Consider the following 115,343-nt stretch of genomic DNA (forward strand, 5'->3'; position numbering starts at 1 on the left):
TACTTTTTACGAATATGGAACTAGATTCGGACCACGTATTAGTTTGGCGTTCGCAGCCGGTATCAATCCTATAATGTCAACCGGTAAGTTAAACTACTTGCCTTACGCAGACTTACCTCCGGTCGTTGTATTAATTCCTTCCGGTTCTTTTGGAATGTTCTATAGAACAAAAAACAATAGGTTCTACTTTTCAATCAGCGGTTACATAATGTATCGCCACTCCATTTATAAGGAGCGGAAAAGTAGCCGTTTATCCCCATGGATGGGTTGTTCAGTTAAGTATAATTTTAAATTCAGAGTAAAATGAAGCAGTTCTTATTTTTTCTCATGATACTAAGTTTAAATTCAAGCTATAGTCAGATAATAGATCCAACATGGAAAAACCTAGTGCCAAACTACAGTTTTGAAGTAGTAACAGAAGATTATCCAAACAACCCTAATGGAGGGGTTGGCCCATCAGGAGACCCTGACTATTATTGCTATGATGACGGTGGATATGAATGGATTGGCACTTATTGGCAAGAGGTTTACGAATGGACACATCCACTTAGGAAGAGTGTGTTTTGTGGATGGAGTCGCCCCCCTGTAGGAACAGCAAACGTTCTACGAAACGGAGCTGTATGGTCTACGCATGCCAGAAGTGGAATAAACAGGGGAAACGGTACCAATGGGGAGTTTTTGGTTGTCCCATTATGGCACGGAGGTTTAGAAACAGGTAAAATTTATTTCATTGAAACTTTTAGAAGAGGGAATGGAACATCAAACGTCTACTTTTCTAACGGGCAAACAAGGCAATGTGGTAATAATAAAGATGTTGAATCACCATCTGGCGGGGTGCTGTTAAAATCATTTAGTGCAAATTCTGGGGATAACTGGACCAGAACAAAACACTATTACTCCTCTTTTTTCGATTTGGACTGGATGACACTGGGTGTGAACGGCGATCCCGGCGATGGCACCGGAGGTGGTGATTGGGATGACATCCGCATCTACGAAGTACAACCCAATGGGTGCCGGGATAACTGGTACTTTGACAATACCGTGTTCAATTACCCAACGGAATTTTTTCAGGCAGGAAACAACATTTATGTTGGCAAAGGGATGGACCCCGAGGATGGTATTAACCATATCGCGGGTGAAGTCCGTATTCTCAATGGCTCGCATGCCATCCTGCAAGCCGGAAACCAGGTGATTCTCGGGGACGGTTTTACTATGGAACCCGGCGGCTCGCGTCTGCTGGTCGAAAACCAACCCTGTAGCGACGGGTTATGCCCGAACACCATTTCCTTTACCGACCAGCTAATCTGTGACCAGCCCGGCAAGCTGATCGGAGATAGCAACGTAGACTACTGGGGTACTTCCGTTTCCTGGTCTCCCGCTGACCATTTAGACGATCCCACGAGTGCCAATCCCTATTTTACCACACCTGCCGGTGCGGGGGTCGTTGATTACACGGTAACGGTAAACTATACCTGCGATACAGGGTTTGAGTATACGCAATCATTTCCCGTTACCGTACAGTATTCAAACAGCTCCGACCTTACAGCAAGTATCAGCGTTACAAACACCGATGAGGGTACGGAACATTTCACGGCTGATTTTTCCATTTCTGAAGGGGTAACAGAGATAACCATTAACCAACTGGGCATGCCTTTTTATAGCGAGACTTTCTATAGAGGAGTCGATTTCTCGGGGACAACCTTCCATTGGGAAATGCCTGATGGATGGCTGACCGGATCCTGTCAGGATTCCTACTTTTCGGTCGAAGCGGTAAACGGGTGCTCCGATGCATCGCAGACTATCCAGTTGCCATGGGAAAAGGATTACCAGGGTATTATCGAATTTGAACATCAGTGGGATCCGGAACATGCGCCCAATTGTTGTGTCATCAATATGTATGATGGTTTCTGTTTCTATACTGAATTTGCCGACAGCTATGAGTTGGCGGTGTTCGGTCCATCAGGCAGTATCAGTCCCATACATACAAGTTCCGGAGCCATAACCTCCAATACGATGTGTATCTGGAACGGTGAGGGGTTGGATCCGTATTATTACGATAATTTCGCATATCCGCAGTCCTATAGCCTTACACTCTATAACGTATGCGGACAGGAGTTGTACAAACACGGTTATGTGGTTGTTACCACGGGCACCAAATCTGCAAACGGTAACCAGGGGCTTCCATCCAAGGGAGAAAAATACGAGCGCGAAATACAGGAGCTAACTTCCGGTAATGAACGCCTTCTGCTGTTCCCCAACCCCAACAAAGGAAGCTTTCAGGTGCAATTACCCGCATTTGAAACCCCGGGGACACTTCAGGTACGTGATTTCACAGGGCGTATTATTTATGAGGAAATGCCCGAAACAACAGAAGTTACCTGCGAACTGAATGCAGCGGCAGGAACTTATTTCCTTCACTGGCAAAATGACAACAAAAACGAAGTGATACGGTTTGTAATAGAATAAATACTTCTTGTGTAAAACTGAAAATAAGATATGATACGGACTGGTTTTTTTCTTATTCTATTTCTATCAGGCTGTAATAAAGAACCGGCATTGCCGGTTCTTTACACTCAAGGTACAGGAGTGACGAATATCCTTGGGCAGCTATAGAGAATAATCAGGATGCCAATCGAAGTGGTTTTTCAGCTTTTCCAAGTGAATCATTTTCAACAATGTATGGAGGTGCAATTGCATTTGGAGGGATATCTCATCAAGCTATGTGGTGGAGTTCCAGTCAAGTTGATTCTGAAAGCTCTTGGAGTTATAATATTGTACAAAATAGTACTGAAATAGTAATGCATCAATACTCTGGTAATAACACTAATCTAAGATCTATTCGTTGCATTAAAGAATAATTTATACCAAAAAAATGAAATATTTAATCAGAAAGAAATATCTGACAGTTCTATTCCTGTTCTTTATTGCTTCAGCTGTTTTCTCTCAATCTTCATTATCTATTTTTGGGGGAATAAATCTATCGTCGCGTACACCTGAAAGAGTATACTGGGAACACAAAACTACATTCGGATACAATTTAGGAGGACTCTATGAATATAGTTTTACTGACTATTTCGCATTATCGGGAGGTCTTGAAACCAACACAAGGGGAAGTGCCTTTTTTGTAATGGTCTGGCATCCTACTTTCCCTGATAATTACATCAGCTTCGATTTAACTGCTCAACGAAAGGTTCAATATCTTGATCTTCCTATCTATGCAAAGTTTTACATGCATCTTTCTCCAAAAGTAAATTTATTTGGTGCAATAGGTCCGTTTGTTGGAATTGCTCTCTTTGGCATGTATGATAGAATTTACTTTGAGTCAGATGACCTTGATTCTTATCCAAAAACAAAGTTGGAATATGTCAAAGGACGAGACCTTGCCAAACCAAGATGGGAAGCCGGAATAAATTATAGAATTGGAATAGAGTATATGAAATTTACATTTAGTGCAGCCTATTCCATGGGGTTGGTTAATCATGCAGAAGAATATTATAATCCAACTTATGCCCTAAATGTTGAAAGAGTAAACCAATGGGCTATACAATTTAGTTTGGGGTATCGGTTTTCATTTGAGAAAAAATGAGTTAAATCAATTGATTAGACGGTTATGAAAATTATTCAATCTATACTTTTCCTGATCGGTATGGTTAGTCTCGGAGCGAGGGCACAGCAAAATGATGGTAGGGGATTGGGTGTCGATTCAGTAAGCATGGAACCCAAAAAAGAGACCTTTCAGGGTGTCTATTTAGAGTTTTTAGGCCGAAATCTGACCTATGCTGTAGGCTATGAATTTGTCTCTAAAAAAGGGAAAAATGCGTTTGGGATAGGAGTCGGTGCCCGGTATCTATATCAATCTGTTGCTGGCAAAAAGTTCTCTAACTTTTCGTTGAGTGTTTCCCCATTCTATGAATACGGCAACAGCTTCGGACTTCGTACGGGAATCAGTCTCGCAATGGATAGTAATCCCATTGTGTATTCCAATAAACTGGATTACTTACACCCCGCTGACCAACCCTATTATCTCAGTCTGTTCCCTTCCTATTTTCTGGGAGCTTTCTATCGAACAAAAAAGCAGCGTTTTCAGATTATTCTTTACGGACAGGTCTATACATGGATTGTTAGAAGAAAGAGGGAGGTTGGTGTAAAGTGGAAACCTTACGTAACTATTAGTCCCTTGGTGGGATTGACCGTAAAGTATAACTTTAAAAACAGAACGAAATGAAACAATTTATAATCGTAGTTATACTCATGATTTCTCTGCCTGTTTACAGCCAGATTCAGGATCCTACATGGAATAGTATCACACAATCCACAACAGACTCCACGAGCAGTAAACGAAATAGACAACTATATCATGGTCTGTCTGTCGAATTACTGGGCCCTGCATTTATGTCCTCGGTAGGGTACAATTTAGAATACGAAATCAATCAGCGTCTTTTACTACAGTTTGACTTTCGAGCAGCCGGACATGTAGGCTATTTTACCAGAGGTTGGTCTATTGGCCCTTCGCTTAATCAATCCGTCGTTTTGTTTGGTAAAAACCCTAAGCTGAAATTAGGATTATCCGAAGGTATCGTTTTTAACGTGCCAAGTATTAATGGCAGGTTTAACAGTTGGGTACCCTGGGACAGACCTCCGCGGATGATGTATTATTTTTCAGGAAACATCGGTTGTGAAATCACAGTGGTTAAAGGCCTTTTTTACATCACTCCCGAAGTGAATTTTTCACTCCTTAACAAGATGGGATACACAGCTGATGACAATATGAATATAATAGAGATCACAAGACGCTATTTTTTACCGTCTTGCGGGGTTGACTTCAAATTCAGATTATGAAAAAGATTCTTTTCTTACTTATCGGGATTAGCCTAATTCCCCATTTAGTCGGGAGTCAGTCAAACCATATACCGGATTTAACACCTGGTTCAGGGAAGTCGGAAAAAGAAGACATTTTGTATCGACAAAAATCCCGATCACTTCACGGTGTTTATCTCGAGGCTCTTGGTAAGAATCCACTTTGGTATTCGATGGGGTACGAATGGACGAAAAAGTTTCCAAAGAAACACGGAGCCGGAGTAACAACAGGCATTGGTTTCAATCCTATTAAAAAAAGATTTCTAAATCTTCACCTGGGAGTCGGAGGATTTTATGAATATGGTAATCAATTTGGCTTCAGAATAGGTTCCTACCTTGGTTATAATGCAACTCCCATCATGTATACGGACGCATTACATGAAACAATGGTCTATTCTGATATGCCGTATATCCATGCAGTGAGTTTGGTTCCCAACCTATCCTTTTTTTACAGAACAAAAAATGATAACTGGCAATTTCTACTTTCAGGAGTAACCTATTGGGAAGCTACTCAGATAAGAACTTCTGATTTTTCTGTGAAGTGGTTAAGCAACCCTCCTTTTTCCACTATTTTTCCGGGTATAACGGTAAAGTATCATTTTAAAATAGTAGAAGAATGAGTCTAAAACAATTGTTGATAGCCGTAGTATGCCTGATGCTTCTCCGTTCTGATCATTTACTAATGGCTCAGGTAGCAGATCCGCTAAGAACAAATCAAAGCATCAAGCACCCTGCCAATACAACCAGAATGCCTGGAGAGAACTTAGATTCTATACAAGACAAAACACTTGAATCTCATGGCTTTTTTGGAGAGTTCATGGGTAGGAACATTGTCTACTCATTGGGATACGAATACACCTTTCAAAAGAACAAACACGGAATTGGCGTCGGAATTGGAGCATCCGGAATGAAGCATTACGCTCCCGGAAAATCATATCCTAACTATACATTCAGTCTTTCGCCTTTTTACGAATATGGAACTAGATTTGGACCACGAATTAGTTTGACGTTCGCAGCTGGTATCAATCCTATACTGTCAACCGGTAAGTTAAACTACTTGCCTTACGCAGACTTACCTCCGGTCGTTGTTGTAATGCCTTCCGGTTCTTTGGGAATGTTTTACAGGCCAAGAAACAATAGATTCCATTTTTCAATTAGTGGTTACCTCATCTATCGCTACTCCATTTATAAAGAGCGAAAAAGTAGCCGTTTATCCCCCTGGGTGGGGTGTTCGGTAAAGTATAATTTTAAATTCAGGTAATTAGTGGTCAATTGAGTTTGCCTGTTTTAGTTTTGTTACCTAACAGGGTTTTGCCATAATCTTTTTTCGTAACTTTCAGATTATTAAAGATTAATTCATCCTGAAAATGAAATATGCCTACGTACTAATCGGTTTTATTTTCCTATTGATCTCCACGTCTGTATTTTCTCAGAATTTTGATGCTACTCCACGTTCGATGGTTACACAACCTATGGATGAAGGAAATAGACGGGCAATGTTGTTTCCTGTTCAAAATGGTCAGTCGGGGGCATCAGGAAACATTGTATGGGCCGCAAATTTTTCATCCCTAACGAATTGGATAGCTACAGGACCAGCAGAAATGAATCCGGATAATACTTTTACGATCACTTCAGGTGAAGGAACCTGGTATTTTGATGCATGGACCGCTTCTACAAGTGGAGGAAATTACGCTTTGTTTACAAATGGAGATCCAACGAATGCCTCCCACATAAACAATACATTTCACCTAACTTTTGACTCTATTTTTGACCTGTCTGCGCTAAATAACGTAATTATTGAATTTGAACAATACGGTGCACGGTACTATGATCAACAACTTGTAGAAGTATCAACAGATTTAGGAGTTACCTGGAAAGTCGTGGGTACAAATGATGATATTTTCAGACTTACGTATGACGGTGGTGTACCCTATCCGGCATCTATGCTAAGACAGTACAACATTACTACTGCTATTTCGGACAATCCTTCTCAGGTTATGTTCCGGTTTACGGTTGATTATAATACTGATGATGTAGTAAACGGAAAATCGTATGGATGGTTTATTGATGATGTGAAAATTCGTGAAGGGTTTGAGTATGATTTAAAGTTAGTACAAGCTTTCACTAGCATTGGTGATAACCATATTTCCTATACAAAGTTGTCAGAAGACCGAATCTTTCATCCGAACACCTTTATTAATTTTGGTGCAATTGTAAAAAATGAAGGCTCTGCGCCGATAGAAGTAAGCCTTAAGATAATTTCTTCTAACGGTATAGAGAGAGTCAGCCCGCAAAGTGTTTTAGTACAACCTCATGAGATAGACACCCTTACTATAGAGGGAACAAATGGAATAGATATCTACGAATTCCTTGTTGATGAACAATACAATTTTCACTTTGAACTGGAAACAACGGAGCAGTTGGAAAACACATGGAATGATACATTAACTATTCCTTTTGAATATTTTTCTACTTATAACACAAATCGCTTTAACACCCGGGATTTTTATGATGGTTCCGATGAAAGCTTGACAGGGGCTTTTTATGAATTTGATGGCGAAGATAATTCAGGTGCTTGTTTGGGTATGGTATTTGAATTGTTTTTTGCGAATACTTTGTTTTTTGATGAGATTAGTGTTGGGATTTCAAAACTCTCTCAAGAAGAATTTCAGCAAATACAGGGAAGTTCAATTTATGCTGAAATTTACAGGTATGATGGTAGCTCTTTAGAGTTCTTGTCTTCATCAGAAGAATATGAAATTCAATTTGAAGATTTAGGGACACATATAAATTTAGTTCCATCTAATAATTCTCTTAACCCGTCTTATTTGAATACCGGAGATCGGACCGTCGTGTTTATTTGCAACTCAGGAAGTACATTTGCTCCTATACAACTTTCTGGCTTATTACCTTTTAAAAGTGTAATAGGTAAAAATGTAACAAGTTGGTTTTATACAGCCCCGGACGATTATTATCAGAACATGACGTTTGCCCCGGTCATACGGTTGTTGACAATGACAACGATTTCAATCGATGAAAACGAACTCACAACGAAAAAAATACAACTTTATCCTAATCCAGGTTCTGAAGTAATAAACCTTAGCCTTACGCTAACTCAACAATCTACAGTATCAATCTACATAGTTGATGTTTCGGGAAAGTTGATTTCTAAAACAGAAGAAATAGGGCTTCCTGAGGGGGAACATCAAATTCCGGTTTCGGTTGCTTCTTTAAGCAAGGGAGTATATACCCTAATGATACGTACGAATAAGGGGGTGTATATGGAGAAACTACTCAAAAATTGATACTCTTGTTGATGTAGTGGTTTGAATTGAAAGTAGAGATAAGATGTGTGCGTATTCTTTTTATTAGAATTAACAGTAAATTTTGACTACTTGACAGACTTAATTTTCTTTTCAATAGTGTTTATTTTATTTATGTAATTGTTTAAATCACGTCTAATTTTTTTACAAAAATCCTTATCGAAATAAACTTCTTCTCCTTTAACTTTAAAAAACTCTTTGCCTTGTTCGTTTTTTTTAAGTTCAGAATGTGCAAATTGATTGCGGATTAGTATAACTTCGTCATTGTATTTTGATGCAAAATTTTCTTCTTTCATTATTTCTAAAATTGCACCTAGAGCAAATATTTTCTGAGAAGAATTAAAAAGAACATTATCTCGTAAAATGTCTTTTACTTTTCTTTTTTCTGCTCTTTCATATTTTTCCTTAGCGTTTGCAAAAATGTTGTCGAAAATCGTATTCAATAATGGTGTAATGTGTTCTTCAAGGTAGGGATTACTTAATTGTTTTCGAACAATTTCTTCCATTTTCAAATCTAAGGAACTTGTCTCTTGCATTATCATCCCTCTCATTGTTACAATGTTCTGAAACTTTGCAATTGTTAAGTTAATCACTTCAATTATTGAATTTTGCAGTTCTTTATGATAATCTTGTCCGTCAAGCTGGTAGAATGTTATTCTGCTACTGTTTGCTAACTTTGTAGTAGACAATTCACTATTTGCAGAGTAGAAAAATATTTCGGTTAAGATATGTTTTTCATCACGAATAAAATCAATTACTTCATTTCCGTGGCTTTCATTTAGATTTAAGTCTGTAATAATTAGGTCATAGGTTTGACTGTCTTCATATTTTTCTTTGAACTCGTCAAAATCTTCTGCTGTATCAATATGAACATTGAAAAACTCATTTTCAAGATGACTTTTTACATTTTCTATTAAAGATAAGAATGGTCGAGTGTCAATTTTATCTTCAACCCAGATAATTTTATAATTTAGCTTCATACGGGGAATTTTAAGTTGAACTCGGCTCCTTGATTAGATTGCACAAATTCAATTGATGCTTTATATTTACTTAATAAATCTTTCACATGATAAAGCCCGATACCAGAACCATCAGTATTACTATATCTAAAATCAAAAATTTTATCCTTGATTTCATCTGGAATACCACTTCCATTATCTTTAAAATTTAAAATCAAATATTCTTTACTCTTTATCCATTCAAGTTCAATTTTAGTAGACTTAGCTTTTCTTGAATTTGAAAACAAATTGTCTAATATCACTGTGATTTCAAACGGTCTGAATTTTAGTATGTGTTTAACTGAACTTTTTTCTTTTATTTCAATTTTTATTAGTCTTTTTTGATGTATAAAGGAGTCTGCGGGAACGTAAATATTTTGAACATAATCATTGACGAAAGATACAAGGTCATTTGTTATTTTTTCTGCTTGTGTATTAAACCCAGCCTTTGTTACAAATCTTGAAGCACTTACAATCCTTAGTACTTCAAGACTAATATCCTTAACATCTTTAATCAGTTTATCTTTGGGCTTATCTTCGTTGATTGAATCAATTAAAGAATCTAAACTCCAAGTTATATTTCCAGCGGTATGGATTATTTGATGTTGAAGAGCCAATAAATCTTTTTTCTCACGACCAATCTGAGATTTATCAAAAAGTTTTTCAGCGATTTCCCGATCTAATTCATTTTTTAACTCTTCGTTCTCTACAAGTTTAAGTAATGCTTCTTCTTCTGCTTCAATTTTACTTTTTTGTAAATCAGAAATTTTCTTCTCTACATTTTTAATTGTTTGAATTACTTCTTTTTCGTCAAAATCTCCCTGCTTAATTTTTTCGGAAATAGTTTTCAAAACCCCTTGAGCAGATTGTTCACTTTTAGCATCTAAAATGCTCAAAATATTCTCTGATAGCTGAAAGCTTAAAACATTTTTAGAGTTGGTTAAATTTTTAATTAACTTCGATATATTCTCATTTACATCAAAATTGCTTTGATTATCTTTCCCTTCATTTTTAATGAAAGACTGATTTATATTGATATAATCATCTTCTGATAAAAAATTCCCCCAATCAGTAATTTCTATTGTGTATTTTTCAAGCTTTTTTAAAGTTTCATAAAATTGTTCGACAAGATTATCATAAGTTTTAGTTTTGATAAAACCATCACCTCTACTTGATGTTTCTTTCAAATTAGGATTATTACTACTTATAGAAATATATCCAATAACCTCTCTTGTTCCTAAGTATCTTGAGTGTCCTTGGGCTTTACGATTATCCATTTTAAATGGATCTTCGCCTCTTTCACCATATGGATATATTCTCAAACCGTTCTTATAAACAAAAATATGTCCATAGTTTACTGGCTCTACACCCATACGCCTAGTAAATGTGGATTTTGCAGACTGGTTTAAAAAATAGATAGCATAATGTATATCAACTAAATCCGTATATGGATTTTCTTCTTCGATCTTATAAACAAATTTGCCTCCCTCAAATAAAGTAGTGATAATTTTATCTTTTTGAATATCAGATTCGATGTAACTTGTTTTTAACTGTAATGTCTCAAATATTGGATTTCGGATTTGACCGTTAATCACGTTAAAATATTCTATTTCGCTTTCATCAAGTTTACCCTCTTTTGCTTTTTTTGAGTTTTTAGTAATCTGTTTTTTATCTCCATCTATTTCATCCGTGACAGTTAAAAAAATCCTAAAGGGATCTTCATCCTGTATGGAAGAAGGGTTAATTAATCTTGCTAAGGAATCTTTCAGATTTTCAAATTTTTTACGATCCCAATCACTATGTAAATTTGATATTTCTAATACGGTTCCGTGTTGTATTCCATACGAATTCGATTCTAACGTTTCATGAAGGACGCTAACATTTACAAATTCATCATTACTATCCTCTTCAAACTTATTCCAATCGGTAATTAAAACTTCAGATTTTGCATCCGTTTGGTCTTTCAAAGTTTCAAGGTATAATTCACTTCCAAGTCTATCACAAGAAAATCTTCCAATACCCTTTGCTCCAGCATAAGCTCGTTTAACTTTAATTTTATCGCGATAGTTTTCATAACTATCCTCTTCTTTTCCTTCTTTTTTGGCTGAGTAGGCAACAAAAAGCCATTTATCAAGTAAATCTTGGTAACTCATTCCTTTTCCATTATCTTTTATAATGATTTTACCATTACTGCTGTATATGTCTTCAAAAACTACATCAACTCTCGTAGCGTGTGCATCATACGAATTTTTAACCAATTCAAATACTGCTATGAAATCATCTGTAATTAAATCTCTACCTATAATATTCTTTAAAGCAGAGCTGATTTTAAATTGTAATGGCTTCTGCATTTTAAAATAATTTATTAAGAACTAAACCAACTTGTTCCCCAAAAAGTGGAGGTATAGCATTTCCAATTTGTGAATATCTAGGAACTTCTTGGGTTCTTCTTTTGCCTCCTGTGGTGTATTTACCTTTGAACTCATACCAGTCATTAAATGATTGTATTCTTGCATACTCTCGTACAGTAAAAATTCTAGGTTCACAATAGTGAATATAATCGTCTGGTAAAGTTGTTATAGTTGGAGTCGGTGTTTCAGCTGATAGTGGAATTACTGTTCTCTTCTTGAGGTTAAATTTTTCTTTTAATTCGTTAGAAAGTGTTTTATTTTTTTCTGCATTTTCAAGAATAAACTCAAATTTTCTTAATGTGTCTTCATTGTGCTTTGCAAATCTATGACTGTCTGGAATTTCATTATGAACATTCTTTCTAAGCAATTTTTGATAACTGGATTGAATTGGATTGTAAAGACCTGCTGAAAATGATTTTGTGTCGGGAGATACAACTTCATTAATTTTTAGTAAGTCAGAAATAGCATCCTCTAAAGAATTTGTCAGTCCAATTCCTTTTTTAATTAAAAAAGTTTCTTTTTGCTTTCGGATTTGTTCAAAAAAATCGTTTGGTTTTACTTGATTAGCAATATCCTTTCTAATACCAACTAAAATAAATCTTGTTCGTTTTTGTGGAATTCCAAACTCTGAAAAATCAATCAATTTACCCTCAACTTTATATCCTTGGAAATCGCCTTTAGGGGAATCATATTCGAGTGCATTAGTAACATATTCAGAATAGATTTTTCCCTTAATTTTATTTTTATCAAACTTCTGTGTAAAGCCTTTAACATTTTCGAAAAAAATAACCTTTGGCTGAACCAGTCTAATAAATTTGATATAGGATTTTATTAATTCATTCCTTGAATCCCCCTCTACTCTTCTTCCTGCTGTTGAAAAACCCTGACAAGGTGGACCACCTGCCACAAGGTCAATTTCACCTCTTAGTAATTTTAAATTGTCCTTATAATTTTTAATTACTTCATTAATATCGTGATTTTGTTCTGTTAACCAATTTGGCCATTCAAAATGATTTGCCTTTTCAATCAAGTTGTATTGAAGTGTCTTAAAAGCGTCAGGACTTTTTTCAATAGCAAATTTACCTTTCCATAATCCTGAATTATACAATCCTAAAGAGAGCCCACCGCAACCTGCAAAAAGGTCTATATATGTTTTCTTCCTAGTCATTGTTAATTTTTGTTGGATTTAAAAGTTCTCGAATATCAATTGTGTGTATGTTTTCTAGATATGGTTGTTTTGTGTTCGAGTACCAGTGAGATATGATTGATTTATCTTCCTCAAGTTGTTCCGTTAACCACTTGTTTTTCTTTCTAGTCTTTGCTAAAGAAGCTTTGATTCTATTTAGTTCAATTTTTATCAAGACATTTTTGTTTTAAGCAAAAATATTAACTTACTTGATACAAAGTTTATTTCTTACACCTTTCTATCAGAGGTTGACAAATTCAAGCTTTTTTTGGTGTTGAATTTTCGTTTTTGTGGAAACCCAACTCCCCCTCCTATAATAGCACGGTTTCTTATGCTCAGATAATTGTTTTTAGTTGTATGTATTTAGTTTAATATGTTCAAATATAGAAAAATAAGTAAATCAAAAAACCGTTTTACTTTTTTCTTCCTTTTATTGTGGGACTAAAAAAATCTGTTTTCCAATTCCAGATAAAATAGACCAATTGGCACTAAAGTTCTGTTATTTCTCCACAGAAAGCATCGTCATTCTACTAAGCTTTTTTATTTTCGGCGAAAAACGGGAACAGTTAGCGATTAAAAACAATACATGGAACCCAAAACGGTTATTTCATTTGTGGTTATTCTGGCGTTGATCTATTTTAGATTTGGTCCGGGGAGTAGATTGTTAAAGAAAAAATCACATCATTATATTGTTCCTCCTTCACCTGATTCGGATCGAAATTGGATTCCGGTTGATATAGGACGGTACAAAAAGACGATTTATATAAAGAAAAACAGTCCTGAAGACATCCTGAAAACAATTGCTGAAATAAGTCCGGGAGAAAAATGGGAGGCAGATTATTCCTACGATGGCTGGATACGTATTACGGTAGAGGATGTCAGTTTTGGGGAGTATCACGCACTTCTTTCGATTTGTGACGCGGTAAACGAGGGACAAACGTATGGATTTTGTGAGCACAGAGATTCACCGGAGAAAGATTATATAGTCAGGGTCGATGAAGAATCATACGAGAATCTTATCGGAGTATTCAGGACAAATAAAAATTTCGGGATTTATCTCCCGAATTCGGAAAGCAATGCAAAAGGAAACATATCAGGATCTCCGGTAAAAGAGATAGATTTTTTCTCTGAGCTTAAAAAACTCCCGGTTTAATCCCAATAGTTATTGGGGGTGTATGAAAAAAAACGAGTGGAGAAAACGGTTCTCTGATTTCGTTTGAAAAATAAAAGGTATTTAGGGATTGGTATATTGCTTACTTTAGTTGGGGTGTTTAAACTATATTCTGAGGGGATTTACCAGAAAAACGGAGAGATATATTGGTTCAATATACTGGTCCCGTTTGGAATGGGAATAGCCGTATTGGTTTATACCTTCATAAAGATTTACTTGCAGCGTAAATAACAAAAAAGGAGGTTATCTGATAACCTCCTTTTTCAATACAATTCGTACCGATCTCGTTTATTCTTTTATCATGCGGATCACCCGTGTTTCTGTTGGGCTGCTAAGTGAAATAAAGTAAACTCCTGATTCCAGATGCGAAAGATCAAGCTGCTTTTTACCATTGTAAATAAGGCCCGCATTGGAAACGACTTTCCCCAAAGCATCAACAAGTTGAACAGATACATGGGATTGATTGGTGGAGATATAAACAACAGAACGGGTTGGATTCGGATACGCCGTAATCGAAAGTTCTTCCTGTTCTGGTAGTGCTGCCAGACAATTTACAGTTACTTCCTGATCTTGTGTTACCGTATTTCCGTTTCCATCATCAAATGACCAGGTAATGGTATACACCCCGGTTTCTGTATACGACACAGGATCTGTTGTTGTCCCGGAGATTGTCCCGGCACAATTGTCAACTGCTTCCGGAGTAGCAACCGTCTCATTACACGAAACACTGATCGGTTGTACAGAAGGAACCGGGTTGGTCACATCGTTTATTTCCACAGTTTGTGTCTGCGTGCTGGTCCCGTTTTCATCTGTATAGGTCCACGTAACCGTATAAGTACCCTGTTCCGAATATTCTACAGGATCTGTTGTTGTACCGGTTACAGTACCTCCTTCACCTGTCGCGGTAGGAGCATCAAGTGTTACACTGCATTCTGCCGTGATAAGAGGAAGCGGATCAACAGTTGGTGTGGGAGGAGTAGTTGGCGTGTGATATGTTTTCAGTACGCAATTGTTCGGGATGGCACATCCGGGCATATTGTCGGATTCGATAATAGAAAAATCGGTCCCGTTTACGACTTCGAAATAACCCGGTGCCGTATAATTGTTTGCTGTTGCAATTACGAAATCTCCTGTTGCCGGATCAATGGCAAAGGATTTCCCATATCCGAAAGACCACGCGTTACCTGGTAATGAACTGGTGTATAGACTCGTAAGGGGCAATTCAGGAGCCGCAATATTGTAGATATACAAACTGGTTCCGGACCAGTAATAGATGTTTTCATCATAGTAGCGTACATTCGATGAAGATGAGGTACCAACCGTAACCGGTGCACTGATAGTTCCTCCGTTTTGCAAGTCAATTGATACCAGATCCGTATTATCCATTACCCACAACGTGCTCTCATCGTCATTGACAACAAGACCTTTGATTCCCTGCAATCCTGTGGCAATCTGCTCTACAGCTGTGTTGGTAAGTGTATCTACCTTGATCAGATTGCTCCCGATAGCTGCATATAAGTGCCCGGCTGCATATACCATGTGATTGGAATAAGAAGAAACATAATCCGACGGGTCTGTAACCGGGGTAAGGGTATAGTTGACAAGATCAACCAGTACCAGATCTCCCGGGTTTCCGTAACTTACATACGCTTTTGTGTTACTGACCACTCCAATGGATTGTGGCGCATTCGACGTAGTGAAGGTGTGTAACTCGGTAAATGAGGGGTGATCCGTTATGACAATGCGTCCGGTTCCTGCGGGCTTTTCAATGAAAATAGCTTTCGATCCGGTAATTTTATAGTCCTGTAATACATCAAATCCGGTAGTGGAATTCGCTTCCTGGTATCGGCCCCCTGAATTGGTCGCCGGGGACACAGTCGTGTTTCGTACAAAAACATCTCCGGTCGGAGACCCGAAATTTCCTTCCGCTACAATTTCCAGTTCATAGGTAATCTGTCCGAAAGTGGTAACCGCCAAAAGGCAGGCTAAAAAAGAAGTAAACTTATTTTTCATATTCTGTGTTTGTTACTAATTATTCGTGTTGGAAGACAACGACAATCGCATACACAGAAAGGAGGAAATACCCCACAGTAGGGATATACTTTGACCTTATGCTCTATACCGCGAAAGCAATGTCTTACCGATCGAAACAGGTATCCTGACTCGTAACACAGCAGTATCAGCCTTCCCAATTGTCCCTGACAAAAAGTGACTCTTATTGTTACTACCTTACGGTTACATACAGTTGCGCGACAGTTCGTGAATCTCACACGATTCCCTGTTGTACTTGGTACATCCGATCATAAAAAGGGGCAAAGAACGCGCTGCAAATATAGCCATACATTCACAGGTAGGGTATATCTGCCATAAAATTTCATTTCAGGCATAATTTTTGAGCATTTTTCACAGTTGATGGTTACATTGATAAAATGTAGCTTAATTTTGTAGTAAAATTTAGTGAGTACTATGAAGAACATCCTGTTCCTGTTTGTTTCCCTGTTATTTGTGTCTGCTGTTTCCGGAAGAGACACACTCAATGTATTGTTTATCGGAAACAGTTTTACGTTTATGAATAATATGCCGGATATGGTTCGGGGAATCGCAGTTTCCAAGGATAAGCTACTTCATGTGGAGCGGATTACGGAAGGCGGGAAATCACTGGAGTACCACGCAGGTCGTGCAGAAACCTATGAGACAATCAAAAAGAAAAAGTGGGATTACGTCGTACTACAGGAGTTGAGCAATACACCGGCACAACCGGAAAGTAAAGTGGATAAAATCAGTTTACCGTACGCCAAACAGTTGGTGGATAGTATTCATGCGAATAACGAATGTACAGAGCTTATTCTGTATATGACATGGGGCTATAAGAATGGGAACAGCCAATGGAAAGAAATCAATACCTACGAATCTATGCAGGAGCGTATTCAAAGTACTTATTTTCGTTTTGCTGACATTCTGAATGCACGTATTGCACCCGTAGGAGAAGTGTGGAAGCAGGTGCGTAAGAATTATCCCGGACTGGATTTGTATGACCCGGATAACTTTCACCCAAATCCCCTCGGATCGTATCTTGCAGCAGCGACGTTTTATGCAACAATCTTCGGTGAATCGCCTTACGGTTCCACGTATACCGGATCATCGGATATGTATTCTGCCGAAATCCTTCAGCTAATGGCTTCACAAGTGGTTTTGAATAACCCGAATATGTGGCGGATTATCTACAACAATTCCCCTTTGAGAGGCGGGTTTGATGTTGTGATAAAAGGGGAAAAAGTGAACTTTTTGAACAGGGCTGAAAATGCTGTGACTGTTGAGTGGGATTTGGGCAACGGAAGTGTTTCCAGAGAGCCGAACCCCGAAGTAAAGTATAAAAAGGGGAAATATCTGGTTCGGCAGATCGTCACAGCCGGTTGTGAGGAACGGATTATTACCCGCGAAATACAAATCGACTGATTCCGTATGCAGTTTTTTGATGAACAAACGATAAAAGACCTTGAATTTAACCTGATCCGGGAACAGCTTTCGGAGTTGTGTACCAGTAAAACTGCCCGCAAACGTATGTTGGAACTTGTTCCTCTCCAAAGTGAGAACAGGTGTCGGCAGGAATTGTATTGTGCAGAAGAACTGACGCAGGTTAAACGAAAAGGGGAGACGTTCCCGCATATTGAATTTGATGAATTACAGGCAGAAATAAAACTGCTGAAGATTAAAAACTCGGTAATACAGCAGGAAGGTTTTGTGCGTATATACAGAGCCTCGATGTTGGTGAACGACCTGATTTACTTTTTCAATAAACGCGAGGAGGATTATCCGTACCTCAGTCATTTACTGCAAATTGTTCACTTTACGAGAGACATAACCAATGCAATAGACAAAGTTTTTGATAAAAGAGGGAAAGTAAAAGATGATGCTTCCCCTGAATTGGCGCGTATTCGTCAGGAGATTGCCAGTGTACGGAATAAAATCAATAAAAATTTTGATAAAGAAGTTCGCCGGCTTTCGAAAATGGGAATTCTGAGTGATACAAAAGAAGGGTTCCTCAGCGAACGTCGCGTTCTTGCAATTATCAGTTCCTACAAACGGGAAATCCCGGGAATTGTATTGGGATCATCAAAAACAGGAGGTTTAACCTATATAGAGCCACATATCAACGTTCCGTTAAATAACGAACTGGAAATGTTGATCGATGATGAACGCAAAGAGATTTTCCGGATTTTGAAAGTGCTCACGGCTGAGATTTCAGAGCACGTCGAATTGATTGAGAATTATCAAAAAGTACTGGTACGATTCGACTTTATCAATGCCAAAGCCCGGCATGCCTTGTCTTTGGATGCTAATTTACCCGGTTTTGCTGATGACCAGCGTATAGAGCTTATTGATGCGTATCACCCGCTTTTGTTCCAGTCCAATCAGGCTGCCCGCATGAAAACAATTCCGCAGTCGTTGGAAATGGATCGGTTTAGTCGTATGCTGGTAATTTCAGGACCAAATGCAGGAGGAAAAAGTATAACTCTGAAAACAGTCGGACTACTGCAGGTTATGTTTCAATCCGGATTGTTGATTCCGGTTCACCCGAATTCGCGAATGAGCTTTTTTCAGGAGGTACTTACCGATATTGGAGATAACCAGTCGATCGTAAACCAGCTTAGTACGTATAGCTACCGATTGAAGCGAATGAAGCACTTTCTTGAAGTAGCTAATAAAAGAACCCTGCTGTTACTGGATGAATTTGGTACGGGGTCAGACCCCGAGTTAGGCGGGGCGCTGGCAGAAGTCTTTTTTGAGACCTTATACAACAAAAAGAGTTTTGGAGTAATTACGACCCACTACAATAATATCAAGCTTAAAGCCGCGCAGTTGCGAAACGCAGTGAACGGTTGTATGCTTTTTGATACCAGAACACTGGAGCCGTTATTCCAGTTATCAACCGGGCAGCCGGGAAGTTCTTTTACTTTTGAGGTTGCTCAGATCAATGGAATCCCGTCAGAGTTGATCGAGGATGCGAAGTCAAGACTGGACGACAAGAAAGTGCAGATGGACAAAATGATTTCGGCACTTCAGAAAGAAAAAGGTCAGTATGAGCGACTGAATAACGAGAGTATAAAAGCAGAAAAGGAAGCGAGACAGGCAAAACAGAAATTTGAAGAAAGTAAAGAGAAATACCAGGAAAAACTTCGCTCACAGGCAGAGTTGATTGAAAAGAATAATAAATACCTCGGACTTGGAAAAAAGATGAGGAGTTTTATTGATCGTTTTAAAGTAGGTAAAAATGCAAAGAACATCAACAAGCCTTTACTGGATGAGGTGGTTCATTACCTAGCAGTTGAGAAAACGAAAATCCTGGAAATTCAGGAAGCTGAACGCCTGAAAAAAGAAGCTGAACTGGCGGCTAAAACATTTCGTAAACCACGTAAGGCAAAGGCAAAAGAGCAGGAAATTCCGCTTGTAATTGGCTCAAGGGTGAAGATCGAAACCAATAAAGAAGTGGGTTCTGTTATAGAAATTGGTGAAAGCGAAGTGTTAGTCGCATTTGGTGTGATGCGTGTTAAAGTACCCCGTAACCGTTTGGTGGTAGTACGTTAAGCGTTCCATGTTTTCATCCACATCTGGAACATCAGTAAGTACCAAAGCTTCACATCGTATTCTTTTTTTCCGGAATAGAACTTATCCTTAATCTGTTGGACCTCTTTCCAGTTCAATATCCCGTCAGAGGTAATCCGTTCCTGATTGATGTGCTCTTCGACGATTTCACGCAGATCATGTACCAGCCAATGTGCCAATGGAATAGCAAATCCCATTTTCGGACGGTCCAGCAGTGCTTTTGGGACGTATTGATGAACAATTTCTTTCAGTATGAATTTCTTCTCACCGTCTTTGTATTTATAAGCATCTGGTAAAGTAGCCGCCCATTCAATAATCCGGTGATCAAGAAAAGGTTCACGTCCTTCGAGACTGGCGGACATCGTTGCCCGGTCTACTTTTTGAAGAATATCATCGAGTAGATATGTTTGGTAGTCAATAGCCATCATATACGCTAAAGGACTGAAAAATTCAGCTTGCAACTCTTTACTGGAGTACCATGTCTCAGCTATTTCAGGAGCTTTACCAAAAAAATTCCGTACCTGTTGGTCTGTAAACTGTTGACTCAGACTAAGCATAATATTCTCGGAGGACGGATTGCGTAACAATCCCTTCAGTTTCTCGTAGCGGTTGTGAAAATTGTATTTATTCCGAATAATCGGAAGAGAATTAGCAGGAATAATGTCCATTAACCCCGCGATAGTTTTGCGTGCAGGAGACGGAATTCTTTCCAGTTTTTTTCCATAACGCATCAGGTAGTCATACCGGTTATATCCCGCAAAAATTTCATCTCCCGCATCAGCGCTCAAGGCAACGGTTACTTCTTTTCGTGCCATTTTACTGACGAGCATAGTAGGAATAGCACTGCTGTCTGCATAAGGCTCATCGTAATAAAAAGGCAGATCGTGAATGAATTCAAGCGCCTCTTTTTGCGTACAATTGATTTCTGTATGATCTGTTCCGAGGTGGGCTGCAATATCTTTGGCATAAGGAGCTTCATTAAGACCAATATCGGGAACACCAATCGTAAATGTTTTCAGCTTTTCTGTCCGGTCTTTTTGTAACAGGGCAGTTACCGAAGTACTGTCATACCCGCCACTTAAGAATATACCTACGGGAACATCGGCAACCATCCTGTAATTAAAAGCGGATTGCATGATTTTTTCTGTTTCCGTTTTTGCTTCTTCAAAAGAAAGGCTTTGTTTGGGCTGATTGTAAGCATCGTAGACATTCCAGTACTGAACGGGAGCAGGAAGTTGTTCCGGTTGTACGCTATAGCTGAAAGTTAACGTATGACCGGGGGATAATTTATTGGCATTCTGAAAAATACAGTGAGGTGTTGGAACATTTCCGTATTGCAGAAACGCCTGAACGGCTGACGGATTAATTTCTTTTCTAAACTGAGGATGCGCATGAAAAGCTTTTAACTCAGAGGCAAACAGAAACAAGCCATCGTGGAAATAATAGAAAAAGGGCTTTACACCTGCCCGGTCCCGGGCGCAAAATACCGTCTGTTTTTCTACGTTAATAATAACGAATGCGAACATCCCGATAAACTTCGAAACACACTGTTCTCCCCATTGAGCATAAGCGTGAAGAATCATTTCCGTATCCGAGTTACTTCGAAAAGTATGACCAAGTACTACCAGCTCGGCTTTTATTTCCGCATAGTTGTATATTTCTCCATTGAAACAAATCCACCATTCCTGGAATTGCATAGGTTGTTTCCCATGCTCGGAAAGATCAATGATGGCCAGACGACGATGCCCCAAACCTATAGTTGCAGCAGCTGTAGTGAATCGTTCTGTTCCTCTACCGTCAGGGCCTCTGTGAATAAGACTATCCGTCATCTTGTCAAGAATGACCGGGTCAGACTGACAGTTAAAATCAATGTATCCTGCTATTCCGCACATAGGGGGTAAAGGTAAGAAAAATGCACATCTGCACGCAGACAGATAGTTATGTTAAATTTAATTCTGTGCGTACTTTTTTAGACAGTCCGTTTACAATTAACGCAAAGGAATGATCGATGAGTTCAAAGATGATTTTATCTTCCAGATCTTCATTAAAGTGAACGGTATTCCAATGTTTTTTATTCATGTGGTATCCCGGTTGCACTGCGTGATAAGCCTCCCGAAGCTCAATAGCTTTTTCAGGATCACACTTCAAATTCACCGAGGAATTACTTTTCAATGAGATCAGGGCAAATAGCTTCCCGCCGATTTTAAACACCAACGTATCCTCGTCGAAAGGAAAATCTTCTTCGACATGGGGTTTGTTTAGACAATAGTTGCGAAGCGTTTCTACATCCATAGTTATTAGTTATGGTAGAGCGAGAAAATTTCGATCAGACGATCCGGCGGAACAACTTTGTTTGGGTATTGGTGCATTTCGTTGAGTACAGTCTCTATGGCCTGAGCGTTTAACCCCATCATCATCCCCATTTTACGAATTTTTGTTAACTCTTCCTGTGTGATTTCAGCATCAACATTCATTAACAAAACCAACCTGTGAAATTGTACGATGCGATCCCCCTCCAGTTTGGGAGGTGTATGTTCGGCATACGTGTCAAAAATTGATCTGAATTCCTCAGGAGTTACGCCCATCTGTGCTGCAATAGACATAATGAACTGAAATTCGATTTCTTTTATCTCGTGATCTGCGTTAGCCAGTTTTACTAATTGGGCTAATAAACCCAGTTGTTCTTTTTTCTTTTCTTCCATTTTTTAATCGTCTAAATCCTTTCCAATCATGTCAATCCCCTTTGGTGTATTGATGAGCTTGTTTTTATATCCGGATATTTTCACCCAGAAAATAATTAAGAGTACAGCGGATACGAGTTGAGCATAATTCTGAATAGGTTCAATAAATAAAGCGATTGTTATAGATGCCAGAACCAGTCCGATTGTTTTCCCATAGTCACCTTTTTCTTCTATTCCTCTGGCTTCAAATTCAGCTTTGATAGAATCACATAGTTTGGGGTAGAGATAGAAAGCATAAAAAACATTAAATAGTGGAATAAGCATGAGCCATACATTGTTATAAGGGACAAGCCTATTTTCCGGAGAAACTTCTTTGAGGGTATTGTTCAGTGTCAAAAGGAATAAGACCGAGATAAGAAGACTGACTGCGGTGATAAATAATGAAGTTAAAATACCTGCGAATTCAAACATAGAATCGTTATATTAAAAGGTTATTACTACATATATTTTGCCCAAACCTACGAAAAATTGCGGACTGAGCGGCGTGTGTCAGCGGTTTAGTAACCAGATACTGGTATTTAACGCCGTAGCAAACAGAACCCATAGAAGATACGGAGCTAAAAGCCACCTGGTATTCTTTTCTTTACGGCCGAAGGAGAGTAGCATAATACTAATAGCAAAAATGAGAAGAAGTATTTCAAGTAATGCGGGAAAGGGAGCCTGTAAACCGAAGAACAGGAAGGTCCACAGCATATTCAACACCATTTGCGGGTAAAAACTCCAGGTAGCCTTTATTCCATGTCTTGACCACACAAGATAATGAGCAGTTCCCATTAAGATAAAAAGTATGGTCCACGCCGGCCCGAATAACCAGTTGGGAGGTGTGAAAACAGGTTTAGCAAGTCCTTCATACCACGTGTCGATAGAACCAAAGGTAAAAACAGAAGGTAAACTCCCCAGAAGCAAAGTTCCTCCTACTGAAATTATAAATTGAGTAACTTTTCCCATAAGCGGAATTTACTCAGAATACGGATGATTTACAAACTTTCCAATTCAAAAGTCGGATAACCTTTAACGCCATCAGGGCTGTAGAAATCGACAAATCGCAATTTAAATGCCATTTCATTCCGGGTCTGGATCAAGTAAGTGAAGTGTGAATATACCTCATAGAGACTTTGGTCAAAATTGAATTCTTTCCAGTCATATCCTATTGTGTTCAGTTCACTTTTTAATGTTACACCCTGTAATGTGTTGAAGTCGGTTTCAGAAAATGGATTTTCTGTTTTTAAAGCAAATGACTTATTGGGGTTTACCAGTGCTCCAACGACAGAATAAGGCATGTGCCCTTCAAAGATGTGAGTATATACACTGAATTTCAGATCCCACGAGTCTGCAGGTGGCTCCGTCTCAACAAAATCGGAATGAATAAAACTTAAACCAACTGAGTTATAGGCAGGATCCTTTTGTAGTATAAATTCGTGTTCTTCTGTTTCTCCGGTTTTCACCCAACGAATTTTAACACCATTTTCAACGAGTTCAGCCTGCATTTTATAATATCCCTGATGTTGTCCCAAATAATTCAGCCCGGCATCAACAAGGTAGATTCCGCCTTTGGCATCCCAGTTATACAAGGCGCTTTGAGCGTAATATCCTTCCGGTGATTCATATTCCCATTCATGCCCTGACGTTGATACACTACTTTGAAGTGTCGCATTCTCCAGATGAACAGCTCCCATTATTTTAGCACTGTTTAACAACAAATGATAGGATGTATCTGAACAAGTTAATGCAATATCCCATGCATCTTTGTCTTTAATATCTACAATGACATTTTCTTCCAGGTCATAATAAATCTGGTTTTTATAAGTTTCTCCCATTTCCACCGTAACCGTTTCACTTATCCCGCTGTTTCCGGATACAGGAACCGGATACTCTTTCAAACAAGAGGAGAGAATAACTCCGGATAAAATCAAAAAGAGATGTAACAAGTTATTAGTTCGTAGTTCCATTTTTCTTGCTGTTAATTTGGAAATTATAGCGTAAGCTCAGAAAGACACTTCTACCCCGTGCAATATTGTTGGCAGAAACAGCACTTGCGTGCGCGGTACCGGTTCCCCCGGTGCGGTTAACCTGTTTGACGTCAAACAGGTTTTTTAACCCTAAACTCACAGTCAGTTGTTTTTTTATAAAACTTCTGCTCACGGAAATATCCATCATGTGATAGTCCTCCGTTTGTCCCAGTGAAGTAGTGCCTTCTGCATCGATGAAGTAATTGGGTTGTCTTCCGTTGTATTTGTAAAATAAACCAAACGAAAGCCCTGTCAACTTCCAGTTGTATTGTATAGAAGCACGCGCTTCGGGATACATCAGGAATTCAGGATAAACATATTCCGGGCTTTCAATTTTGTAAGCAAGAAGAGAACCTCCCAAAGAAGCACGTACATTATCGCCACCGTATTCTACTGAGAAATTCACCCCGGTTGTTTGTGAACGCGCCAGATTGAAGTAACTGTATTCCATGGTTCCTTCAGTAACCTGAAGTGTGATTTGGTTTCTGATGTCATTATAGAAAGTTTTCAATTCGAGGTCCAGTTCCCGCTTTTTAAACTGAAACCCTTTTGAAATGTTCAGCTGGAAATTATTGGATTGTTCGGCTTTTAGATCAGCATTTCCTATGATATTGTGATTAATATCTATGAATTCAAAATACAACTCTTTTATACTCGGAGCTCTGAAACCACGGGCATAGGAGGCGCGAAGCGTCCAGCTTTGAAGAGTGAATTTGGTGTGAATGGAAGGAATAGGAATAGTGGCGTATGCTGAGTTATAACCATATCGAACTCCCGGTTTTACAAGGATTTGTTCGATAGGACGCCATTCGAGGGTACTGAACAGATCTGCGTAAAACATACTCTGTTGACTGGCTTCAATACGTTTTCCCCGCATAGCTTCTAAAGAAGCTTCATAACCAATTTCCAGGCTTACCGTGGAAGAGTCTTTTTTGCGGATGAAATTCCCGCGGCTCATCACTTGTTTGTAACCTGTTGTATCCTGCATCTGCGGATTATTCAACCATTCTCTTTCCAAATTGGTAAGATCCGTTAAATACGTATTTTTATTTCTTTCATAAAAAGCTCCGGAAAGAAGAATATTTCCCGTCCAGTTTACAGAAGGTTTAATAGACAGGTTTCCTGAAACGGTATGACGATTGGTAAGATATTCATCATCAAAAGCCCGATTGAGATAAGGTTTCTGAGGAGCTCCCCGGTTTGTCATTTTTTCAAAATATCCTTCGTAATTAATACGAAGGCTCCAGTTGTTTCGGATATATCTGTAATCGAGACCTCCGAAATACTGTTCTTTGGGATTCCACAAGTGAGTACGTGTTGTGTCGGCAGGAGTTTTATGAGGGTAAGCCCAGAATTTATCATCGGGTGACCAACCATCAAAAAAGTACCTTCCTCCACGGACGGCAACCATATGATGCCCGAACCGCTTTCCTATTCGTAAATCTGCGTTATATTGTCCTACACTTTCATAAAAGGTTTGACCTTCTATTTGCCAGGAGGCTTTTACGGTCTTTTTGGTGATAATATTAATTGTTCCGGCCAAAGCATCACTTCCATAGTTCACGGAAAGCGGACCTTCAATAATTTCTATTCGTTCAACATTGCTCAGGTTAATCTGGCTCAGGTCGATATTTCCGTCCAATCGTCCTATAACAGGTACTCCATCTATCAGAATTTTTACATTTTGACCTCCGGTTCCTTGAAGTTTAATACCTGTGCCCAGAACATTGTCTTGTTGCAATTGAATATTTACTTCGTTCGTAAGTACGTCATTCAACGAAACAGCACCCATGGCACTGATTTTTTCTGCAGTAATAATTTTAGAAGAGTAGGCAGATTCTTTTTGATTAGACGCTCCGTGTGAAGCGGTAACCACAACCTGATTAAGCACTTTGTGTTCAGGTTGTAATAGAATACGTGCAGGAAATGATGACTGTCCTTTCATCTCCTGCACTATTGTTTTGTAGCCCATACTGCTTATTTCCATCCGTGTTACTGAGGAAAGGTTCACTCCCTGAATACGTGCGATTCCCTGGAAGTTGGAAGAAGTCCGGTAAACCACTTCTCCGTTATTGTCAAGCATATGCACACGAGCTCCCGGAACTTCAACAGAATCCGGAAGCCCTATAATATGCATATCCACATGTTGGGAATAAACACTCCCGGTAACAAGTAATGAAAAGTATATGAAAGCCTGTTTTATCATTTCAAGTGATTAATTTTGAATAGAAGCAACCAGTTGTCTCCATTCCTCCATTTCAGGAATTCCCGGTTTGCGTTTTCCGAAGAGGGTGATGATTAGCTCTCCGTCTTTGTCAAAACATTCAATAGAAGTAACCTCTCCGTCTTCAGTAGGTTTTCGAACTACCCATGACTGGTCGATATCCTGTTCTTTGATGTGAAGGTTAAACTCAGGATCAAGAACGTTAAGCCATTCGTTGTGATCAACAATTTTTTTAACCGGTCCTGTATGAATACCTATTGCACCTCTGTTTCCTACAAATACCATAATAGGAAGTTCTGACTGACTGGCAGAGAGAAGTGCTTTGCGAAGAATATCATTCCCTTCTTTTTTTGCGAAATGCGTAGAAGGAGCATTCTCAAGCGCCTCGATACGATGTAACTTGTGACGGTTAATCATTCCGAAGAAATTGTGTGTATCCTTAAGATCGACCCACTCCTGTTTGAACTGCTCATAATCAGGCTCTGCATCACGTGTCTCAGCTGGATGAACCGGTTTTTTGAAAGCATCTACTACTTCAGTTTGCTCCTGATTTTCACTTTTAAAATCAGCAGTTATTTTTTCAAAAGCAGCCACATCTGATTGGGATGTCAGGTAAATTTTGTGTACAGCTGTTCCTTGATTGTCAAATAATTGAATGCTTCTTCGGATTTTTTCTCCTTCTCCTTCTGTCACAGAGAAAGCACTTCTCCAACAAGAAGGAAACAAACGATTGTCAATGTCCTCTCCAACGAAAAGTGCCGCATGAGGAGACCATGTGAAGTTCTGATACACTCCTTTTCTTTCGTGTACAATACTGTCGTTTCTTGTGATAGCATTTGCGTAACCCAGAGTTTCAATTTGTGACAGTAATTCTTTGAATTCGGGACGAAGACGTGTAACTCCCTCTCCGCAACGTGTAGCAAGAAGCTCTGCCTCACTTACTCCTAGCTCATTTGCAGCATTGCGAATTCTTAGGTGTGGATTTGTTTGCTGTAGCGCATTCCAACGCTCTTTCAAACTGATTTGCTGTGTTTCCATTTCTTTTAGTATTTAAAAAATTTGATAAATTTTTGACCGGATTCTTTTAGGTGAAAAGATCAGATCTCCTGTTTGTTCAAAAGGAAGTTCATAAAGATCTTCCAGAATATTTTCGGTAATCTCTGTTGGGTTTAATTCCCCCGCGAGTAAGCCTTTTTTGAGTAGAATTAATTTGTCGGCGGTATGAAGTGCCATATTAATGTCGTGAAGAACACTAACGACGCCAACGCCATTTTCAGTAAGTTCCGTTGCCAGTGTAATGAGTTCTTCCTGGTGTTTTATATCCAGATTATTTACAGGTTCATCCATGAACAGGAATTTGTTCCGGATAGAACTGATCTGCTCATCAGTGAAAAGCTGTGCGTATACGCGGGCAAGGTGGGTGCGTTGCAATTCTCCTCCTGAAAGAAACTGAAGTTTTTGTTCGGATAGATGTTTAATACTGAATCGTTGTAAGGCATTCTCAACAATTTCTATATCCGTTGCGTCGGGAGTGCGGTGATAATAAGGATATCGCCCCATAAAAACCAGTTCCCGTACAGTCAGTTCACTATTGAACATACTTTGCTGCGTCAGAAATGTGCGTACTTTCGAAAGTTGGGCTTGTGATGAAATGTCTACTGACGGATAACTGATGGTTCCACCGGTAGGTTGTATTCCAAGTGCTGCAACCCGCAGTAAAGTAGATTTTCCAGCTCCGTTTGGACCAAGAATAACCGTGTGTTCTCCCGGTATAAAGGAAGTGGAAATATCCTGAAGCAGTGTTTTTCTGTTAAGCTGCAATGATATGTTGTCTAAACGAATCATACCCCCGCTTTTTGTTTGTTTTTAATGATGATGTAAAGGAATAATGGAGCTCCTGCCAAAGAGGTAATAATACCAATTGGTAATTCCTGCGGAATAATTATCGTCCGGCTGATAGTATCGGCCAGGATCAAAAACCCTGAACCAACAATGATGGAGTTGAACAGGATAAATTTATTATCACCTCCCTTTAAGAGTCGTATTACATGGGGTACAACCAGCCCAACGAAACCAATAACTCCTGTCAGACTGACACATGTACTCACCAGAAGTGAGCTGAGAATAATAATGATGGATTTTTCTCTTCGCACATTCACTCCCAGATAACCGGCATTCTCCTCTCCCAAAGAAAGCGCATTGAGTACTTTCCCGCGGGTGAGTAGCAAAATAATGACCGGAATATTAATAATTGTAAGAACCAGCGTTGTTGTCCAATTGGCTCCCCCGAGACTTCCGAGCATCCAGAAAGAGATATTACGTAATTGTTCATCTTCGGAAAGGAAAGTCAATAATCCGGTTATTGATGCTCCCAGTGCATTAAGTGCGATCCCGGTAAGAAGCAAAGTTGTCAGCAACGTATTACCTCTTGAGTGTGCAATCATGATCGCAAGGAACATAACTGTGAGTGCTCCGATAAAGGTAAATACGTTTAGCGCAAACATGTTCAGCCAGGATACTGAGAATAATGCAGGAATACCAAGTACAATTGCAAATGCTGCAAATGCTGAAGCTCCGGTTGACACTCCGATGAGTCCCGGGTCGGCTAACGGGTTACGGAATAACCCCTGTAGTCCTGCTCCTGCAATGGAAAGGGATGCCCCGACAATTGCCGCCAGAATAACCCGCGGAATGCGAATTTTGGTCAGAACCGACACACTCAGGTCGTCCAGTTTCAGTTCTGCAAAACCAAGCTTATACTGAAGGATGTTCCATAAGTCGCCGGATCCGATTTCGAATGACCCGGATGTTAATCCGAACCAAAGAATAACGAACCAAATCACAGCGAGTGATACGTACCAAATACTATTTGATCGTTTTCCTGTCATTGAACAGCAGATAGTTTGTTACTTAATTCACGGATTGCTTTTGGTAATCGGGGACCAAAAGAACTTACGAGTGAACCTTCCATAGAGACAACATGACCTTCTTTTCCGGCATTAATAAGATTGTATCCCGGAATTTGAGATAAACTTTCCAGTCCTCCCATGCTTTCAATTCCTGAATTGAAAAAGAACAACGCATCAGGATTTGCTTTTACAAGTGATTCTGAGGTGAGTGGTTTAAAATCCTTAAAATCTGAACATGGATTTTCGGCACCGGCCAATTGAATCAGAGCATCCATGGGAGTACCTTTTCCTGCAACCATAAGTGTCCCTGCACCACGTGCGTAGATGAAAACCACTTTTTTGTTGGAAGAAGTAACTGTCAGACTATCCATTTCCTGATTGAATGCAGCAATCAACTCTTGAGCTTCCTCCTTTCGGTCAAGTGTTTCTCCCAGAGAAGAAATTAACCGGATTGTTCCTTCGGGTGTATAGTTTTGTTCAATTTTTTCAATTTGAACACCAACCTCCTGAAGCTGTTTCTCAAGTTGTGCAGAAAGTTCATCCTTATGAACAACCACTAATGTTGGTTTAAGAGAGAGAATTCCCTGTGCGGTAATACCACTGATATGCCCTAATTTGGTGATCTTTTTTACACTTTCCGGATAAACAGAAGTAATATCCGTCCCCACAAGATCTTCTTCACAACCTAATGCAGAAATGATTTCAGAAGCCGAAGCATGGAGAGAGACGATACGAGGTCCCTGATCCGTAATTTCTTCTGATTCAGTCTGTGGAGTCTTTTGCTCTTCCTTAGACGACGTAGTGCAGGAATAGAATATCCCTGCACTCATCGCAACTACTAATACTGTATTTAATAGTTTCATTATCTGACGATTAATTTAGTATTGTAACGTATTTGATTGTTCGCTATAATATTTACAAAATAGATTCCTGCTTCCAGTCCGTCGAGGGAAATTGTAGTTGCATTCAATCCAGATCCTCCTTCGATTTGCTCGGATTTTTTCAATTGTCCGGAAGTACTGTAGATGGAAACGTTAAATGCTTCGGAATTATCATGAGTTAGTGTAACAAACCCGGATGCAGGGTTAGGGTAGATTGAGAAGAAACCTTCTTCATTTTCTCCGATAGAAGCCGAACCGACTTTACGTTTCGTGAAGCTGATGTTCCCATTTGCAGTTCCTCCGAAATCAGTAAATTGTAATTCCCAGTAGTCTCCGTTTTGAGCTTTGATTACGTACAGGATCGTATCAGGAATCTCCCACTGGAAAGTTTGGTAATTCAAAGATTTCCAGTCATAACCAATAGCATTTACTTCTGTTACATATACAAGTGAAGAAGCATCATAGGAATCCCCGGGGTTGTCCAGATCAACACGTGCAACCTCTACATCAGGGTGTTGTAAAACTCCTGCTACTCGCTGGTTTCCATAAGCACCATAAATTTCTGCATTATACTGCATGAAAACAAAATCCCAGTTGGATGCATCTGCCTCACGGTTTACGAACTGATCATTGATGATGTCATAATATCCGAACAATGCATTATCAGCTACACCGGATGTATTAGAGAATGTTTTTTCAACATCTGTTGTATTATCGAGTGTAGCGATCTTGAATATGTATTCACCGGAAATGCGACTTACAAACCATACTTTTCTGTATGAGTCATCCGGTAATTTAATTACATACAATTGATCTCCTTCTACAGCGTGACTTACGGTATTGTAAGATCCCCATCCGTAGTTGTAACTACCTGAAGGAAGCTGGTTGAATGCACCGATCTCCCAATCTGAATCTGAGTTATATACAGCACTCCATGTAGCTGACATCCCTGTTGTATCTAAAGTTGCCCAATCTGCAGTTCCCTGAGAAGGATATTTCCATACTTCCATATCTACAGATCGGTTGTTTCGGATAGAAACACCGTAAGGACTTACCTGAAATGCAAGGTGCCAGTTATCTTTAGCTGAAGTTTCTGTTTCGCCGTTTTCAAGACTGTACCAGATATGGTTGGCATAACCTGCCCCCATGCTGACGGACTCATTTTGTTGAGCCATTACCTGCGTTGATGCAAGCAAAATGAGAGAGAATATTGATTTTTTCATATTAATTTTATTTAGACTAAATTTAAACAGTGCAAATGTAGCGCCGTAAAAACTCATGAAAAAGAGGAGAGAAGGGTAAAACAAAGGGTATATTACATACCCTCTTTTTCAAAAAGACCTCTGAGTTGTTCAGCAGAGTGAACATCCAGCTTTTTGAAGATGTTTTTACGGTGTGTTGCGACAGTTGTAATACTCAGGAAAAGTTTCTCTGCTATTTCGGAGGATTTACAACCTTTATTAATAAGTCGCGCTATTTGGTACTCGCGTTCCGAAAGAACAGCGGATATAGCATTGGTATTAGCTATCAGAGAAACGGTAATTCCAGGAGAGAAATACCTGTTTTCTTCCCAAAGGTTATATACAGCTACTATAAGGTTGGATTGTAATTCCTTTTTAAGAAGGATAGCTCCAAAGTTTTCTTTAACCCGTTGTGGAATTTGTTCTACCGATTCGTCTCCCAAAAGTAAAACCAGTTTTTTGCGGTCAATCGACACGCATTGATGATCTGCACTCTTCTCACAGCAAATGACAAAATCGTAATCAGCTTTTTCAGAAGTAAGGAGATGACTTGAAATTTGAGGGATTCCCGGATACTTATCCGCCAAAGGATTGGTGTCAAGAAGAAGCTTTATTCCTCCTGCTATTACAATGTCTTCAACGCATATTCCGATATTCATTTCACCCTTATTTAGAATGATTACAAATATCAGGGTGTTAATTCAATTTTGAAATACCCTTTTTAGGGTAATTTTACAATTCGAAACTTTCACCCATTTCAGGAATGAATATAGCGGAAAAACCTGCTTCTTCGAGGTGTTTTTTGAAGGAGGTTTGTGCATCAGGATCTCCGTGCACCAAAAACAGTTTTTTGATTTTATCCGGTTGCTGACAGGATAAATAGTGGATCATTTCTTTATAATCACCATGAGCACTGAGAGAAGTGATCATTCGGATTTCTGCTTTTACTCTTTTGGTTTCTCCAAATATGGTAACTTCTTTCTCTCCCCGTTGAAGCTTTCCGCCCAGCGACATAGGTTCTGCGTACCCGACAAAAAGAAGTGTAGTTGAAGGATCTTCTATTCCGTGAAATATGTGGTGCTTCACTCTTCCTGCGTCTGCCATACCCGAAGCAGAAATAATTACGCAGGGTTCTTTGGAGAAATTAAGCGCCTGTGAATCTTCTTTGCGTTTTATATAGGTTAATTTCCGGAATCCGAACGCATCGGATCTGGATGCTGCAAATCGTTGAACTTCTCTGTTGAGCAGGTGGCTGAAATCACGGGTAATATTGGTTGCATCTGTCGCGAGCGGACTGTCTACATAAATCTTAACATCCGGGAGAAGTCCATACAGGTCAAGTTTATTCAGGGCAAATACAATTTCCTGAGTCCGTCCCAGACTAAATGCAGGAATGATGAGCTTTCCCCGTTTGCGTTTGAGTGTATCGATAACAGCTTCGAGCAACTCCTGTTCTGCATCCTCATTACGATTATGTAAACGATCACCATAAGTTGATTCACAAATAACATAATCTGCAGCAGGAGGACATTCAGGATCCCTGATAAGTGATGTATTGAAGCGTCCGATATCTCCTGTAAACAATAAGGTAGACTTTTCACTGATTTCATCTATTTCCAGATAAACCGCAGCACTGCCCAAAATATGTCCATTGGGTATAAAAGTCGCATCTACTCCCGGAGCCACGTTAAACTTTTCATGGGTGTCAATGACCTCAAATTGATTGAGGGCAATATCTACATCTGCTAGTGTGTATAGTGGTTCATAGGCATCTTTTCCGGTTCTTCCTTTCCTTTTGTTGGAATATCTGACATCTGCCTCCTGAATAAAAGCACTGTCGCGAAGCATAATTTCACATAGCGCGTAAGTGGCAGGTGTACAATATATTTTGCCTTCGTAGCCGTCTTTTACAAATTTTGGAATCAGACCGGAATGGTCTATATGAGCATGCGACAGGATTAGTGCATTTACTTTTTTCGGATCGATAATCTCACTTGCATTCAGAGAATAGGTGTCTTTTCCAAGTCCCTGATACATTCCATAATCTAAAAGTACGGTCGTGTTGTCCCAAAGTTGTAGGATGTGTTTACTTCCTGTTACTGTTTTCGCTGCACCTGCAAATTTTACTTTCATTCCTGTTCCTTGATGTTTAAGACCCGAACTATAAATATACGAACAATAACTGTAACGGCTTGTACTTAAAATCGGCTTACAAAATCAAGAAGAAGTTGACGAACACTCATAAAAGAGTTCATGTCTATATGATCCGCTTTGTCTTCAGGGACATGATAATGTTTGTTATCACCGGATGAGTAGATGAAAAAACAAGGTACATTATTTATATAAAACCAATGGTGATCACTATTAGCAGATGAAGAGCGGGCTTTGACAGCAGGAATATATTTTCCGGATGTATTTGCTTCCTGTAATAGGCTAAATTGATCAGGAAATTCTTTACCATTGACAACGGTAATGTTCTCCTGTGCACCACCTAATATATCCAGGTTGATCAGGAAATCGATTGTATTTAACTTAATCAAAGGATGCTCAACAAAATACTTTGAACCCAGCAGGGCTACTTCTTCTCCGGCAAAGGCAATAAACAGGTAACGGGTACTCTCTTGTTTGTTCTGTATGAGTTGGCTGGCAATAGAAAGCAGCATAGTAGTACCCGATGCATTGTCATTAGCTCCCGGAAAATAAGTTTCTTGTCCCATTTTTCCCAGGTGATCATAATGGGCTGTAAAAACAAGAGTGCGTTTTGCTTTTCCTTTGGAAGGAATTTGTGCAATGACATTTCGTGCGATGTGCTTTTTAAAATGTGCTTCTATCTCAAATTCAATTTTCCCTTCTTCGTAGCTGGTCGTATTGATTTCAATAACAGGATTTCGAAGCTGATTTTGCGCCAGATACCAACTCAGATGATCCGATAACAAAACAACAGGTGCGATATCCGCCAGGGCAATGGCAGTTTGTTTTAACATTGCTAATGTGTCCCGATCGGTAACCCCGGATGGGTCTAACACAGGGATCAGTCTTTTCTCACGAATATCAACAAGATGAGCTTTTAATTCCCCGGAGAGTAATTCCTGTATGGTAAATCGTTTGGATTGGCAACTAACTTTAGCACTTCCTGATGCAGGATCAATCAGAAATTCAACTCCGGGCTGCAGAGGCTTGCCGTTGATGGAGACAGAAAGAGCACCGGGAAAGGTGTTTATATCAAAAGGGAAAGATTGAAAAAAGCTTTTGCCGACAGGTTGTAAGCCTAAAGATTCAAATTCACGGGCTAAAAATTCAGCCGCGAGACTGTCCCCACGGTCCACATAACCTCTTCCCCCCAGTTCTTCGGAACAAAGTGTTTCAAGCACTCGTTTTTCCATTTGTTGACCATGACCAACAAAGACAAAGAACAGTAGTAGTGGCAGTAATTTATACATATAAACGTTCTACGAATTCGTAAAAATGTTCAACATCCTTGCTTTCCATATCCCAGCTGTATTCAGCTTCATATTTTTTGAGGAGACCAATAGCAATATCACGTGAAGCAGAGCTATCAAGTTCCTGAACCGCATTTCTGAATGCTTCATTGTTTCCACTAAATAGTCCTTGCGAAAAACGAATCCTGTCGTTAAGCGTAAATGTACTGCCGAGTGAATCAATCCGGGTGAGTTTTAATTTGTCGGCAAGGCGGTTGGAATTACTTTGTTCACTAAGTCTTTCAAGTAGAGATTCCGGTTCTTTTGCGGATTCTGAGACAGGGGATTGATTCGTAAGAAATGTCTCCGGTTGTCTTGAGTCCCCGGTTATTTGTTCTTCCGGTTGGGAATCAGATTCAACTTCAGAAGTTTCAGAAACTGTATTTTCTGCTTTTGTCTGTTCTTCTTCGATTTCTTCGAAAAGAGAGAAAGTAAAGGGTTCTGTTTCTTTTTCCGGCGTTTCTACCTGAGGAATAATGATCTCTTCTTCGACCTCTTTCTGTTCGGGTGCAGAAGATTCCGGTTCAATTGGTGTTTGGGTTTCTTCCTGCTTGCCGGTATGCTGTTCAAATGCTTTATATCGAAGTATCAGCATTCGTTCATATAGCTCTCGTGTATTTTCCAAAAGCGTTTCAAATTCTCTGGGTTCGAGAGCAGAGCTCTTTAGTGTACTGATTTGGCTTTTTATTTTATCAACCAACTCCTCATTGCTTCCAAATACACTCATTGTCGCTACTTTTGTATTTTAGTTTTTTGTTCCTGATTCAATAACTTGCAAATTTCGGTCCGAATTGTATAAAGACCAAAATTTTTAACCAAATTAGGGATTTATTGAGAGGTAAAATAGAAAACGGGGAAAACTTGTTGGTAGTCGATTGTTAAAAAAGTAGAGAAATATGTTTTTGGAAGAATTTCCCGAATGTGGTAAACGACTAGGATGGATTGAAGTGGTTTGTGGTTCCATGTTTTCTGGAAAAACAGAGGAATTAATCCGACGTATGCGCAGGGCACAGTTTGCTAATCAGCGCCTGATTATTTTTAAGCCGAAAATAGATGATCGGTATGCGGAAGAGGAGGTTGTGTCACATAAAGGAGAAAGAATACCCGCTGCTGTTGTAAGTTCTTCCGCTGAAATTCTCGAACGGGTAACTAACGAACGAGTTGTTGGAGTGGATGAAGCCCAGTTTTTTGATATGGAACTACTGGACGTTTGCAATACCCTTGCTGCAAAAGGCATTCGGGTAATATGTGCCGGGTTGGATATGGATTATAAAGGAAAACCCTTCGGTCCGATTCCACACTTGTTAGCCGCTGCCGAGTATGTCACAAAAGTCCATGCAATATGTGTTTCCTGCGGAAATCTGGCTCAGTTTTCACATAGAAAGACCATGGATGAAAATCAGGTGTATCTTGGGGCAACAAAAGAATATGAACCGCTTTGCAGAAGCTGTTTTAACAAAACAAAGACACAACATTGAATCTGAATTATTCCTATAGAGAGTTGGCTGAAGTTTGGGGTGTGGAAATACCGCAGGCAACCGGACAAATTCACTCAGTCAGTATTGACACCCGTTCTCTGACAGAAGGAAATGGTGTTTTATTTTTTTGTTTGAAAGGTAAACGCAACGGAATTGATTTTGTCCGGGAAGCTTATGAAAAAGGTTGCCGCACTTTTGTTGTAGCGGATACGGATTCGATTCCTGCTTTAGAAGGAGCTGTTTTTTTTGTTGTACCTGACGTATTGAAGGCATTGCAGAAACTGGCCGTTTTTCATCGCAGACAATTTGATCTTCCGGTTATCGGAATTACAGGAAGTGCCGGAAAGACAATAGTGAAAGAATGGCTCTATCATTTCCTGAGAGAAACCTATAAAATTGTCCGTAGTCCGAAGAGTTATAATTCACAGATAGGTGTCGCATTATCTGTTCTCGAAATTGCACAGCAACATACGCTGGGAATTTTTGAAGCCGGGATTTCAACGGTTGGTGAGATGAAATCCCTGGAGGAAATGATTCAGCCAACGTATGGCGTATTTACTGCTTTGGGACAGGCACATGATGATGGTTTTGAAAGCAGGGATCAAAAATTCCGGGAGAAATCGCGCTTGTTTTTGAATTGTTCCGGTGTTGTTAGTACTGATTACCATTTTAGTGGAGAACATCTGAAAAATTCCAACCGAAACGAAGTTATAGTAGAAGAGTCCGGTAATAAAACGTTTCTACAGGTTGAGAATTACGGAACTTTTTATTCAGGACTAAGTGGACGATTGGAACTGGACAATCTGATCATAACGTTATTGACTTTACGGGAAATGAACTTCCCGTCGGACCAGGTGCAGGAAAAATTGAACTCCCTTCCGGAAATTGTCATGCGTATGGAGACAGTTGCCGGAAAAAACGGGAATATACTGATTAATGATTCCTATAATATGGATATGGACGGGCTGGAATATGCACTGGTTCGTCAGAAAGAAATAGCCGGAGATTCCAAACGGGTTGTCGTACTCGGGTTTGGAGAGGTGTTTCGCGGAGACATTAATGCGGTTAGAGAACTTGTCGGAAGATATAGTCCGGATGTGTTAATGCTTTGCTCTAAACAGAATAGGGAAGGGCTTCTTTCTTTGGAAGAGGCAGAACAACTTTTGGCTTCCATTACAGAGGCAACGATTCTTTTTAAAGGAAGTCATAAATCAGGGTTGGCTCCTATGATTAATCGGCTTTCATTGAAACACCATCAGACCTATCTGGAGATTAACAGAAGTGCATTACGAAACAATCTGGGGTATTTTAAAGGATTGATTCGTAACGGAGCACGGTTAATGGTTATGGTAAAAGCATCGTCCTATGGTTCGGGAAGTAGAGAAATGGCAGATTTTCTGGAAAATGAGGGAGTAGATTATCTGGGTGTTGCTTTCGCGGACGAAGGAGTTGAATTACGAAAAGCAGGAGTTGAGTTACCTATTATGGTCATGAATACGCATCCGGCAGCTTTTGATGATATCATCCGGTACAGGTTGGAACCGGCAGTTTTTTCCGTTAAACAACTGGACGAATTTACAAGAACCTTGATTCTTCATGAAAAGTCCTCTTACCCGGTACATATAAAACTGGAGACCGGGATGAACCGTTTAGGTTTTGTTGAAGAGGAGTTGGAAGAAATGATTACCTATTGTAAATCGCAACCTGAAATCCGGGTGAAGAGTGTCTATTCTCATCTGGCAGAGTCAGATAATCCGGACAGATCATTTACCCAAAAGCAAATCGAACGATTTGTAAGAAACGCGAATCGTATTCAGTCTGCATTGAATTATAAAGTGGAAAGACATATCTGTAATACATCGGGGATTGTTAACTATCCCGAAGCACACTTTGATATGGTTCGTCTGGGCATTGGTTTGTTTGGTGTCGGAAAATCTACTGAATTGCAACCGGCAATCAGTCTGAAAACACACATTTCGAAGATTAACAGATTGCAACCGGGAGAAACATTAGGTTATAACCGGGAACATGTAGCAACAAAGGAACAGGAAGTTGCTGTGCTTCCCATTGGATATGCGGACGGAATTCATCGTATTTTCGGAAACGGAAAAGCGAGTGTCTGGTTACAGGGAAACCTCGCACCAATAATCGGGAATGTTTGCATGGATATGTGTTTTGTGGATGTAACCGGAATGAAAGCGGCAATTAATGACGAAGTAGAGCTTTTCGGAATCCACCACAGCATAAATAACTGGGCAACATGGGCAGGGACAATTCCTTACGAGATTCTAACTTCTCTTTCTACCCGGGTAAAAAGAGTATGGTTGGATTAATTTAGAGAAATCCTAATTCTAACTTTGCTTCTTCACTCATCATGTCTTTGTCCCATGGTGGGTCGAAGACGATTTGTACCGTACAGGATTCAACCTCTTCGATTGCGGCAACTTTATCTTCCACCTCTTTCGGCATTGTTTCAGCCACAGGACAGTTCGGAGAAGTTAACGTCATATCAATGGCAACTTGTTTCTTGTCATCGATTTTAACTTCATAAATCAATCCGAGTTCATAGATGTCTACAGGAATTTCAGGGTCATATATCGTTTTGAGAATAGAAACGATTTTTTCCTCGAGATCCTGATCAATTGATGAAATCATGCCAAACTTTTTTGCAAAGTTATGTAATCTTGAGCGAATTTTCATGTTTATCTAAAATGAATCTAAATACAGACAGCAAACAGGGTAGACTATACTATGAATTGTTGAGTCAGTAAGCAGAATACCACAGGAAAATACCCAATAAAGCGATCAATCCATCAACAAAGTAACCATAAAAATTATGAGGCTGTTGCGGATGTACAAGCTCCAGTATAAGCAAATGAATGGCTACTGTGATCCAAAAGAATACAGAAAGATAAAACCGGGGAAAGTGATTAGCCAATATGGCAAAGAATAATCCACACAACAGAATGGATAAAATCTTGGAAAATCGCCACCCCAGTATTTGCGGGAGTGTTTTCTGTTCGGGGTTATCGTAGGGTAAATCCCGGATATCAAAAGGAATAGTTACGGATAAAATATAGAAACACCCGATGAGAAAAAGGGTGATACGATCCGGGTGGTGTGCAGCAGGGACGAAAAAAGTCAGAGCAGACCAAACAATTCCTATCAGAAAGAGCTTGCTGTAAGGCAGATCCCGCAAAGCAGCTTTTCCGTTATGGTAAGGTATGAAAGGAATGACATAAAGTAAACTGACAATTCCTCCCGAAAGAATTATCCAGAACAAAAAACTACTTGAAAAAAAGCCTCCGGTAAAGAAAACAAGGACTGAACCTGTAAGACCGGTCAATGCAAAAAAAGCATGCACGAATTTACTTTGTTTGTATAACAGCGCCTGAGCCGATTCGGGATGCAGGTAATACTTAACAAAACGGAGTGTGTTATAAATAAACAAAGTGGCAAAGAACAGGAATACACTGTATGTGATGGCTTTTGGGTATGCATAAAGAGAACCGATGCCCAGAGCAAGCATTGCAGCAGAGAAACTAATGAGTATATTACTTTTCAGAACCAAAAAACAGGTTGTTAAAATAATCAACAAGTTAGCACAAAATAAGACATTATTTATTGAAATGAGAAAGTTTGTGCGTTTGCTTTTTCGCTATATTTGCACTTTAGTTTTTATACACGAAAATCCCACTCAATGAGTACATTTTTAAGAAGGCATGTAGGGTCTAATGAAGCAGAGCAGAAAGCGATGCTACAGGCCGTAGGAGTTTCTTCCATTGAAGAATTGATCGGTAAAACCATTCCTGAACATATTCGGCTGAAAGGTGAACTGAATACAAGTAAGGCGATGACAGAGCAGGAGTATCTTGCGCACATCGGAGAACTTGCAGCGAAGAACAGGATATTCAGGTCGTACATAGGTTTGGGGTACAATGAGACAATAGTTCCTTCTGTGATTCTTAGAAATGTTCTTGAGAATCCGGGATGGTATACAGCGTATACTCCGTACCAGGCTGAAATCTCACAAGGTCGTCTTGAGGCGTTGTTAAATTTCCAGACAATGGTGCTGGATTTGACACGTATGGAGATTGCTAACGCTTCATTGCTGGATGAGGCAACGGCTGCAGCTGAAGCAATGATTATGTTCTATAATGCACGTTCGCGTGCAGATGTAAAAGAAGGAAGAGTTCGCTTTTTTATTTCCGAATATGCTTTTCCACAAACCAAGGACGTCATCATTGGACGGGCTGAGTGTCTGGGAATAGAGTTGGTTTTCGGAGATCCGGAATCTTTTACTCCGGATAGTACATTTTTTGGTGCTTTGATTCAGTATCCTGACGGATTCGGACGAATTAAAAATATAGGTAAGTTTATTGAAGAATCGCACAATGCCGGAGTTAAGGTAGTGGTGGCAGCAGACATTATGTCTTTGGTTCTTTTGAAATCTCCGGGTGAGTTGGGTGCAGATGCCGTAGTAGGATCAACGCAGCGATTCGGAGTTCCTATGGGATATGGAGGTCCACACGCGGCATATTTCGCAACACGTGAAGAGTTTAAGCGTCATATTCCGGGAAGAATAATCGGTGTATCTAAAGATACAGATGGAAATGTAGCTCTACGTATGGCATTACAAACCCGTGAGCAGCATATTAAACGTGATAAAGCGACTTCCAATATTTGTACTGCACAGGCACTTTTGGCTGTAATGGCGGGAATGTATGTTACCTATCATGGTCCACAGGGATTGAAAGAGATAGCAACAGATATTCATCAGAAAACAGCTTTTGTGGCTGAAGAACTGAAAAGAATGGGATATACAATTCTTGGAGAACAGTTCTTTGATACATTATGGATTGAGTTGCCTTCCGGTCTTTCAACAGAACAACTGAAAGGTATTGCAGAAGCAAACAGAATGAATTTCCGTTATTTGGTAAATGATAAGCAATTGACATTGAGTATTGGTGAACCGACAACGGAAGAAGATATTCGTGATTTGTTGTATGTATTTGCGGAATTGGCGCGTGAAAAAACAGAGGAGAATCTGGAGGTTGACTACAAAACGGTAATTGCTCCTGCACATTTGAGAGAGGATTCATTCCTTACGCATGAAGTTTTCAATTCGTATCATTCGGAATCGAAAATGATGCGCTACCTGAAGCGATTGGAAAATAAAGATCTTTCATTGGTGCATAGTATGATTCCTTTAGGATCTTGTACTATGAAGTTAAATGCGGCGTCAGAATTGATACCGATAACATGGCCTTCATTTGCTAATTTGCACCCGTTTGCACCTTTAAACCAGGTGGAGGGATATCATGAAATGTTGCGTCAACTGGAAGTTGATCTATGCGAAGCTACTGGTTTTGCAGCAATGTCGTTGCAGCCTAACTCTGGTGCACAGGGAGAGTATGCAGGGCTAATGGTAATTCGTGCGTATCATGAATCACACGGAAACTTTGACAGAAAAGTATGTTTGATTCCTTCTTCGGCACATGGAACTAACCCTGCTTCTGCTGTAATGGCAGGATTTGAAGTAGTGGTTACCGCTTGTGATGAAAACGGGAACATTGATATAGAAGATTTACGGGCTAAAGCAGATCAATATAAAGACCGGTTAGGTGCTCTTATGGTAACCTATCCTTCTACACATGGAGTGTTCGAGGAAGGAATCAGAGAGATCACTTCTATCATTCACGAAAATGGTGGACAGGTTTATATGGATGGAGCCAATATGAATGCGCAGGTAGGGTTGACAAACCCGGGTAATATCGGTGCGGATGTATGTCACCTGAATTTACACAAGACATTTGCCATACCACACGGTGGAGGTGGACCAGGGATGGGACCAATTGGAGTTGCGGCACATCTGGCGCCTTTCCTTCCGGGAAGTGTTATGGTGAAATCAGGAGGAGAGAATGCTATTCATGCAATTTCTGCTGCTCCCTGGGGAAGTGCCCTGATCCTGTTGATCTCTTACGGATACATCAAGATGCTGGGAAGTAAAGGTCTGCGTAAATCAACAGAAAATGCAATCCTGAATGCAAATTACATCAAAGCAAGATTACAGGGGCATTACAACGTGTTGTATACCGGTAAAAACGATACGGTAGCGCATGAGATGATACTGGATTGTCGTGAGTTTAAGAAAACGGCAGAAATAGAGGTTGCGGACATTGCAAAACGTTTGATTGACTTCGGATTCCATGCTCCGACAGTATCTTTCCCTGTGGCAGGAACATTAATGGTTGAGCCTACGGAAAGTGAAGATAAAGAGGAGTTAGATCGTTTTTGCGATGCTATGATCAAAATCCGGGAAGAAATTCGGGAGGTAGAATCCGGGAAATTTGATAAGGAGAACAACTTGTTGAAAAATGCGCCACATAATGCAGATTGTATTATCAATCTGGAATGGACATACCCGTATTCTCCAAAAGAGGCAGCCTATCCGCTTCCTTACCTTAAAGAGTGGAAATATTGGGTGCCCGTGCGAAGAATTGACAACGCTTTCGGAGACAGAAATCTGATTTGTTCCTGTCCCTCGGTAGAAAGTTATACGAATTTGGAACCGGTATCTTAAACAATAAGATATAAAAATTGAGGAGCCCCTTTCCGAATTTTCGGAAGGGGGTTTTTATTGGAAAATATGTGGTTGTATCTCTTGAAAAATCTTCTCGGGTTAATTACATTTTTTTAACGTCATTCAGTAGCAAATCCCTCGAATTATTGTTAAATTTGAGGAGAAACACTAAAAAAACAGAATAATATGTCATTCGAATTACCAAAATTACCGTACGCGTTCGATGCGTTGGAACCTCATATTGATGCTAGAACAATGGAAATCCACCATGGTAAGCACCATGCAGGATATACAAACAATCTGAATGCGGCTATCGCCGGAACAGATCTGGAAGGAAAGTCGATCGAAGAAATCTTGAAAAACTGTAAGGACAAGCCCGCTGTAAGAAATAACGGTGGAGGTTTTTATAACCACAGTCTGTTTTGGGAAATCATGTCTCCCAATGGAGGTGGTCAGCCAACAGGAGAGCTTGCTGATGCAATCAACAGTACTTTCGGTTCTTTTGATGCGTTCAAAGAAGAGTTCTCAAAAGCAGCAGCTACACGATTTGGTTCAGGATGGGCCTGGTTGTGTGTAGCAAACGGAAAGCTTGAAGTATGTTCAACAGCAAATCAGGATAACCCGGTTATGGGAGAAGGATGTCAGGGAACACCTATTCTTGGATTAGATGTATGGGAACATGCGTATTACCTGAATTATCAAAACCGTCGCCCGGACTATATCAATGCATTTTTTAATGTAATTAACTGGGATGAGGTAGCTAAAAGATATGCCGCTGCCAAGTAAGCGAAAACAAACTGATAAAAACAAAGGCGATCTGATCCAGATCGCCTTTTGTTGTAATAAAACAAAAAATATAGTTTGTAACCTACTCGAATTTAATCAGTAGAGCACCTTTTTCTGCAATATCATTGACACCTACCAGAATCGACTTAACCGTTCCGGTTCCTTCAGCTTTAATCACATTTTCCATTTTCATAGCCTCCAACGTCAATAAGGAAGATCCTGTTTGAATAACATCACCCGGTTGAACATGAATGTGTAATACTTTTCCGGGCATAGGAGAGCGCAACTCGTCCAGTTTTTTTTCTGCTACTTTATCCAGTCCCAACTCACTAAGTAATACATGAATGGGAAGTTCCCGTTTGAGTTGAAATGAACGGTGATTTACTTTTACAGTCATTGTTCCGCTTTCTGTATCAGCTTCTTCTACTTCTCCATAAAACGTTTTTCCCTGAAAAAAAATCTTAAAAAAACGCTCATTTTCCCAGGAAACCTTCGCTCCTGAATTAGTTGTAAGTATTTCTTCGCCTAATTTCCACTTGTGTTGAGCCATTTATTCATCAATTTTGCCCTAAATCTAGGAATAATGCCGTTAAAAATTAAATTGTTGCTTTTTTATTTGATTTTATTGAGCTTTGTTTCCGTCGTTTTTGCGATTTAACTTATTCAAAGAATTATGAAAAGAATTGTGACTTTTGGTTGTGCAGGACTACTCTTTATTCAGGCTTGCGGAACTGCGAAGACAAGTGCAGAGGTTGTAGACACTGATCCAGTGGTGAATCAGTACGAGATCGAATTACCCGAAAAGAAAACTTTCCCGAACGAAAGAGCAATATACAGGGCATCGGAAACCAAACTATTTAACCTTGTACATACAAAACTGGAAGTAAGTTTTGACTGGGATAAATCGTATTTGTACGGAAAAGCGACAATTTCGCTTAAGCCACATTTCTACCCACAGGACACACTTGTTCTGGATGCAAAAGGAATGGAAATTCACAGCGTAAAAATGAACGGGAAAGACCTGACACATTCGTATGAAAACGATTTCCTGACAATACAATTGGGTAAAATAGTTACAGCGCAGGAAGAAATTACATTGGTAATTGATTATACGGCAAAACCGGATGAAAGAGAAACGGGAGGAAGCTCGGCTATTTCTAGTGATAAAGGATTGTATTTTATCAATCCGAAAGGAGAAGATCCGGCAAAAATGCCACAAATATGGACACAGGGAGAGACCGAAGCGAGTTCTGTTTGGTTCCCTACAATTGATGCGCCTAATCAGAAAATGACACAAGAAATTCTGATGACGGTTGATGATAAATACGTGACGCTTTCTAACGGAACATTGGTGAAATCTACAAAGAATGCTGATGGAACCAGAACCGATCATTGGAAACAAGAGCTTCCGCACGTTCCTTATCTTGCCATGATGGGAGTAGGAGAGTTTAAAGTAGTAAAGGATTCCTTCACGAAGAAAGACGGTTCAAAAATAGCTGTTGATTATTTCGTAGAGCCGGAGTGGGAACCTTATGCGAAAGCGATCTTTGGAAATACACCTGAAATGATCGGTTTCTTTTCAGAGCTGTTAGGTGTGGAATATCCATGGGACAAGTATCATCAGATTGTTGTTCGGGATTATGTTTCAGGAGCGATGGAAAATACCGGAGCAGTGGTGTTTGGAGATTTCGTGTATAAAACAGACCGGGAGTTACTCGATGGTAATTCAGAAGCAATCATTGCGCACGAGTTATTTCACCATTGGTTTGGAGATCTTGTGACGTGTGAATCCTGGTCCAACCTTCCCTTAAACGAGTCGTTTGCGAACTATTCACAGTATCTATGGGATGAACATAAATACGGTGTTGATGAAGCGGAATATCAGGCTGAAAAAGAAGCTGACGGATATTTTCAGACAGCTCAGTACCAGGGAATGCATGATATGATCTGGTTTGATTATGATGATAAAGAGCAAATGTTTGATGGACACTCGTATAATAAGGGAGGAAGAATCCTGCACATGTTGCGTAATTATTTGGGAGATGAAGCATTCTTTGCGTCGTTGAAATACTATTTAAAGCGCCATGCTTATCGTCCGGCAGAAATTCATGAGCTTCGACTGGCATTTGAAGAAATTTCCGGAGAAGACCTGAACTGGTTTTTTAACCAGTGGTTCTTTGCAAAAGGACACCCTGTACTGGAAGTTACACAGGAAGTAAAGGATGGAAATGTTGCGGTAACAATCGAACAGAAACAAGACCTGGATGAGGTGCCATTGTATAAGTTGCCGATGAAAATAAGCGTGTTCGACGGAGCGAAAAGAAATGATTATAAAGTGGTAGTCGATAAAAGAGAACAGACATTTACGTTTTCGGTCAAAGACTCGGTTAATTCTGTAATTGTAGATGCAGATCATGTTATACTTGCAGAGTGGACGGATAATAAGTCAAAAGAACAATTTGTATTCCAGTTTTATAAGGGTGGAAAATATGCAGATCGTCGTGACGGATTAGCCGGAGGTGCTAAGTTGAAAGACGAAGCAGGAAAAAGAATGATACTGGATGCATTAGATGATCCGTTTTACAGAATCAGGGAATTGGCAATTACGCAATCGAATCGTGTTAAACGATCGCATACGAAAGAATTGCTGGAGAAACTTTCTGATTTGGCGGTTAATGACAAGTCCTCTACTGTACGTGCAGCAGCACTTGACTTTCTTGTAACGAATTTTGAAAGCGAAGAACTAACGAAAAAAGCGCTTGCGAATGCGATGGAGCAGGACAAATCGTATAAAGTGCTGGGGAGTGCTTTGAATGGTTTGTCGAAATCAGATGCGGAGTTGGCTATGCAAAAGGCTAAATCGCTTGAAGGTGAATCAGCACAGGCAATGTTAGTGAACATTGCGACGCTTTATGGTAAACACGGAACGGCTGAGAACTTTGACTTTTTTGCATCCTTGTTTAATGAGAACAAAGTAGGTGGTTTCTCTGTGTTGGGAGTTGTAGGTTCATTTGGAGCATACGTTCGTCAGAATGATTATGAAGTACAGAAGAAAGCCCTTCCTATTTTTGAAGACCTTTCGGAGAATTCAACGGGATATATGGGATATGTTCTTCCCAATGTACTGGCGTCTGTACCTGCAGCCATTGAGCAGCGAATTGCAAAAGAAGAAGCGCAGTTGGCTCAGTTTGAAAAAGACGGAGAGCCGGCTAGAGCAGATCAGTTAAGAAAGGCAATCAAATCAGATCAGGAATTAATGAAATCTTACCAGGAGTTGGTAGATAACCTGTAGTAATATAAGCAAGCAACAACAAAAAAGGGTTTCCGTTAACGGAAACCCTTTTTTGTAACATAATCTGTTATTGTAATTCTCTTTTGTACAATTGAATCGTGTTTTCCAATCCCCAGTACAAAGCGTCCGATATGAGTGCATGACCAATGGATACTTCTAACAATCCTGGAACCTTTGCTTTAAAGAAAGCCAGGTTTTTGGTGTCGAGATCGTGTCCTGCATTAATCCCCAACCCCAACTCATTGGCGAGAATTGCTGCTTTCGTGTAGGGATTTACGGCATTTTCTTTATCGGTATGGAAGTTTTCCGCATAAGGGCCAGTATACAGTTCTATGCGATCAACACCGGTTTCTTTAGCATACTCAATGTTTACAATATTGGTGTCCACGAAGATGGAACTACGAACTCCCCATTCATGCAACTGACCAATAATATCCTGTAGTTTTTTCAGGTGGGTTTTCGTGTCCCATCCTGCATTTGAAGTAAGAACGTGCGGAGGATCAGGGACAAGTGTTGCCTGTGCCGGGCGCACCTCTTGAATTAATTCCATGAATCGCTCATCCGGATACCCCTCAATATTAAATTCCGTAGTCACTACTTTTGCCAGATCAAAGACATCTTTCCGTGTTATATGTCTTTCATCCGGGCGGGGGTGTACCGTGATTCCGTCAGCACCAAAACGCTCACAATCAATAGCAACCTGAACAACATTCGGAACGTCTCCTCCCCTTGCATTACGTAGGGTTGCAACTTTATTTATGTTTACACTTAATTTCGTCATTTCGGAATTATTTTTGTTGTACCAAAGTTAGAGAGTTTAAATTAGATTTACTACTTTGGCTAATACAATGATTGCAGCAGAATTAATAGCAGAAGACATACCGCCACTTAAACATACGGACACCGGAGAGAAGGCTTTGCGTTGGATGGATGAGTTTAAAGTATCACATTTACCTGTACTTAAAGGAAGTAACTACGTAGGTGTAGTTTCCGATAACGATATCTACGATCAGGAAGACATGTCAGACACGTTGCATGAGATGTTCGATGTCTTGCCACGTCCTTATGTATATGATTATAATCACATTTATCATGTGATGCGAATTATGGCTGAATCAAGGGTTACGGTTGTACCGGTGCTTGACGAAAAGGAAAATTATCTGGGATGTATCAGTCTTATGGCACTTATGGTCCGGATAACTGAAATTGCAGGGATTCGCGAATCGGGAGCTATTATTGTTTTGGAGATGAATCGGGTAGATTATTCTCTGGCACATATTGCACAGTGCGTAGAAGGAAACAATGCACGTATTATCAGCAGTTACATTACTTCGCCACTGGACTCGACCAAACTGGAAGTAACATTGAAAATAAACGAAGTAGATGTGTCTCGTATTATCCAGACATTTGAACGGTATGACTATGTTGTCAAAGCATCGTATCAAAAGTCGGATTATTATGATGATCTGAAGCAGCGTTATGATGAACTGATGAAATATTTAAATCCCTGATTAATATGAGAGTGTCATTGATATTCAGCGTCCTGAAAACAGAGTATTATCCGCATTTGAAGGACGTTTTTGATGTGGCTCTGGAGTTGGGATGGACGATTAATCTGGAGACGATGTACAAATTCCAGATGCTGGAGCATTTTCCCGAGTTAGAAAGCATCGGCGAGTTTAATGATTACAAATCTTTTCAGGAGAATACAGATCTTGCACTCAGTGTCGGGGGAGATGGTACATTCTTAAAATCAGTTCTTTTTATCCGGGACAGCGGGATTCCGGTTCTCGGACTTAATATGGGACGTCTGGGATTCCTTGCTAATATAAGTAAAGAGAGAATTAAAGAGGCATTCCTTAAATTAAAGAATGAAGAGTACACGTTTAATGAACGGTCTCTTTTGAAAATTGATTCGGAGGAAGGGTTGTTTGGTGATGAGAATTTTGCGCTGAATGAACTGACGCTTCATAAAAAGGATTCTGCTTCCATGATCTCAATAGAGGTAGATGTGAACAATGAGTATCTGAATACCTATTGGGCGGACGGACTTATTATCAGCACTCCAACAGGATCTACAGCCTACTCATTAAGTTGTGGAGGACCAATTATTACACCGGGATGTCAGGTGCATATTATTACTCCTGTAGCTCCGCACAACCTGAATGTACGACCCGTTGTGATTCCGGATAATTTCCCGATCAAAGTCTCTGCCGAAGGGCGGGACAGTACTTATCTACTTACGTTGGATTCCCGGTCGGAGTTTATCAGCCACGACTGTGTTTTGTATATCAGCAAAGCAGATTTTACAGTGAAGGTGATAGAGTTTGATGACTACACCTTTTTGGACACCATCCGGGACAAACTGCTGTGGGGATTGGACAAAAGAAATTAAGCATTCTGCTTAACGAACTTTACCTGTTCGCATTCTTCCTCCACCCATTTGCGCCATGCGCATCTGATTTTTAGAAGCAACCTGAGAAGCCTGCTTTTTCAGCATTTTCAACTGATCACTCAACATACCATCTTTGTCAAGACGCTTTGCTTCATCGAACATGTTGATTGCTTCACGCTTGCGCCCGGTTTGTAAACAAATTCCACCGATATGCATGTGAGCAACAGCTTTATCCTGATTTGTTTTTAATCCGATAGAGAGAGCCTTTCGTAAGAATTGTTCACTTTTATTAAGCCCCATCTCCTTGGCTCCCAACATTCCTGTCAGGTAATAATAATACGCCTGCTGACGTTTGATTAGTAACTGTGGGTGCGTGATACGCTTAAGAATTGTATAGGCTTTCTCATGATTCCCGATTCGCATTTGATTCAGAGCAAGGATAATCTGTTCATTTCTAAAGAAAGTAACAATAACAAGTGCACTTACAAGAACGAAAGAAATTCCCCATCCCCAAAAACCGGTTGCAAAAAAGTAAACGGTAAAGAAGACCGATAATACAGCAAGGACAGATTTAATAATGAAAGAAATCATATACGTGTTTTAATCAATTGTTGCAATACATTTTAACTCAATAGCTATAGGCGTAGGAAGAGAGCTTATTTCCACAGTTGTTCTACAGGGTTGATTTTCTTTAAAATATTCAGCATAAATTCTGTTGTAGGTATGAAAATCACGTTTCATATTGACAAGAAAAACAGTCACATCAACCAACTGATCCCATGAAGAACCGGACGCTTCCAGAATAACCTTTACATTGTCGAAGACCGATCTGCACTGGGCTTCAAAATCGAACTCAATAAAATTACCATTTTTATCCAGTTTCAACCCGGGAACTTCTGAGTCCGTAGCATCTGATCCTGCTACACGGGGTCCTACTCCTGACAAGAACAATAGATTTCCTACTTTTCTTGCATGTGGGTATAAACCAACGGGTTTTGGAGCTTTTTGTGTGCTGATTTTCGACATAATCCGTTTTTTATATCGCGCAAATATACGCATTAAAATGCGGAGAACCTGTTAAATTGCTGAGAATTGGATAAACGCTCTTTGTTTTTACTGGTTTTTGTCCAGTACTTTAGGAATACGGAAATAGTCAGAATCCTTTTTAGGAGCATTTTTCAATGCTTCCTCCTGCGAGATAGATTGTATGGCCACATCTTCCCGTAGATCGGATAATTCGTCTGTCATAAAAATTAACGGTTCAACATTATTCGTAGGAACTTCATTCAGTTTTGACATGAAATCAATAATGTTGCGGAGGTCAGTTTTAATACTCTCTTTCTCATTCCCCTCAAACTCCAAGCGGGCAAGGTGCGCAATATGATCTATTAATTCGTCATTGATCTCCATGAACTCTCAACTTTTTAACAAAGTTAGTAAAGATTGCGCAACGGCGCATCAATTATTTTATAAACCTGTTCGCTTAACTCATCCAGACTCATGTTTTCATAATCCTGTGGAAGTATTGGTTGGTGAATGACCACTTTTGAAATGCCCGGACGTGCTTTTCCCCACAAGTCTTCGGGATCAGAGAATAAACGATAATTATTGACAAATGTAATGGGGAGTATGGGCACTCCGGCCGATTGAGCCAATCGGAAGGCACCGGGCTTAAACGGGACCATTTTAGGGCGTTGTCCATCCGGAATTCCTCCTTCCGGAAAGATGACGACTGACCAACCATTCTTTAGTGCGCGTATTGCTTTAACAAAGGCACGTGCTGACTGATGTTTATCATCACGGTTGACCGGAATATGAAGTGTTTTAAAGAAATGATTGAGAAGAGGATAACCAAGAATTTCGTGTTTCCCCATGAAAATGATTTTCTTATTGCGCAATACACTGTGCATAATTGTAATGTCCATATAGGATGCATGATTCGCGCAGATAATCATAGGTTGTTGGTTAGATAATGCTGCCGAAATTTTCCGATGGGGAGGCATCAGAATGAGATAGTGAAAAGCTTGTGACCATAAGGTGAAAACCCGCATAGAGAACGATTGTGTTTTTTCACTGCGAACAAGGAAATAAAGAGGAGGATAGAAAATAACGAGTGTTGCAGAGAAAATGACACCTGCATATCCTTTGTAAAGTAAACCCGGAATCCCTTTTATTATTTTCACAGACTAAAATTATTGATATTTCTCATTTCAGACTACGCATTCCTTGATTGATTTGTATTTTTGTAATCAAACGAAAAGAAGATGCCAAGAATTTTAACAGGAGTACAAAGTACAGGGACACCGCATTTGGGTAATATTCTAGGGGCTATTTTGCCGACAATAGAACTCTCAAAAGCACAGGATACAGAATCTTTTGTATTTATCGCGGACATGCATTCACTTACACAGATTAAGGATGGTAAGTTGCTTCGCGAAAATACATACAGTGTTGCGGCAACCTGGATCGCTTGCGGACTTGATGTATCGAAAGTAGTTTTTTACCGGCAGTCAGATGTCGCATTAACAACAGAGTTAACCTGGTATCTTAGTTGTTTTTTCCCGTATCAGCGACTAACACTTGCACATTCGTTTAAAGATAAGGCAGATCGTTTGGAGGATGTAAACGCAGGGTTGTTTACCTATCCGATGCTAATGGCTGCTGATATTCTTTTGTATGATGCAGAAATGGTTCCTGTAGGTAAGGATCAATTGCAGCATCTTGAAATTACAAGAGACGTAGCTTCCAGATTTAATCATAAAATGGGAGAGACTTTTGTCTTGCCGCAAGATTATATTCAGGAGAACACGAAAATTGTGCCAGGAACAGATGGACATAAAATGAGTAAATCCAGAAATAACTATATCAATATTTTCCTGCCGGAGAAACAGTTGCGAAAGCAGGTTATGGCTATTGAGACGGACAGTACACCTATCGAAGAACCGAAAGATGCTTCTACCTGTAACGTGTATTCTATCTATGAGCTAATGGCTTCGGAGGAACAAAAACAGGAAATGTTGGCGAATTATGCACGTGGAGGTTATGGATACGGACATGCAAAGCAGGCGCTATATGAGTTGATACTGGAAAAGTTCAGTGAGGCACGTGTCAAGTACGAATACTATATGCAGAATCCGGAGGAGTTGGATGCTGTTTTGGCAGAAGGAGCGGCAAAAGCAAGAGTCATTGCAGAAAACACAATTCAGAGAGTGCGAAGCAAGGTTGGATACTAGTAAATAGCCTGTCGTTTTATTTTTGATTCATTTTCAGCACGAAACGATGTTGAACAGGCAATTTTATTATATTTGTTATCCCAAAATAACCGTAACATGTACAAAAACATTTTATTAGCACTACTATCAGGAGTACTGTTTGTCGGATGCACTACTAAAGCAGAAAAGGAAGAAGAAGCACTAGTCGGAAGAGGAGGTGTTAAATATGGAGGAGAGTTCAGGTTTTATTCTCCTGAAGTGGTCTCGGATGTTTTTCCTTTAACAGTAAGTGATGTGTATTCACAGCGGGTTAGCGGTCAGATTTTTCAGGGATTATTACGTATAAGTCCGGACGGAACAAAAGCAGAACCGGCGTTGGCAGAGTCATATACAATTAGTGATGATGCAAAAACATTTACGTTTAAAATCCGAAAAGGAGTACACTTTCAGGACGATGCTTGTTTTGATGAAGGGAATGGTCGTGAAGTGAAAGCAAAAGATTTTAAGTATTGTTTTGAACTGGCTTGTAAAAATGATCCAAAGGTTAACCAATTCAGTTGGTTACTTACAGATCGTATCGTAGGTGCAAAGGATTATTTTGATGGAAAAGCGAACGAGGTAACCGGAATACGTGTTCCGTCTGATTACGAATTGGTAATTGAACTTTCCGAACCGTTTGCCGGATTTGAGAAGGTGTTAACCCATCCCGCTTTGGTTCTTTTTCCGAAAGAGGCATTGGATAAATACGGTGAAGAAATTGGTTTACATGCTGTAGGGACTGGACCTTTTCGTCTTGCTTCTCTGAGTGAAACAGAGGCAAAACTGGAACGTAATCCAAAGTACTGGGAGAAAGATGAGTTTGGAAACGAATTACCCTATTTATCATCTATTCTTGTGCAATTTAACGGGAAGAAAATAGACGAGTTAATGGCATTCCGTAAGGAGGAAATAGACCTTGTTCTTGAAATTCCGGTGGATGAAATTCAGAATGTTCTGGGCACATTAATTGAAGCACAGGAAGGGAAAAACGTTAAGCACAGAGTAGCTTCCGTAAACAGTTTGAATATTGAGTATATTGGATTTGCTCACAACAATTCCGTATTCAATAACCCAAAAGTTCGAAAAGCATTTAATACAGCTATAAATCGTCAGGAAATTGTAGAAAGAGACCTGAATGGAGATGTGATCGCTGTTGAGAACGGTTTTGTTCCCTACATGTCGGATTATCCGGTAAGCAAAGTACACGGTCATGTGTTTGATGCTAAAAAGGCGGCTACACTTTTGGAGGAAGCAGGATATCCGGGAGGAAAAGGATTCCCTGTTGTGGATTTCTATGTAAATACTGCGGAAGGTTCTGCGTCATATAAGATGGCAGAAGCAATTGTAAGAAGTTTAAAGGAGAATCTGGGAGTAAACGTGAACATTAAAAAAGTTAGTTATCAGGAACGGGAAGACGCTATCAAGAGCGGAGAAGCTGTTATGTGGCGTGGTGGATGGCTGGCGGACTATCCGGACCCTGAAAACTTCCTGAATATCTTTGTAGGAGGAGATGAAACGCAGGAGATTATTGCAATTAACCCGTTTAATTATTCAAGCGAGGAGTTCAATAAACTGTTTGATGCAGCTAAAAAGGAAACCGATTTGAAGAAAAGAATGGATCTGTATGCGCAATGTGATCAGTTGATTATCGATGACGCGGTAGTGATGCCCTTGTTTAATAAGGACTTCATCACCATGGTTAATTTGAAAGCAAAGAAGTTTGAAACGAACCAGATGGAGCGTCTTGATTTTACCCGGGTTTATATTAAAGAACTGGCGGGTAAATAGAAAAGTGTAAAATATAGAAAAAGCTTTGATTTTTTAATCCCGGGTGATGATCGTCCGGGATTATTTTTTTCCGGTCAATTCTTTAAATACCTGTTCCAGTGATTTTTCTTCAACCTTGAGGCTGATGATTAACCAGTCGTTTTGAGCTGCATGTCTGGAAACAATTTTACGAAGATCCCCTTCCTTGTTGCTTTGTAGCAGCCAGGATGTACTTTCTTCTACTTTCCGTACTTGTTGAACTCCGGGTATTTTTTTCAGTTCATTGCGTGAAACAGATACCTCTTCATCGAATTCGACAATAATTACCTGTTCGTTCTGTTGATGCTGTAACTCTTTAGCAGAGTTGTCCGCTACAATCTGACCATTGTTGATAATAACAACTCTGTCGCAGATAGCCTCTACCTCCTGCATGATGTGAGTAGAGAGCATAACTGTTTTGGTTTTTCCTATTTTTTTGATCAGCTTTCGGATATCTACCAGCTGATTAGGGTCCAGCCCACTTGTAGGTTCATCAAGGATTAAAACTTCGGGGTCGTGAATCATTGCCTGGGCAAGTCCGACACGCTGACGATATCCTTTGGACAGCGCACCGATCTTTTTGTGCTGTTCCCGCTCCAGCCCGACAAGCTGTATCATTTCAGCAATACGTTCACGTTTGTTACTGATCTTGTATACATCGGCAACAAAATCCAGGTATTCCTTTACGTACATATCAAGGTAAAGAGGGTTATGTTCCGGCAGATAACCGATCTTACGGCGTACAGCCATTGAATTTTCTTCGACATCCAGACCGCATACTTTTACCTTACCATCGGAAGCGGGAATAAACCCGGTAATAATCTTCATGGTAGTTGACTTTCCGGCACCGTTTGGCCCTAGAAAACCAACAATTTCCCCCGTTTTTACTTTGAAGGAAATTCCTCCCAAAGCAGCTTGTTCACCGTAAAACTTCTGAAGATTGGATACTTCAATGGACATATACGTATTATTTTAGACGAAGATACTAAAATAACTTTTTCTCATCAACCGGATAGAGTATACCGGATTCAGAATAACAAATTTTAACGCTTCGGACCGGGCAATACAAGTTTCTTTATCTGCACTCTGTATGAAATTAGTATCTTTCACCAAAAAAGACGTTGAAGGGAGTAGTTGTCAAATCAACAGGAAGCTGGTATCAGGTTCGAATGGAAGACAGTTCGGTTGCGGATTGTCGGATTCGTGGTAAAATCAGGTTGCAGGGGTTGCGAAGTACCAATCCTGTAGCTGTGGGAGATAAAGTGGATGTAGAGTGGGAGAGTGAGGATGAAAATCAGGGTATCATTACCGGAATTGATGAACGATTTAACTTTCTGGCACGAAAATCCGTGAATCTGTCAAAGCGATCCCACATACTTGCAGCGAATATTGATCGTTGTTATTTGATTGTTACACTGGTTGCTCCAGTAACACATCTCGCATTTATAGACCGATTTCTTGTTTCTGCTGAATCTTTCCGGATTCCGGTGACACTTTTGTTTAACAAGACGGATCTTTTGGAAGAGGATGGGCTGGAGGTTGTTGACGATATTATTTCTATATACGAACCGATTGGATATCCTTGTCATAAAATTTGCGCCCGGGAAGAGTCCAGTATTACGTTCCTGAGAAAAGAAATAGCAGGAAATCAGGTCATGATTGCCGGACATAGTGGTGCAGGGAAAAGTACGCTTGTCAATGCGCTGGATCCTGAAATACAGACAAAAACCGGTGCGATATCCAGATATCATTTGCAAGGGCAACATACAACAACTTTTGCAGAAATGTTTCCCCTGACATCGGGAGGGTATATTATTGATACGCCGGGAATTAAAGCTTTCGGTCTGGTAGACCTGGATAAAGATGTTCTCAGTCATTATTTCCCGGAGATGAGAGCTGTCTTAAATCAATGTAAGTTTCACAATTGTAAGCACCTTGCAGAACCGAAATGTAAAGTGAAAGAGATGGTTGAAAGCGGTGAAATTGCGCCTTCACGTTATCAAAGCTATGTTCAGATGATGGAAGACGATGAAGAATTGAATTATCGCAAAAATAATTACGAATGAGAGTTGTGGTTCAGCGTGTTAGTGAAGCGTCAGTGAAGATTGATGGAGTAATTAAGGGAGCAATCCATCAGGGAATGATGGTTTTGCTCGGAATTGAACACGATGATTCGGAAGAGGATATTGATTGGTTGGTGGCAAAACTATCCGGTTTACGTATTTTTAGTGATGCTGAAGGAAAAATGAATGTGTCTATTCGCGAAATAAAGGGTAGTTTTTTAGTAGTAAGTCAATTTACCCTTCATGCAAGTACCCGAAAAGGAAACCGTCCGAGTTATGTTCGGGCTGCTCGTCCTGAACTGGCCATTCCTATGTATGAATTATTTATTGAACGCCTGAAAAAGAGTTCAGGATTGGAGGTACAAACAGGAGAATTTGGAGCTGATATGAAAGTAGCTCTTATTAACGATGGTCCTGTTACGATCCTGATCGATTCAAAAACAAGAGAGTAACCTCTGGCTGTAGGGTTACTCCGACAGGTTCCAGCTTGCACCTTCTTTTCCGTCTTTAACAGTGATTCCGGCGGCAGTTAAACCATCTCTTATTTTATCAGCGGTATTCCAATCCTTATTGGTTCGGGCTTCTTGTCTGAGTTCCAATATTAGCTCCATCAAACCTTCCACCGTATTTTTCCCTGTCCCTCCGGAGCTTGCTTCCTCAAGCGACTGTAATCCAAGAACGTCAAAGACAAAAGCCTTCATTTCGCGGGTTAACAGATCCAAATCTTTTTGGGAAACAGAAGCTTTATTATCTTTTATGGCGTTGATGTATTTTACTGCCTCAAAAAGATTGGCAACAAGAATAGGAGCATTGAAATCATCATTCATTGCGTTATAGAACGAAGCGACCAGTTCTTCGACATTTTGTGAAGAAGTCTCGCCTACAGGTAGATTTTCTGTCAGTTTTACGGCATCCATAAGACGGTGAAAACCTTTTTCGGCAGCTTGTAATGCAGAGGAAGAAAAATCAAGTGTACTTCTGTAATGTGCCTGCATCATAAAGAACCGAACTACCATCGGATGATATCCTTTATCCATGATATCGTTTTCACCACTGAAAAGCTCTCCGGGTAATAGTGTATTCCCGGTTGATTTACTCATTTTCTTTCCGTTGAGGGTAAGCATATTCCCGTGCATCCAGTATCTCACCGGAGAGACTCCGTTAGCTGCTGTTCCCTGTGCGATTTCACATTCGTGATGTGGAAATTTAAGATCCATTCCTCCTCCGTGAATATCGAATTGATCTCCCAGGTACTTACTGCTCATGGCTGAACATTCCAAATGCCATCCCGGAAAGCCTATTCCCCAGGGAGAAGGCCACTTCATAATATGAGCATCAGATGCATTCTTCCAAAGTGCAAAATCAAGTGCGTTACGTTTCTCATCCTGTCCGTCAAGATCCCGTGTTCCCGAAATGAGCTCTTCGATCTTCCTTCCGGATAATTCTCCGTAGCTCTTTTCCTTATCATATTTCATGACATCAAAGTACACAGAACCGTTGATAACATAAGCAAGTCCATTGTCAATGATCTTTTGAATCATTTCAATTTGCTCAATAATATGCCCGGTTGCTGTAGGTTCAATACTGGGGGGGATTGCGTTGAACTTATCCAGTGTTTCATGAAAGTCAAGAGTGTATTTCTGAACGATTTCCATTGGCTCCAGCTTTTCCAGCTTAGCTTTTTTGGCAATCTTGTCCTCGCCTTCATCGGCATCATTTTCCAAATGTCCGACATCTGTTATGTTGCGGACATAACGAACCTTGTAACCCAGATGTTTTAGGTAGCGGTATACCAAATCGAATGAAATGAAAGTACGACAGTTACCTAAATGAACATAACTGTAAACAGTTGGTCCACATACATACATGCCGACAAAGTCACCGGAAAGAGGTTCGAAAATTTCTTTTTGACCACCCAGTGCATTGTATATTTTTAATTCTTTCTTCCAGTCTTTTTCCATGATGTAAAAATAAAAAAGGGGAACCAAATAGCCCCCCTTTTCTTCAAATATATTTATCAGAGTTGTCCGTCTGAGTGGTATTTCCCTTTTTTATAAACCTCAATTTTGAGAAGGATGCCATCTTTGTCGTAGACATAAAGTTTACCATCGTGCAGGAGTCCGTTCTTAAAGTCTCCATCCATCCAAAGTTCGTCATTTTCGTTGTATAGCTTATTATAGCCGTTTTTGTCGAACACGCCGGACTTGGTAACTGCTCCTTTTGGTGCCGGAGCGGATTTGGTTTCAGTCGGAAGAGGTGCTTTTACTTCTTCAGGAGTATTCACCATTTCTTTGCTCTCAAAAGAGGATACTTCTCCTGTATCGTCAAACGCTACTTCTTCTTTAATATCTCCGTTTGGCCAGTAACGAATGGCTTTTCCTGTTGGAATTCCGGAACGAGAAGAGTATTCGTATTCCACTTTCCCGTTAGGGTGATAGTACTTGATTTGTCCATCCTCCTGCCCGTCATTGTTGTAAGTCCCTTCATACATGATGGTACCGTCCTCATAGTATTTTTTCATGGCGCCTAGGTACTTACCTTTTTCATACGTTCCTTCTTCCTGAATATTACCGTTGGGATAGTACTTGGTAAAGGCCCCTTTAGGACGACCGAAATCATATTCTCCTTTTAATCGGGGAGTTATTCCGTCGTTATGATACTTGATCCAGATACCCGTTTTACGGTCATCCTGGTATTTCCCCTCTTCAACCTTTCCTTCTGGAGGAAAGCCTTGCTCGGGACGATCTTTCCCAAAAATAATCCAATGGCCTTGTTTACGACCTTGCTCATCTTTCCAATTGATCCGATCCTGATCATTGGATAAAAGTGGTTGCGAAACGAGTAGACTTAGGGTTAATGTCAGGGTTGATAGAATTCCAGTTACAAGTTTCATAGACGTATTTATAGATATATAAAAACATATAGCAATAGTTCAATGACAATTTACGTAAAAATCACGATTAAGTTGCTTACTATGCTTATTGTTTAGACTAATCGTTAAATATCAGGGATTAATTTATAGATTTAAAGGTTAATCTTAAGAGGGTTAACATGCTCCAACATACTTTCGGAAATGCTCATCAGGTCATGTTTGATTTCCCAACCCCAATCTTTTCGGGCATGGCTATCATCAATTGAGTCCGGCCAGCTATCTGCAATTTTCTGTCGGAAATCCGGCGAATAAGTGATTGAAAAGTCCGGAATAAACGTCTTGATAGAGGCTGCAATTTCCTTTGGAGTAAAGCTAACTCCTGCAAGATTATAACTCGAACGTATTTTAATAGATTCCGCAGGAGCCTCCATTAATTCTATTGTGGCACGGATTGCGTCTTCCATGTACATCATAGGGAGAGCAGTGTCTTCTGAAAGGAAACATTCATACTGCCCGCTGCTTTTTGCATGATAAAAAATATCTACTGCATAATCAGTAGTTCCTCCTCCGGGTAATGATGTGTAAGAAATCAGACCGGGATAACGGATACTACGTACGTCTACCCCATAATTATTGAAATAATACTCACACCATCTTTCTCCCGCCTGTTTGGAAATACCATATACGGTAGTGGGTTCCATGATCGTATACTGCGGAGTATTTACTGATGGAGTAGTTGGTCCGAAAACAGCAATAGAAGAAGGCCAGAAAATTTTAGTAATCAGTTTTTCTTTTGCCAGATCAAGTACATTGAATAATCCTTCCATATTCAGTTTCCAGGCAAAATCAGGACGTTTCTCAGCTGTAGCAGAAAGCAGGGCTGCTAACAGATAGATTTCAGTGATTTCATGTTCCAGAACAAGGTTGTGTAACCGCGATCGATCCATAACATCCAGCTGTGCATAAGTGTGTCCGAGCAATGCTTCGGGACAATCAGCATGGACATCCGAAGCAACAACCGAATTATTGCCAAATCGTCTTGCCAGCTCAATCGTGAGCTCTGTGCCAATTTGACCCCCTGCTCCGATAATTAGAATTTTTTTCATTCCGCCTTCATTTTCTGCAAATTTAAAAGTTAAGATGAATTTCAAAGGGTTATTTTTTGTCTTCTTCGTATCGCTAAAATTTATACGGTTGAAAATGAACACAATTACTTTCTGTTTTGAAAACTGATTTTTATCATTCCACCCGGAAGAGTTGACAGCAATACGGATAATTTTCTAACTTTGTTCAACACAGAACAAAGACGTAATCATTTATGTTTTGGGAAGGAAGAAATGAACTGGCAAAAATACTGTTAAAGCGTAATCCCGAGTGACGGGAGCAAACCTGACTGCAATCATCATTTCGTTTAATTAAAAAATTTTAGAATATGCCGTTTTATCATAAAATGGGAAAATTTCCACACAAAAGACATACGGTCTTTAAATCGGAGAGTGGAAATTTTTACTATGAAGAATTGTTTGGTACTGAAGGTTTTAGTAGCATGTCATCTCTTCTTTATCATGTACATCGCCCGACCATGATCCGGTCTGTGGGTGATCCTGTAGATCTTACGCCAGTGGCAGCTGTGGAAAAAAATATTACTTCCAGAATGCTGAACGGGTTTAATGTACAGCCGGAAGATGACTTTCTGCAAAGCCGTAAAGTTGTTTTATTTAACAATGATTTGAATATTACCCTGGCTGCTCCCCGTAAATCTCTTCGTTCGTACTTTTATAAAAATGCAGATGCGGACGAGATGCTTTTTGTACATAAAGGGACGGGTAAATTGCGTACTATGTTGGGAAATCTTCCGTTTTCACCGGGAGATTATTTGATTGTTCCTCGTGGGATCACTTACCAGATAGATTTTGACTCGGAAGAAAATAGACTTTTTATTGTTGAATCATTTTCTCCGATTTTAACTCCGCGGAATTACCGGAATAAATTCGGGCAGTTACTGGAGCATTCTCCTTTTTGTGAAAGAGATCTTCGTGCTCCCGAGGAGTTAGAAACAATCGATGAGAAAGGAGATTTTCTGATTAAGATCAAAAAAGAAAATGTGATCCATGAAGTGGTCTATGCTGCTCATCCGTTTGATGTGGTAGGGTACGACGGATATAATTTCCCGTATGCGTTTTCTATTCATGATTTTGAACCTATCACCGGACGTGTACACATGCCTCCTCCGATACACCAGACATTCGAGGCACATAATTTTGTTGTGTGTTCATTCTGTCCACGATTATATGATTATCATCCGCAGGCGATACCTGCACCGTATAATCACAGTAATATTGATAGTGATGAAGTGTTGTATTATGTAGACGGGGACTTTATGAGTCGGAACCATGTAGATAAAGGATATATTTCTTTACACCCTGCGGGAATCCCTCATGGACCACACCCGGGGGCTATGGAGCGCTCTATCGGTCAGAAAGAGACACTTGAGCTGGCAGTTATGGTTGATACATTTAAGCCGTTGAAATTGACGCAACAGGCATTGGATTTGGCAGATAAGGACTATTACAAATCCTGGTTAGAATAAGTTAAGAATAAAAGTACAGCAGTAAATAGTAAAACTGCGAAAAGAGAAAATACTATGGCAAAAGAAGTAAAAAACGTAGAATACGGATTAGAAAAAATCTTTGAAGGAGCACAGGATTTCCTTCCACTTTTAGGTACGGATTATGTTGAGTTTTATGTAGGTAATGCGAAACAGGCAGCACACTATTATAAAACGGCTTTTGGTTTTCAGTCTCTGGCGTATGCGGGATTGGAAACAGGAGTGAAAGACAGAGCTTCGTATGTATTGAAACAGGATAAGATTCGTCTTGTTCTGACTACCGCTTTAACGAGTGATTCTCCGATCGGGGAGCATGTTAAAAAACATGGTGATGGTGTGAAGATTGTTGCTCTTTGGGTTGAGGATGCTCGTTCGGCATGGGAGGAAACAACGAAGAGAGGTGCGAAATCATTTATGGAGCCTACTGTAGAGGAAGATGAGCATGGCAAGATAGTTCGCGCCGGAATTTATACCTACGGAGAAACAGTTCACATGTTTGTTGAGCGTAAAGAATACAATGGAATTTTCCTTCCGGGGTATGAAGAGTGGACATCAGACTATAATCCGGCTCCTACAGGACTGAAGTTTATTGACCACATGGTAGGAAATGTAGGTTGGGGAGAAATGAACACCTGGGTGAAATGGTACGAAGATGTAATGGGGTTTGTTAACTTCCTTTCATTTGATGACAAACAAATACATACGGAGTACTCTGCATTGATGTCTAAGGTTATGTCGAACGGAAACGGACGAATTAAATTCCCGATTAACGAACCTGCTGAAGGGAAAAAGCGCTCGCAGATTGAAGAATATCTTGATTTCTATGAAGGAGCCGGTGTTCAGCATATCGCGGTTGCAACAGATGATATCATTACAACTGTTTCTGATTTGAGAAGTCGTGGTGTGGAATTCCTTTCTACTCCTCCGAGATCTTATTACGAAGCAATTCCGGAGCGTTTGGGAGAACACATGGGAATGATGAAAGAAGATATCAACGAACTGGAGAAGTTAGGTATTATGATTGATGCGGATGAGGAAGGATATCTGTTGCAGATTTTTACCAAGCCCGTAGAAGATCGTCCTACATTGTTCTATGAGATTATCCAAAGAATGGGAGCACGTGGATTCGGTGCAGGAAACTTCAAAGCATTATTCGAGTCGATTGAAAGAGAACAAGAGAAAAGAGGAACGCTATAGTAGCGTTCGCTTTTCTTCTTTTTTAGAGTGTTAATAAGGAAGATAAAAAAAGGCTGTTACATTATTGTAACAGCCTTTTTTGAGTAATGTTGGAAACTCTTTATTATCTTTTCACAAATTGTTTTACAACTTTCCCGCTTCCTGAAACGACCTCTACAAGATACATTCCCTGGGCAAGATCTGTAGTTGAAATCATAATATCATTCGTTCCCGGCTTACCGTGAATACGGAATGTGTCGATAGCTTTCCCTGAAAGATCAACGACTTTGACGTCAAAGTCCATTGCATCCTGAATAGAAAGGCGCACAGTCAATTCATCAATTGTGGGGTTTGGAAATAGATTAATATCTGAGATTAATGTATTCTCTTCGATTCCAAGTGGATCAACATCCCCCAAATACATATTAATATCATCCAGGTAGATGTTATTACCTCCTCCGTGTTGCCATTCAAACTTAACACGTAGTCCGTCTACATAGAAAGAACTGGAAATATTAGTGATGTGATTGGTAACCCAGTCATCCTGAGAAGTTGGAACCCATGAAGAAAGCTGTGTTCCTAATGACATAGAAGATGAAAGTAATTGTCTTCGTGTTGACCAACTCTCACCACAGTTATTGGAGGCTGAAACACGTAAACGGTCATCGTTAGATGAGCTTCTTTGTTTGAAGGAATAACGGAACGAAAGTGTAAGGTCATCGCCTGAGTTTAATCCGGATAAGTCAAAAGACCCACTGATTAACTCGTCAACTCCTCCGCTTGGTTGCCCGATATTCTGAAGACGAACACTTTTCTGTCCCGTGTGAGCAGCAGCCTGAGTGATTTCCCACTCATTGTCGCTTCCTTGGTTATAAATGTTCCAAACACCGTTGGAAGACGCAATTGTACTATACGCTTCGAAACTTTCCATAAAAGGAAGAATCGATGTAGTTGGAAGTACACGGATATAGCCTGTTTTTGTCACCTGATCTGTACCTGACCCATCTCCGGAACTCAAAGTCACATTGTAGACCCCCGGAGTACTGTATGTAACAACCGGATTCTGAGCTGTTGATGTAGAAGGTGAACCTCCTTCAAATGTCCAGTTCCACTGTGTCGGGTTGAAGTAACTGTCATCCTGGAATTCAATAGAACTTCCTGCACATACATCACGAAGAGGAGCATAGAAGTCTGCTTTACAGAAAACCTCAGGATCATTCACTCCTGTAGCAGTAAGATTTGATGCTGAAACTATATTGTTTCGGCTTCCCACTGAAGAGTTAAGAGCTGCATGCATCCGCGCTTTTTGTCCTTCCGTAAACATTTTAGAGCAATACGAGTACTCCATAAAGTTTTCGACATTATCCTTGACCCCATCACAGGTTGTTCCCTGAAGGTTACAGGATGTCCACCCAATGGTATTAGGTGTGTCGTTTACCCCATCATCATCAGAACAGTTACCTGCTTGTCCCGGATTGTTTGAATTCCCCCATAGGTGAGCAAGGTTCAACCAGTGTCCTACTTCGTGTGAAAGTGCAGTAGAAACAGAATTACTACTGGTTCCGATACGACCTACATAATTATGAAGAATCTTAATTCCGTTTGACATCGAGGTTCCTGACCAATTCGAAGGATAAGTAGTATATCCTGCTGCTCCGCCGGCATTAGCAACCACAAAAATATTCAGGTACATATTCCCGGGGAAATTCCCATGTACCTGCTGCACTGCCTGAACCTGATCGTTTCCGGAATCATCAAATGTTGTTCCTGTTTCAGTTCGGGTAATCCCTTTGAAACAATCTCCGTTTGGTTTTTTCTTAGCAAGTTTAAACTCAACCTGAATGTCGGCAACAATCGAAAGAAACTCGGATTGCACCTGATTCCAGTTATTATTTTGTTTGTTAAAATCCTCATTCATACGTTCAACAGCATCAAGAATCTGTGCATCGGAAATATTCTCCGATCCATTCATGTGCAAGACGTGAAATACAACTGGAATAGTGTAAATCGAAACTTTTTGAAGAGGATTGTATTCGTTTTGGATGTATTGTTGAGTAAACTGTTCAAGACGTTGAGCGGATAATTCCATTTCAGCACGAATTGCCGGATCAGACGCTTTCAATTCTTCCATGTGTTCAACGGTCCTACAAGGAAGGTGACCATGGTCATTATGTTGACCAAACACTGCTGATGCGAAACCAATATGCATCAATAGCAGATATACTTTTCTCATTGTTTTTTGTTTTAGCAATTTAATTTAAAGCAACACAAAGTTTGGTTATGGGCTTAACCACTTGCAATATACGAAGAAAATCCCACAAATTTTTAAAAATGACGTAATGGTGAGTAAACGGTATGAACGGATGAGTGAACTGTAGAGCAGGAAGGATGAATCAGGAAAACAATTTTTTCGCAACAGGTTGTTGGTAGTAGAAAAATCATCCTTTGTAAAAAAAGGGGAGATCAATTTGTTGTTTTTTGACGGTTATTGCTGTAAATTTGATAAAAAAGAAAATATGAAAGCCAGGAGTGTTTTAGTAGCGGGTCTGATGGGAGTACTTTCATTGACTGCATGTAACAAAGAAAAGGTTACCGTTGACAATACAAAAGAAATTATTAACGAGGGAGAATGGAAGGTCACCTACTTCGAAGATAACGGAGAAAACGAAACGTATTACTTTGACGGTTATGTATTTACCTTCAATGATAACGGAACAGTCGTGGCGGTTAACGGATCCCAGTCTGTCTCGGGATCATGGTCTGTTAAGAAAGATGACGGACATGTAGAGTTGGATCTTACTTTTCCGGCCACAGCTAATTTTGATGAGTTAGATGATGACTGGCACGTAGTAGAGCAAACAACGTCTAAAGTTGTACTGGAAGATCCGGATGATGATGGTCCTACAGATTATTTGACATTTGAAAAAATATAGAATTATCCAACTTTAGATATGGATTAAGCGGTGGGGTAATTTACCCCACCGCTTTTTATTTTACCAAAGCAAGGTCGTGTTTTAGTCCGTTCCATTCAACAAGGTGTAGTTTTACTGTGCCTACAGGAATTTTAGCTTTCACAAGAACCGGAATACGATTTTTGTCATCCGTCACCCAGAAGTTAACATCGTCTTCACTTTCAAAGTAACGACCTGTCTGAACTACCGGAACAAACTTCATACAACGAAAAGTCCCTTTGCGGATTTTGATCTCTTCTTTTCCCACATACTTAATTTTTAACGGATATATTTCATCGTCCATAAAACATTTAAATTCGCTGATATCACCCACTTTCATGTTTTTGTAGTCCAGCGTTCGGGCATAATAAAAGGAGGAGATCATATCCTGAACCCCTACAGGAATGTCAAATAGCTTTCCTTTACCGTTATCGACTTTTTCTTTGTGTTGGTCAAAACGATAATCCTGTTGTAAACGGTACTTCCCTTCTTCCACACGACGTTTAAAATACCAGGGAAAAATCCCTTTCTGATCGATGTAGGTTTCGTATACGTCATTTACACGATAAAAAAGATTGAATGCACCAAGTGTTCTTCCGGTTCCTACTACATGGTAAAGAGCCTGACCCTGGGCACCCTTCTTAGGAGTAGGTTTCACCTCTATTACAGCTTCTCCGGCATCTATAAATCCATAGGTTACACGATAACGTAATCGTTCTCCAATAGAAAAACTTTCGTTTTTACGGGTTGGTAGTTTCAATTCGGATGAACTGAAGGAAAATCCGAGACTACCGGTTAACAAGAACAAAATTAAATTTCTCATAACGCAAAGTTTTTAGTTCTTCCTGATAGACAGATCAAAAAGCAGACCAAAATTTACAAAATTGCTAGGAGAAAGAAAATAACAGCGCGTTTGAATTCGACCTGAAGTCTGACTTATTACTGTATATTTGCCAAGGTTAACCAAATTATCGAAGACTTGAAATTACGGGTGCTAAATAGTTTTTCGATTATCCTTGTCGGGATACTCTTCCTTTTATTCTGGAAAGAGCCTGGCTTTTGGATTTCTTTTTCGCTCCTGGTTTTATCGTACCTGATTATTTTGAGTTTTGGTATTTTCAAATTGTCGTTGAATTTTTTTGCTCCTGCGATTACCTCCGGAGATGCGGATACGATTTATCTGACGTATGATGATGGCCCCGATGCAGAGCACACCAGCAGTATACTTGCTTTTTTAAAAGAGGAAGAGGTTGCTGCCAGTTTCTTTGTAATAGGTTCGAAGGTCGAGGAAAACCCGCAAACGATGAGGGAAATAGCGGGGGGGAATCATTTTATTGGAAACCATTCTTTCTCTCACGCACCACTCTTTCAGTTTTGGAAAACAAAAAGGGTTTTTGAAGATCTGAAAAAGTCTGCAGATACTATTGCCGTATATCAACACCCTTCTCGTAAGGCTTTTCGTCCACCGATAGGAATTATGAACCCTAATATTGCCAAAGCGGCGCTGCTAGTAAGAACAGCAATTATTGGCTGGAACAACAGAACATTGGATACGACAACCACCGATGTCGAAAAATTATGGCGTAGGACGAAGCGAAAGTTGGAAAAGGGAAAAACAATTGTTTTGTTGCATGATAACCGTCCTCAGGCACTTCAATTGACTAAACGAATTGTACAATGGGGAAAAGAGAACGGAATGAAGTTTGATACGGTTGAGCATTTGATTAATGAGCTGACATGAAGAAATTGTTTACACTACTATTAGTAAGTTTTTTTTCCGGGCTGACAATTGCTCAGGAACAATTGATGCAGAATCCGGAGGCTTTCAGGACCCGATTTTCGCAACAGGCAGAAAAGACCAAGCGAATTCAGAGTGAATTCACTCAGGACAAGTATTCTGCCTATTTTAAGGAGCCAATCCGTTCTTCGGGGATTTTTTATTACGATCAGTCCGGGAAGATGAGGTGGGAGCAGAAAAATCCTGAGAAGCACGTATTGTTGATAACGGGAGAGGAATTGCGAATTTGGAAAAAGGGAAAGGAGAGCCGATATAATCTTGCTTCTAACCGGCAGCTGTCGTTTATCAAACTAGTAATGATGGGAACGGTAAACGGAGATCTTCTTAGTAGCGGAAAGTTTGATATTCGTTATTTTGAGCAGAAGGATACATATAGACTGGAATTGACACCAAAAGACAGACGAATGAAAAATATGTTTGAGCGAATTGAGCTGTTTTTTGATCGGGAGAATGTACGTCTGACAAAAATGAAAATGATTGAATCTGTTGGAGAGTACACAGCTATTCAGTTCATAAATCCTATCTTTAACGCGCAAATTAGTCAAACACTATTTTCCGAATTCTAATGGAAGCATATTTCACACTCGATACACACAGACAGGAAGAGGGTAAGGAGATCTTTGCTATTACGCTGAACAGGAAGCATCCGGTTTATAAAGGACATTTTCCGGATGTGCCGGTTACTCCGGGTGTAGTTTTAACGGATATCTGTCGTCAGTTGGCAGAGCATGCTCTTGATAAGAAATTACAACTGAAAGAGGCGAAGACGATCAAGTTTTTGGCTATGGTAAATCCTGAAATGACTCCGGCATTGGATGTGGAAATGATGCTTTCAGCGGAAAATGAGAGATACGCTGCAAGGATTGTGGGAAGTTTTGAGGGGAAAACCTATTTTAAAATACAGGCAGATTTTGCAGGTGAACTATAGTCAGGAACTGAAAGAATTGAATTGTTGTATTCTGATCCCTACTTACAACAATGAAAAAACACTGAAGAGAGTTATAGAAGGTGTTCTTGACTATGGTGATGACGTTATTGTGATCAATGACGGATCTACAGATGCCACAACGGAAATACTGGAATCATTTGGTGAGGCGATTACTGTTATTCAGCATACGCGAAACAGAGGGAAAGGCAAAGCATTACGGACGGGGTTTAAGTTTGCTATCGATGCAGGCTTCAGATACGCACTGACAATTGATTCGGATGGTCAGCATTATCCGGATGATATTCCTGTTTTTGTTAACATCCTAAAAGAAAATCCTGATGCTCTGGTAATGGGAGCGAGGAATATGAATCAGGAAGGAGTACCTCAGAAAAGCTCATTTGGGAACAAGTTCTCTAATTTTTGGTACTGGGTAGAAACAGGAATAAAATTGCCTGATACGCAAACCGGATTTCGTGTCTATCCATTGAAAAGATTGCGGTATATCCCACTTTGGACAACTAAGTTTGAACTGGAAATAGAGGTGATTGTAAAACTGGCATGGTTGGGAGCAAAAGTAGTAACTGTTCCTGTACGTGTTAAGTATGATCCTGAAGAGAGAGTTACCCATTTCCGTCCCTTCCGTGATTTTACGAGAATCAGTATTTTAAATACATTTCTTGTTTTGTTCGCATTAATTTTCAGACCTCTGATGATTATCCGGCAACTTTTTTCTAAAGAATTCTGGAAAAAACTGATCAATGAAATTGTAAAATCCGAAGAGTCCTCTATTCGAAAAGCCTCTGCTGTAGGTATTGGATTGTTTATGGGAATATTTCCTGCATGGGGATTCCAGATGGCCATAGCATTGGTGATAGCTATCGCGCTTAAGCTAAATAAGTTTATTGTATTAACCGCATCGAATATCTCAATACCACCAATGATCCCGTTTATTATATATGGATCTTATCTTATGGGAGGGATATTTGTTGATCATCCGGCTGACTTCTTTTTTTCGGATGGAATAACGGTGGAGGATATCTATATTAACTTTAAGCAATACCTGATCGGGGCAGTTACACTTGCCACTGTCGCTGGAATAGCTGGGTTCATAATTACATATCCTGTTTTGAGAATCTTGAGAAAGAAGTAACTATTGGGAAGAAAGGTGCAGGTCGTAGATCATACCGTCAGATAGTCCGATCTTAGGTACATACAGCTCCTTGGACTTTAATTCCTTCATAATGTATTTGTAGATTTCGCATGCCGGAACAATGACATCAGCCCGATCTTCTTTAAGTTGATATTTAGCCATTCGGTCAGCGATACTGAGCGTATTAAGTTTATCGTACAACTCATCCAGTTCACGGAAGCTGACAGGTTCCATAAATTGCTTTCCGAGCAGTTTGTGAACTTTATTGATATTTCCTCCGGTAGCAAAAACTTTGTGGAGCATTTTAGGATCGACATGTCGGGCGATCCATTCGTGAATCTCCGGCCAAATTGTTGCGGATTCCTTCTTTTTCAACATTCGGATGGTTCCGATTTTAAAAGATTTGGATGCAACGCGTACACCGTTTTCAAATACGCTGATTTCCGTAGATCCTCCTCCCACATCTATAACCAGAAAAGGGAGGTCTTTGTCAAAGTCCAGAAGAAAAAATGTTCCGAAGATTAGTCGTGCCTCTTCTTCTCCGTCAATAATTTCAATATTTATACCGGTTTTATCCAGTATGAGTTCTTTTGTTCGTACACCGTTCTGAGCTTCCCGCATGGCACTTGTGGCACAGGCTCGAATCTCTTTCACTTTAAAAACTTCAGAGATGAGTTTAAAAGCATGTATGGTTTTGATAAAATCTTCCTGTTTGCGCTCGGAAATAATTCCGTCTTCGAAAACTTCGAGACCTAGTCTGAGTGGAATCCGGGTATAGGAAATCTTCTTCACGAAGGAGTGTCCGTTTTCTTTAACGACCTCTCCAATCAGAAGGCGGGCAGCATTTGTCCCTATGTCTATCGCACCATAAATCATTACCGATAAAAGTACAAATTTTATTCTTGTTCAGATTGCATTCTGTATAATTGATACAGGGCATTTTGGGAGTTGATAGGCTCAGTATCTTCCAAGGGTTTAAAGTACTTATTCTTCTGTTTAGGTCCTATTATACGAGCTTTGACAGAGTCTTTCCATTGAAGTTCAAGTACGTTAATCAGGTGTTCTTTAATATCGTCATCCAGAATAGGAGCACCGACTTCGATACGTTTATCAATATTTCGCATCATCCAGTCTGCGGAAGTAAGAAATACTTTCCGATTTTCACCTGTTCCGAATAATAAAACCCGTGAGTGTTCGAGGTAACGGCCAACAATGGAACGCACCGTTATATTTTCACTCTGGTTTTCAATAGATGGAACAAGGGCACACATCCCCCGGTTGAGGATACGTACTTTTACGCCTGCATTTGATGCATCATAGAGCTTTTCAACCATTTTGGAGTCGACAAGGTTATTCAGCTTCAGGAAGATCTCAGCGGGTTCTCCTTTTCTTGCCAGTTTTATCTGTTCGTCAATCAGGCTCACCAGTTTTCTTCTCGAATTGAAAGGAGAAACAATTAAAGAGCGGAACTGCCCACGGTCAATATTATTCTCCAGAAAGCGGAATACTTTGCTGACCTCTCCGGTGATTTTGGGCATAGCTGTAAGTAATCCGAAGTCTTCATATACTTTTGCAGTTCCCTCATGGAAGTTCCCGGTTCCTACATAGGCAACTTGTTGTGTTTTCCGACCTGATCTTCGGGTGATAAGCATTAGTTTAGAGTGTACTTTGAATCCGGGAACACCAAAAATTACTTGTGCTCCCAACTCATCTAGAATATTAGACCAGTAGAGATTGTTCTCCTCATCAAAACGGGCGAGAAGTTCAAATACGACTACAACATTCTTTCCATTTTTGAGCGCACTTACCAAAGCATTCATAATTTGTGAGTCAGAAGCTACACGGTATATATTGATATGAATACTCGTTACTTTAGGGTCAAGGGCTGCCTCGCGGAGCAAATCAACAACGTAATCGAATTTTTGATACGGAAAATGCAGTAACTCATCCTTTAGTAACACATGTTTGAATAAGTGTTTAACTTTTTTGAGATTGGGATGAGGTACCGGTGGTTGAGGGGGGTAAAGCAAATGTGTTTTCCCAAAATCAGGAAACTTCATGAAGTCCTTGAAGTTGTGATATTTTCCTCCTGCAATAATGTTTCCGTCCATCTTCAGTCCAAGAGACCTTACCAGGAAATCAAGTAAATCAGAGGGCATTCTTGAATCATAGACCAGGCGTACAGGATTTCCTTTTTTCCTGTCCTTAATTCCCTTTTCCATCTTTTCAACAATAGAAAGAGCAAGACTGTCTTCGAGATCCAGTTCAGCATCACGTGTGAACTTAAAAGTAAATGCTTCTATTGTATCCGGGGTGAAAATGTAGAATATATCCTGAAGATGTAAACGAACAATATCATCCAGAATAATAACTTTTTGAAATTCTCCGTCATTAATCACCTTAAACCGCGGTAACTTGGAGGGGACTTCAATAAGTGCATACCGAATTTTGTCCTTTGCAAGATTTGTAAGTTTGATAGCCAGATAAATACCTTCTTCGCGAAGTGAGGGGAATTTTGACCGCTTATCAAGCAGTATCGGGATAATAAAGTGCTTTACTTTATCGTGATAATAATCGGATAAGATCGTTTTTTCAAGTTCGGACAAATTACTCTCGTCCAGGTGAAGTACGTGCTCTTTTTCGAGTTCCTTCAGTATTTTTTGATAGGCTATTTCGAAAAGACGCTGTTGTTTAACAACTATCTGCTTAATCTCTTCAAGCAAAGCTTTCGGCCCTCCTTCAAATCCGAAAACAACTTTGGATTTAACTTCAATCATCCGTTTGACCGCAGCAACACGAACCCGGAAAAATTCGTCCAAATTGTTTGAGTAAATACCCAAAAAGCGAATTCGTTCCAAAAGAGGGTTCTTGGAATCGATGGCTTCCTGTAAAACCCTTTCGTTAAAGGACAGCCAACTAAGTTCCCTGTTAATGAGTTTCACAGTGCCAAAATACGTATTCTTTTCAAAATACTCTTGCGAATAATTCACAAAAAAAGCGCCGAAATCCTCGACGCTTTTTCCAAAATTCATGTTACTTTCAATCATGAAAAAACTTACTAGCTACGGTGCAAAAGTACATGGCTTTTGCCGAAGAGACATTAAGCTGTCATTAACTAGCTTTAAAAAGCTGTTAATTGTGCGCGCTAAGTAGTTTTTTAACTCCGAAAAAGAAAGCTTGTTCTTCTGTTTTATAACTATCATCGGAGAACAGGAGGTCTTGAAGTTGTTCCAAAACACTGTTCAATTCTTCATTTGTCGTACAGTGATTCATTCCGAAAAAAGCAATCACTTCTGCTTTTTCAGCATCACTTTGTTTTTCGAAGATCCGATTAATTTTATTGTACTCAGATCTTCCGGTTTCAGTAATTATGCGACGGACTTCTTCACGTGTTACAATAAAATCAGCATGTGAAGCATAAATGAGAAGATAGGTTATGAAATCGTCATATGTCCAGTCTTTGTAATCCATGATGTGTTTCTTTTCTCCTAATATAAAAAGAAATGAGGTGATGAGGGAGTAAAAATGATGAAAATCATGAAAAGAAAAAGTGCGACCCGAAAGAGTCGCACTTTGCTTATTTTGGTTTCTTAGTGTCTATCTTGCGCCAATGCGAACTTGCATTCGGTAGTCTTTTACATCCGCATATTTCATAAGCGATTGTAATGCATTTCGTGAAGTACCTGAAACAAGTCGTGCTGTAATTTCATTTTTAGAAGCTGAGTAGTCAGTTGTAGCCATTGGCTCAACCGTTTTTACCAACTTAACAACGTAGACTCCCTGACGACCTGCAATTGGTTTTGTTGTTTGTCCGTCTTTAAGACCTGAGAACAAAACTCCGGCTACTTTTGGCTCGTTACCATTATTACCGATATTTCCGGTAGAGAATTTAACTTCTGCATTTTGAACAGGAAGATCAAGTTGCTGACCTAACTTAGTAATATCTGATTGCGATGACATTTCGTTGATATACTTTTCAGCTATAATTTCATTTTTAGCGTCTGTTTCCATCAATTGACGAGCATCTTCTTTGTCAGGAGCGCCTTCTTCCTTGATTTTTTTCAATTGTACAATGACATAACGACTTCCGTCTTTAATAGGCTCGCTAACATCCATTGCCTGTGTTCCTTTTCCGAATCCAAAGCGAAGAACCTGACTTTGAGCTGATGCTGAGAAACCATTAAGCTGTGGGTTCTCAAGGAAAACCGTCACAGGACGAACGAACATATTTTGTTCTTCTGCAATTGTTTCAAATTTTTCAGGAGCTTCATCCATTAATGACCAAATATCTTTTGCCTCTTGCTCAACTGTTAGTATTGTACCTTCTGAAGCGTCTACATTGGTAGTAACTACAGCAAGTCTTGGAAGCTTTGCTTCTCTCTGACCCAATACTTCAACAATGTGAATACCATACGTCGTTTTAACTGTACCTAGTGTTCCTATTGGTTGGTTAAAAGAGAAATCATTAAACTCAGTAACCATTTGACCTTCCTGGAACCATTTGTACTCTCCATTGTTTTCAATTGATCCCGGGTCTTCGGAAACTTCTTTTACCAACTCAGCAAAATTGTCATTTGCTTTAATTACTTCTATAAGGCTATCCGCTTTTTGTTGTGCTGCGTCAAATGAAATTTCAGGACCTCCGGCTTTAATCAGAATGTGACGAACCCATGCCTGCTTTTCTGTTTCAAATCCCAGTACTTTTGCCATTTCTACGCGATCACCATTCACATAAGGTCCGACAACAGTTCCAACCTCTGCTTTTTGAAATTGCTCATCCATTGAAGATGGGTATGAGTTAGGAGCACCTTCCATCATAGCAGAACGATACACCTGATTTCTGTTGAATTGCTTATTCTGAGAATTCAGCATAACGAAAAGCGAATCCTGTTGTGACTGGATAAAGGCATCTTTCAGATTTTCCAATTTGGAAACACCTCTCTCCTTATCTTCATCACTTGGTTTGATGTCAAGTGAAATATATTGAAGTACACGTGAAGCACGTTGTTCATACTTCTTATCGTCTTTGTGTGCTTCATAGTAAGTATTGAACTGCTCCTCTGACAAAGTCATTTCAGAAGTTTCCTGAGAGAAATACGGGCGGAAAATATAAGAAATGTTTTTCACCTCGTTTTTCGCAAAATAGTCGTCCTTAGCTTCCAAAGAAGTTACATAATTTCCTTTTTCAATCAAGGTAACATATTTCATTGCTTTACGTTGACTAGCTACTTCTTCACGAATGTTTGCATAGATTTCGGCATAACTGAAGTAAGTTGGTTGTCCGTTTTGGTCAACTCCATTCTGAGCCGTTTCATTAGCTTCTGCTTTGGCGACAAAATCGTTAAGAGCATTCATGTCAACTCCTCCCTGACCTAATGAGTCCGGAAAGTACTGAGCGATCATCTGGTTTTGAGGCATGCCATCGTAACCGAAAATCAACGCGTCTATTTCGTCCTCACTAACCGTGATTCCAAGTGCTTCAAACTCTTTATCAAGCAAAGTCTGACGAACATATTCATTCCAGGCTTTGTCTTCAGCATTTTTCGCGTCGCTTTCTGTGAATTCACGACCTTGCTGAGCTGCCATTTGACGTTCATTATTCGTAAATAATTCAATCAATTCAGTCAGTCTCAACTCATCGATAGATTCGCCATAAATCTCACCTCTCGGGTTGGCTTCGATTGTTGTTCCCATGTTACGGATGACTTCTCCGAGGATGAACAGTAATAAAGCTCCTCCGATTACTCCGACAAGAAGGCCTGATTTTTCACGTATTTTTCCAATTGTTATCATGTTCTAATACACTTTAGGGGTGCGAATATAAGGGATGCAAATGAAATTTGAAAGTGTTTTTTAAGGTATTAATTATCAGTATGGATAAGACGGATCAATTCCACACGTCGGTCAGAAACCTCAATCACTTCAATTTCAGTATTTTCCAGTTTGAATTTATCCCCTTTTTCAGGGATACTTTCAAGGTAGTAGAGGACCATGCCTCCAAGGGTGTCAAAGTCCTCCATTTCAGGAAGGTTAAGGTTGTAGTTTTCATTGAGATAGTCAATTTCCTGGCGAGCACTGAAGATAAACGTATTCTCGTCAATTTGTTCTTCAATTAACTCTTCATGGTCATGCTCGTCTTCTATATCTCCGAAGATTTCTTCGATCAGATCTTCAATCGTTATAAGTCCCGAAGTTCCACCGAACTCATCGACAACTACGGCAATGTTACCTGACTGTCTTGCGAAGAGTTCCAGAAGTTCTTTTCCGGGAACAGATTCCGGAACAACCGGCATAGGTAAAAGGATCTGTTTGATGGCATTCGGCTTTTTAAACAATTCGAAAGAATGTACATAACCGATTATGTTATCTATATTGTCTCTGTAAATAATGATTTTTGACAGACCGGTTTCAACAAATTTCTGACGCAAATCTTCAATGTCTTCATCTATTTCCATGGCAATGATCTCCGTTCTCGGAATCATGCAGTCACGGGCTTTTACTTTCGAGAAATCCAGTGCATTTTGAAGAATTTGCATTTCATTCGTCAATTCCGACTCTTCTTCCAGCCGTTCGTTCATATCCCGGACAAAATAGTCGAGATCTACTTTCGAAAATACGCGTTCGGTTTGGCGGGTATCCATCCTGAATAAACGCAGGAAAATGTTCGAAAACATAAGCGTAATAGAGGTTGGGATATAAAGAAGGAAATAAATGATGAATAGAGGAATCGCTGTAAAGCTTAAAATCCTGTTCGGGTTGATCTGAAAAATGGCTTTGGGTAAGAACTCTGCGGTAACGAGTATAAGAAGTGTGGATAATATTGTTTGGATAATAAGTACAACCGCTTCATTAGGGATCATCATGCGTATAACGGGTTCCAGTAACATCCCCATACAGAGTCCGTAGATCACAAGAGCTGCATTATTACCGAGCAACATTGCTGAAATGAAACTTTCAGGCTTTTTTACAAACCGGGACAGGATTTTTCCGGATACTGTTCCTGCTGATCGGTCTAATTCTATTTTCAGTCGATTGGCAGAAACGAATGCGATCTCAGTTCCTGAAAAGAACGCTGATGCAAGCAGTGTAAAAAAAACAGTTATAATTAACTCCGTGTCATCCATATTTTAGAGTAAATCTTGTCCGATATCCCGACGGTAATAAGCACCTTCAAATTCGATTTTTTCGAGCGCATTATAAGATTTAGCCAGGGCAGCTTCGATGGATTTACCTAAAGCTGTAACGGCTAATACACGTCCTCCTGCAGAAGTAACAACAGGTCCGTCAGAAGTTGTTCCGGCATGAAACACCTGACAATTTTCTACTTCATTCAGTCCGTAAATTGTTTTTCCTTTTTCATAACTTTCGGGATATCCACCGGATACCATCATAACAGTTGTTGCTGTCTTTTCATCAAATTCAATATCCCGTTCAGAAAGAGTGCCTGTTGCCACCCCTTCAAAAAGATCGAGTAGATCCGATTTAATTCTTGGTAGAACAACCTCTGTTTCCGGGTCTCCCATTCGACAGTTGTATTCGATAACAAATGGTTCACCTTTTACAGCCATCAACCCGATGAAAATAAACCCTTTGTAATTAATATCTTCTTGTTGCAGCCCTTTTATAGTAGGGATGACAATTTGGTTTTCTACTTTATCTAAAAAGTCAGGTGTAGCAAAAGGTACCGGAGATACAGCTCCCATTCCTCCTGTGTTTAATCCTGTATCACCCTCTCCGATTCGCTTATAGTCTTTCGCTTCTGGAAGAATCTTGTAGGAGTGTCCATCCGTAAGTACGAAAACGGATAACTCAATGCCTTTCAGAAATTCTTCGATAACAACACGTGAACTTGCATCACCAAATTTGGCATCAAGAAGCATATTCGAGAGTTCAGCACGAGCTTCCTCAAGATTGTCGAGAATAAGAACACCTTTTCCAGCAGCCAGTCCATCTGCTTTCAGTACATAAGGAGGCTTTAATTTTGCAAGAAAGGCATAGCCCTCTTCGAGTGTATCCTTGGTAAATGTTTTGTATTTAGCTGTCGGTATATTATATTTTTCCATGAAGACTTTGGAAAAATCCTTGCTTCCTTCCAATTGAGCTCCTTTTTTATCGGGACCAATCACAGGAATTTTTTTCAGTTCCTCGTCCTGTTCAAAAAAGTCGCGAATCCCTTTTACCAAAGGATCTTCAGGTCCTACAACCACGATCGAAATATTTTTTTCCAGAACAAACTTTCTGATGCCTTGAAAATCATCCGCTTTAATAGAAACATTTGTTCCATGCAGGCGTGTGCCGGCATTTCCGGGAGCGATATATAACTCTTCCAGATGTGAACTTTGTGCTATTTTCCAACTTAATGCGTGCTCGCGGCCTCCAGACCCTAATACTAATACTCTCATTTTATCTCCGGATGATTTTTTTTCAAAAATACGAATTTGTTCAAACGTCCAAACGCGAATTACATACACGTTTTAAACAATGCAGTTATTTATTTAATAAAAACGCCCTTTTTCTTTAATACCGGAACAAGCACCTCATTGCTTTCCTGAATGGTTTCCGGAAGAAAAATAAATTTCTTGTCAAACATGGTGTTGCCGATCCAAAAGCTCACCCAGTACTCGTTATTGAGTCCGAATAAATCTTTCATTATCGGTTCTATCTTACGAAATGAATGCGGTTGCACTTCGTCCAGAAAATGACGAAGTGTAGAGGTTTGTACCATTTCCTCCGAGTCCGGATGTTTCCCGTATCCTCTTGAAGATACAAGGCATCCATTCAAATGATCATTTCTTTCATTAATAAGATAAACGTAGTGTTGGGGTTCTCCTTCATCATTGGTGTCTAAAACAACAGCTACGCTGACACCTTCTGCCGGATTGCTTTTTAGCGATTCTTTCATGTTAATCTATTGCACTTTGGCTAAGTAAGGTGCAAATATAGTTATAATCGAAGCCTAAACCGCAGGCAGATGTTTTTTTATCTGATCTAAAAGGGATCGTTGATTGGTTGTTTCCATGGCTCTTTTGTCCGGGGACTTGTCTCTGTTTTTGGTGAGGTATATTCCGGATAACCTTTTGTACTTTTCGTCCTGAATAAGTCGCAAAATGGTTCGCGCACTTGATTCAGGTTTAGAGAATAAAAATCCAACACTATTCATTGCTTTATCCATCCAGTCTTCCCGGGATCGGGTAATTCCGGTAGCAGCTACACCAGGGTCCAGAAGATGGACACGAATCTTTTCGTTTTTCGCTAACCACATTGCATAGGTACAGATGGCTGCTTTTGATCGTGAATAAGATTTGAACTGACTATGCTTAGTCGCGTTCAGACTAGTGCTAAAATCGTAGTTGGCTAACCAGTAAGAGCGGTGAAGCATAGAGGAAGTAAATGCCAGAACAGTTCCTGATTTTTCAAAAACAGGTAACAGTTGTTCAACGAGTAATGCGTGAGACAGGAAGTTAACTTGCATGGTCATTTCCACTCCTTCCCCCGTTTTCCGGGTGTCTTTGTATCCGATCACTCCTGCATTTGCAATGAAATAATCAATAGTAGTCTCTTTACTTATGATCTCTTGTGCAGCCTGTAATACAGACATTGTGTCGGAAAGATCACAAACGTAATAGTCTCCTCTTCCGATTTCACGAAGTATTTCTTGTGCTTTTTTTTCGGATCTTGCTAACAGGATGGGATGAACTTCGGTGTCTTTTAACTGACGTATTGCTGCCGCACCAATACCATTTGTAGCTCCAGTAATCAGCATTTTTTTCATGGTCTGACAAAAATAGATCATTGTAAACAAACTTCCTTACATTTGATGAGGGAAAATAACCTGATGTATATAGTTTGGCATTGAATTTGTTTTCCTCGTTAGAAATTTTAAAAAACAATTTATGAAACAAGTACTTACTATTTTTACAGGTTGTTTGCTGACTATATTTTCCATGGCGCAACAACAAACAAACCTTGTCTTTTTTAGTGAACAGGGAGAGCAGTTTCTGGTGGTTCTGAATGGTGTACAACAGAATTTCAACCCCCAGACCAATGTGAAGGTTACCAATTTAATACAGCCGTATTACAAAGTGAAAATACGGTTTGTAGACGGAAGGACTCCGGATATTGATAAAACGATCAATTTTAACGCAGGTACTGAGACTACTTTTATTGTTAAAAAGACGAAAAAGGAGAACTATGTTCTGAGATGGTTGAGTGAGGTTCCTATTATGCAGGCTCCTCAAAATGTGGCGAATCAGAATATTGTTGTATTCTCTACAATGCCTCCGGTTGATCCTGCTTTAAACGGGACGGTTAATAATACAACAACTACGGTTGTGCATTCTGAAACCAATGCGCCTTCACAGCAAAGTGGAAATGTTTCAATGGGTGTAAACATTAATGACCCGGAGTTGGGGGTTAATATGAATATCAATGTGAATGCAAGTGAGACAGGGATGCATACGCAGAATAATACGACAACATATTCACAGACTCAGACTACAACAACCTATTCAACAGGTTCTACAGGGGGGCAAATACAACGTCCCGGTGTGAATGGGTATACCGGAACCGTTGGTTGTGCATGGCCTATGGATGCAACGTCTTTCAGTAATGCATATGCGTCTATTCAATCAAAAGATTTTGAAGATTCCAAACTCACGATAGCTAAACAAGTGATCAAAAACAACTGTTTATCATCAGATCAGGTGAAACAGATTATGTTGCTGTTTGATTTTGAATCTACCCGTTTGGAGTTGGCTAAATTTGCTTATGGTTATACCTATGATATCGGAAATTACTATCTATTGAATGATGCTTTCGATTTTGAAAGTTCAATAGATGAGTTGAATAGTTATATTGAAGGATACCAACGGTAAGAAATAATAGAAGTCTCTGTAAATAAAAATCCCCTGTAATCTTTTACAGGGGATTTTTGTATTATAAAAGTTGTTTGACATTTTCCGGAGGACGACCAATAACGGCTCTATTCCCGTCGATTACGACAGGTCTTTCAATCAGTTTGGGAAAAGTGATCATCGCTTTAATCCATTCCGCTTCAGAAAGAGATTTCCCCTGAAAATTTTCTTTGTAAATACCTTCATTCTTTCTGACAAGTTGCTCTGCAGGGATTCCCAGTAGAGCAAGTACCTTACGAAGTTCCTCTTCCGAAGGCGTGTCTTTCAGGTATTCAATAATTTCAACATCTTTCCCTGATTCTTCAAGCAACCGAAGTGTTTCCCTACTTTTCGAACATCTGGGATTGTGTAGAATTTTCATGTTCTAGTCATTTAGTTTAAGTACTGCGAGGAAGGCTTCCTGTGGTACTTCCACACGACCAACCTGTCGCATTCGTTTCTTCCCTTCTTTTTGTTTCTCCAGAAGTTTACGTTTTCTGGAAATATCTCCTCCGTAACATTTGGCTGTTACGTCTTTTCGAAGAGCTTTAATGGTTTCACGGGCAATAACCTTCGACCCGATAGCTGCCTGAATCGGAATTTCAAATTGCTGACGAGGAATTAATTCCTTTAGTTTGACACAAATCTTTTTACCTAAGTTAAATGCATTACTTCTGTGTACCAGTGCAGAAAGAGCATCTACTTGTTCTCCATTCAACAGAACGTCCAGTTTAATCAAGTCAGAAGATTTGTAGCCAATTGGGAAGTAGTCGAAGGAAGCATATCCTTTCGAAACGGTTTTAAGTCGGTCGTAGAAATCAAATACAATCTCGGCCAAAGGCATTTCAAATGTTAATTCCACTCTGTCCTGCGTCAGGTATACCTGATTTTGTAATTCTCCCCTTTTTTCAATACAAAGGGTCATAATAGCTCCGATATATTCTGATTTAGTGATCACCTGAGCCTTAATAAAAGGTTCTTCAACCTTTTCCAGGGTAGAAGGATCAGGAAGTTCAGAAGGGTTGTTTACAATTAATTTTTCATCAGGATTTTTGCGGAGATAAGCGAAGTAAGATACGTTAGGCACGGTTGTGATAACAGTCATCTTGAATTCACGTTCCAGACGTTCCTGAATAATTTCAAGGTGGAGCATTCCAAGGAATCCACATCGAAACCCAAAACCTAAAGCTGCCGATGATTCTGGTTCAAAAACCAGTGAGGAGTCATTTAACTGAAGTTTCTCCATAGAGAAACGAAGTTCTTCATAATCTTCTGTGTCAACAGGGTAAATTCCGGCAAAAACCATAGGCTTTACATCCTCAAAACCTTTTACGGCTTCAGTACAAGGGTTAGCTACAGTAGTGATCGTATCTCCGACTTTTACTTCATTGGCTTGCTTTATACCGGAAATAATATACCCCACATCACCGGTTGAAACTTCTTTTTTCGGAACAAGATCCATTTTAAGAATACCGATGTCGTCAGCGTTATAAGTACGACCGGTATTGACAAACTTAACTTTTTCTCCTTTTTTTAAGGTTCCGTTAATTACTCTGTAATACGCAATAACACCCCGGAAAGGGTTGAAGACAGAGTCAAAGATCATTGCTTGAAGTGGAGCGTCCGGATTTCCTTTAGGAGCAGGAACCCGGTTTATAATAGCGTCAAGAATTTTGTCTACACCTAATCCTGTTTTCCCTGAAGCAGGGATAACATCTGTTGGGCTACACCCAATCAAATCAACAATTTGGTCGGTTACTTCCTCCGGCATTGCTCCCGGAAGATCCATTTTGTTGAGTACGGGAATAATTTCTAGATCATGCTCAAGCGCCAGGTAAAGATTTGAGATGGTTTGTGCTTCAATACCTTGTGCCGCATCGACAATCAATAAGGCTCCTTCACACGCCGCAATCGAGCGGGATACTTCGTAGGAGAAGTCAACGTGTCCGGGAGTGTCAATCAGGTTTAATGTATATGCTTGCCCTTCATGGGTGTGATTCATTTGAATGGCGTGGCTCTTAATTGTGATACCACGCTCGCGCTCCAGATCCATGTCGTCCAGAGCCTGGTCTTTCATCTCACGGTCAGAAATGGTACCTGTTGCCTGAAGCAGACGATCTGCCAGAGTACTCTTTCCGTGGTCGATGTGAGCAATAATACAGAAATTGCGAATATTCTTCATAGGGTGCAAAATTACGCAAATAGATGTCAATTAATGATTGCGGAATATCTTTTTTTCAATTCGTGAAACGAAATCTATGTTTTTTGCGTTGAATACTTAAAAAACATTCGAAGACTTTCTATATTTGACCCTATGAATGAGAAGACAATGGATAAACTGATTCGCGAATTTCCCGGAAACATCACCGAAGCAATTAAGATAGCCGGTGAAGCCCGTTTAAGAGAACCTCAGTCCGAGATCAGGAATGTGGTTGTTTGTGGCATGGGGGGCTCCGGAATCGGTGGAAAAATTGTCAGTCAGTGGGTCTATAATGATTTAGAAGTGCCATTTACTTTGGTGAATGATTATGTGTTGCCGGCGTTTGTCAATGAAAACACATTACTTATAGCCTCTTCTTATTCAGGTAATACTGAAGAGACTCTTTCTGCAGTGGAGGATGGTTTGAGTAAAGGAGCTCATATTGTTGCGGTATGCTCCGGGGGTAAACTTCAGGCAATGGCAGAAGAGAAATCTTTTGATGTAATCGTTGTTCCCGGAGGTAATCCACCCCGTGCGAGCCTTGCTTTTTCTTTGGTGCAACTGGTTTCTATTCTGGAGAAGTTAGAATTGGTTACGATTCGTTATTCGGCTCAGTTAGAAAAAAGTGTTGAGTTATTGCTTGCAAATGAATCGAAAATAAAGGAGGAAGCTATAGAAATAGCAGATTTCCTGTTTGAAAAAATGCCGATTATTTATTCAACTTCATTATTCGAAGGGGTGGCAATACGAACAAGGCAGCAGTTGAATGAGAATGCTAAAACGCTTTGTTGGCATCATGTGATTCCTGAGATGAATCACAATGAACTGGTAGGTTGGTCCGGTGGAGACAAGCGATTTGCTTCTTTATTTTTGATAAATAGTGACATCTACGAAAGAAATGCGTTTAGGTTATCGGTTTCTAAAAAAGTGATGGAAGAGAAAGGTGCCGGAACTATGGTGGTGTATTCAAAAGGAGAGAGTCGCGTAGAAGAAGCGATATATTTCATACATCTTGTAGATTGGGTGTCATTTTATCTATCGGAAAAGAATAAGGTAGACCCTATTGCGATTCCCGTAATAGATTATTTGAAGGGAGAATTGGAGAGATTGTAATGAATAAAAAAGTCTTTGTACAGGATTTAGGACAGAAAGACTACAAAGAGACCTGGGATTATCAGGAAGAGTTGTTTAAATCCATTATTGACAGAAAAATCCAAAACCGGAACGAAAACGAGAGTGTTCAAACGGATAATTATCTTCTGTTTGTAGAGCATCCGCACGTATATACTCTGGGGAAAAGTGGTAGTCCGTTACATCTCTTATTGAGTGAGCAGAAACTCAAGGAAATTAACGCTACGTTTTATAAAATTAACAGGGGAGGAGACATAACCTATCATGGTCCGGGGCAGTTAGTGGCTTATCCGATTCTTGATTTGGATAATTTTTTCACGGACATTCATAAATACCTGAGGTTACTGGAAGAATCGGTGATTCAAACGTTAAAAGAATACGGGATTGAATCCGGTAGAGTAGATGGACTTACCGGTGTCTGGATAGATGGAGATACACCAGATGCACGAAAGATATGTGCAATGGGGGTAAAATCTTCGCGTTGGGTAACCATGCATGGTATAGGGTTTAATATTTCAACAGACTTGAACTATTTTAATCATATTGTCCCTTGTGGGATTGAGGACAAATCCGTAACTTCATTGCAACGGGAATTGGGACGAGAGGTCTCTGTGCAGGAGGTTAAAGAGATTTTGCTTGAAAAAATGGCAGAACAATTTGGATTTGAATATGAAAAAAAGGCCACTACGAAGTAAACTAAGAAAGGTACTGCGAATATTCTTACTTGTTTTGTTGCTGGGGATACTTGTGCAGAATATATATATTGCTCTGACAGGGAAATGGTATTTTTATTCGGCGTTGTCAAAGACATATTTCATTGGGCAAAGCGGTCCCGGGATATATGATTTAAAATTGTTTCCTTATCAAACAATAACGCATGATAAAACCCCTTACAATATACCGGAATCAACCAGTGATGAAAAAGAGCTTTCTGCGGAGGAAAATGCTTATTTCGAAAGTCTGGAGACAACTTCCTTTTTAGTGCTACTCCGGGATTCCGTGATTTTTGAAAAATATTGGGAAGAACATACACCTGAGACCGTGTCAAATACCTTTTCGGCTGCAAAATCAATTGTTAGTTTACTAATAGGTATTGCTGTGGAGGAGGGGTATATTGGTAGTATTGATGAATCTGTAGGTGAATATATAGAAGAATGGAACAAAGCTCCCTACAGTAAAATAACAATACGTGATCTTTTAACAATGAGTACGGGTCTTGGCTGGCATGAAAGCGGAGGGAATCCTTTTTCTGATAATGCCGAAGCGTATTATGGAACAGATCTGGAAAAATTGGTGTTGAAGCAGGAGGTTGTGGAGGAACCGGGGAAAGAATTTGAATACATTAGTAGTGCAACGCAGGTTCTTACGATTGTTCTGGAGAGGGCAACAGGTTTAGGACTTAGCGTGTATTTTCAGGATAAAATCTGGTCTAAGATCGGTTCCGGGTCAGATGCATACTGGAGTCTTGATAAGGAGGGAGGAATTGAAAAAGGATACTGTTGTCTGTACGCGACAACAAGGGATTTTGCTAAAATAGGTTTGTTAATAGCTAATGATGGAGTCTGGAAAGGAGAAAGAATAGTTCCGGAATGGTACATGAAGGAGGCTTTTGTTCCGGCAGACATCAAGGTGAAAGGCGGAGGGGATAATCACAGATACGGTTTGCATTGGTGGGTGGTTCCGACAGAAGAAGATACTGTGCGGTATGCAAGAGGAATTCAAGGGCAATATATAGTTGTAGTTCCAGGGCGAGACTTGGTGGTTGTGAGAACGGGGCATAAAAGGGCTTCGGACTACAGGGAGGTTCCGCCAGGTTTTGATGACTTCCCAGAGAGTATTAAGCCACAGATTGGGCATCCGGGGGATCTGTTTGTTTATCTTAAAGTAGCAATGCGTCTGGCTGATCAGGAATAAATTCTGACTAATCTTTGTCAATTTCAAATAATTGACTATATTTGCACCATCATTTATTGTTTGAACAAATGAGGGGACGAAAGTCCCCTCTTTTATTGTCAAAAGAATGCTGGATAGAGAGAAAATAACTGCATTGGCAGAAGAACGGATGGCGGAGCTTGATAAAGGTCTGTTTATAGTGGATTTGCGTATTAGTGATACGAATGTAATCTCTCTTGAAATTGATTCGGAAACAGGTGGTGTGTCGATTGATGATTGTGTGCGGGTTTCAAGGAACATTGAACACAATCTGGATCGGGAGGAACAGGATTTTGAACTTTCTGTTTCTTCTGCCGGGTTGGATAAGCCTTTGCGGGTTTTGAAACAGTATCCGAAGAATATAGGTCGGGAATTAAAAGTTAAAACAGTTTCAGGGGATAAAGTGGAAGGTGTTTTAACGGAGGCGGATGCAGAAGGTATTGTTTTGCAAACAAGTCGTAAGGAACGAATAGAAGGAAAGAAAAAAAAGGAGCTGATCGTGGAAGACATTCCATTGAAATATGCTGATATAAAAGAAGCAAAAGTTGTTATATCATTTAAATAATTAAGCGATGGATAGCTTAAACTTGATTGAATCATTTTCGGAGTTTAAAGAATTTAAAAGCATTGACCGTGTAACAATGATGAATGTCCTTGAGGACGTTTTTCGTTCAATGTTGCGTAAAAAATATGGTACGGACGATCATATAGATATCATTATTAATATTGATAAAGGGGATCTTGAAATCTGGCGTAACAGAGAGATTGTTCCGGACGGTGAGGTTGAAGATGCAAATACAGAGATTGCATATTCCGAAGCAATAAAAATAGAGCCTGACTTTGAAGTTGGGGAAGAAGTTTCTGAAGAGTTGAAGTTTATGGACTTTGGTCGAAGAAATATTTTGTCGCTGCGCCAGAACCTTATCTCACGTATTCTTGAACTTGAAAAAGATCATATCTATGCGAAGTATAAAGAACGTATCGGTGAGATCATTACAGGAGAAGTATACCAGGTATGGAAAAAAGAGGTGCTTGTTCTGGATGATGAAGGAAATGAGTTGATCCTTCCGAAATCAGAACAAATTCCTTCGGATTACTTCAAAAAAGGAGAAACGGTTCGGGCTGTTGTAGCAAAAGTAGATATGCGTAATAGTAGTCCGGTTATTATCCTTTCACGTACGGCGCCTGAGTTCCTTGAGCGTTTGTTTGAGTTGGAAGTGCCGGAGGTGTTTGACGGATTGATTACAATCAAGAAAATCGTGCGTGAACCGGGAGAGAGAGCGAAAGTTGCGGTTGAATCCTATGATGACAGAATTGATCCGGTTGGAGCTTGTGTCGGAATGAAAGGTGCGCGTATCCATGGTATTGTGCGTGAGTTGAGAAACGAGAATATTGATGTTATCAATTACACAAGTAACCCGATCTTATTTATTCAGCGTGCACTTTCCCCTGCTAAAATTTCTTCGGTTGAAATTCTTGAAGAGGAAGCGCGTGCAAATGTTTATCTAAAGCCGGATCAGGTTTCTCTTGCGATTGGTCGAGGAGGGCATAATATTAAGCTGGCAGGTAAATTGACAGGATACGAGATCGATGTATACCGTGAGGGTGCTGAGGATGTTGAGGATGTTGATTTGGAAGAATTTGCAGATGAAATCGATGGATGGATTCTCGATGAATTGAAAGCTATCGGTTGTGACACGGCAAAATCAGTTCTTGAATTGAATGTTCAGGATTTGGTGAGTCGTACGGATCTTGAGGAAGAGACGGTTAAGGAAGTGGTTAGAATTCTGCGTGCAGAATTTGAATAATTGAATTAACCCGACTACCTTTAACACGAAAATTTACGAGTGAGAACTCAAAAAAATAATTGAAGGACTGTTTTATGGCCGGAAAAGTATTAAGATTAAGACAAGTAGCAAAAGAGCTGAACGTAGGTGTGAACACCATAGTGGAATTCCTGTCTGGTAAGGGGATCAGTATTGATTCAAACCCGAACACCAAGATAGAAGGAGACGTCTATGAACTGCTTTCTGATCAGTATGCTGCTGACCAATCTGTTAAAGAGAAGTCAAAGCAGGCCTCTTTAGTGAAGGAGAAAAAGGAAACGATTTCACTTCGTGATGCTAAAGAGCAGGATAAAAAGGAAGAGGAAACGGAAGAAGAAGTAGAGATAAATATCGATGCTTTTAAAGCTCCTTTGTCAGATCCTAAGCCTGTAGCTGTAGCGAAGGAAAAAGAAGAAGAGAAAGAAGAGCAGCCGGCAAAAGAAGAACCGAAGGAAGAGGAAAAAGAGCCGGAGCCGAAGGAGGATAAAAACACCATCGGTGATGGTGAAGTAAAGGTCTCTGTTGTTGGAAAAATTGATCTTGATAAAATCAATACGAAAACACGTCCTGATAAGAAGAAAAAAGCAGATAAGCCAGAGGCTGCACCTGCTGAAGAAAAAGTAAAACAGGAAGAGGAGCCGAAAGAAGAGGTGAAACCTGCAGCGAAAGAAGAAAAATCGATTGTAGTAGAGAAACCTAAAGAGACGGAAAAGAAGAAAGAAGAGCCGGAGAAGAAAATTGAAACAATTAAGGCGAAGACAGATAAGCTTTCCGGTCCTACAGTAGTTGGAAAAATTGAACTTCCGACGGAAAAACCAAGAACAAAAGTTGATCGTTCGAAAGATAACGCGGATAAAAAGAAGCGTAAACGAATTAAGAAAGTAAACGTTGATCGTGCCGGTCAAGGTGGTGGTGGCGGAGCTCAGGTAACCAAAAAAGGTAAAAAGCCGGTAGTGAAACCACAGGTTTCTGAAGAGGATATCCAAAAAGAAATCAAAGAAACGCTAGCGCGTCTTTCGGGGACTGGTAAGTCTAAAGCAGCTAAAATCCGCCGATCGAAAAGAGACGAACGTGCTCAGAAACGTGAGCGTGAAGCAATGGAAGCTGAGCTTGAATCAGGAATCCTTAAGCTGACAGAGTTCGTTACCGTGTCGGAATTAGCTTCGATGATGGATGTGCAACCAACGCAGGTTATCTCGGCATGTATGTCGTTAGGAATTTTTGTTTCTATTAACCAGCGTCTGGATGCAGAAACAATTGCTATCGTTGCCGATGAGTTTGGTTTTGAGGTTGAATTTGTAAGTGCAGAGGTGCAGGAAGCAATTCCTGTACAGGAAGATAAAGATGAAGATCTTTTACCTCGTGCTCCGATTGTTACTGTAATGGGACACGTTGACCACGGTAAGACATCTTTATTGGATAGAATCCGTAATGCAGACGTAATTGCCGGTGAGGCAGGGGGAATTACCCAGCACATCGGTGCTTATTCTGTAACACTGGAAAATGGTAAACGAATCACTTTCCTTGATACTCCGGGTCACGAGGCCTTTACAGCGATGCGTGCAAGGGGTGCTCAGGTTACGGATATTGCGATAATTATTGTTGCGGCGGACGATGATGTGATGCCTCAGACGAAAGAGGCAATCGCTCACGCTCAGGCAGCAGGTGTTCCGATGATTTTTGCTATTAACAAGGTGGATAAGCCTACAGCAAATCCGGACAAAATTCGTGAGCAACTTTCACAAATGAATATTCTTGTAGAAGAATGGGGTGGTAAATACCAGTGTCAGGAAATTTCTGCAAAACAAGGGTTGTACATTGATGAACTACTTGAAAAAGTATTGCTTGAGGCAGAGTTATTAGACCTTAAGGCGAACCCGAATAAGAATGCTGTGGGAACAGTGATTGAATCCTCACTTGACAAAGGAAGAGGATATGTTACAAACATGTTAGTGGAAGCCGGAACGTTGAAAATCGGAGATATTATTCTTGCCGGACGTTATGCAGGTAGGGTTCGTGCGATGCACAATGAGCATGGAAAGAACCTTAAAGAAGCTGGACCGGCTGTACCGGTATCTATCTTAGGTATTAATGGTGCGCCAAGTGCAGGGGATAAGTTCTATATCATGGATGATGAACGTGAAGCAAGATCGATTGCTACAAAACGTGAACAATTGTACAGAGAACAAGGTCTGCGAACTCAGAAACATATTACACTTGATGAGATTGGTCGTCGTTTGGCGATTGGCGACTTCAAAGAATTGAACCTGATTGTTAAAGGAGACGTGGATGGATCTATAGAGGCACTTTCTGACTCATTACTGAAACTTTCTACCGACCAGATCCAGGTGAATATTGTACACAAAGGAGTTGGAGCAATTACTGAAAATGATGTAAACCTTGCATCTGCTTCAGACGCTATCATTGTCGGATTCCAGGTACGACCTACGGGTGGTGCGAAGAAACTTGCTGAGGGAGAACAAATCGATATCCGTATTTATTCGATCATTTACAAAGCTATTGATGAAATCAAAGCTGCGATGGAAGGGATGTTGTCTCCGGAAATTGAAGAGCAGGTTATTGGTTCTGCAGAAGTTAGAGAAACATTTAAAATCTCTAAAGTGGGAACCATTGCAGGATGTTTTGTACTTGAAGGAATTATCAAACGTAATTCGAAAATCCGTGTTATTCGCGACGGAATCGTTCAGCATACAGGAACACTTGGTTCATTGAAACGCTTTAAGGATGATGTTAAAGAAGTAAAACATGGTTACGAGTGTGGATTGAATATCGACAGATACAATGATATTGCAGAAGGAGATATTATCGAAGCTTTCGAAGAAGTAGAGGTAGCAAGAAAACTCTAATAAGATACAAAATAGAAGGAAACACCATCTGAAAAATCAGATGGTGTTTTTGTTTTATATTGATTATAAATTACATACTACATTTGCTGACTGTAGCAGAAATCACTAGTTTTGTGCCTGCAATTGAAGAAATTATACCTTATGAATACAATTCTTAAGAAAACAGGATTCTCTGTTTTTGCAATGTCAGTTTTATTAGTAGGATGTGGAGAGAAAAAAGCGCCTGAAAAGGAGCAGGAGATTAGTGAAGAGCAGGTTAGTTATGCTGTTTTTGGAGATACAATAACTGCAGAAGGCGCTGTGTCGGCTGACGAAATGTATGCAACGTATCAGGAATTAGAAGAAGGAGATACGATTGATGCCAAATTTACGGCAACTATCTATAATGTTTGCCAGAAAAAGGGATGCTGGATGAATGTTGATCTGAATGATGAGGAAGTAGCTTTTGTACGGTTTAAAGATTATGGTTTCTTTATGCCTTTGAATGCAGCAGAATCGGAAGCGATCATAAATGGGAAAGCGTTTATTTCGGTAACTTCTGTTAATGAACTCAAACATTATGCGGAGGACGAAGGTCTTGCTCAGGAGGAAATTGATGCAATAACAGAACCTGAGATCACATACGGATTTCTGGCGGATGGTGTTTTAATAAAAGAGTAATGAAATTATTCGGTTTTATCTTTCTTGTATTTGTTGGAGGGCTAGTGAGCTGTCATGAACAACAGCCGGAGCAAACAGCAGAGCCCAAGCGAGAGAAGAAGAAGTTTGAAATGCACGAAAGCTCTGAGATGGCATCTCTGATGCGACAGATGCATCATATCAATATGCAATTGAAGGAACGCATAAGTGCAGGTGAAGATTTGGGGGAGTTTCCGGAGAGTTTCGAAAGAATTTTAGAAGCGGCAATGACAGAAGGTCATGTGAAAGATGAGTTTTTTATAACCCATGCTGAGTCATTTCTTGAATCTCAACGTGCTATTTATGCAAATCCTGAGCAGGCAGAAGACCTGTATAATAAAGCAGTGGCATCCTGTATTGAGTGTCATCAGGTAAAATGTACAGGTCCTATTCCGAAGATTCAACAGCTTATTTTGGAATAAGTCGTTTGTACTTTTTTGCAGGAAAAAGTAAGAAATTAGTAAAATTAGAGGTACCTTTGCCTCCTCAAAAAGTTTAGGTTGTGTCAATTGGAGTAAAAATATTTACAGGTCGGGCCTCCAGTGATATCGCATCAAAGATTGCGGAATCGTATGGTGTGTCACTCGGGAAAGTTACGGTTACAGATTTTTCAGATGGCGAATTCCAGCCTTCTTTTGAAGAAACAGTAAGAGGTCAGGATGTATTTATTGTACAGTCAACAATGCCTCCGACTGAAAATTTATTTGAACTTCTTTTGATGATTGACGCTGCAAAGCGTGCTTCGGCGCGTAAGATTATTGCAGTAATTCCTTACTTTGGGTTTGCCCGACAGGATCGGAAAGACAAACCAAGAGTTGCCATAGGAGCAAAACTAGTTGCTAATATGCTTATGGCAGCGGGAGTAAATCGAATCATGACTATGGACTTACATGCTGATCAGATTCAGGGATTCTTTGAAGTGCCTGTTGATCATTTGTATGCTTCCACTCTGTTTTATGAAGAGATTCAGAAATTGAATACGGGTAACCTGATTCTTGCTGCTCCTGATGCAGGAGGAGCTAAAAGAGCCAATTCATACGCTAAGAAATTAGATACGGGTCTGGCAATTTGTCATAAACACCGTAAAAAGGCAAACGAAGTTGCTGAAATGACGGTGATTGGTGATGTAACGGGAAAAGATGTTATTCTGGTAGATGACATGTGTGATACGGCAGGAACACTTACAAAAGCAGCTGACTTGTTTATGAGCAGGGGAGCAAAAAGTGTTCGGGCTTTCTGTACACATGCGGTTCTTTCCGGACCGGCGTATGACAGAATCAATGCCTCAAGTCTTACAGAGCTCATTGTTACGGATACTATTCCGTTAAAAGAGAAGAGCGATAAAATCCGTGTTCTTTCGACATCGGAGCTATTCGCAGACGTAATCAGAAGATTGGTAAATAACCAGTCAATTAGTTCGCATTTTATTATATCATAAATCATAAACAAATGAAAGTAGTATCGTTGAGCGGTTCTCCGAGAGAGAACGTAGGGAAAAAAGATGCTAAAGCACTTAGAAGTGCTGGTCTTGTTCCATGTGTATTGTACGGAAGCGGAGAGCAGGTACATTTTTCTGCTGAGGCAGTACAGGTAGACAAATTGATTTATACACCAGAGGTGTACAAAGTAGATTTGGATATCAACGGAAGAAAGTCACAAGCGATCATTCAGGAAGTGCAACAAAATCCTTTAACGGATGATATTATCCACGTTGATTTCCTTGAGTTGGATGAAAATAAGCCAGTAAAAATTAGTTTGCCGGTTCGTATCAAAGGAATTGCACCTGGGGTTACTTCAGGGGGTAAATTGCAACAGGTTTTCCGTAAGTTGAAATTAGCTGGTCTTCCAAAAGATATGCCTGCTGATATCACTTTGGATATTTCGAAGTTGGAAATTGGTGATGCTATTCGTGTTAAGCACGTAGAGATCCCGGGGGTCCAGCTTTTGGATCCTGCTAACGCAGTTGTAGTTTCTGTGAAAATGGCACGTGGTGCGAAAAAGAAATCTGCGGAAGAAGAAGCAGAAGCGGAAGGATAAAAAGTATTTTCCTTATAAGAAAAATCCCTGTCGTTTACGGCAGGGATTTTTTGTTGAACAATATGCCACTTGCGTTGTTACGTATTTTGAATTAACTTCACTGATATGGCAGATTTACTCATCAGACATAGAATTAAGGTAATGGTAGGTGTTCTACTGATTACATATTCTGTTGGACTTGTTGGTATTCTGTCTCCCTATCAGGATTCATTTCTGAATCTCACTTTTTATCATTTATCCCTGACTTTTTTTCTGTTGGCCTTTTCATTCTACAAATTGAATAGAGCCACGCTGTTGGCTTTTTTCGTTGCATTTGGGACAGGAATAGCAGTAGAGTGGATTGGGGTACATACAAGCCTGCTATTTGGTGAATATGCGTATGGAAGTAACTTAGGACCAAAATTGTGGGGAGTACCTTTAATTATTGGCGTCAATTGGGCTTTACTGTCTTCCATCTCCTGCGAGATGAGCAGAGTGCTGGTAAAAAACTTTTATGTACGGGTTTTTCTTTCTGCGACATTGATGGTAGGTATAGATATTCTTATTGAACCAATAGCCCATTTGATGGATTTCTGGCATTGGGAAGATAATGAAATTCCTGTTTTCAACTTCATCTGCTGGTTTGTCATTGCTTTGGGGGTGAATACAATTTACCTTAAACTGACGAAGGACAACCTGAATTATTTTTCGTTTTGGGTGTTTTTTGCTCTGGTTACCTTTTTTGTTACACTCAATCTCGCACTTTAGTCGTAAAATTCATACGCGTCCAGACGGAGGATAGTTATAAAGTTTGTGGATACCTGACGAACGAGAATAGCACTGATTAAACCCGTTTTTTCGTTGTAAATAACCTGAATTTCTGTTGTATATTTTCCGTTTCTGTGGATTTCCTTCGAGATCAAATTGTTATTTTCATCGTATGTGAATTTATACGTCACTTCCGAATTACCCATTACAGAACTTGTCGTTGTCATTTCGGCCAATAGTCCTTTTGCATTGTAGGCATAAGTCGTTTTTTTCTGACCAGAAGTAACCTTTAGCTTTTCAAGCTCTTCCAATAGATAGTTGTCATCATTGTAATAGGAGAACTTTTCCTGAAAAGGCTTTCCGTAACTGTTGTAATACGTTCGTTTTTCTTGTCCCGGATAGTTTTCATATGTTGACGTTTCATAAGTGATTAAGAATTGCTTGTCACGTAAGAAATTTACTTTGCTGCCGGACTTATTCATATCTCTGCGAAACTCTTCCCGGATAACACGTCCTGATTCATCGTATTCAAATACATAGGCATAAAACCCACTGTTGTCTGTTCTGCGTTTGACATGGAGAAATCCTTTAGGGTTATATTCGTATTGGGTCACAACGGTATCAATTCCTCCTTTTACTTCGACGGTTTCATATTTCTGAGTTAATCGTCCTTCTTCATCAAATTCATAGACATAAATTAATTTCCCGGGACGGATCTGATCATTTATCTTCTTTGTGGAATACTGCCCTGATATGCGTTTTATTTTATTGGCACGGACATTTTCAATATTAAAAAAAGGTTCATCAGTAAATGCTTCTCCTTTGCTATTATTGAGCAATTGAGCAACTCCGGTATACCAGACAAATAGGGATAGTAATGTGATGATTACTTTCATGTACTTTTCTTTATAAACGAATTGCAGCGTGAATTATTGAGGAGTTTTAATACTTCTGAATGCTTCATCAAAACTAGAGACGGGCGCCTGGCAACTTTTGTTTTCGCAAACGTACCACTTGTTTTTATCTGTTTCCAGTTTCCCGACCGTGATTTCCAGTTCTCCCTGTTGGTTTCCTCCGCATACAATTGATTCAGGGATGTAATACAAATTCCATTCCGAAAGGGAAGACTTCCAATCCTTTCCTCCAATAACTGTTTCATAGAAAGGAGTGGAAAAATTCATCAGTAACCAGGCCCAGTTACTATATCCGGATCCGTAATCTTCCATTCCGTCATACACATTCGCAAGCATTTGTTTGGCTTTGTCTGTCCATTCGTCCTGTGAGAAGTATTTACCGAGCAGGAAGAGATTGTTTGCCATTTGTGAATTCGTGGAGGGGATCACATTGTCATTGATTTCCATTTTTCGGACAATTAGTTCGGAGTCTTTGTCCGTAAAGAAAAACATTCCGGACTTTTCATCTTCGAACTGTTCAATGGTCGTTTCTGTTAATGCTTTTGCAGCGAGAAGCCATTGTTCATCGAATGTTACTGTATACAGTGAAATCCAGGCACTGATTACAAACGCATAATCTTCCAGAAAACCGTCAATACTTGATCGTCCGTTTTTCCAGGTATGCCAAAGTGTTCCTTCTTCTTTCGTCTGACTGTTTTTAATCCATTCTGCACAATTCATTGCGAGTTGTACGTATTCAGGATCACCAGTTACAGAGTAGGCGTCACAAAGTCCGGAAATAAGCATGGCATTCCAGGATGTAAGGGATTTATCATCCAATCCGGGAGGAATACGTTTTGTGCGTGCTTGCAGAAGTATGTCAAAAGCACGGTTTACGTTTTCTGTCATTGCTTCAATTGTCTGATCAGATTTTTGAGCGAATTGAGCCAAAGATTGCTTTCGAAGTAAGATAGATTTATCTTCTTCCCAAATACCTTCATTTTCTACTTCAAACAAATCGGCGAACCAGGTATAATCATCCCGTAAAAGCTCTTTTAGCTCCTGCTCAGACCAAACGTAATATTTTCCTTCCTCTCCTTCGCTATCGGCATCAAGTGCGGAGTAAAAGGATCCCGATGGGTCCAGCATTTCCCGTTTTAACCATGTAACGGTCTGACGAATTACCTGTAAATATTCCGGGTCTTGCGTGAGTTTGTAGCCATCTGCATATAAGGATAACAGCTGTGCGTTATCATAGAGCATTTTTTCAAAATGTGGAACTTTCCACAATGTGTCAACAGAATAGCGTGCAAAACCACCACCGATCTGATCATAAATACCCCCCTGTGCCATTTTGGTAAGCGTCAGCAATGCGTGACGTTTAACGCGCGGATCTTCATACTTCATGGCATAGCGAAGTAAAAATCTATAATTATTGGGAAGCGGAAATTTAGGAGCCCGGTTTGCTCCGCCTTCATCGTCATCAAACTGGTGTTTCCAACGAGTAACAAGCTCATGTAAACGCTCTTCTTCGAATTGAGATACGGTTGTTTTAACTTCAATTAATTCGCTTTGTTCTATTCCTTCTTTTAAGGTTCGGGCATATTCTTCTACGCGTTGTGGATCAGTCGTGTAGGTATGAACCAGACTTCGGAGTACATGTAACCATTGTTCTTGCGGAAAATAAGTTCCTCCATATATGGGGCGTCCATCGGGAAGGGCAAAACAGTTTAGTGGCCATCCCCCGCGTTGGGTCATCAGTTGAACAGCATTCATATATACCTGGTCAACATCCGGTCGTTCTTCCCGATCGACTTTGATGCAGATAAAATGCATATTCATATAGGCTGCCACTTCTTCATCTTCAAATGATTCTTTTTCCATCACATGACACCAGTGACAGGAAGAATATCCCACACTGATCAGCACCAGTTTATTTTCTTCTTTTGCCTTTTCAAAGGCAGATTCTGACCAGTTTACCCAGTTTACCGGGTTGTGAGCATGTTGTAATAAGTAGGGAGAAGATTCATGAATGAGCGCGTTTGTGTGTTTATGTTTATCCTTCGTCATTTTTCCTCTCTTTTCGTTTTTTACGTTCTTCTTTCCTGTATTTTTTCCAGTTGATTTTCATTCCCAGCGTTCCGCTTAACCGTTTAAAAAAACCTTCTCTTTCTTTTAAAGAAACATGATTGCTGCGATAAGCCGGAGAAGGATCAATTATCGGATGCGGAACTGTGTCAATCATTTTAATTGTATCAAAAATGATAGGGATGTGATCTACTTTGTGTTTAAAGATCCTTTTGACTCTTCGACGCACAGGGCGCATCATACCTGCCTGAAAAGGATCAGTGGCCAGGGCAATTTTCTCGAATCCCTTTTCTTTTGCAAGAAGAAAGCCGTAGAAGACATTTTCAGAACTGTGTTCAGCTAGTGTGTCCAGAAGAATCGCTTGTTCGGGTATTCCAAGAGCTTTTCCGTATTGTGCCATGTATAGGGCTTCTACATAAGGTGAATGTACATCGGATCCGGAATAAATAATGCGTTTTGTGATTCCCTTTTTATACAGCCATGTAGACCACAGCAGACGCGCTTGAATGATTCTGTTCCAGGTGGTATCTTCTTCATTGTAAGGATAACCGGGAACGATAATTGCATCGTAAGGTGCTTTTTCAACCGCTTTTCGATAGTACTTCTTGGGAAAGAGCACATAACACCCTTGCAGAAGAAAGGCGAAAAGGGAAAAAAGTATCAGACGGTTCAACAAAGACATTTAATTAAAAAAAGGGATATTGAATTTACTGAGATCTATAGATCGGGTTTCGTCAATTTCCATTTTTCGTGTAAATCCATGTACACTACCTTTAACAGGTCCTTTGATCCTCACATCCGCCGACTTTTTTGTGGCGAGCTCAAGGATAGCTCCCATTCCTGCTCCAGCCAGATTTTTTAGCCGGGCATTGATCATAACAGGATAAGAAGCCGAACTGTTTTTCTTTATTTTCAGCTTCTTATCCAGTCGCGCAATTCCTAATTCCCTGTCACCAATAAAAACCTGTAAATCGGTTGGTTTTATCTTGATGTTGTATTTATTCGGATTTTCCAGTTTAACATCAAACCCGAAGGATAATTCACCATCCTGAATCTTTCCGATTTTGTAGTTCTCAACACCTTTAAAGCTGACATCTTTATACGAGAAACAACTAACAAATAAAGGGGCTGTAAGCAACAGGATAAAAAGAGATCGCATCATATTTTATTTCTTAAGTTCACTGTAATAATGATAGAAATACGGAATAGTTTCAATTCCTTTGAAATAATTGAAAACACCGTAATGCTCATTGGGAGAATGGATCGCGTCACTGTCTAGTCCAAAGCCCATTAACATTGTTTTTAAACCAAGCTCTTTTTCAAACAGGGCAACAATAGGAATACTTCCCCCACTTCTGATCGGAATAGGTTTTTTACCAAATCCTTTTTCCATGGCCATCGAAGCGGCTTTATATTCTTCAGAGTCAATAGGTGTTACTGCAGCTTCTCCACCGTGATGTGGTTTAACTTTCACTTTTACACTTTTTGGAGCAATAGACTCGAAATGTTTTTGGAAAAGCTCAGTGATTTCATCTGACACCTGTCTGGGAACTAGCCGCATAGAGATTTTAGCGTATGCTTTAGACGCAATTACTGTTTTTGCTCCCTCACCGGTATAACCTCCCCAGATTCCGTTTACGTCCAACGTTGGTCGAATAGAAGCACGTTCCATGGTTGTGTATCCTTTCTCTCCGTGTGTGTCTGCAATATCCAGTGCCTCACAGTATTTTTCATGACTAAAAGGCGCACGCCCCATTTCGTCACGTTCGTCACGGGATAATTCATCGACCTTATCATAAAAACCGGGAATGGTAATATGATTATTCTCGTCATGCAGTGATGCAATCATCTGACAAAGGATATTGACAGGGTTTGCAACAGCTCCTCCATACAAACCGGAGTGAAGGTCGCGATTGGGGCCAGTTACTTCGACTTCAACATAACTTAATCCACGCAATCCTGTTGTAATAGAAGGTGTGTCGTTACTCAGAATTCCGGTATCAGAAACAAGAATGACATCTGCCTTAAGTTTCTCTTTATTTTCTTTTACAAAAATGGCCAGATTAGAACTCCCTACTTCCTCCTCTCCTTCGATCATAAATTTCACATTGCAGGAAAGTTCCCCTGAAGCTACCATCGCTTCAAAAGCCTTTACATGCATGTACATCTGTCCTTTGTCATCACAGGCTCCACGGGCAAAAATTGCTCCTTCCGGATGAATGGCTGTTTTTTTGATAACGGGTTCGAACGGAGGGGAGTCCCAAAGTTCGATCGGATCAGCCGGTTGAACATCATAATGTCCGTATACCAACACGGTTGGCAGTTCCGGGTTAATTATTTTTTCTCCGTAAACAATCGGATACCCTGCGGTTGGGCAAACCTCTACAACATCGGCACCTGCCTTACGAAGTGATTCTGCTACTGCATCTGCTGTTGCGTGTACATCTTTTGAATAAGCGGGATCCGCTGATATAGAAGGAATTTTTAGTAAGTCAATGAGTTCGTTCAAAAAACGATCCTTGTTGGTTTGAATGTATGACTGTGTTTTGTCCATTTATGCTGTTTTTATTTGAAAGGATGAAGTTAAGGAGAAATTTTGAATTGTAACGTGACTACACACACAGAGGAAGTGAGTCAACTGCTACCAGATAATCCCTATTTTCCCGACAGAATTTCCCGATTCGAGAAAAGTGTGAGCCTTTCCTAACTGCTCATGTGAATACAGAGATCCGATCTCGGGATGGATCTTTCCCTGTTGGTATAAATCAACAACTGCCTCAAGGCATAAAGCCATTACTTTTGGACGATTATCAGCTATTTTCAGCATGTTGACGCCAAGAATGTTGCGTGAAGTCATCATTAGTCCAACAGGAATCACCAGTCCCATCTTTCGAAGGAAATTCAACTGCGAGAAGATTCCCCATTTCGTGCCGGATAATTCAGCTCCTCCGAACAATACAATTCGTCCTCCGCTTCCTAATAAAGACATATCCTTCTTATAAGTACTTCCTGCTATTGGGTTGTATGATACATCCAGTCGGTCCTCTTTTAGAATACGGCGTATTTGAGTAGTGTAGTCTTCTTTCGAGTAATTAATAAAATGATCTGCTCCCTGGGATAGCACGTAGTCCTTTTTTTTGTCAGAGCGGGACTTGGCAAAAACTTCTGCTCCCCGGATTTTAAGAAGTTGAATTAAGGCCGTTCCGACTCCTCCCGCAGCAGAATGAACAAGGACTTTGTCCCCCGGCAGAATATTGGTTAGTACGTTCACCATATAATAAGCTGTAACATATTGCGTGGCCAAAGCCAATGCTTTTCCGGCTTCCATATTCCCGATTACTGCATAACCATATTGTTTCGTAATAACTTCCTGAGCATACCCACCAAAACGTGTAAAAGCTACCACTCGTTTTCCCAGATGATCCTTAGGGATATCAGCACCGGCTTCTGTTATTGTTCCAACGACTTCATAGCCGATTACACAGGGAATTGGAGGAGCCTCTCTGTATTTTTTATTACGTGCCATTACATCAGCATAATTCAACCCAAACGCTTCAACCTGAATGCGTACTTCGTCCGGTTGAACCGAAGCGTGTAAGGGATGTTCTCTTAACTCAAAAGCGGTGTCAGCCTTTCCGTATTGCTTGAGATAATATGCTTTCATGGCGTAAAATTTCTTTAATTTCAAATATACTGGATAATTGAGACAATTGTTATTTTTTTAGTTTTGCGATAATGAGTTCGATACACATAGTAGGTGCAGGACCAGCCGGGTTAATGGCAGCCACACATTGTGTAGCTCGGGGGGAGAAAGTACACATGTATGATCATAAGAAAGCAGCGGGAAGAAAGTTTTTGGTTGCCGGACATGGAGGATTTAATCTTACACATAGTGAAGATTTAGCTACTTTCTTGACGCGGTACGATCATCCTGAAATCAGAAAAATAGTACAAGAGTTTGATGCCGGAAAAACAATTGGCTGGTTGAAAAGTATCGGAGTTGACACCTATGTGGGTTCATCGGGGAAAGTGTTTCCTGTGAAGGGAATAAAGCCGATCCATGTGCTTGAAAACTGGCTGAATGCCCTCAGGCAGTCTGGCGTAGAATTTCACTTTTCACACAGACTAATTGATTTTAATCAGGAATATCTGTTGTTTGATTCAGAAGGTGTACAGCAAAATGTGGAGTACGAGCATGCTGTTTTTGCTTTCGGAGGTAAATCATGGTCAAAAACCGGTTCGGATGCTGTATGGACAGAGTTGTTTTCTGAAAAAGAGATAGGGGTTTCTTTGTTGGAACCTTCCAATTCAGGACTGGAAATGTCAGAACCTTACCCTGATCTGGAAGGCCGACCTTTGAAAAATATCTGTTTGTATACGGAAGAAGCGGAGAGAAGCGGCGAACTGGTTTTCACTCATTATGGACTTGAAGGTTCCCCTGTGTACTTTATGAATCGATTTATTCGACAAAAGAGCTTCCCGCAGCAGGTTTTCTTGGATTTGAAGCCTAACCTTTCAGTTGTCGAAATTGAAACCCGGTTGACAGGAAGTAAAAAAATAGCAGATGGCCTACGAAGTATGAAACTGGACGGTATAAAACTGGAATTACTTAGGAAAACCAGTAAGGAAGTATTTACAAACCCTTCGTTACTGGCAGAGAAAATAAAAAAGTATCCTCTGACAGTCTCCGGGTTTCGTCCGTTGGATGAGGTCATTTCCACATATGGAGGGGTTTTGTGGGAAGAGTTGAATGAGGATTTGTCACTAAAGAAATTTCCGAAGATAAAATGTGCGGGGGAGATGTTGAACTGGGACGCTCCGACAGGGGGATATTTGCTACAAGCGTGTTTCGCTTCGGGGTATAAAGCAGGTGGTTGATATTGCCGTCTTCTGTAAATTACGTACTATTATAGATCAAAACAAAGTTGAATAATGAAAATATTTTTGGCGTTTGCAGTATTCTTTTTAAGCTCTTTTTCCTTTTCGCAGCAGATTAAGTACGAGGGACTTTGGAGTGGTTCAATGGTTCTTATGGGGCAGTCACACGAACTATTATTGAAAGTGAATAAGAACAAGAAGAAATATGAAGTTCACCTGTTGCATCCACAAGACAGCACCACAATGGGACTTTCAGCAGATGTGGTTGAAATAGAAAAGGAAAAGTTTGAATTTGCTATTTCGGCAATAGGAGCAAAATATAAGGGAGTATTGAATGCAGAGGATGTGGTTATTGAAGGAGAGTTTGAACAAATGGGAATGAAAGCACCTTTAAGTTTTCACAGAGAACGCCAAGAAAAAAAGGTCGTTGTGCGCCCGCAGGAACCTCAACCTCCTTTTGCGTATCATACAAAGGAGTATACGTTCAAACATATTTCTGAATCCTTGTCATTTGGTGGTACACTTGTTTTGCCGGAAGATACTACAGAACAGTTCCCGATTCTTGTGTTCTCTTCAGGTTCCGGAGCACAGGATAGAAACGAAGAGATGTTAGGACACAAGCCTTTTTTAGTAATTGCCGACTATCTGGCGCGGAATGGTGTCGGCAGTTTTCGTTTTGATGATAGGGGGACGGGTGAATCGGAAGGTGTTTTCCAGGGAACGTCACTTGAACAATTTGCTACCGATCTGGAGTCAGCGTATGGGTTTGTGAAAGCTAAATTTCCGGACCACCCTGTCGGGCTTATCGGTCATTCAGAAGGAGGAATGCACGCCCTGATGACAGCAAAAAAGCATGATGACGTTGCTTTCATTATTTCGTTGGCAGGTCCCGGAACAACCGGGAGACAAATATTGGAAGAACAACAGTATTTGATGATCATATACGATGGTAAGTCGGAAGAAATGGCGAGATGGAACCAGTCTACATTTTCCGGAATGTTGGACATTATTGATGAACATTCTCAGACAGAGGCAACAAAATTGCTGACTGATTTTTTATCCGAACAATGGGATAAAGCTCCTGAAGGTGCAACGGAGGGTACAACCAAACTTCAATTCGTGATGGGACTTTCGACTTTTCTTAACAATGAGTTCGGGCGGCAGTTTTCAAAGTGGGACGTAAAGGAGTATTTACCCTACATTGAGGTGCCTGTTCTGTCGTTGATAGGTTCCAAAGATTTTCAGGTTCCTGCTGAGTCAAATAGCCAGGGAATTAAAGACAACCTAAGTGTTGCTTCTCAAAAGAAAAGTCAGGTTGAAATCCTGGAAGGGCTAAATCATTTATTCCAGAAGTGTGATGTGTGCAATCTGACTGAATACGGAGAGCTGGATGAAACGATCAACCCGATTGTGCTGGAGAAACTGGTGAAGTTTGTTCAGTCGGTTACTTTATAGTTCTATTGCAGGGGCATAGAATTTCGTTCTTCACCAAATTTTTGGCTGTTTTCGTAATCCGGTGTAATCAGTTTTTCCCAGTAACCAATAGGTGTATGATCCTTCAGGAAAATGGTTGTATAACCTTCATACGTCATCGAATCAAAATGAATAAACCCTTGCGAATATTGCCAGCTTTGGTAATTATTCAGGTAAACAAAGAAAACAGGAGCAATAAATAGAATCCATCGCTTTTTTTGACGGGATACCCATTCAAATCCTGCTGCCAAAGGAAATGCCATCAGGGGAAGAATATCAATCAGGGTGCGTGCTCCAAAACTTCCTCCATACCACCAACACCACCAGGAAAATGTAACGTAAAGAAAAACGCACAGAAAGAGTAAGAGGATGCGAGCTGAATTTTTGTTTTTCCGATAAAGCGGGATGAGTCCAAGAATAGCTAACAGCATCATGGGCGTATAGATAAACCAACCTTTTCGGAAAGAAAATAACCCTTCAAAAACATGGGGCTTTAACCAAAAGAATGATTCGTTTCCGTATGAGTAGTATAACCAGTTTCCCGATTGCATCTTCCAGAAAATCAGTTGTGGAGTCCATATTATAATAGCTGCCGCAATACTAATTAACAATTGTTTTAAAGAAAGAATGGATTGAAGATACGGGATCGCTCCCATGCCTTTAGGACGGTGCATAAATACAATTGGGAAAAGTAAAAGGATGTTGATCGGCCGGATCAGAATGAGTAATCCGATTATAATACCAAAACATACGGAGAGAATAAACGAACGTTTGTTGTACCACAGTGGAAAGATGTAAAGTGCTGCAGCGAGGAGAAAGAAGTTGTGTGGATGTGACATCCCTGTCTCATGAGTAGCATAAAAAAACAGATTAGTTCCTAGTGCCAGAGCAAGTAGTGTCCACCCGGTTGTTTTATCATCAAAAAAGCGCCTGAGCCACCCCCGAAGTAGAAGAAGACCAAGTACGGAATAGATAAGTGTCGACCAGGTAATGATATATTGATACGGTCGGGAAAACCCGTCTCGGGGTGAGTTTGAAATGAACTGTGTGTACCAGTCGGCGATCAGAAAAAAAGGAAGATCCATCATGGCTTTCCCCATGGACATTTTAGGAATATAACCGCCCTGTGGTGATTTGAATGCCCAGTATTGTCCCTTTTGATTGTACTCTTTTTCGTTCTTTTCGTAAAAATTCCAAAGCGGATCTTTTTTTATGAAGGTTGCGGGCAGGTATGAATAATAAATAACGACATCATTTATGATCACGCGATTTTCTCTCCAGCGTGATTTCTGGTGCCCTTCGTAAAAATAAAACAGAGTAATAAAAATCAGGCAGATCAGACTGAAATGTCGTTTCAACATACCTGACAGCTTACCGATATGGAGATGGTTCACCATGCCATTACTTGAACCACCTGTATTTAAAAATACAATAGATGGCGCGGAACCCATCTTTCCAGCCTATTTTTTTCCCTTCTTCATAGGTACGACCGTAATATGAAATTCCAACTTCATAAATTCGAATTTTCTTGATGCGGGAAAGTTTGGCTGTAATCTCGGGTTCGATTCCAAATCGGTTTTCCTTAATTTTTATTGATTTTGCCAACGATGTGCGGATCAGCTTATAGCAGGTCTCCATGTCCGTCAGGTTCAGATTGGTCATCATATTAGACAGGAACGTGAGAAACTTGTTCCCCAAAGAATGCCAGAAAAAGAGTATTCTGTGTGGATGGTGCCCCATAAAACGGGAACCGTAAACCACATCTGCATTATCCATATAAACAGGCTTGATCAACAGATTGTACTCATGAGGATCATACTCCAGATCAGCGTCCTGTATGATGAGGTAATCTCCTGAACATTCCTGAATTGCGCGATTGATAGCGGCACCTTTTCCCTGGTTTTTTTCCTGGCTAAAAAGACGGATATCCATTTCCGGATTTCTTGAAATATACTCTTCTACCCGTTCAACAGTCTTGTCTTTTGAGGCGTCATTGACAATGACAATTTCTTTTTGTATTCCGTGATCCAATTGAACCTCTTTTACTTTTTCAAGGATCACCTGAATAGTATTTTCCTCATTATACGCTGGTATAAGTATGGATAGCTTTTTTAATTCCATGTAGTAATTCTGTGTTCTTGTCTTTCGGATTCTTAAACAAAAGACCTTATCAATACGTAAAAGACAAAGTCTTATTGTTTAGATCCTAAATTAGTTTTCTTTTATGGCGCGGATTCCCGGAAGTTCAATTCCTTCCAGATATTCCAACATTGCACCGCCACCCGTTGATACATAACTGACTTTTTCAGCGAGTTTGAATTGATTAATGGCGGCTACAGAGTCTCCCCCTCCGATCAAAGAATATGCACCATTTTTCGTAGCTTCAACAATAGCGTAAGCAACATCAGCAGTTCCTTTACTGAAATTACTGAATTCAAATACTCCCATGGGACCATTCCACAGGATCAGTTTTGATTGTTTGATAACATCTGCAAAAATAGTAGAAGAGTCGGGTCCTATATCAAGTCCCATCCATCCTTCAGGTATTTCACCAATAGGGAATAACTTCTTATCTGCATCGTTATCGAATTTATTAGCTACAAATGTATCTACAGGAAGGTGAATCTTAACTCCCTTTTCCTGTGCCTTTTGTAATATATCTCTTGCAGTACCCAGAAAGTCATCTTCCACAAGTGAACTTCCGACATTTCCTCCGGTAGCCTTAACAAATGTATAAGCCATTCCTCCACCTACGATCAGGTGATCTACTTTTTCCAGTAAACGAGTTATAATGGTAATCTTGGATGAAACTTTCGCTCCACCAACGATAGCTGTCAAAGGTTTTTCAGTACTATTTAAGACTTTGTCAACAGCAATGATTTCACTTTCTATCAGATAACCGAACATTTTATCATTTGGAAAGAATCGGGCAACAACCGTTGTACTGGCATGTGCACGATGAGCTGTTCCAAACGCGTCATTAATGTAACAATCTCCGTGTTGGGCAAGGTGTTTCGCGAAATCTTCGGTGCCGGTAGTTTCCTGAGCATAAAAACGTAGATTCTCAAGTAATAAAACTTCTCCCGGCTTCAGGTTAGCAGACATTTCCCATGCTTTTTCACCCACACAATCATCTGCAAATTTTACATCCCTGTTAAGAAGTTCTGATAAATGATGAACGATATGTTTCAACGAGAATTTTTCTTCAGGTCCTGATTTTGGTCGTCCGAGGTGGGACATCAGTACAACACTCCCCCCGTTATCAAGAACGTGGTTGATTGTTTTTAATGCCGCCCGGATGCGCGTGTCATCAGTAATCTCAAAAGTTTCTTTGTTTAACGGAACGTTAAAGTCAACACGTATAAGGGCGCGCTTCCCTGCAAAATCATAATCTTGTATGCCAGCCATGATACCTTAGTAAAATCAATTTTGGAGGATAAAATTAAAGGATAATTTCAAAATGACAGATGAATTTCGTTTTTCATTTGAGATTTGTTTCCTGCCTCTCCTTTGTTTTTACTATTTTTGACCAAATTACAATTGCGGTTTGGATTCATTCGATTACAGGTCAGAGGGAGTTTCAGGAAAGGACAAAGAACTTGAAAAAGTGTTGCGTCCCAAACAGTTCGATGACTTTACCGGACAGAAAAAAGTAATTGAAAATCTGGAAGTTTTTGTTGAAGCAACCAAAAAAAGGGGAGAGTCTTTAGATCATGTTTTATTACACGGTCCTCCCGGACTTGGAAAAACAACATTGGCGAATATTATTGCTAATGAATTGGGAGTTGGATTTAAAGTTACTTCAGGTCCGGTTCTTGATAAACCGGGAGATCTGGCAGGTTTGCTAACAAATTTGGAAGAGGGCGACGTGCTCTTTATCGATGAAATTCACCGTCTTTCTCCTGTAATAGAAGAATACTTGTACAGTGCAATGGAAGATTATGTTATCGATATCCTTATTGATACGGGACCCAATGCACGGACGGTTCAGATCGCTTTAAACCCATTTACGCTCATCGGAGCAACGACCCGTTCCGGTTTGTTGACAGCACCACTTCGGGCACGTTTCGGAATTAATGCCCGACTGGAGTATTATGATGCGAAAACACTTTCCGATATAGTTGAACGATCAGCTGGAATTCTAAATATCGGAATTGATGTTCCGGCAGCCTACGAGATCGCCAGCAGAAGTAGAGGAACTCCTCGTATTGCAAATGCGTTGCTGAGACGTGTGAGAGATTTTGCAGAGATAAAAGGATCCGGAACGATAGATACCAAGATTACTAACATTGCCCTGGAGGCATTGAATGTTGATAAAAACGGTCTGGATGAAATGGACAATAAAATTCTTTTGACAATCATTGACAAATTCAGTGGTGGTCCGGTAGGTTTAACAACTATTGCGACAGCTGTAGGAGAAAATGCTGAAACGTTAGAGGAGGTTTATGAACCTTTTCTGATTCAGGAGGGATATATAATGAGAACTCCCAGAGGAAGAAAGGTAACCGATAAGGCGTATAAACATCTGGGTAAAAACTCAGGATATATGCCGGGATCTCTTTTCGGAGATTAGTCGATACTGTTTTTTGCTTACTGGAAGTAAATTTGTTCTGTTTACAGAACAAGTAACGCACAATCAGAACTATAAAGATGAAAAAGTTTATTTACACACTTTTGACAGGAGGTCTTTTTCTTACGGCTTGTATGTCAGGAGGAAAAGAACCAGAGCGAAAAAACTCGGTAATTCCTGAGGTTGATGTAGTAGTGGCGGAGGGAGAAAATATAGATAATATCATTCGTATTCCCGGAGAAGTACTTCCTTTTGAAAAGGTTGATCTGTATGCCGAGATTTCAGGTAGGGTTAGAAAGATTTATTTCCAGGAAGGGAAAGAAGTTCGTAAAGGAGAGCTATTGCTCCGTATTGATACTGATATCCTGGAAGCACAACGTAACCAGGTCAAAGTTGATCTGGATCTGGCTAAGAAAGATGAAAAAAGGAAGCGTGAGTTGTTGGAAAGTAAAGCGCTTAGCCTGGAATTATACGAGCAGGCACAATCTAAATTGGCGGCATTGGAAGCACAACTGGAATTATTGGATGTACAAATAGCAAAAGGGTCTGTATATGCCCCTTTTTCGGGAGTTATAGGATTACGTCAGGTTAGTGAGGGAGCTTATCTTACCACAACTACAAAAATTTCTTCGATTGCGCAGAATAAGAATGTCAAAATTGAATTCTCTGTTCCCGAGCAATATGTTGCTTTGGTAGAGTCGGGTCAAAAAATTGCACTGACAACGGCAAAAGATTCCACAGTATATGAAGCTGAGGTATATGCGGCAGAGCCAATGGTTGACCCTGTAACCCGAATGTTAGTAATCAGAGCCGTGTTGGAAGGTGATCAAAGTCTTTATCCGGGTTCTTTTGTTTCGGTTTCTTATGATCTGGGTAAAATCAACAATGCAATTATGGTTCCTGCAGTTGCTATTGTTCCGGTATTAAAGGGACAAAACGTCTGGGTAATTAAAGATGGAAAGGCGCTTAGTGTTCCTGTAGAAACAGGAATACGTACCAAAGACCGAGTGCAGATATCCGGTGCTGTTAAAGTGGGAGATACAATAGCGGTTACAGGACTATTGGGAATGCGGGAAGGAATGGATGTGAAAGCAAAACAAAAGTAATTATGAACCTGGCATCACTAAGTATAAACCGACCGGTACTCGCTACTGTTATGTCAATTGCAGTAGTGATTTTTGGGGTTATCGGTTTTAGTTATCTCGGAGTTCGGGAGTTTCCTTCTGTTGATCCCCCGATTATTACAGTTACCACAAACTATCCCGGGGCAAACGCAGATATTATCGAGTCCCAGATTACAGAAAGATTAGAAGAAAACATAAATGAGGTACAGGGAATTCGTACTATGACATCAGTCAGTAGTGACGGGCGAAGTACGATTACTGTTGAGTTTGAGCTGAGTAGTGATATGGATGCGGCAGCTAATGATGTCCGGGATAAAGTTTCTGCTGCAGTCAGAAACCTCCCGCAGGATGCGGACCCTCCTATTGTGGCAAAATCAGATGCCGATGCAGAGACGATATTTTCTCTTACTGTACAATCAGAGTCAAAGAGCTTGCTGGAATTAACAGATTTAGGTATAAATGTATTTAAAGAACGGCTTCAGACGATTCCGGGGATTAGTAAAATTTACATTTGGGGAGAGAAACGCTTCTCGATGAAGTTATTACTGGAACCAGTGAAAATGGCGGGAATGGGAATTACAGCTTCTGATGTACGAAGTGCACTTCTCTCGCAAAACATTGAGCTTCCTTCCGGAAAAATAGATGGCGAACAGGTCGAACTGGCTATTCGTACTTTTGGAAGACTGACAACAGAGGAGGAATTTAATAACCTGATCGTAGCGGAGAAAGACGGGCAAATTGTCCGGCTCAAAGATATTGGTTCAGCTCAGTTACGCCCCCTGAATGAACGTACCCTATTGCGCGGTAATGGAGGTGTTCCTATGATCGGAATTGCCGTTACGCCGCAGCCAGGATCCAATTACATCGAGATTGTCGACGAAATCTACAAGCGTGTAGATCAGATCAAAAAGGACTTACCGGAGGATATTACGCTTGGAGTAGCGTTGGATAGTACGGAAAACATTCGGAAATCAATCAATGAAGTGCAGGAGACAGTGATTATAGCTTTTCTGTTGGTTGTACTTGTTATTTTTATGTTCTTACGCGACTGGCGAACAACTGTTATTCCGATTATTGCTATTCCTATTTCGCTGATCGGAGCGTTCTTCGTTATGTATACGATGGACTTTTCAATCAATATTCTGACACTACTTGGAATTGTTCTGGCAACAGGACTGGTTGTGGATGATGCCATTGTGGTAATGGAAAACATTTATACGAAGGTAGAGGATGGCGAACAACCTATGGAAGCTGCTCATAAGGGGTCAAAAGAGATCATCTTTGCTGTTATATCAACAACGATTACGCTAACAGCAGTGTTCCTGCCTGTTATTTTCTTACAGGGATTAACAGGGAGGCTTTTCCGGGAATTTGGAATTGTTGTTGCCGGATCGGTGATTATTTCATCATTTATCTCGTTGACATTAACGCCGATGATGAGTTCACGTATATTACGGAAAAGGAAAAAGCATTCCTGGTTGTACGAGAAAACTGAACCTTTTTTCGAGGGTATGATGAAGGGATACCGGAATTCATTGACGCGTTTTATGAGACGCCCATGGGTGGCATTTATCTGGATGGGAGTTTCGTTTCTATTAATTGTGTTTGTTGGTGGATCTTTACAGAGTGAGCTGGCTCCGATGGAGGATAAAGGAAGAATGATTATTCGGGCAACTGCGCCGGAAGGAACGTCCTATGAGCGAATGGATGAATTCCAGCAAAAATTAATTGCACTTACGGATACGATACGCGAAAAGGATAACATATTGGGGGTTACTTCTCCCGGTTTCGGAGCTTCCATATCAGCTAACTCAAGCTTTGTTCGACTTAATTTAGTTCCTAAGAAAGACCGGAAACGAAGTCAGCAGGAAATAGCAGACGAATTGAGTGGGATTTTAAAGGGATATAATTTTGCACGAATATTTGTAGCACAGGAACAAACAATAGGGGGAGGTCGTTTTGCCGGGCTTCCGGTGCAGTATGTACTTCAGGCTCCTACTCTGGAAAAACTTGAAGAAGTGTTACCAACATTCATCGAACGAGCATCACAAGATCCTACCTTTCAGACGGTAGACGTCGATCTGAAATTTAATAAACCAGAATTGCAGGTAGTGATTAATAGAGATAAGGCTGCGGCTATGGGGGTGAATGTGAGAGATATAGCGGAGACCATGCAGCTCTACTTTGCCGGGCAGCGTTATGGTTATTTTATAATGAATGGAAAGCAATACGAAGTCATTGGAGAAGCAAAAAAAGAGTTTAGAGATGATCCGATGGACTTGAGACAAGCTTCTGTTCGGAGTGCAGACGGTAAACTTGTTCCGCTGGATAACCTTGTGATGATTACAGAAGCTTCTAGCCCTCCCCAGCTGTATCGTTATAACAGATACGTCTCGGCAACAGTTTCGGCAAACCCTGTTCCCGGTAAGACAATAGGGGATGGTATTGAAGCAATGGATCGGATAGCACAGGAACTTCTGGATGATTCATTTTCCACAGCACTTGCCGGGACCTCCAAAGAATTCAGAGAAAGTGGAAGTAGTTTGGTTTTTGCCCTGATACTTGCATTAGTACTTGTTTATCTGGTATTGTCAGCCCAGTTTGAAAGTTTTGCAGACCCGTTGGTAATTATGCTTACAGTACCATTGGCGTTGGCAGGAGCAGTTCTTACTTTATGGCTGTTTGGTCATACCTTAAATATTTTCTCCCAGATTGGTATAATTGTTCTGGTTGGTTTGGTTACGAAAAACGGTATTTTGATTGTTGAATTTGCAAATCAACGAAAAGAAGCGGGACTTTCTGTCCGGGAAGCAGTTATTGATGCTTCCTCGCAACGTTTTCGACCAATTCTTATGACTTCTCTGGCGACAATTCTTGGGGCGCTACCAATTGCCTTGGCATTGGGAGATGCTGCCACAAGCCGGATTCCGATGGGTATTGCTATAATAGGAGGACTTACTTTCTCTTTGATTCTCACCCTTTATGTAATTCCGGGGTTGTACATATACATAACTTCAAAACGAAGAGCATCATGAGACAGTTACTTACAATACTACTGCTTGTACTGACCTTTTGTGAAGCCACAGGGCAGAATTCATATACATTGGATACCTATATTTCGGCAGTTCTTGAGAATGATTTCGGGATCAAACTGATGAAAAATGAAGTGCTTATTTCGGAGAATGAAAACAACCCTGGAGCAGCAGGATATTTACCGACAATTGGTGTGACTGCTGAGCAGAACTGGACAATCAATAGTGCACGACAGGAATTTTTAAGCGGGCAGGTGAATGAAGCTTCCAATGCAAAAAACCAGGCATTTACGGCAGGATTGATGTTGAACTGGACTTTCTTCGATGGCTTTAGGATGTTTGCAACTGACAAGAAACTGGACTTGTTGGAAGAACAGACGAAATTGAACCTTGCAGCCGAAATGGAGATGAAGATTTACAGTGCGACATTGTCCTATTATACCTATCTGGTTTTGTCGGAGATGAAAAAAGTATATGAACAATCTGTAGATCTTTCTCATGCTCGTAGGGAGTTACTCGAATTGCGTGTGGAAAAAGGAGCGGCATCTGAAATGGAGCTTATTCAGGCAAGATTAGATGTAACAGCTGATAGTGCTGTGTTGTTGGATAATATGCGAGCCACTGAGCAATTGCGTGCGGAGATGAACAAGTTGTTAGGGCGTTCACCAGAAATTGAATTGCAATTAGAGGGAGAACTTCCTGAAACAATCAAGCAGTTAACATGGGAGCAGTTGACAGAAGCCGTCCTGACACAAAATACTACTTTGCTACTGGCGAAATCCGGTATTGCTGTGCGTGAGAAGGAGAGAAAGGAAGCATTGAGTCGTTATTATCCTCAGTTGGCTTTTTACGGAGCATATAATTTTGGTACATCTCAGAATGAAGTTGGTTTTCTTTTGTCTAACAGAAGTTATGGACCTCAGTTTGGATTGACACTTCGTTGGGACATTCTTGATGGACTGACGCGGATGAAGGATACTAAAAATGCCCGGATTCGGATAGAAAGCGCCGGTATAGTTGCCGAACAACAAGAGCTGGCGGTAAAAACTGAATTGCACATAGCTTTTCAAGACTACGAGTGGGCCGTTAGAATGATGGAATTCGAGCAACGGAACGCAATGGAAGCTGAGGAAATGGCCGATATTATGGAAAAATCGCTCCAATCTGGGGCATTAACTCCGTTGGAGCTCCGGGAAATTCAGTTTGGGATAACACTTGCGCGTAGCCGGTTATTGAACGCACAGTTAAATTATCTTACTTCAACGTTGAACATTTCACTGGCTTCAGGAGATTTTAAAAACCTCCTGACAGATTAATCCTCGTTGGCCATTAATTTCCCGAAAGGCTTCAGCTCTTCACTGGAGTTGAAAAGAATGCGGAGTACTGCAAGAATTGGAATAGTCAGCACAAGTCCCATAATGCCTGAAAGCGCTCCCATAATTAACAGTCCCAACATAAGAATAACGGGGTTGATGTTTACGGCATTTCCGACAATCTTTGGTGTAATGAGATTTCCTTCAAGAAACTGCACAAGAATAAAAAGTCCCAGAACAGCTACCGGATAAAAGAGGGAGTCTTTCGTTAATACAGCAATGGTAATGGGCAAAAGTGCTCCCAATACAACACCAATATACGGAAGTAAAGTAAGCAGTGCACATAAAATACCGAGGAGTAGCCAGTAAGGAATTCCTAAAAAATAGAGTCCGGTAGAAAGGAGTACACCTACTGTAAGAATCACAAAGAACAAGCCGGAAATATAATTCCGAACAGACTGATTGATTGACTGTGCTACAGATTTAGCTGAATCAATGTTTTTTGCAAATTTTAGCTCAATAAAAGCTTCTGCCCGATCCCGGTATACTAACATAAAAAATACATATACAGGAATGGTTACCATCATCATTACCGTAGAGGATATATAGGTAATGATTTGTTGTAGATAATCGGCAGAGTTTGTTACAATGTCCGTTGAAAAGCGTTCGATATTCTCTGCGATATTCAGGTCGGCAAACCATGCACTGGCTTGTTGTACGGCACCGGTGTTGGATTTAACAGTTTCAGGCAAGTCTTTTACCATCTGATCAATTTCCAGATAAAGAAAGAAACCAACACCGCAAATTAATGTAGTCAGACTCAAAACAGCCAGGAGAGAGGATAGCCAAACCGGAAACTTCCGTCGCTCAAGAAAGTTAACAACAGGTAGAAGTAACAGGGAAATAAAGACCGAAAAGATAAAAGGCATTACAATATTTCCTCCATAATAGAGGAGGAGACAAATCATAAATGTTATGATGAGGTAATTAGCCCATTTTGAAGAAGCAGTATTCATGATGATGTATTTTTAGTCCCAAGTGAAGCCCGGTAACCAATAATTACCGGAAGTAGAAAGTTAATCAAAAAAATGAATAACCAACCAACAGGTCTTAGGCGTAAATCAACTAACCCTGTTCCGGAATAAGCCTCAATATATTTTTCTTTATTGATGAGATATTGAAGACTCATCTTTTCATGAATCTCTTCTCCTGATGCCATAACTGCTACTCCATCATACAATTCGACCGGAGCCAGAAAAGTAATTAATGCGATGATAATAAATGCTGCTATTCCTATTACAACAGGTCTGTTCATACGTTTTATTTTTTAGGTAAACTGATTCTAAAGGTAGTTCCTTTTCCCGGTTCCGAACGAAGAACAAATACACTTCCTTTGTGGTAGGTATGTACAATCCGACGAACGAGGGATAAACCAAGCCCCCAACCGCGTGTTTTGGTTGTAAAGCCGGGTTCGAAAATTGTCTTTTGCAT

103 protein-coding genes and 1 riboswitch (1 of these 104 only partly in view) are annotated in these 115,343 nt (G+C 40.2%); of the genes, 47 read left to right on the forward strand and 56 right to left on the reverse strand.

What is annotated here, in order from left to right; translation table 11 throughout:
- From ABDZ97_RS02505 to ABDZ97_RS02540, 8 genes are all read left to right on the forward strand, one after another.
- Nucleotides 1-307, forward strand: a 307-nt coding sequence (locus ABDZ97_RS02505) for a hypothetical protein (protein WP_343784758.1), incomplete at its 5' end; no start/stop codon positions are given.
- Nucleotides 304-2,466 carry a T9SS type A sorting domain-containing protein gene (locus tag ABDZ97_RS02510; RefSeq protein ID WP_343784760.1) on the forward strand — a complete coding sequence of 721 codons (2,163 nt, stop codon included), beginning with the start codon at nt 304-306 and terminating at the stop codon, nt 2,464-2,466. The genes ABDZ97_RS02505 and ABDZ97_RS02510, both read left to right, overlap by 4 nt.
- Before the next feature lie 406 nt (nt 2,467-2,872).
- Nucleotides 2,873-3,586 (forward strand): porin family protein, encoded by a 714-nt coding sequence (locus tag ABDZ97_RS02515; protein WP_343784762.1) that lies wholly within the window; start codon nt 2,873-2,875, stop codon nt 3,584-3,586.
- Between the two features lie 24 nt (nt 3,587-3,610).
- A complete protein-coding gene (locus ABDZ97_RS02520) occupies nt 3,611-4,225 on the forward strand; it encodes a hypothetical protein (RefSeq protein WP_343784764.1) in 615 nt (204 codons plus the stop codon).
- Nucleotides 4,222-4,839 (forward strand): hypothetical protein, encoded by a 618-nt coding sequence (locus tag ABDZ97_RS02525; protein WP_343784766.1) that lies wholly within the window; start codon nt 4,222-4,224, stop codon nt 4,837-4,839. Before ABDZ97_RS02520 ends, ABDZ97_RS02525 begins: the two co-directional genes overlap by 4 nt.
- Nucleotides 4,836-5,477, forward strand: coding sequence for a hypothetical protein (locus ABDZ97_RS02530; protein WP_343784768.1), 642 nt, complete (start codon nt 4,836-4,838; stop codon nt 5,475-5,477). The genes ABDZ97_RS02525 and ABDZ97_RS02530 overlap by 4 nt, the downstream gene beginning before the upstream one ends.
- Nucleotides 5,474-6,118 (forward strand): hypothetical protein, encoded by a 645-nt coding sequence (locus ABDZ97_RS02535; protein WP_343784770.1) that lies wholly within the window; start codon nt 5,474-5,476, stop codon nt 6,116-6,118. The genes ABDZ97_RS02530 and ABDZ97_RS02535 overlap by 4 nt, the downstream gene beginning before the upstream one ends.
- 106 nt (nt 6,119-6,224) lie before the next feature.
- Nucleotides 6,225-8,162 carry a T9SS type A sorting domain-containing protein gene (locus tag ABDZ97_RS02540; RefSeq protein WP_343784772.1) on the forward strand — a complete coding sequence of 646 codons (1,938 nt, stop codon included), beginning with the start codon at nt 6,225-6,227 and terminating at the stop codon, nt 8,160-8,162.
- Between the two features lie 86 nt (nt 8,163-8,248).
- Here ABDZ97_RS02540 and ABDZ97_RS02545 read toward each other — a convergent pair whose 3' ends face one another.
- From ABDZ97_RS02545 to ABDZ97_RS02555, 3 genes are read right to left on the reverse strand one after another with little or no spacing between them, the layout of a single operon-like run.
- Complete coding sequence (locus ABDZ97_RS02545; protein WP_343784774.1) at nt 8,249-9,160, reverse strand: DNA-binding transcriptional response regulator; 912 nt, start codon at nt 9,158-9,160, stop codon at nt 8,249-8,251.
- Complete coding sequence (locus ABDZ97_RS02550) at nt 9,157-11,529, reverse strand: ATP-binding protein (RefSeq protein WP_343784776.1); 2,373 nt, start codon at nt 11,527-11,529, stop codon at nt 9,157-9,159. The genes ABDZ97_RS02545 and ABDZ97_RS02550 overlap by 4 nt, the downstream gene beginning before the upstream one ends.
- 1 nt (nt 11,530) lies before the next feature.
- On the reverse strand, nt 11,531-12,757 hold the full coding sequence (locus ABDZ97_RS02555; RefSeq protein WP_343784778.1) for a DNA cytosine methyltransferase: 1,227 nt from the start codon (nt 12,755-12,757) through the stop codon (nt 11,531-11,533).
- A gap of 604 nt (nt 12,758-13,361) precedes the next feature.
- Between ABDZ97_RS02555 and ABDZ97_RS02560 the strand changes: the two genes are divergently transcribed.
- A complete protein-coding gene (locus ABDZ97_RS02560; RefSeq protein WP_343784780.1) occupies nt 13,362-13,928 on the forward strand; it encodes a hypothetical protein in 567 nt (188 codons plus the stop codon).
- 306 nt (nt 13,929-14,234) lie between these two features.
- Here the strand turns inward: ABDZ97_RS02560 and ABDZ97_RS02565 are convergent, their stop codons facing one another.
- Complete coding sequence (locus ABDZ97_RS02565) at nt 14,235-15,959, reverse strand: T9SS type A sorting domain-containing protein (RefSeq protein ID WP_343784782.1); 1,725 nt, start codon at nt 15,957-15,959, stop codon at nt 14,235-14,237.
- A 118-nt stretch (nt 15,960-16,077) separates the two neighbouring features.
- Nucleotides 16,078-16,269: riboswitch (cobalamin riboswitch) on the reverse strand.
- Nucleotides 16,270-16,412: 143 nt separating this feature from the next.
- Here ABDZ97_RS02565 and ABDZ97_RS02570 point away from each other — a divergent pair.
- Nucleotides 16,413-17,402 carry a DUF4886 domain-containing protein gene (locus ABDZ97_RS02570; protein WP_343784784.1) on the forward strand — a complete coding sequence of 330 codons (990 nt, stop codon included), beginning with the start codon at nt 16,413-16,415 and terminating at the stop codon, nt 17,400-17,402.
- 6 nt (nt 17,403-17,408) lie between these two features.
- A complete protein-coding gene (locus ABDZ97_RS02575) occupies nt 17,409-19,532 on the forward strand; it encodes an endonuclease MutS2 (protein ID WP_343784786.1) in 2,124 nt (707 codons plus the stop codon).
- On the opposite strand, the gene asnB is transcribed toward ABDZ97_RS02575, so the two are convergent.
- The 16 genes from asnB to ABDZ97_RS02655 all read right to left on the reverse strand — a co-directional run bounded on the left by asnB (nt 19,529) and on the right by ABDZ97_RS02655 (nt 35,761).
- Complete coding sequence (gene asnB / locus ABDZ97_RS02580; protein ID WP_343784788.1) at nt 19,529-21,442, reverse strand: asparagine synthase (glutamine-hydrolyzing); 1,914 nt, start codon at nt 21,440-21,442, stop codon at nt 19,529-19,531. The genes ABDZ97_RS02575 and asnB overlap by 4 nt on opposite strands.
- A gap of 46 nt (nt 21,443-21,488) precedes the next feature.
- Nucleotides 21,489-21,842: an MmcQ/YjbR family DNA-binding protein gene (locus ABDZ97_RS02585; protein WP_343784791.1), complete on the reverse strand. Its 354-nt coding sequence runs from the start codon at nt 21,840-21,842 to the stop codon at nt 21,489-21,491.
- A 5-nt stretch (nt 21,843-21,847) separates the two neighbouring features.
- Nucleotides 21,848-22,252 (reverse strand): TerB family tellurite resistance protein, encoded by a 405-nt coding sequence (locus ABDZ97_RS02590; protein ID WP_343784793.1) that lies wholly within the window; start codon nt 22,250-22,252, stop codon nt 21,848-21,850.
- 3 nt (nt 22,253-22,255) lie between these two features.
- Nucleotides 22,256-22,702: a hypothetical protein gene (locus ABDZ97_RS02595; protein WP_343784795.1), complete on the reverse strand. Its 447-nt coding sequence runs from the start codon at nt 22,700-22,702 to the stop codon at nt 22,256-22,258.
- Nucleotides 22,703-22,780: 78 nt separating this feature from the next.
- Nucleotides 22,781-23,239, reverse strand: coding sequence for a TspO/MBR family protein (locus tag ABDZ97_RS02600; RefSeq protein WP_343784797.1), 459 nt, complete (start codon nt 23,237-23,239; stop codon nt 22,781-22,783).
- A gap of 29 nt (nt 23,240-23,268) precedes the next feature.
- Nucleotides 23,269-24,240, reverse strand: coding sequence for an HmuY family protein (locus ABDZ97_RS02605; RefSeq protein WP_343784799.1), 972 nt, complete (start codon nt 24,238-24,240; stop codon nt 23,269-23,271).
- On the reverse strand, nt 24,224-26,506 hold the full coding sequence (locus tag ABDZ97_RS02610) for a TonB-dependent receptor domain-containing protein (protein ID WP_343784801.1): 2,283 nt from the start codon (nt 26,504-26,506) through the stop codon (nt 24,224-24,226). The genes ABDZ97_RS02605 and ABDZ97_RS02610 overlap by 17 nt, the downstream gene beginning before the upstream one ends.
- A gap of 9 nt (nt 26,507-26,515) precedes the next feature.
- On the reverse strand, nt 26,516-27,562 hold the full coding sequence (locus tag ABDZ97_RS02615) for a hemin-degrading factor (RefSeq protein ID WP_343784803.1): 1,047 nt from the start codon (nt 27,560-27,562) through the stop codon (nt 26,516-26,518).
- A gap of 12 nt (nt 27,563-27,574) precedes the next feature.
- On the reverse strand, nt 27,575-28,369 hold the full coding sequence (locus ABDZ97_RS02620) for an ATP-binding cassette domain-containing protein (RefSeq protein ID WP_343784805.1): 795 nt from the start codon (nt 28,367-28,369) through the stop codon (nt 27,575-27,577).
- A complete protein-coding gene (locus ABDZ97_RS02625; protein WP_343784807.1) occupies nt 28,366-29,412 on the reverse strand; it encodes a FecCD family ABC transporter permease in 1,047 nt (348 codons plus the stop codon). The genes ABDZ97_RS02620 and ABDZ97_RS02625 overlap by 4 nt, the downstream gene beginning before the upstream one ends.
- Nucleotides 29,409-30,296, reverse strand: coding sequence for a heme/hemin ABC transporter substrate-binding protein (locus ABDZ97_RS02630; RefSeq protein WP_343784809.1), 888 nt, complete (start codon nt 30,294-30,296; stop codon nt 29,409-29,411). The genes ABDZ97_RS02625 and ABDZ97_RS02630 overlap by 4 nt, the downstream gene beginning before the upstream one ends.
- Nucleotides 30,296-31,537, reverse strand: a complete 1,242-nt coding sequence (locus ABDZ97_RS02635; protein WP_343784811.1) for a T9SS type A sorting domain-containing protein — start codon at nt 31,535-31,537, stop codon at nt 30,296-30,298. The genes ABDZ97_RS02630 and ABDZ97_RS02635 overlap by 1 nt, the downstream gene beginning before the upstream one ends.
- A 92-nt stretch (nt 31,538-31,629) precedes the next feature.
- Nucleotides 31,630-32,214, reverse strand: a complete 585-nt coding sequence (locus ABDZ97_RS02640; protein WP_343784813.1) for a response regulator transcription factor — start codon at nt 32,212-32,214, stop codon at nt 31,630-31,632.
- A gap of 73 nt (nt 32,215-32,287) precedes the next feature.
- Nucleotides 32,288-33,688 carry an MBL fold metallo-hydrolase RNA specificity domain-containing protein gene (locus ABDZ97_RS02645; protein ID WP_343784815.1) on the reverse strand — a complete coding sequence of 467 codons (1,401 nt, stop codon included), beginning with the start codon at nt 33,686-33,688 and terminating at the stop codon, nt 32,288-32,290.
- Between the two features lie 65 nt (nt 33,689-33,753).
- Nucleotides 33,754-34,995, reverse strand: a complete 1,242-nt coding sequence (locus tag ABDZ97_RS02650; RefSeq protein WP_343784817.1) for a M28 family metallopeptidase — start codon at nt 34,993-34,995, stop codon at nt 33,754-33,756.
- On the reverse strand, nt 34,988-35,761 hold the full coding sequence (locus ABDZ97_RS02655) for a hypothetical protein (protein WP_343784819.1): 774 nt from the start codon (nt 35,759-35,761) through the stop codon (nt 34,988-34,990). The genes ABDZ97_RS02650 and ABDZ97_RS02655 overlap by 8 nt, the downstream gene beginning before the upstream one ends.
- A 169-nt stretch (nt 35,762-35,930) precedes the next feature.
- Here ABDZ97_RS02655 and ABDZ97_RS02660 point away from each other — a divergent pair, with 169 nt between their 5' ends.
- Both ABDZ97_RS02660 and ABDZ97_RS02665 read left to right on the forward strand, forming a co-directional pair.
- Nucleotides 35,931-36,512 (forward strand): thymidine kinase, encoded by a 582-nt coding sequence (locus tag ABDZ97_RS02660; protein ID WP_343784821.1) that lies wholly within the window; start codon nt 35,931-35,933, stop codon nt 36,510-36,512.
- The gene (locus ABDZ97_RS02665) at nt 36,509-38,845 is read left to right on the forward strand and encodes a bifunctional UDP-N-acetylmuramoyl-tripeptide:D-alanyl-D-alanine ligase/alanine racemase (protein ID WP_343784823.1); all 2,337 of its coding nucleotides are present in this window, start codon (nt 36,509-36,511) and stop codon (nt 38,843-38,845) included. Before ABDZ97_RS02660 ends, ABDZ97_RS02665 begins: the two co-directional genes overlap by 4 nt.
- Nucleotide 38,846: 1 nt before the next feature.
- On the opposite strand, the gene ABDZ97_RS02670 is transcribed toward ABDZ97_RS02665, so the two are convergent.
- Both ABDZ97_RS02670 and ABDZ97_RS02675 read right to left on the reverse strand, forming a co-directional pair.
- Nucleotides 38,847-39,167 (reverse strand): SUF system Fe-S cluster assembly protein, encoded by a 321-nt coding sequence (locus ABDZ97_RS02670; RefSeq protein WP_343784825.1) that lies wholly within the window; start codon nt 39,165-39,167, stop codon nt 38,847-38,849.
- A gap of 109 nt (nt 39,168-39,276) precedes the next feature.
- Nucleotides 39,277-40,083, reverse strand: a complete 807-nt coding sequence (locus ABDZ97_RS02675; RefSeq protein ID WP_343784827.1) for a UbiA prenyltransferase family protein — start codon at nt 40,081-40,083, stop codon at nt 39,277-39,279.
- Nucleotides 40,084-40,212: 129 nt separating this feature from the next.
- Between ABDZ97_RS02675 and gcvP the strand changes: the two genes are divergently transcribed.
- Both gcvP and ABDZ97_RS02685 read left to right on the forward strand, forming a co-directional pair.
- The gene (gene gcvP / locus ABDZ97_RS02680; RefSeq protein WP_343784829.1) at nt 40,213-43,095 is read left to right on the forward strand and encodes an aminomethyl-transferring glycine dehydrogenase; all 2,883 of its coding nucleotides are present in this window, start codon (nt 40,213-40,215) and stop codon (nt 43,093-43,095) included.
- A 186-nt stretch (nt 43,096-43,281) separates the two neighbouring features.
- A complete protein-coding gene (locus ABDZ97_RS02685) occupies nt 43,282-43,881 on the forward strand; it encodes a superoxide dismutase (RefSeq protein WP_343784831.1) in 600 nt (199 codons plus the stop codon).
- An 82-nt stretch (nt 43,882-43,963) separates the two neighbouring features.
- Here the strand turns inward: ABDZ97_RS02685 and ABDZ97_RS02690 are convergent, their stop codons facing one another.
- On the reverse strand, nt 43,964-44,431 hold the full coding sequence (locus ABDZ97_RS02690) for an acyl-CoA carboxylase biotin carboxyl carrier protein subunit (RefSeq protein WP_343784833.1): 468 nt from the start codon (nt 44,429-44,431) through the stop codon (nt 43,964-43,966).
- 123 nt (nt 44,432-44,554) lie between these two features.
- On the opposite strand from ABDZ97_RS02690, the gene ABDZ97_RS02695 reads away from it, so the two are divergent.
- Entirely contained in the window at nt 44,555-47,173 is a 2,619-nt protein-coding gene (locus ABDZ97_RS02695; protein WP_343784835.1) for a M1 family metallopeptidase, read from the forward strand.
- 67 nt (nt 47,174-47,240) lie between these two features.
- On the opposite strand, the gene ABDZ97_RS02700 is transcribed toward ABDZ97_RS02695, so the two are convergent.
- Complete coding sequence (locus ABDZ97_RS02700) at nt 47,241-47,954, reverse strand: pyridoxine 5'-phosphate synthase (protein ID WP_343784837.1); 714 nt, start codon at nt 47,952-47,954, stop codon at nt 47,241-47,243.
- A gap of 67 nt (nt 47,955-48,021) precedes the next feature.
- Between ABDZ97_RS02700 and ABDZ97_RS02705 the strand changes: the two genes are divergently transcribed.
- Both ABDZ97_RS02705 and ABDZ97_RS02710 read left to right on the forward strand, forming a co-directional pair.
- Nucleotides 48,022-48,684 carry a CBS domain-containing protein gene (locus ABDZ97_RS02705; RefSeq protein WP_343784839.1) on the forward strand — a complete coding sequence of 221 codons (663 nt, stop codon included), beginning with the start codon at nt 48,022-48,024 and terminating at the stop codon, nt 48,682-48,684.
- 5 nt (nt 48,685-48,689) lie between these two features.
- Entirely contained in the window at nt 48,690-49,568 is an 879-nt protein-coding gene (locus ABDZ97_RS02710) for an NAD kinase (RefSeq protein ID WP_343784841.1), read from the forward strand.
- A 9-nt stretch (nt 49,569-49,577) separates the two neighbouring features.
- Here the strand turns inward: ABDZ97_RS02710 and ABDZ97_RS02715 are convergent, their stop codons facing one another.
- The 4 genes from ABDZ97_RS02715 to ABDZ97_RS02730 all read right to left on the reverse strand — a co-directional run bounded on the left by ABDZ97_RS02715 (nt 49,578) and on the right by ABDZ97_RS02730 (nt 51,751).
- On the reverse strand, nt 49,578-50,159 hold the full coding sequence (locus ABDZ97_RS02715; protein ID WP_343784843.1) for a DUF2892 domain-containing protein: 582 nt from the start codon (nt 50,157-50,159) through the stop codon (nt 49,578-49,580).
- Between the two features lie 9 nt (nt 50,160-50,168).
- Nucleotides 50,169-50,594, reverse strand: a complete 426-nt coding sequence (locus ABDZ97_RS02720; RefSeq protein ID WP_343784845.1) for a RidA family protein — start codon at nt 50,592-50,594, stop codon at nt 50,169-50,171.
- An 87-nt stretch (nt 50,595-50,681) separates the two neighbouring features.
- Complete coding sequence (gene gatC / locus ABDZ97_RS02725) at nt 50,682-50,978, reverse strand: Asp-tRNA(Asn)/Glu-tRNA(Gln) amidotransferase subunit GatC (RefSeq protein WP_343784848.1); 297 nt, start codon at nt 50,976-50,978, stop codon at nt 50,682-50,684.
- A gap of 23 nt (nt 50,979-51,001) precedes the next feature.
- Entirely contained in the window at nt 51,002-51,751 is a 750-nt protein-coding gene (locus ABDZ97_RS02730; RefSeq protein WP_343784850.1) for a lysophospholipid acyltransferase family protein, read from the reverse strand.
- An 81-nt stretch (nt 51,752-51,832) separates the two neighbouring features.
- On the opposite strand from ABDZ97_RS02730, the gene trpS reads away from it, so the two are divergent.
- Together trpS and ABDZ97_RS02740 are read left to right on the forward strand one after the other, a co-directional pair.
- A complete protein-coding gene (gene trpS, locus ABDZ97_RS02735; protein ID WP_343784852.1) occupies nt 51,833-52,801 on the forward strand; it encodes a tryptophan--tRNA ligase in 969 nt (322 codons plus the stop codon).
- A 96-nt stretch (nt 52,802-52,897) separates the two neighbouring features.
- Nucleotides 52,898-54,607, forward strand: a complete 1,710-nt coding sequence (locus ABDZ97_RS02740; RefSeq protein ID WP_343784854.1) for an ABC transporter substrate-binding protein — start codon at nt 52,898-52,900, stop codon at nt 54,605-54,607.
- A gap of 60 nt (nt 54,608-54,667) precedes the next feature.
- Here the strand turns inward: ABDZ97_RS02740 and gldA are convergent, their stop codons facing one another.
- Nucleotides 54,668-55,585 (reverse strand): gliding motility-associated ABC transporter ATP-binding subunit GldA, encoded by a 918-nt coding sequence (gene gldA / locus ABDZ97_RS02745; RefSeq protein WP_343784856.1) that lies wholly within the window; start codon nt 55,583-55,585, stop codon nt 54,668-54,670.
- Between the two features lie 161 nt (nt 55,586-55,746).
- Here gldA and rsgA point away from each other — a divergent pair, with 161 nt between their 5' ends.
- Complete coding sequence (gene rsgA, locus ABDZ97_RS02750) at nt 55,747-56,691, forward strand: ribosome small subunit-dependent GTPase A (protein ID WP_343784858.1); 945 nt, start codon at nt 55,747-55,749, stop codon at nt 56,689-56,691.
- Nucleotides 56,688-57,140 carry a D-aminoacyl-tRNA deacylase gene (dtd, locus tag ABDZ97_RS02755; RefSeq protein WP_343784860.1) on the forward strand — a complete coding sequence of 151 codons (453 nt, stop codon included), beginning with the start codon at nt 56,688-56,690 and terminating at the stop codon, nt 57,138-57,140. Before rsgA ends, dtd begins: the two co-directional genes overlap by 4 nt.
- Before the next feature lie 15 nt (nt 57,141-57,155).
- Here the strand turns inward: dtd and cysS are convergent, their stop codons facing one another.
- The 3 genes from cysS to ABDZ97_RS02770 all read right to left on the reverse strand — a co-directional run bounded on the left by cysS (nt 57,156) and on the right by ABDZ97_RS02770 (nt 60,666).
- A complete protein-coding gene (gene cysS, locus ABDZ97_RS02760; RefSeq protein ID WP_343784862.1) occupies nt 57,156-58,649 on the reverse strand; it encodes a cysteine--tRNA ligase in 1,494 nt (497 codons plus the stop codon).
- Nucleotides 58,650-58,705: 56 nt separating this feature from the next.
- Nucleotides 58,706-59,581 (reverse strand): toxin-antitoxin system YwqK family antitoxin, encoded by an 876-nt coding sequence (locus ABDZ97_RS02765; RefSeq protein ID WP_343784864.1) that lies wholly within the window; start codon nt 59,579-59,581, stop codon nt 58,706-58,708.
- 131 nt (nt 59,582-59,712) lie between these two features.
- A complete protein-coding gene (locus ABDZ97_RS02770) occupies nt 59,713-60,666 on the reverse strand; it encodes an NAD-dependent epimerase/dehydratase family protein (protein ID WP_343784866.1) in 954 nt (317 codons plus the stop codon).
- Nucleotides 60,667-60,992: 326 nt separating this feature from the next.
- Here ABDZ97_RS02770 and ABDZ97_RS02775 point away from each other — a divergent pair, with 326 nt between their 5' ends.
- Both ABDZ97_RS02775 and hppD read left to right on the forward strand, forming a co-directional pair.
- A complete protein-coding gene (locus ABDZ97_RS02775) occupies nt 60,993-62,150 on the forward strand; it encodes a homogentisate 1,2-dioxygenase (protein ID WP_343784868.1) in 1,158 nt (385 codons plus the stop codon).
- Nucleotides 62,151-62,204: 54 nt separating this feature from the next.
- The gene (gene hppD / locus ABDZ97_RS02780; RefSeq protein ID WP_343784870.1) at nt 62,205-63,365 is read left to right on the forward strand and encodes a 4-hydroxyphenylpyruvate dioxygenase; all 1,161 of its coding nucleotides are present in this window, start codon (nt 62,205-62,207) and stop codon (nt 63,363-63,365) included.
- A 103-nt stretch (nt 63,366-63,468) separates the two neighbouring features.
- Here the strand turns inward: hppD and ABDZ97_RS02785 are convergent, their stop codons facing one another.
- Complete coding sequence (locus ABDZ97_RS02785) at nt 63,469-65,577, reverse strand: zinc-dependent metalloprotease (RefSeq protein ID WP_343784872.1); 2,109 nt, start codon at nt 65,575-65,577, stop codon at nt 63,469-63,471.
- Between the two features lie 283 nt (nt 65,578-65,860).
- Here ABDZ97_RS02785 and ABDZ97_RS02790 point away from each other — a divergent pair, with 283 nt between their 5' ends.
- Entirely contained in the window at nt 65,861-66,277 is a 417-nt protein-coding gene (locus tag ABDZ97_RS02790; RefSeq protein ID WP_343784874.1) for a hypothetical protein, read from the forward strand.
- Nucleotides 66,278-66,332: 55 nt separating this feature from the next.
- Here the strand turns inward: ABDZ97_RS02790 and ABDZ97_RS02795 are convergent, their stop codons facing one another.
- Complete coding sequence (locus ABDZ97_RS02795; protein WP_343784876.1) at nt 66,333-67,118, reverse strand: DUF3108 domain-containing protein; 786 nt, start codon at nt 67,116-67,118, stop codon at nt 66,333-66,335.
- Between the two features lie 156 nt (nt 67,119-67,274).
- Between ABDZ97_RS02795 and ABDZ97_RS02800 the strand changes: the two genes are divergently transcribed.
- From ABDZ97_RS02800 to ABDZ97_RS02815, 4 genes are read left to right on the forward strand one after another with little or no spacing between them, the layout of a single operon-like run.
- Nucleotides 67,275-68,036, forward strand: coding sequence for a polysaccharide deacetylase family protein (locus tag ABDZ97_RS02800; RefSeq protein WP_343784878.1), 762 nt, complete (start codon nt 67,275-67,277; stop codon nt 68,034-68,036).
- Nucleotides 68,033-68,659, forward strand: a complete 627-nt coding sequence (gene lolA2, locus ABDZ97_RS02805) for a flexirubin biosynthesis/transport protein LolA2 (protein WP_343784880.1) — start codon at nt 68,033-68,035, stop codon at nt 68,657-68,659. Before ABDZ97_RS02800 ends, lolA2 begins: the two co-directional genes overlap by 4 nt.
- The gene (locus tag ABDZ97_RS02810; protein ID WP_343784882.1) at nt 68,659-69,021 is read left to right on the forward strand and encodes an ApeI family dehydratase; all 363 of its coding nucleotides are present in this window, start codon (nt 68,659-68,661) and stop codon (nt 69,019-69,021) included. The genes lolA2 and ABDZ97_RS02810 overlap by 1 nt, the downstream gene beginning before the upstream one ends.
- Nucleotides 69,011-70,171: a DUF2062 domain-containing protein gene (locus ABDZ97_RS02815; RefSeq protein ID WP_343784884.1), complete on the forward strand. Its 1,161-nt coding sequence runs from the start codon at nt 69,011-69,013 to the stop codon at nt 70,169-70,171. The genes ABDZ97_RS02810 and ABDZ97_RS02815 overlap by 11 nt, the downstream gene beginning before the upstream one ends.
- Here the strand turns inward: ABDZ97_RS02815 and ABDZ97_RS02820 are convergent, their stop codons facing one another.
- The 8 genes from ABDZ97_RS02820 to ABDZ97_RS02855 all read right to left on the reverse strand — a co-directional run bounded on the left by ABDZ97_RS02820 (nt 70,172) and on the right by ABDZ97_RS02855 (nt 79,934).
- On the reverse strand, nt 70,172-71,047 hold the full coding sequence (locus ABDZ97_RS02820; RefSeq protein WP_343784886.1) for a Ppx/GppA phosphatase family protein: 876 nt from the start codon (nt 71,045-71,047) through the stop codon (nt 70,172-70,174). It lies immediately after the preceding gene.
- Nucleotides 71,048-71,067: 20 nt separating this feature from the next.
- Nucleotides 71,068-73,203, reverse strand: a complete 2,136-nt coding sequence (gene ppk1 / locus ABDZ97_RS02825) for a polyphosphate kinase 1 (protein ID WP_343784888.1) — start codon at nt 73,201-73,203, stop codon at nt 71,068-71,070.
- Between the two features lie 100 nt (nt 73,204-73,303).
- The gene (locus ABDZ97_RS02830; protein WP_343784890.1) at nt 73,304-73,642 is read right to left on the reverse strand and encodes a hypothetical protein; all 339 of its coding nucleotides are present in this window, start codon (nt 73,640-73,642) and stop codon (nt 73,304-73,306) included.
- Between the two features lie 126 nt (nt 73,643-73,768).
- On the reverse strand, nt 73,769-75,964 hold the full coding sequence (locus ABDZ97_RS02835; protein ID WP_343784892.1) for a peptidylprolyl isomerase: 2,196 nt from the start codon (nt 75,962-75,964) through the stop codon (nt 73,769-73,771).
- A gap of 68 nt (nt 75,965-76,032) precedes the next feature.
- Nucleotides 76,033-77,295 carry a hemolysin family protein gene (locus ABDZ97_RS02840; protein WP_343784894.1) on the reverse strand — a complete coding sequence of 421 codons (1,263 nt, stop codon included), beginning with the start codon at nt 77,293-77,295 and terminating at the stop codon, nt 76,033-76,035.
- A 3-nt stretch (nt 77,296-77,298) separates the two neighbouring features.
- Entirely contained in the window at nt 77,299-78,573 is a 1,275-nt protein-coding gene (gene purD, locus ABDZ97_RS02845) for a phosphoribosylamine--glycine ligase (RefSeq protein ID WP_343784896.1), read from the reverse strand.
- 89 nt (nt 78,574-78,662) lie between these two features.
- Complete coding sequence (locus ABDZ97_RS02850) at nt 78,663-79,073, reverse strand: hypothetical protein (RefSeq protein ID WP_343784898.1); 411 nt, start codon at nt 79,071-79,073, stop codon at nt 78,663-78,665.
- Nucleotides 79,074-79,127: 54 nt separating this feature from the next.
- Nucleotides 79,128-79,934 carry an SDR family NAD(P)-dependent oxidoreductase gene (locus ABDZ97_RS02855; RefSeq protein ID WP_343784900.1) on the reverse strand — a complete coding sequence of 269 codons (807 nt, stop codon included), beginning with the start codon at nt 79,932-79,934 and terminating at the stop codon, nt 79,128-79,130.
- Between the two features lie 130 nt (nt 79,935-80,064).
- Between ABDZ97_RS02855 and ABDZ97_RS02860 the strand changes: the two genes are divergently transcribed.
- Nucleotides 80,065-81,045: a proline and serine-rich protein 1 family protein gene (locus ABDZ97_RS02860; RefSeq protein ID WP_343784902.1), complete on the forward strand. Its 981-nt coding sequence runs from the start codon at nt 80,065-80,067 to the stop codon at nt 81,043-81,045.
- A gap of 61 nt (nt 81,046-81,106) precedes the next feature.
- Here ABDZ97_RS02860 and arsC read toward each other — a convergent pair whose 3' ends face one another.
- Both arsC and lepA read right to left on the reverse strand, forming a co-directional pair.
- On the reverse strand, nt 81,107-81,445 hold the full coding sequence (gene arsC / locus ABDZ97_RS02865; RefSeq protein WP_343784904.1) for an arsenate reductase (glutaredoxin): 339 nt from the start codon (nt 81,443-81,445) through the stop codon (nt 81,107-81,109).
- 3 nt (nt 81,446-81,448) lie between these two features.
- Nucleotides 81,449-83,245 (reverse strand): translation elongation factor 4, encoded by a 1,797-nt coding sequence (gene lepA, locus ABDZ97_RS02870; RefSeq protein ID WP_343784906.1) that lies wholly within the window; start codon nt 83,243-83,245, stop codon nt 81,449-81,451.
- Nucleotides 83,246-83,377: 132 nt separating this feature from the next.
- On the opposite strand from lepA, the gene ABDZ97_RS02875 reads away from it, so the two are divergent.
- The 11 genes from ABDZ97_RS02875 to ABDZ97_RS02925 all read left to right on the forward strand — a co-directional run bounded on the left by ABDZ97_RS02875 (nt 83,378) and on the right by ABDZ97_RS02925 (nt 94,481).
- Entirely contained in the window at nt 83,378-84,376 is a 999-nt protein-coding gene (locus tag ABDZ97_RS02875; protein WP_343784908.1) for a bifunctional phosphoglucose/phosphomannose isomerase, read from the forward strand.
- Entirely contained in the window at nt 84,376-85,089 is a 714-nt protein-coding gene (lipB, locus tag ABDZ97_RS02880; protein ID WP_343784909.1) for a lipoyl(octanoyl) transferase LipB, read from the forward strand. The genes ABDZ97_RS02875 and lipB overlap by 1 nt, the downstream gene beginning before the upstream one ends.
- Nucleotides 85,090-85,141: 52 nt before the next feature.
- The gene (locus ABDZ97_RS02885; protein WP_343784911.1) at nt 85,142-86,308 is read left to right on the forward strand and encodes a serine hydrolase domain-containing protein; all 1,167 of its coding nucleotides are present in this window, start codon (nt 85,142-85,144) and stop codon (nt 86,306-86,308) included.
- A gap of 106 nt (nt 86,309-86,414) precedes the next feature.
- Nucleotides 86,415-86,891, forward strand: a complete 477-nt coding sequence (rimP, locus tag ABDZ97_RS02890; protein WP_343784913.1) for a ribosome assembly cofactor RimP — start codon at nt 86,415-86,417, stop codon at nt 86,889-86,891.
- A 7-nt stretch (nt 86,892-86,898) separates the two neighbouring features.
- Nucleotides 86,899-88,134, forward strand: a complete 1,236-nt coding sequence (nusA, locus tag ABDZ97_RS02895) for a transcription termination factor NusA (protein ID WP_343784915.1) — start codon at nt 86,899-86,901, stop codon at nt 88,132-88,134.
- A gap of 74 nt (nt 88,135-88,208) precedes the next feature.
- The gene (infB, locus tag ABDZ97_RS02900) at nt 88,209-91,019 is read left to right on the forward strand and encodes a translation initiation factor IF-2 (protein ID WP_343784917.1); all 2,811 of its coding nucleotides are present in this window, start codon (nt 88,209-88,211) and stop codon (nt 91,017-91,019) included.
- Between the two features lie 141 nt (nt 91,020-91,160).
- Nucleotides 91,161-91,679 carry a DUF4920 domain-containing protein gene (locus tag ABDZ97_RS02905; RefSeq protein ID WP_343784920.1) on the forward strand — a complete coding sequence of 173 codons (519 nt, stop codon included), beginning with the start codon at nt 91,161-91,163 and terminating at the stop codon, nt 91,677-91,679.
- Complete coding sequence (locus ABDZ97_RS02910) at nt 91,679-92,119, forward strand: hypothetical protein (RefSeq protein WP_343784922.1); 441 nt, start codon at nt 91,679-91,681, stop codon at nt 92,117-92,119. The genes ABDZ97_RS02905 and ABDZ97_RS02910 overlap by 1 nt, the downstream gene beginning before the upstream one ends.
- Before the next feature lie 80 nt (nt 92,120-92,199).
- Nucleotides 92,200-93,135 (forward strand): ribose-phosphate pyrophosphokinase, encoded by a 936-nt coding sequence (locus ABDZ97_RS02915; RefSeq protein WP_343784924.1) that lies wholly within the window; start codon nt 92,200-92,202, stop codon nt 93,133-93,135.
- Nucleotides 93,136-93,146: 11 nt separating this feature from the next.
- Nucleotides 93,147-93,734 (forward strand): 50S ribosomal protein L25/general stress protein Ctc, encoded by a 588-nt coding sequence (locus ABDZ97_RS02920; protein ID WP_343784926.1) that lies wholly within the window; start codon nt 93,147-93,149, stop codon nt 93,732-93,734.
- Between the two features lie 105 nt (nt 93,735-93,839).
- Nucleotides 93,840-94,481, forward strand: coding sequence for a carotenoid biosynthesis protein (locus ABDZ97_RS02925; RefSeq protein WP_343784928.1), 642 nt, complete (start codon nt 93,840-93,842; stop codon nt 94,479-94,481).
- Here the strand turns inward: ABDZ97_RS02925 and ABDZ97_RS02930 are convergent.
- From ABDZ97_RS02930 to ABDZ97_RS02955, 6 genes are all read right to left on the reverse strand, one after another.
- Nucleotides 94,478-95,377 carry a hypothetical protein gene (locus tag ABDZ97_RS02930; protein WP_343784930.1) on the reverse strand — a complete coding sequence of 300 codons (900 nt, stop codon included), beginning with the start codon at nt 95,375-95,377 and terminating at the stop codon, nt 94,478-94,480. The genes ABDZ97_RS02925 and ABDZ97_RS02930 overlap by 4 nt on opposite strands.
- Nucleotides 95,378-95,410: 33 nt before the next feature.
- Complete coding sequence (locus tag ABDZ97_RS02935; protein WP_343784932.1) at nt 95,411-97,444, reverse strand: thioredoxin domain-containing protein; 2,034 nt, start codon at nt 97,442-97,444, stop codon at nt 95,411-95,413.
- Nucleotides 97,431-98,135 (reverse strand): YdcF family protein, encoded by a 705-nt coding sequence (locus ABDZ97_RS02940; RefSeq protein ID WP_343784934.1) that lies wholly within the window; start codon nt 98,133-98,135, stop codon nt 97,431-97,433. Before ABDZ97_RS02940 ends, ABDZ97_RS02935 begins: the two co-directional genes overlap by 14 nt.
- A 9-nt stretch (nt 98,136-98,144) precedes the next feature.
- A complete protein-coding gene (locus ABDZ97_RS02945) occupies nt 98,145-98,624 on the reverse strand; it encodes an LEA type 2 family protein (protein WP_343784936.1) in 480 nt (159 codons plus the stop codon).
- 3 nt (nt 98,625-98,627) lie between these two features.
- Nucleotides 98,628-100,016, reverse strand: coding sequence for a dipeptidase (locus ABDZ97_RS02950; protein ID WP_343784938.1), 1,389 nt, complete (start codon nt 100,014-100,016; stop codon nt 98,628-98,630).
- An 87-nt stretch (nt 100,017-100,103) separates the two neighbouring features.
- Nucleotides 100,104-101,126 (reverse strand): quinone oxidoreductase family protein, encoded by a 1,023-nt coding sequence (locus tag ABDZ97_RS02955; RefSeq protein ID WP_343784940.1) that lies wholly within the window; start codon nt 101,124-101,126, stop codon nt 100,104-100,106.
- 71 nt (nt 101,127-101,197) lie between these two features.
- Here ABDZ97_RS02955 and ABDZ97_RS02960 point away from each other — a divergent pair, with 71 nt between their 5' ends.
- Together ABDZ97_RS02960 and ABDZ97_RS02965 are read left to right on the forward strand one after the other, a co-directional pair.
- Nucleotides 101,198-102,340 carry a BaiN/RdsA family NAD(P)/FAD-dependent oxidoreductase gene (locus ABDZ97_RS02960; protein WP_343784942.1) on the forward strand — a complete coding sequence of 381 codons (1,143 nt, stop codon included), beginning with the start codon at nt 101,198-101,200 and terminating at the stop codon, nt 102,338-102,340.
- Between the two features lie 54 nt (nt 102,341-102,394).
- Entirely contained in the window at nt 102,395-103,795 is a 1,401-nt protein-coding gene (locus ABDZ97_RS02965; RefSeq protein ID WP_343784944.1) for an alpha/beta hydrolase, read from the forward strand.
- A 2-nt stretch (nt 103,796-103,797) separates the two neighbouring features.
- Here the strand turns inward: ABDZ97_RS02965 and ABDZ97_RS02970 are convergent, their stop codons facing one another.
- From ABDZ97_RS02970 to ABDZ97_RS02980, 3 genes are all read right to left on the reverse strand, one after another.
- Nucleotides 103,798-105,264: a hypothetical protein gene (locus tag ABDZ97_RS02970; RefSeq protein ID WP_343784946.1), complete on the reverse strand. Its 1,467-nt coding sequence runs from the start codon at nt 105,262-105,264 to the stop codon at nt 103,798-103,800.
- Entirely contained in the window at nt 105,215-105,934 is a 720-nt protein-coding gene (locus ABDZ97_RS02975; protein ID WP_343784948.1) for a glycosyltransferase family 2 protein, read from the reverse strand. Before ABDZ97_RS02975 ends, ABDZ97_RS02970 begins: the two co-directional genes overlap by 50 nt.
- Nucleotides 105,935-106,024: 90 nt before the next feature.
- Nucleotides 106,025-107,221 carry a phosphoglycerate kinase gene (locus tag ABDZ97_RS02980; RefSeq protein ID WP_343784950.1) on the reverse strand — a complete coding sequence of 399 codons (1,197 nt, stop codon included), beginning with the start codon at nt 107,219-107,221 and terminating at the stop codon, nt 106,025-106,027.
- Nucleotides 107,222-107,360: 139 nt separating this feature from the next.
- Here ABDZ97_RS02980 and ruvB point away from each other — a divergent pair, with 139 nt between their 5' ends.
- From ruvB to ABDZ97_RS03000, 4 genes are all read left to right on the forward strand, one after another.
- Nucleotides 107,361-108,386, forward strand: coding sequence for a Holliday junction branch migration DNA helicase RuvB (ruvB, locus tag ABDZ97_RS02985; RefSeq protein ID WP_343784953.1), 1,026 nt, complete (start codon nt 107,361-107,363; stop codon nt 108,384-108,386).
- Nucleotides 108,387-108,463: 77 nt separating this feature from the next.
- A complete protein-coding gene (locus ABDZ97_RS02990; RefSeq protein WP_343784955.1) occupies nt 108,464-109,489 on the forward strand; it encodes an efflux RND transporter periplasmic adaptor subunit in 1,026 nt (341 codons plus the stop codon).
- A gap of 2 nt (nt 109,490-109,491) precedes the next feature.
- Nucleotides 109,492-112,542 carry an efflux RND transporter permease subunit gene (locus ABDZ97_RS02995; protein WP_343784957.1) on the forward strand — a complete coding sequence of 1,017 codons (3,051 nt, stop codon included), beginning with the start codon at nt 109,492-109,494 and terminating at the stop codon, nt 112,540-112,542.
- Complete coding sequence (locus ABDZ97_RS03000) at nt 112,539-113,855, forward strand: TolC family protein (protein WP_343784959.1); 1,317 nt, start codon at nt 112,539-112,541, stop codon at nt 113,853-113,855. The genes ABDZ97_RS02995 and ABDZ97_RS03000 overlap by 4 nt, the downstream gene beginning before the upstream one ends.
- Here the strand turns inward: ABDZ97_RS03000 and ABDZ97_RS03005 are convergent.
- The 3 genes in view from ABDZ97_RS03005 to ABDZ97_RS03015 are tightly spaced (at most 5 nt apart) and all read right to left on the reverse strand, a layout consistent with a single transcriptional unit that may run on beyond the window.
- Nucleotides 113,852-114,868, reverse strand: a complete 1,017-nt coding sequence (locus ABDZ97_RS03005; protein ID WP_343784961.1) for an AI-2E family transporter — start codon at nt 114,866-114,868, stop codon at nt 113,852-113,854. The two genes, ABDZ97_RS03000 and ABDZ97_RS03005, sit on opposite strands and share 4 nt — an antisense overlap.
- Nucleotides 114,865-115,167 carry a hypothetical protein gene (locus tag ABDZ97_RS03010; protein WP_343784963.1) on the reverse strand — a complete coding sequence of 101 codons (303 nt, stop codon included), beginning with the start codon at nt 115,165-115,167 and terminating at the stop codon, nt 114,865-114,867. The genes ABDZ97_RS03005 and ABDZ97_RS03010 overlap by 4 nt, the downstream gene beginning before the upstream one ends.
- A gap of 5 nt (nt 115,168-115,172) precedes the next feature.
- Nucleotides 115,173-115,343, reverse strand: the 3' portion of a protein-coding gene (locus tag ABDZ97_RS03015; RefSeq protein ID WP_343784965.1) for a sensor histidine kinase. It continues 1,395 nt past the right edge of the window; the window shows 171 of its 1,566 coding nt (coding positions 1,396-1,566); its start codon lies off the right edge, out of view; its stop codon occupies nt 115,173-115,175.

It is taken from the genome of Wandonia haliotis, from assembly GCF_039523435.1.
In the GTDB taxonomy this organism is placed as follows: domain Bacteria; phylum Bacteroidota; class Bacteroidia; order Flavobacteriales_D; family Crocinitomicaceae; genus Wandonia; species Wandonia haliotis.

What these genes read in the sequence shown, in the direction of transcription:
- ABDZ97_RS02510 (WP_343784760.1), top strand. Translation starts at nt 304, where the DNA reads ATGAAGCAGTTCTTATTTTTTCTCATGATACTAAGTTTAAATTCAAGC.
- ABDZ97_RS02515 (WP_343784762.1), top strand. Translation starts at nt 2,873, where the DNA reads ATGAAATATTTAATCAGAAAGAAATATCTGACAGTTCTATTCCTGTTC.
- ABDZ97_RS02520 (WP_343784764.1), top strand. Translation starts at nt 3,611, where the DNA reads ATGAAAATTATTCAATCTATACTTTTCCTGATCGGTATGGTTAGTCTC.
- ABDZ97_RS02525 (WP_343784766.1), top strand. Translation starts at nt 4,222, where the DNA reads ATGAAACAATTTATAATCGTAGTTATACTCATGATTTCTCTGCCTGTT.
- ABDZ97_RS02530 (WP_343784768.1), top strand. Translation starts at nt 4,836, where the DNA reads ATGAAAAAGATTCTTTTCTTACTTATCGGGATTAGCCTAATTCCCCAT.
- ABDZ97_RS02535 (WP_343784770.1), top strand. Translation starts at nt 5,474, where the DNA reads ATGAGTCTAAAACAATTGTTGATAGCCGTAGTATGCCTGATGCTTCTC.
- ABDZ97_RS02540 (WP_343784772.1), top strand. Translation starts at nt 6,225, where the DNA reads ATGAAATATGCCTACGTACTAATCGGTTTTATTTTCCTATTGATCTCC.
- ABDZ97_RS02545 (WP_343784774.1), bottom strand. Translation starts at nt 9,160, where the DNA reads ATGAAGCTAAATTATAAAATTATCTGGGTTGAAGATAAAATTGACACT.
- ABDZ97_RS02550 (WP_343784776.1), bottom strand. Translation starts at nt 11,529, where the DNA reads ATGCAGAAGCCATTACAATTTAAAATCAGCTCTGCTTTAAAGAATATT.
- ABDZ97_RS02555 (WP_343784778.1), bottom strand. Translation starts at nt 12,757, where the DNA reads ATGACTAGGAAGAAAACATATATAGACCTTTTTGCAGGTTGCGGTGGG.
- ABDZ97_RS02560 (WP_343784780.1), top strand. Translation starts at nt 13,362, where the DNA reads ATGGAACCCAAAACGGTTATTTCATTTGTGGTTATTCTGGCGTTGATC.
- ABDZ97_RS02565 (WP_343784782.1), bottom strand. Translation starts at nt 15,959, where the DNA reads ATGAAAAATAAGTTTACTTCTTTTTTAGCCTGCCTTTTGGCGGTTACC.
- ABDZ97_RS02570 (WP_343784784.1), top strand. Translation starts at nt 16,413, where the DNA reads ATGAAGAACATCCTGTTCCTGTTTGTTTCCCTGTTATTTGTGTCTGCT.
- ABDZ97_RS02575 (WP_343784786.1), top strand. Translation starts at nt 17,409, where the DNA reads ATGCAGTTTTTTGATGAACAAACGATAAAAGACCTTGAATTTAACCTG.
- asnB (WP_343784788.1), bottom strand. Translation starts at nt 21,442, where the DNA reads ATGTGCGGAATAGCAGGATACATTGATTTTAACTGTCAGTCTGACCCG.
- ABDZ97_RS02585 (WP_343784791.1), bottom strand. Translation starts at nt 21,842, where the DNA reads ATGGATGTAGAAACGCTTCGCAACTATTGTCTAAACAAACCCCATGTC.
- ABDZ97_RS02590 (WP_343784793.1), bottom strand. Translation starts at nt 22,252, where the DNA reads ATGGAAGAAAAGAAAAAAGAACAACTGGGTTTATTAGCCCAATTAGTA.
- ABDZ97_RS02595 (WP_343784795.1), bottom strand. Translation starts at nt 22,702, where the DNA reads ATGTTTGAATTCGCAGGTATTTTAACTTCATTATTTATCACCGCAGTC.
- ABDZ97_RS02600 (WP_343784797.1), bottom strand. Translation starts at nt 23,239, where the DNA reads ATGGGAAAAGTTACTCAATTTATAATTTCAGTAGGAGGAACTTTGCTT.
- ABDZ97_RS02605 (WP_343784799.1), bottom strand. Translation starts at nt 24,240, where the DNA reads ATGGAACTACGAACTAATAACTTGTTACATCTCTTTTTGATTTTATCC.
- ABDZ97_RS02610 (WP_343784801.1), bottom strand. Translation starts at nt 26,506, where the DNA reads ATGATAAAACAGGCTTTCATATACTTTTCATTACTTGTTACCGGGAGT.
- ABDZ97_RS02615 (WP_343784803.1), bottom strand. Translation starts at nt 27,562, where the DNA reads ATGGAAACACAGCAAATCAGTTTGAAAGAGCGTTGGAATGCGCTACAG.
- ABDZ97_RS02620 (WP_343784805.1), bottom strand. Translation starts at nt 28,369, where the DNA reads ATGATTCGTTTAGACAACATATCATTGCAGCTTAACAGAAAAACACTG.
- ABDZ97_RS02625 (WP_343784807.1), bottom strand. Translation starts at nt 29,412, where the DNA reads ATGACAGGAAAACGATCAAATAGTATTTGGTACGTATCACTCGCTGTG.
- ABDZ97_RS02630 (WP_343784809.1), bottom strand. Translation starts at nt 30,296, where the DNA reads ATGAAACTATTAAATACAGTATTAGTAGTTGCGATGAGTGCAGGGATA.
- ABDZ97_RS02635 (WP_343784811.1), bottom strand. Translation starts at nt 31,537, where the DNA reads ATGAAAAAATCAATATTCTCTCTCATTTTGCTTGCATCAACGCAGGTA.
- ABDZ97_RS02640 (WP_343784813.1), bottom strand. Translation starts at nt 32,214, where the DNA reads ATGAATATCGGAATATGCGTTGAAGACATTGTAATAGCAGGAGGAATA.
- ABDZ97_RS02645 (WP_343784815.1), bottom strand. Translation starts at nt 33,688, where the DNA reads ATGAAAGTAAAATTTGCAGGTGCAGCGAAAACAGTAACAGGAAGTAAA.
- ABDZ97_RS02650 (WP_343784817.1), bottom strand. Translation starts at nt 34,995, where the DNA reads ATGTATAAATTACTGCCACTACTACTGTTCTTTGTCTTTGTTGGTCAT.
- ABDZ97_RS02655 (WP_343784819.1), bottom strand. Translation starts at nt 35,761, where the DNA reads ATGAGTGTATTTGGAAGCAATGAGGAGTTGGTTGATAAAATAAAAAGC.
- ABDZ97_RS02660 (WP_343784821.1), top strand. Translation starts at nt 35,931, where the DNA reads ATGTTTTTGGAAGAATTTCCCGAATGTGGTAAACGACTAGGATGGATT.
- ABDZ97_RS02670 (WP_343784825.1), bottom strand. Translation starts at nt 39,167, where the DNA reads ATGATTTCATCAATTGATCAGGATCTCGAGGAAAAAATCGTTTCTATT.
- gcvP (WP_343784829.1), top strand. Translation starts at nt 40,213, where the DNA reads ATGAGTACATTTTTAAGAAGGCATGTAGGGTCTAATGAAGCAGAGCAG.
- ABDZ97_RS02685 (WP_343784831.1), top strand. Translation starts at nt 43,282, where the DNA reads ATGTCATTCGAATTACCAAAATTACCGTACGCGTTCGATGCGTTGGAA.
- ABDZ97_RS02690 (WP_343784833.1), bottom strand. Translation starts at nt 44,431, where the DNA reads ATGGCTCAACACAAGTGGAAATTAGGCGAAGAAATACTTACAACTAAT.
- ABDZ97_RS02695 (WP_343784835.1), top strand. Translation starts at nt 44,555, where the DNA reads ATGAAAAGAATTGTGACTTTTGGTTGTGCAGGACTACTCTTTATTCAG.
- ABDZ97_RS02700 (WP_343784837.1), bottom strand. Translation starts at nt 47,954, where the DNA reads ATGACGAAATTAAGTGTAAACATAAATAAAGTTGCAACCCTACGTAAT.
- ABDZ97_RS02705 (WP_343784839.1), top strand. Translation starts at nt 48,022, where the DNA reads ATGATTGCAGCAGAATTAATAGCAGAAGACATACCGCCACTTAAACAT.
- ABDZ97_RS02710 (WP_343784841.1), top strand. Translation starts at nt 48,690, where the DNA reads ATGAGAGTGTCATTGATATTCAGCGTCCTGAAAACAGAGTATTATCCG.
- ABDZ97_RS02715 (WP_343784843.1), bottom strand. Translation starts at nt 50,159, where the DNA reads ATGATTTCTTTCATTATTAAATCTGTCCTTGCTGTATTATCGGTCTTC.
- ABDZ97_RS02720 (WP_343784845.1), bottom strand. Translation starts at nt 50,594, where the DNA reads ATGTCGAAAATCAGCACACAAAAAGCTCCAAAACCCGTTGGTTTATAC.
- gatC (WP_343784848.1), bottom strand. Translation starts at nt 50,978, where the DNA reads ATGGAGATCAATGACGAATTAATAGATCATATTGCGCACCTTGCCCGC.
- trpS (WP_343784852.1), top strand. Translation starts at nt 51,833, where the DNA reads ATGCCAAGAATTTTAACAGGAGTACAAAGTACAGGGACACCGCATTTG.
- ABDZ97_RS02740 (WP_343784854.1), top strand. Translation starts at nt 52,898, where the DNA reads ATGTACAAAAACATTTTATTAGCACTACTATCAGGAGTACTGTTTGTC.
- gldA (WP_343784856.1), bottom strand. Translation starts at nt 55,585, where the DNA reads ATGTCCATTGAAGTATCCAATCTTCAGAAGTTTTACGGTGAACAAGCT.
- dtd (WP_343784860.1), top strand. Translation starts at nt 56,688, where the DNA reads ATGAGAGTTGTGGTTCAGCGTGTTAGTGAAGCGTCAGTGAAGATTGAT.
- cysS (WP_343784862.1), bottom strand. Translation starts at nt 58,649, where the DNA reads ATGGAAAAAGACTGGAAGAAAGAATTAAAAATATACAATGCACTGGGT.
- ABDZ97_RS02765 (WP_343784864.1), bottom strand. Translation starts at nt 59,581, where the DNA reads ATGAAACTTGTAACTGGAATTCTATCAACCCTGACATTAACCCTAAGT.
- ABDZ97_RS02770 (WP_343784866.1), bottom strand. Translation starts at nt 60,666, where the DNA reads ATGAAAAAAATTCTAATTATCGGAGCAGGGGGTCAAATTGGCACAGAG.
- ABDZ97_RS02775 (WP_343784868.1), top strand. Translation starts at nt 60,993, where the DNA reads ATGCCGTTTTATCATAAAATGGGAAAATTTCCACACAAAAGACATACG.
- hppD (WP_343784870.1), top strand. Translation starts at nt 62,205, where the DNA reads ATGGCAAAAGAAGTAAAAAACGTAGAATACGGATTAGAAAAAATCTTT.
- ABDZ97_RS02785 (WP_343784872.1), bottom strand. Translation starts at nt 65,577, where the DNA reads ATGAGAAAAGTATATCTGCTATTGATGCATATTGGTTTCGCATCAGCA.
- ABDZ97_RS02790 (WP_343784874.1), top strand. Translation starts at nt 65,861, where the DNA reads ATGAAAGCCAGGAGTGTTTTAGTAGCGGGTCTGATGGGAGTACTTTCA.
- ABDZ97_RS02795 (WP_343784876.1), bottom strand. Translation starts at nt 67,118, where the DNA reads ATGAGAAATTTAATTTTGTTCTTGTTAACCGGTAGTCTCGGATTTTCC.
- lolA2 (WP_343784880.1), top strand. Translation starts at nt 68,033, where the DNA reads ATGAAGAAATTGTTTACACTACTATTAGTAAGTTTTTTTTCCGGGCTG.
- ABDZ97_RS02810 (WP_343784882.1), top strand. Translation starts at nt 68,659, where the DNA reads ATGGAAGCATATTTCACACTCGATACACACAGACAGGAAGAGGGTAAG.
- ABDZ97_RS02820 (WP_343784886.1), bottom strand. Translation starts at nt 71,047, where the DNA reads ATGATTTATGGTGCGATAGACATAGGGACAAATGCTGCCCGCCTTCTG.
- ppk1 (WP_343784888.1), bottom strand. Translation starts at nt 73,203, where the DNA reads ATGAATTTTGGAAAAAGCGTCGAGGATTTCGGCGCTTTTTTTGTGAAT.
- ABDZ97_RS02830 (WP_343784890.1), bottom strand. Translation starts at nt 73,642, where the DNA reads ATGGATTACAAAGACTGGACATATGACGATTTCATAACCTATCTTCTC.
- ABDZ97_RS02835 (WP_343784892.1), bottom strand. Translation starts at nt 75,964, where the DNA reads ATGATAACAATTGGAAAAATACGTGAAAAATCAGGCCTTCTTGTCGGA.
- ABDZ97_RS02840 (WP_343784894.1), bottom strand. Translation starts at nt 77,295, where the DNA reads ATGGATGACACGGAGTTAATTATAACTGTTTTTTTTACACTGCTTGCA.
- purD (WP_343784896.1), bottom strand. Translation starts at nt 78,573, where the DNA reads ATGAGAGTATTAGTATTAGGGTCTGGAGGCCGCGAGCACGCATTAAGT.
- ABDZ97_RS02850 (WP_343784898.1), bottom strand. Translation starts at nt 79,073, where the DNA reads ATGAAAGAATCGCTAAAAAGCAATCCGGCAGAAGGTGTCAGCGTAGCT.
- ABDZ97_RS02855 (WP_343784900.1), bottom strand. Translation starts at nt 79,934, where the DNA reads ATGCTGATTACTGGAGCTACAAATGGTATTGGTGCGGCAGCAATACGT.
- ABDZ97_RS02860 (WP_343784902.1), top strand. Translation starts at nt 80,065, where the DNA reads ATGAAACAAGTACTTACTATTTTTACAGGTTGTTTGCTGACTATATTT.
- arsC (WP_343784904.1), bottom strand. Translation starts at nt 81,445, where the DNA reads ATGAAAATTCTACACAATCCCAGATGTTCGAAAAGTAGGGAAACACTT.
- lepA (WP_343784906.1), bottom strand. Translation starts at nt 83,245, where the DNA reads ATGAAGAATATTCGCAATTTCTGTATTATTGCTCACATCGACCACGGA.
- ABDZ97_RS02875 (WP_343784908.1), top strand. Translation starts at nt 83,378, where the DNA reads ATGAATGAGAAGACAATGGATAAACTGATTCGCGAATTTCCCGGAAAC.
- lipB (WP_343784909.1), top strand. Translation starts at nt 84,376, where the DNA reads ATGAATAAAAAAGTCTTTGTACAGGATTTAGGACAGAAAGACTACAAA.
- rimP (WP_343784913.1), top strand. Translation starts at nt 86,415, where the DNA reads ATGCTGGATAGAGAGAAAATAACTGCATTGGCAGAAGAACGGATGGCG.
- nusA (WP_343784915.1), top strand. Translation starts at nt 86,899, where the DNA reads ATGGATAGCTTAAACTTGATTGAATCATTTTCGGAGTTTAAAGAATTT.
- infB (WP_343784917.1), top strand. Translation starts at nt 88,209, where the DNA reads ATGGCCGGAAAAGTATTAAGATTAAGACAAGTAGCAAAAGAGCTGAAC.
- ABDZ97_RS02905 (WP_343784920.1), top strand. Translation starts at nt 91,161, where the DNA reads ATGAATACAATTCTTAAGAAAACAGGATTCTCTGTTTTTGCAATGTCA.
- ABDZ97_RS02910 (WP_343784922.1), top strand. Translation starts at nt 91,679, where the DNA reads ATGAAATTATTCGGTTTTATCTTTCTTGTATTTGTTGGAGGGCTAGTG.
- ABDZ97_RS02920 (WP_343784926.1), top strand. Translation starts at nt 93,147, where the DNA reads ATGAAAGTAGTATCGTTGAGCGGTTCTCCGAGAGAGAACGTAGGGAAA.
- ABDZ97_RS02925 (WP_343784928.1), top strand. Translation starts at nt 93,840, where the DNA reads ATGGCAGATTTACTCATCAGACATAGAATTAAGGTAATGGTAGGTGTT.
- ABDZ97_RS02930 (WP_343784930.1), bottom strand. Translation starts at nt 95,377, where the DNA reads ATGAAAGTAATCATCACATTACTATCCCTATTTGTCTGGTATACCGGA.
- ABDZ97_RS02935 (WP_343784932.1), bottom strand. Translation starts at nt 97,444, where the DNA reads ATGACGAAGGATAAACATAAACACACAAACGCGCTCATTCATGAATCT.
- ABDZ97_RS02945 (WP_343784936.1), bottom strand. Translation starts at nt 98,624, where the DNA reads ATGATGCGATCTCTTTTTATCCTGTTGCTTACAGCCCCTTTATTTGTT.
- ABDZ97_RS02950 (WP_343784938.1), bottom strand. Translation starts at nt 100,016, where the DNA reads ATGGACAAAACACAGTCATACATTCAAACCAACAAGGATCGTTTTTTG.
- ABDZ97_RS02955 (WP_343784940.1), bottom strand. Translation starts at nt 101,126, where the DNA reads ATGAAAGCATATTATCTCAAGCAATACGGAAAGGCTGACACCGCTTTT.
- ABDZ97_RS02960 (WP_343784942.1), top strand. Translation starts at nt 101,198, where the DNA reads ATGAGTTCGATACACATAGTAGGTGCAGGACCAGCCGGGTTAATGGCA.
- ABDZ97_RS02965 (WP_343784944.1), top strand. Translation starts at nt 102,395, where the DNA reads ATGAAAATATTTTTGGCGTTTGCAGTATTCTTTTTAAGCTCTTTTTCC.
- ABDZ97_RS02970 (WP_343784946.1), bottom strand. Translation starts at nt 105,264, where the DNA reads ATGGGTTCCGCGCCATCTATTGTATTTTTAAATACAGGTGGTTCAAGT.
- ABDZ97_RS02975 (WP_343784948.1), bottom strand. Translation starts at nt 105,934, where the DNA reads ATGGAATTAAAAAAGCTATCCATACTTATACCAGCGTATAATGAGGAA.
- ABDZ97_RS02980 (WP_343784950.1), bottom strand. Translation starts at nt 107,221, where the DNA reads ATGGCTGGCATACAAGATTATGATTTTGCAGGGAAGCGCGCCCTTATA.
- ABDZ97_RS02990 (WP_343784955.1), top strand. Translation starts at nt 108,464, where the DNA reads ATGAAAAAGTTTATTTACACACTTTTGACAGGAGGTCTTTTTCTTACG.
- ABDZ97_RS02995 (WP_343784957.1), top strand. Translation starts at nt 109,492, where the DNA reads ATGAACCTGGCATCACTAAGTATAAACCGACCGGTACTCGCTACTGTT.
- ABDZ97_RS03000 (WP_343784959.1), top strand. Translation starts at nt 112,539, where the DNA reads ATGAGACAGTTACTTACAATACTACTGCTTGTACTGACCTTTTGTGAA.
- ABDZ97_RS03005 (WP_343784961.1), bottom strand. Translation starts at nt 114,868, where the DNA reads ATGAATACTGCTTCTTCAAAATGGGCTAATTACCTCATCATAACATTT.
- ABDZ97_RS03010 (WP_343784963.1), bottom strand. Translation starts at nt 115,167, where the DNA reads ATGAACAGACCTGTTGTAATAGGAATAGCAGCATTTATTATCATCGCA.